Origin of the sequence: Oerskovia jenensis (assembly GCF_016907235.1) — a bacterium.
Taxonomy (GTDB): Bacteria; Actinomycetota; Actinomycetes; order Actinomycetales; family Cellulomonadaceae; genus Oerskovia; species Oerskovia jenensis.
Genome location: NZ_JAFBBO010000001.1, coordinates 3,599,676 through 3,715,018, shown reverse-complemented (window position 1 = coordinate 3,715,018; position 115,343 = coordinate 3,599,676). Strand labels below are relative to the sequence as shown.

Sequence of the window (115,343 nt, the reverse complement as noted above, 5' to 3'; positions counted from 1 at the left end):
GCGGCGTGTGCGGCGTGGGCGGCAGCACGTCGACCGACAGCATCGAGCGCGCCATCGAGCGGTACATGCCGCCCCAGCCGCGCGCCCCGAGGACCAGGCCGCCCGAGACCACGAGACCGACGACCGTCACGAGGATCCCCGCCGTGAAGCTCACGGTGAACATCACGTACGTGAACGCGAACGGTGCGACGAACAGCGACAACCACAGGTAGCCGAACTCACGCCAGGTCTGGCGGGCGAACGGCGCGGCCAGGAAGCCGACGGGCTCGCGCAGGTCCGCGTAGCGGGGGTCGAGGTCGGCGGCGACCCGTCCGAGGTGGGGCGACACGCCACCCGGCAGGGCCTCGGTGGCCTCGACGGGCGGTGTGGACGTGGCGGACCCGGGCGAGGGCTCGCCCGTGGAGGCGGCGTCGCCGAGCGGCGGTGGGGGGGTTGTCACAGCAGACATGGTGGCAGGACTCCTGGGTCTGTTTCGAGCGGTACCACCAGTCTTCCCGACCCGTGCACGAACGCCCAGGGTGCGCTCCGCCGTCGTGCACGGGGGTTGTCCCCCGTGTCGTCCGCGTTCAGCGCGCGGCGGGCGTCCCGGCCTCGGTGTCCTGGGCGGCCTCCTCCTGCCCGACGACGCCGCGCGGCGCCTGCGGTCCGGCCACCTTCGCCGCGCCTCGAGCGGGCGCGGACACCACCTGGATCGCGATGACCAGGACGGCCGCGACCAGGGCGATCACGAGGATCGTCGTCCCGCTCGGGTAGCGCGAGAAGACGAGGACCGTGAGCGCACCGGCGAGGACCAGCGCGATCAGGGCCCAGCGCAGCTTCGCGACCCAGACCTCGAACGGGTGCGGAGCGCGGCCGCTGTCCCCCGCATGGCCACGGCTGACGGCGCGTACCAGCCAGTTGAAGCCGCCTCGCACCGCGACCGCCGACCGGCTGGGACCCGTGAGGTACGCCGCGAGCGCGATCACCAGACCGAACGCGAACACCGCGCGCAGCGACGTGCGCAGCGGGACGAGGACCGCGTCGATCAGGGCGGTCGCCGCCGACGGGGTCAGGACGTCGGGCGGCACCTCGCGCAGGTACAGCGAACGGCCGACCGTGATCGCGAGCGCGAGGACCGCCATCGCGGCGATGTACGCGACACCCGCCAGGACCACGGTGCGGCGGCGGCCGCCGCGCGGAGCGGCCCACACGGCCCCGGCAGCGACGAGGAGCGAGAGCCACGGCAGGACGTTCGCCGCCGTGTTCAGGAAGGCCACCGCACGCTGGGCCTTGACGACGTCCTGCGAGGTGAACAGCACGAACTGCGGGTTGATCGACGGCAGGTTCTCGACGAACGTGAAGCCTCGCGCCGAGAGCCGCTTGCTGACCTCGTCGATCATGGGTCCGAGCGAGAGCGTGACCTGCCCGTCCGCGTTCGCCGTGACCGCCGTCCCGCCCTCGCCCGTGAGGACCGAGACGAGGTTCTTGTGGGCCTGGCGGTTCGCGACGATCCACAGCTCCTCGAACGTGGGCGACGTGATCATGCGGTCGACGGTCGAGCGCACGAAGGACTCCCCCTGGCTCGCGAGGAGCGGTGCCAGGGCCTGCACCTGGGGAGGCACCTGCTCGACGTTCTGCGTGAGCGTCGCGAGGGCCTCGGTCGTGACCTTCTCGAGGTCGATCCGCTCGAGGATCGCGTCGCCCACCTTGGCGCTGATCTCGGCCTGGATCGCGGGGTCCGAGCCCAGCGGGGTCACGGTCGCCACGTACTTGTCGGTGTCGAGGATCTCGGCGCGCACGTACCGCGCGAGGACCGAACCGAGCATGAGGACACCCGCCAGGACGAGGAGGACCGTGACGGCCGTCCACCGCAGCCACGCGCCACGGTGAGGCGTGGCTGCCGCGCCGGCGGTCGAGGCCGGGTCGGTGCGCTCGGCGCGCAGGCGCCGGACCTCGGCACGCAGGGCCTCGAGCTCTGCTCGTTCGGAGTCGCTGATCGTGGGCTCGCTCGGGATCGTCGCCATCGTCTTCTCCTGTCAGCGCGCTGCTGGGACCCATCCTTGCGCAGGACGACGCAGAGCGCCCACGATGGCACCGGCCGCCGAGGGCCCCGCCCCCGCTCGCCACCGGTGACCGCCCCCGACGCCGACGGGGACCGGGCGGGCGCCCACCACGACCGACGGCGGAGGGCCGGGCTCCCTGGGGAACCCGGCCCTCCGCCGTCGGGACCCCTTCTCAGGGGCTCACGCGTCCGCTCAGTAGCGGTAGTGCTCCGGCTTGTACGGCCCCTCGACGGGGATGCCGAGGTAGTCCGCCTGGTTCTTCGAGAGCTCGGTGAGGCGCACGCCCAGCGCGTCGAGGTGCAGACGCGCGACCTTCTCGTCGAGGACCTTGGGCAGGCGGTAGACCTGGCGCTCGTAGGTCCGCTCGCCCTCCGGGCGCTTGCTGTCCTCGAAGAGCTCGATCTGGCCGATGACCTGGTTCGAGAACGAGTTGCTCATGACGAACGACGGGTGGCCCGTCGCGTTGCCCAGGTTGAGCAGGCGTCCCTCCGACAGGACGATGATCGAGCGCGGGTCCTCGCCCGCGCCGGCGGGGAACGTCCACTCGTGGACCTGAGGCTTGATCTCGGTGCGCGTGACGCCCGGGATCTCGGCGAGCCCGGCCATGTCGATCTCGTTGTCGAAGTGACCGATGTTCCCGACGATCGCCTTGTTCTTCATCGCGGCCATGTGCTCGGCCGTGACCACGTCCTTGTTGCCCGTGGTCGTGATGAAGAAGTCGGCCTCACCCAGGACGTCCTCGATGCGCGCGACCTGGAAGCCGTCCATCGCGGCCTGCAGCGCGCAGATCGGGTCGACCTCGGACACGATGACGCGCGCGCCCTGGCCACGGAACGCCTCGGCAGCGCCCTTGCCCACGTCGCCGTAGCCCGCGACGAACGCGACCTTGCCGCCCATGAGGACGTCGGTCGCACGGTTGATGCCGTCGGGCAGCGAGTGGCGGATGCCGTACTTGTTGTCGAACTTCGACTTGGTGACCGAGTCGTTGACGTTGATCGCCGGGAAGAGCAGCTCGCCCGACTCGGCGAGCTGGTACAGGCGGTGCACGCCCGTGGTCGTCTCCTCGGTCACGCCGAGCAGCTGCTCCGCGATGCCCGTCCAGCGCAGCGGGTCGGCCGCGAGCGCACGACGCAGGACCGAGCGCACGACGTTCATCTCGTGCGTGTGGTCGGGCTCGCCCGGCAGGGTGTCCGGGGGGACGGTGCCGAGGCGCTCGTACTGCAGGCCCAGGTGGACGAGCATCGTGGCGTCGCCGCCGTCGTCGAGGATGAGGTTCGCACCCTCGTCACCCGGCCAGAGCAGGATCTGCTCGGTGCAGTCCCAGTACTCCTCGAGGCTCTCGCCCTTCCACGCGAAGACCGGGACGCCCTGGGGGTCCTCGGGCGTGCCGTAGGGGCCGACGACGATCGCCGCGGCGGCCTCGTCCTGCGTCGAGAAGATGTTGCAGCTCGCCCAGCGCACCTGCGCACCGAGGGCCACGAGGGTCTCGATGAGCACGGCGGTCTGGACCGTCATGTGGAGCGAACCCGCGATGCGCGCGCCGGCGAGCGGCTTCGACTCGCCGAACTCGGCGCGCAGCGCCATGAGGCCCGGCATCTCGTGCTCGGCGAGGCGGATCTGGTGACGGCCCGCTTCGGCGAGGGCCAGGTCGCGGACCTTGTAGCTGCCGGGGACCTCGTCGAAGGAGGCCTGGGCGGTGGGCGTGGCAGAAGACATGGTGCTCCGAACGACGGTTCCGACGGTGTCGCTCCAGAGTACCGGGGGTGAGTCACCGGACGCGGCGGGTGACCACGACGACCCCCGACCGCGCCCTGCCGGGCTCCGAGGCGCCCCCGCCCCCCTCGGCGGGACGGTCCACCACCCTCGACAGGCGCACCGTCCTCCCGGCGCACCGTTCAACTGTTCGCGCGCCCGCGGGATAGCAAAACTCCTTGACCATTTCAAGATCACGAAGCGATAACGATCCCACGAACGGTCAAAGCCGCACGCTAGCAACGATTGAACAGTCAAGCGTCACCCTCGAAACCACCATGCACACCGGTCACTCGGTAGCAATTCGGCCTCGGATCGGGCAGGGTGCTAGAGACAGATCGACCCGCCACCCTCGGCACACGCCGCTCGGAGGCCGGTCACGGCCCGCAGCCTCTCGCGGCGGCCACCCACCCGGGTGGCCCCCGGCAGCGGGCCTCGATCCGGTGGACCGTGACGCGCCTTGCGGCGCTGAGCGCACCGGGAGGTCGCAGCCAGGTCACCCTGGCGCCCTCCACGGAGCGTTCCGGACCCGCCACGACACCTGGAAGGTGGCGAGACCCGCCAGCATGACCAGCAGCACCAGCACGAGCACCGAGCCACCCACGAGCACCACCCCCGTCCTCATCCCGGTCGAGACCGAGCCCTTCCCCGGCGCCCACGGCGCCGCGCCCCTGCCCGACGACCGGCCCGTGGCCGTGAGCGTCCAGGGGGTCTACAAGGTCTTCGGCCGCCGCCCGGCCGAGGCCGTGCGGCGCCTCCAGGACGGCGCGAGCCGCGCCGACGTCAAGTCCCTGGGCACGGCCGCCGTCATCGATGCGAGCTTCGACGTCAAGCAGGGCGAGATCTTCGTCGTCATGGGCCTGTCGGGCTCGGGCAAGTCGACGCTCATCCGCATGCTCAACGGTCTGTGGAAGCCCACGGCCGGCCACGTCCTCCTGGGCGACGACGACCTCGCGACCGTCAACGCCAAGCAGCTGCGCGCCCTGCGTCGCAGCCGCGTGAGCATGGTCTTCCAGCACTTCGCGCTCCTCCCCCACCGCACGGTCCTGGACAACGCGGCCTACCCGCTGGAGATCCAGGGCATGGGCAAGGCCGAGCGGCGCGAGAAGGCGCAGCAGGCGCTCGACCTCGTCGGCCTCGGCGGCTGGCAGGACTCGCTGCCGTCCCAGCTCTCGGGCGGCATGCGCCAGCGCGTGGGACTTGCCCGTGCCCTGGCCGCGGACACCGACGTGCTGCTCATGGACGAGGCGTTCTCCGCGCTCGACCCGCTCATCCGGCGCGAGATGCAGGAGCAGCTCCTCGACCTGCAGCAGACGCTCGGCAAGACCATCGTCTTCATCACGCACGACCTCAACGAGGCCATGCACCTGGGCGACCGGATCGCCGTCATGCGCGACGGCCGCACGGTCCAGATCGGCACGGCCGAGGAGATCCTGTCCGACCCGGCGAACGACTACGTCGCGCAGTTCGTCGCCGACGTCGACCGCACCCGCGTCCTGACCGCCTCGTCGGTCATGGTCCGCCCCACCGCGGTCGTCCCGCTCGGCGGCGGCCCGCGCGTCGCGAGCCGCACCATGCGCGAGGCGCAGGTCTCGGCGGCCTACGTCGTCGACCGTCAACGCGTCCTGCGCGGCGTCGTCCGCGACGCGGACGCGGTCGCGCTGCTCAAGTCGAGCGGTGACCACGCCACGAGCATCGAGTCGATCGTGCACGACGGCGTGGCTCCCGTGAGCGTCGACACCCCCCTCGCGGAGCTCTTCGCCCCGGCGGCCGAGTCGCCCCTGCCCGTCGCCGTGACGGACGACAAGAACCGGCTCGTCGGCGTGATCCCGCGCGTGACGCTGCTCGAGGCCATGGTGCCGCCCACGCTCGAGGAACCCGACGCCGTCGGGCCCGACGAGGACCCCGGGTCCGGCCCGGGCGAGCGCCCCTCGACCGAGGGTGAGCCCGCCACAGGACCGGTCCGCACCAGGGAAGGAGCGGACGCGTGAGCACCACCGACACGTTCGTCCCCCGTGTGCCCCTCGGCGACTGGGTCGCCGTCTTCGTCGAATGGCTGACCGCGACGTTCAAGCCGTTCTTCGCGGTCGTCAAGGACGTCCTGCTGGGCTGCTACGACGCTCTCGCCGCAGTGCTCCAGGGTCCGCCCTTCCTCGTCGTCGCCCTCGTGCTCGCAGCCCTGGCGTTCTTCGCCAAGGGCTGGAAGCTGGGCGTCACGGCCCTCGTCGGATTCGTCGTCATCGCGAGCGTCGACCAGTGGGACAACGCCATGGACACGCTGGCGCTCGTGCTCGTCGCGAGCGCGATCGCGCTGCTCATCGGCATCCCGCTGGGCATCTGGGCCGCCCGCAACGACACCGTCTCGCGGGTCCTGCGCCCCGTGCTCGACTTCATGCAGACGATGCCCGCGTTCGTGTACCTCATCCCGACGGTCATCATCTTCCTCACGGGAGCCGTCCCGGGCATCGTCGCGACCGTCGTGTTCGCGCTCGCTCCCGGCGTCCGCTTCACCGAGCTGGGCATCCGTCAGGTCGATCGGGAGGTCGTCGAGGCCGGGCACGCGTTCGGCTCCACGCCGGGGCGCATCCTGCGCCAGATCCAGCTCCCCCTCGCGATGCCGACCATCATGGCGGGCGTCAACCAGGTCATCATGCTCTCGCTCTCGATGGTCGTGATCTCCGGTATGGTCGGCGCGGCCGGCCTGGGACGCGACGTCGTCGCGGCCCTCCAGCGGGTCAACATCTCGCTCGGCTTCGAGGCGGGTCTGTCGGTCGTGATCCTCGCGATCTTCCTCGACCGCGTGACCTCGGCCCTCAGCACGCGCTCGCCCGTCGCCAAGGCCCTCGCGGCCACCGCGGTCTGAGACGCCCCGGTCGGGGCCGGCACCCGTCGTCCGGCCCCGACCCCCGCACCGCACCACCCCACGCTTCCCGTACCACCACCAACCCAGGCGGGCACCGCCGTACCTGCGGCCTGCCCACCGAAGGAAGGACACCATGTCTCCCGCACGTCACCACCAGGCTCGTCGTCGCACCGCGATCGTCGCGTCCACGCTCGCCCTCGGGCTCGGCCTGTCGGCCTGCGCCTCGGGCACCGACGCCGGCTCCGGAGGCGGGGCCGACAAGGACATCACGATCGCGATCCACTCGGGCTGGGACGAGGGCATCGCGGTGTCGCACCTGTTCAAGGCCATCCTCGAGGACGAGGGCTACACCGTCCGCACCGAGACGGCCGACCCCGGCGTCGTCTACACGGGCATGGCCGGAGGCGACTTCGACGTCAACTTCGACATGTGGCTGCCCCTCACGCACGCCGACTACAAGAAGCAGTACGGCGACGACCTCGAGGACCTCGGCTACTGGTACGACGACGCCAAGCTGACCATCGCCGTCAACGAGGACGCGCCGATCGACAGCATCGACGAGCTCGCCGCGAACGCCGACCTGTTCGGCAACCGCATCGTCGGCATCGAGTCCGGTGCGGGCCTGACCCGCATCACGCAGGACGAGGCCATCCCGGCCTACGGCCTGGAGGGTCTGGACTTCGTCATCTCCTCGACCCCGGCCATGCTCGCCGAGCTCAAGGGCGCGACCGACGCGGGCGAGAACGTCGCCGTCACGCTGTGGCGCCCGCACTGGGCCTACGACGCCTTCCCCGTCAAGGACCTCGAGGACCCCGAGGGCGCCATGGGCGAGGCCGAGAAGATCCACTCGGTCGCCCGCACGGGCTTCACCGAGGACCACCCCGACGTCGCGTCGTGGATCTCCGCGCTCACGCTGAGCGACGAGCAGCTCTTCTCGCTCGAGAACATCATGTTCAACGAGAACGAGGGCGCGGACAACGACGCCTCGGTGCGCGAGTGGCTCGACGCCAACCCGACGTTCGTCGACGACCTCAAGGCCGCCGCGGAGGCCTGAGCCTCCTCGGGACGAACACGAGAGGCCGGCACCCCCTGCGGGGTGCCGGCCTCTGGCGCGTCCCGGGCCCGACGGCGGAGGCGGGCTCGCGCGCCGGAGCCCACCTCCGCCGTCGGGCAGCGGACTCGCGCTACGCCGTCGGGATGTCGGGCGCGGGCTCCGCCCGGCGCAGGTCCGGCTCGAGGTAGATGGCGTGCGCGATGGGCACCGCCGCGCGGACGCGGACCTCGGCGGCGTCGATCGCGCGGGCGATCGACGCCCCGTCCGCGGTCGCGGTGACCTCGATCTTGGCCGCGACGAGCAGCTCCTCGGGCCCGAGGTGCAGCGTCTTGAGGTGGATCACGGACGCGACGCCCTCTCCCACGAGGGCCGCGCGGATCGCGGCGACGTCGTCACGGCTCGCCGCTTCTCCGAGCAGGAGCGACTTGGTCTCCACGGCCAGCACGATCGCGATGAGGACCAGCAGGATGCCGATGCACGCGGTTCCCGCGGCGTCGTAGCGTCCGTCGTCCGTGACCAGGGTCAGGCCCACCCCGCCGAGGGCCAGGACGAGGCCGATCAGCGCACCGAAGTCCTCGAGCAGCACCACGGGAAGCTCGGGCGCCTTGGCGTTGCGCACGAACGAGGGCCACGACTGCTGGCCTCGCACGGTGTTCGACTCGCGGATCGCGGTGCGGAACGAGAACCCCTCCATGCCGATCGCCACCAGCAGCACCGCGATGGGCACCCACTGCCACTCGGTGATGGGGTGCGGGTCCTCCCACTTGTGCCAGGCCTCGTAGAGCGCGAACAGGCCACCGACCGTGAACAGCACGATCGAGACGATGAACGCGTAGACGTACCGCTCGCGCCCGTAGCCGAACGGGTGCTCCTCGTCCGCCGCCCGCCGGGACTTCTTGCCGCCCAGCAGGAGCAGCGCCTGGTTGCCCGAGTCGGCGAGCGAGTGGACCCCCTCGGCGAGCATCGACGACGCCCCCGTGAGTCCCCAGGCGATGAACTTGGTGACCGCGATGCCCATGTTCGCGAGCAGGGCCGCGATCACCGCCCGGTTGCCTCCATGAGCTGACATGTCGTGGCTCTCCTTCGACTCGGACGACGCGGGTCCGGCCCGTGGCGCGTGCTCGGTCCAGCATCGCACCGCGGGCCGCACGGCAGGACGAGGAGCGTGGGAACACGCCGCGAGCCCGGCCCCGTCAGGGGGGCCGGGCTCGTGGTCGTCGTCCCTCGACGGCCGCAGGTCCTCAGAGGGACCGCGCGTCCCCCTCGAGCAGGACGGGGATGCCGTCGCGCACCGGGTAGGCGAGCGGCCGCTCCGGGTCCGTCGAGTGCAGCTCGGGGCTGCCGTCCGGGGCCGTGCCGTCCACGAGGGTGGCTCCGGTCACGGGGCACCGCAGCGCCTCGCGGACCCATGCGTCGAGGGTGACGGCCTCAGGGGTGCTCGGCGTCGTGTCGTTGCTCATGTGCTCGGTCTCAGCTCTCGTCGTCGGTGGCGTTGTTCGCGGTCGCGTTGTTCGCGGTGGCGTTGTTCGCGGTGGCACGGACGAGCGACAGGACGTCGTCGCGCACCTTCTCCATGATGTCCTCGTCCGCGGCCTCGACGTTGAGCCGCAGCAGCGGCTCGGTGTTGGACGCGCGCAGGTTGAACCACCACTGCGGGTGGGAACCCCAGTGGGAGACGGTGAGGCCGTCGAGCTCGTCGACCTCGACCGGCCCGGCACCTTCCTCGGTCACGTACGCCTGGACCACCCGGGCCCGGGCGGCGGGGACGTCGGAGACCTGGGAGTTGATCTCGCCGCTCGCCGAGTAGGGCTCGTAGACCTCGGCGAGTGCGGACAACGGGTGCTCCTGCCCGCCCAGGGCCGCGAGCACGTGCAGGGCCGCGAGCATGCCCGTGTCCGCGAAGAAGAAGTCACGGAAGTAGTAGTGGGCGCTGTGCTCCCCGCCGAACACCGCGTCGTTGTCGGCCATCTGCGCCTTGATGAACGAGTGGCCCACGCGCGTGCGGACGACCTTCGCGCCCGCCGCGGTCATGAAGTCCGGGACTGCACGCGACGTGATGAGGTTGTGGATGATCGTCGGGACCCGCCCGGCGGCCTTCTCGCGCTCGACCTCGCGCAGCCCCACCAGGGCCGTGATCGCGGACGGGGACACGGGGTCGCCGTGCTCGTCGATCACGAAGCAGCGGTCGGCGTCGCCGTCGAACGCCAGGCCCAGGTCCGCGTCGTGCTCGACGACGGCGGCCTGGAGGTCCACCAGGTTCTTGGGGTCGAGCGGGTTCGCCTCGTGGTTCGGGAAGGTCCCGTCGAGCTCGAAGTACAGGGGCACGATGTCGAGCGGCAGCGCCTCGAGACCTGCTGCGGTCCCCAGGACCGCAGGGGCCGTGTAGCCGCCCATGCCGTTGCCCGCGTCGATCACGACCTTGAGCGGGCGGATGGCCCGAAGGTCCACGAGCGAGCGCAGGAACGCCGCGTAGTCGGCGAGCATGTCGCGGCCCGTGATCTCGCCTCGGTCCGCGACCGGGGTGGGCAGCTCGCCGTCGAGGTACTCCTGGGCGAGCTCGCGCACCGCGACCAGACCCGAGTCCTGGCCCACGGGGCGGGCGCCCGCACGGCACAGCTTGATGCCGTTGTAGACCGCGGGGTTGTGCGACGCGGTGAACATCGCACCGGGGATGTCCAGCGCGCCCGACGCGTAGTAGAGGCCGTCGGTCGAGCACAGACCGATCCGCAGCACGTCCACGCCCGCGTCCGCGAGTCCCTGGGCGAACGCGTCGACGAGGTCGGGGCCGCTGTCACGCATGTCCCGCCCGACGGCGACGCTCGGGCGCGGAGCAGGCTCGCCCTCGGTGGTGGCCTCGGGCAGGACGACGACGCGGGCGAACGCCGCGCCGATCGCTCGGGCGACCTGCGGGTTGAACTGGTCCGGGACGGTGCCTCGGACGTCGTAGGCCTTGATCAGCTGGGTCAGGTCGATGGGCACCGGTTCAGCCTAGCCGGGAAACGGGGCGTGGGGTTCAGTCGCCCTCGGCGCGCAGCACCCGCAGGTGACCTCGCCGCCCGACCTCGGTGACGTCGTCGGGCTCGGGGCCGGGGCGCGGACGGCCCGCCTCGCGGACCGCCTCGGCGAGCGCCGAGAGGTCGTCGGCACTCGGGCCGGTCTCGACGAAGTGCTGCGCGAGACGAACGACCTCCCACCCGCGGGGGGCCGTGAGACGCTCGGCGTGCTCCGAGCAGAGGTCGTAGCTGTGGGGCTCGGCCAGGTGGGCCAGGGGCCCGAGCACGGCGGTCGAGTCCGCGTAGACGTAGGTGAGGGTCGCCACCGAGGCACGGGTGCATGCGGTGCGCGAGCACTGTCTGACGGATCTCACGCGCTGACACTACGCCCTGCACGGTGGTCGCGGTGCCATACACGCCGGGCGCGCATCCTGCACGTCGTGGTCGGGGCGCGGGGACGGCGGTTCGTCTACGCTCGGAGGCGTGCCCGGTCATTCGCCCTCCCCCGCCCCGCACGGCTCGCGCCGTCGCCCCGAGAAGCCCTCGTCCGACGCCCCCGCACCGCTCGTCGCCTCGTTGCGCATCCCTGCCCGCGGCCCGGACCTCAACGACGTCGGGCCGCACCCGCGCCGCCGGGACCGCCGAGGCCGCGGTATCCGGGGACCGCTCCTCCCGCCGTCGGCCCCGGCGAACCGCACGCGCGGCGAGAAGTTCGACGAGCAGGTGATCGCGACCATCGGCCTGCTCGAGCGGGACTGGTCCCGACAGCTCCACGGCACCGAGTTCGCGGTCGAGGACGTCCCCCCTTCGGACCCCGCTCCCTGGGAGGACGCGGGCGTCCCGCTCGGGCGCTACTTCCCCGCCGACGCCGGGCAGCCGGCCCGCATCGTCGTCTACCGTCGCCCCGTCGAGTCCCGGGCGTTCGACGACGACGACCTGTCCGACCTGGTGCGCGACGTCGTCGTCGAGCAGGTCGCGCACATGCTCGCGCGCACCCCCGAGGAGATCGACCCTCGCTACCAGGGCGGCCGCTGACGGGTCAGTCGGGCAGGCCCGCGGTCCGGGTGGCGCGCACGTCCACGCTCCCCTGGCTCGCGGCCGGGGAGACCGGCAGGAGGACGGACACCAAGGTGCCCGGCGCCCCCTCCGGAGCGCCCGTGAGCGGAGGCCCCGTGGTGAGGAGGACCGACCAGACGGGCTCCGCCCCCGTCGTGGTGGCGCCCTGCTCCTGGTCCGCGTCGAGGGTCAGGACGGCAGGCTCGGTCCCGGCCCCCAGCCCGCCGACGTCGAACGTGACGGTCGACCCGGCGGGGACGTCGAGCACCGTCTCCCCCAGCAGGGCGCCGTCCGGACCGTACGCGCGCAGCGTGCCCCGGAAGGCACCCGTCGGGTCGGAGTCCTCGGAGCGTTCGCGAGGGACCGCGCCCACCCGCACCACGCCCGACGTGCCCGGCACGAGCGTCACGGTCCCGCGGTCGGGGGTTCGCCGGGTCGGGTCGGGCACGTCCTCGGGGTCCATGTCGACGGTGGCGGCGGTCGCGGCCGGGACGACGGCGGTCGACGCGAGCCACGCACGATCGACCTGCGCAGCGCCGGCCGGCGAGTCCTGGGCCGTGTCGCCCGCTCGGGCCTCGACCGCACCCGTCACGACCGGCACCGTCGCGTCCACGACCACCGTGTACGCCCCTGCGGGCAGCCCGCCCAGGGACTGGTCGGTCACGACCCCCGGGGCCAGCTCGACCTGCTCGCCGCCACGCACGCGGACCCGGCCGTCCGCCCCGTAGACCGTCAGCGTCGCGGTCCCTGCCTCCGCCCCGGGAGCAAGAAGCCTGACCTGGGGAGCGAGCGCGTCGTCGACGGCCTCCCCCGTGCTCGTGAACCCGACGGCCGTGCTGCGGGCCGGCGCGGCCCCCGGGACGACGTAGTCGACCCCGAGCGGCACCAGACCCGCCAACGTGCTGTGCTGCAGGTAGGCCGCGACCGTCCCACCCGTCGACTCGACCCGGACCGCGAGCCGGCGCTGCTCGGGCGCGGACGCCTCGACGAGCGTCACGACCTCCCCGCCCGGCGGGACCAGGTACTGCCCGCCGCCGCTCAGGACCACCGGCCCACCAGGACCCCACACGCTGAGCCGCACGGTCGCGGGAGTGCGCCCGGGGTTCTGGAGCACGAGCTGCGCGCTGCTGCCGACCTCGGTGCTGCCCCCGACGAGCCAGTGGTCGATGTCCGGCGCGGCGCAGCTCGCCGCCGCGAGCCCGCGCAGGTCGCCCGCGGTCGTCGTCGAACCCACGGAGGCCGCGACACGAGTGTCCGCCGGCATCCCGGCGCCGACCCGGACCGCCTGGCCGTCGGTCACGTCGGCCAACGAGACGACCGTGGCCCCGGCGCCGTCGTGCTCGAGCGGCGCGGCGTCGAGCGCTTCGAGCCCCGTGAGCGTCACGGGCGTCTCACCCGGATCCCCCGTCGTCGACCCCGTACCGACCACACCGGCACGCAGCACGGCCGTCGTCTCGACGGGGGCGGCACCGAACTGCGCGTCCCCGACCTGCGCCGAGTCCGCCAGACGCACCGGGGCGGGGCACACGAGGGTGCGCTCGGGCGTCGAGGACTCGATCCGCTCGACGTCGGGCACGGCGCCTGCGACGGTTCCGAAGCCTCCTGGCAGCCCGACGGCGGCCACGGCCCCCGTGAGGGCGACGGCCACGAGGCCGGTACCGATCGTCGCCACCCGGCGCAGCACAGGGTGAGGTCTGGAGGATCTGGGGGTCACGGGCACTACCTCGTTCCGGTCCGACGACGTCCCACCGGTACGGCGAGGAGCACGAAGATCAGCAGGGTCAGGCCGGCCGCCGCGAGCCAGGGCAGCCGGTGGGCGGGGACGAAGTCGATCGACAGCGTGCCGCCCTCAGGGCCGAGGAGGAAGGCCTGGCGGCCGTCGACCTCGGCGCGCTCGAGCAGGCGTCCGTCGAGCGTCGCGCTCCAGCCGGGGTCCGCGGTCTCGGCGAGCACGATCGCCCGCGCTGCCCCGCCCCCCTCGACACGGGTCGTGACGGTCTTGTCGTCGGCGGGAAGGAGCCGCTCGACCGCGACGGGCTCGTCGTCCTCCTGGCCCGTGATCGGCAGGCCGGCGACCACGCGGGCCCACGCCGGGGCGTCCGTCTCCTGCGGCCCCGGAGCGACCCGCCACAGCACCGCGGCCTGACCCTCGGTCACCCGTTCGAGCCCGGGCACCATGTCCAGGCGCGCCACGAGCTCGGCACGCTCGCGCGCGGCGACCGCGTCCTCGCTCGTCGGGGCAGGCAGCAGGACCGCACCCACCCCCAGGTCGCCCAGCTCGCGCGCCGCACCGGCAGCGCTGCCGGTCGCCATGCCCGCCACGACCGTCGGCAGGTCGCCCTGCGCGTAGGCGGGATCGGTCATGGCCCGCGCCTGCACCACGCTCGACGCGTCGATCATCTGCGGCCCGTCCCCACGGAGCAGGGCGTACTCGACGACCCCGCCCGGGGCGAGCTCGAGCGACAGGACGCGCACCTCACGATCGGAGTCCTGCATCTGCTGCCCCACCTTCGGGACGACGGGCTCGGCCACGACGACCAGGTCACCGACCGCACCGTCCTGGTCGGTCGCCGCCAGCGTCCACGACGCCACCGACGCGACGGGGACCGCGACCGCGACCAGTGCGAGCAGGGCGACGCCACCTGTCCGCCACCCGGCGAGCGTGCGAGCGCGGCGGGCCGTGCGACGGGAGCCGTCCTCCGCCGGCGGCAGCGCCTCCGCCGCACTCGACGAAGGCTCGGCGGGCGCCTGCTCGACGAGCTGCGCCGCGTCGGCGTGCTCGGCCGGCAGGGCCACCGATCGCTCCGGACGCAGCCCGGGAGCTCCCAGCAGCGCCGCACCCAGCAGCCCCAGCAGGACGACAGAGACCCCCACCCCGGGCCAGCCGTGGACGGCCCCGTCGGCCGAGACCGCGACCTCGATCGCTCCCGTCACCACGGCGGCGGCCAGACCCAGCGCGGCGACGAACCACGCGCAGGCCACGCCTGCCACGCGAGCGCGGAAGAGGGCGAGCAGTGCGAGCACGGCGACCAGGGCGCCCGTCGCCAGGGGTGCGAGACGAGCGACCTCGCCGAGCACACCACCCTCGAGGCCGAACCACGGGGCCCCCTCCACCGGCATGCCGAGGAGCTGCTGCCACGCCGGCGCCGCGTCGGAGCCGACCGGCACGCCCGGTCCGGTCGCGAGCAGGCGCCACCCGCCGTCGGTCCAGGTGGAGCCGACGCGGTACCAGAAGGGGGCGAGGAGCACGAGCGAGGGGAACAGGACCAGGAACAGGTATCGGCGGTGCTGGCGCGCCCCGACCGCGACCACCGCCAGGGCCAGGACGAACAGCGGGAAGAGGATCGGAGCGCCGCACACGGCGACGAGCAGGGCCAGACCTGCGGCCGCGGCGGCCCCGACCGATCCTTGCCGCCGTCGACGCAGGGCACGGCGACCTGCGGGCACGGCCCGGCCGCTGGTCGGTCCGAGCGTGGGGCTCAGCTCGTCGTACGCGTGGACCCCCAGCGCGCGCAGGACCCCCAGCGCGACCCACGGCAGGGCCGCGTGCGCCACGAGGGCACCGAGCCGTCCGCCCCCGAGCGCGAGCACGAAGGACGGCGCCGCCACCCACACGATCGCGGCCCAGGCTCGCAGCCAGACGGACCGGGTCACTCCCCCGGCCCCGAACCAGGCACCCAGCCCGGCCACCACGATCGACAGCACCACCAGGACGCCGACCGTCGGCTGCAGCGAGCCACCGCCGAGCAGCGCCAGCGGGAGGAGGAACGTCGTGAACGGGTCGGCGGGCGCGGGCGACCCGAGCCCGTCCGCGACCCAGCCGCCCGTCGCCGCCTGCCAGACCGCGGCGAAGCTCCCGTCGGCAGGCAGCAGCTCCCCACCGACGAAGCGACCACCGGCGACGAGGGTCCCGGAGACCGCGCCGAAGACGACCGCCGTCAGCGCGAGGAGACCGAGCGTCAGCAGTGCGAGCATGGTGCGCCGACGACGCGCGATCGCGCGGAGGTCGGCCCGCTCGAGATCGGTCGGCGCCGTCGAGACCCGGTGCTCCTCGGCGTTCGCCAACCGGTGGTCCCTGCGCTCCCCGAGGACGTCCCGCCAGGTGCCCTGCAGCGGGGCCAGCGCGCGTCGGGGCAGGACGCTCGTCCGGCGGACGGACCGGCGGGACCGAGCGAGCGCGGGGAACCGGAAGACGGCCCAGAGCGGGGCGAGGAGCTCGTCGCGTGCCTGCGCGGGTCGCTTGATCGCGAGGCGGTACATGGCCTGGAAGGGAGCCCACAGGATCATGGCGATCACGGCGGGCACGAGCATCGGCCAGGCGACGCTCACGAGCCGGTAGTGCAGGTGGCTGCGCCGCCGGGGCCCGTACGACGCCTCGACGTCCGGCACCCGGGGTTCGTCCTCGTCCTCGTGGTGACCTTCGGCGCGCAGGTCGAGGAGCGAGGCCTGCGCATGCCGGACCACCGCGCGCGGGACGACCACGACGCGGTGCCCGGCCAGACGCGCACGACGACAGAAGTCGAGCCCGTCGCCGAACACCCCGAGCTCCGGGTCGGTACCGTCCAACGCCTGCCAGACCGAGGTGCGCACCAGGGCCCCCGCGAGACCCACGGCGAAGACGTCCTCGCGGGCGTCGTGCTGCCCCTGGTCGATCTCGTGCTCGTCGATCCCCGTCATCCTGCGCCCGAGCGGCGACGTCGTGAACCCGACCTCCAGGAGCACCCCGTCGGAGTCCCCGTCCAGGTCCCATCGGCGCTGCTTCGCGCCGGCGATCGCCACGGCGTTCGAGTGCTCGACCGCCCGGAGCTGCTCGGCCAGGGCCCCGGCGTCGGGGGCGGAGTCGTCGTGCAGGAGCCAGATCCAGGTCGGCGGGTCCTGCGCGCCACGAGACGCGAGCGCGATGTCCACGGCCTGCCCGAAGGTGCGCGCGTGCGGGGCTGCGAGGAACCGCGCGCCACCGAGCTGGAGCTCCTGGTACTCGCTCATGGCCTGCGACGCCGCGACGTCCACCACGATCACGGCGTCCGGTGCGACCGACTGGGACCGGACGGCGTCGAGCGTGTGCGGCAGGTAGCGGGTCCGGCCCTGGGTGACGACCACTGCTGTCACCGAGACGACGGCGGGCACGGAGCCGGTCACCGCCGTGACGGCATGGGGCGATGCACCACGTGCGCGCTGCTGCGCCGCACCTGGCTGGTGGTAGGGGTCGGTCACCGTGGTCGTGTCTGAAGAAGTCATCCTGGCGACATCATGACCCGCGTCCGGCGCAGATCGTGGGACCTCGACACGGCAGGTCGTCTACCCGAGCGACAGTTCGCCCGCTCCCCACCCGAGGGGCAGGAACGTGCTCAGACCACCCGGCGCTTGAGCTTGCGGCGCTCGCGCTCGGAGAGCCCGCCCCAGATCCCGAACCGCTCGTCGTGCTCGAGCGCGTACTCGAGGCACTCGGCCCGGACCTCGCAGCCCGTGCAGACCTTCTTGGCCTCGCGGGTCGATCCCCCCTTCTCGGGGAAGAACGCCTCGGGGTCGGTCTGGGCGCACAGCGCGCGCTCCTGCCAACCCATGAGCCCGTCGTCGACCACCTCGCCGAAGAGAGGCAGCACAGGAGCCACCGTCTCTACCGGCTGACCTGCATCCGAGGGAAAGGCCCCCAGATCATCGCCCAGCACGTTCCACATGATGCGCCCCTTCATGCCGTTATATGAAAACTGCATTAGAGAAATTACACGCGTGTCATCCACGTCCGTCAAGCCGAAATGTGCTATCCGGGCGATTCGGTGGGTGAAATCACGACGTCGGACGTCTCGGCGCGCCCTAGGCTGGGCCGCATGGCCGCATCCTCGACCCCTCCTATGCACATCGCTGACCTGCAGCGTCTCATCACCCGAGACCCCGGTCGCCCTCGCCTGACCTGGTACGGGGAGGACGGCGAGCGCGTCGAGCTGTCGGGGGCCGTCCTGCACAACTGGGTCAACAAAACCGTCAACCTGCTGGTCGAGGAATTCGACGCCGGCCCCGGCACCCGCGTCGTGCTCGACCTTCCCCCGCACTGGCGCGCGATCGTCTGGGCCCTCGCCACGTGGCGAACCGGTGCCACGCTCGTGGTGCCCTCGCGGACCGCGGGGAGCGACGCCGTCGGGCCGTCGGCGGCGGACGTCGTCGTGACGTCGGACCCCGGTTCCTGGGCGGGCACCGACGCCCAGCTCGTCGCCGTGCCGCTGCCCGCGCTCGCGCGCCGCTTCGACGGCGACCTGCCACCCGGGACGATCGACGCCGGCTCCGCGGTCATGACCTACGGCGACCAGATCGGCTGGGTCGAGGAGATCGACGTCGCATCGGTCGCGATCGAGCCGGACGTCTCCCACGACGGGCTCGTCGCGTGGGCCCTCGCGGGCACCGCGCTCCCGTCGGCGTCCGCACCGCGGGCGCTCGTCGGCGAGCAGCAGGTGCTCGCGCTGCTGCGCCGGACGCTCGAGGCCCTGGCGCTCGACGGATCGGTGGTCGCCACCTCGCCCGCCACCACCGCCTCGCTCGCGAGCGACCCCGTGCGCCTCGGCCGCCTTCGGGAGACCGAGCGCGTCACCCACCCGGCGCACGAGGGCTGAGGCCGGGCACACACACCGCCGATCCGGCGCGAACCGTAGCGACCCGCCCCAACCACCTGTACCGTGGGCCGCCAGTTGCCGTTCCCGCCAATGGCCCTTGACGATGGAGTCGCCGTGCACGACGAGACAGCCCACGACGACGGTCCCGGAGGACTCCTCGACACGACGTCCCAGGAGTACACCCAGCGCCTCCAGGACCTCGAAGGCGCCTCGTGGAAGCGCATGCTCCACGTCCAGGCACCCTACCGGCGCAACATCTCCCGGGCGCTCTCGGGGGCTCGCACGCTCGACCTCGGGTGCGGCATCGGGCGCAACCTCCAGACCCTGAGCGACGACAGCGTCGGCGTCGACCACAATCGGACGTCGGTCGCCTTCTGCCGCACCCGGGGACTCGTCGCCTATCTGCCGGAGACCTTCCGGACCTGGGCGCTCGAGGGCGCCGAGACCTTCGACGGGCTGCTCGTCGCCCACGTCCTCGAGCACCTGCCCCCGGGCACCCAGGAGGCGTTCCTCAGGGACTACCTCCCGTTCCTCGCGCCCGCTGCGCGCGTCGTCCTCATCTGCCCCCAGGAGCGCGGGTTCGCCAGCGACGCCTCGCACCTCGACTACGTCGACGACGCGCGGCTCGTCGACCTGTGCGACCGCCTGGGCCTGATCGTCGACGACTCGCGCTCCTTCCCGCTCCCCCGCCCTGCGGGCAGGGTCTTCAGCCACAACGAGTTCGTGGTCCGCGCACGGGTCCCCGGCCCCGCAGCCTGACCAGACCGCCGCCTCCGGCGAAGGGATCAGGGCCACGCCGGACGGCGGACCACGCCTCGCGACGCCGGTTCGTGCTGGTCCGTCGGGTCGCTAGGCTGTGCGCATCATGAGCAGCTCCGCCGGCGCAAGCACCGCCCTCCGTGTCATCTGCGTGATCTACAACCCCGGAGCCGAGCTCCGCGACTTCGCCACCTCGTTACGCACCGCGACCACGCAGGAGGTCGAGCTCGTCCTCATGAACAACGGTGGACCGAGCGACCTGGCGACGGAGCTCGCCAAGGCCCCGGGGACCCGGCTGGTCGAGGCGGGCGGGAACCTGGGCTACGGACGCGCGGCGAACCTCGGCGCACGCGGCGCGGTGGGCGACTGGATCGTCGTCGCCAACCCCGACCTCGTCTGGTCCCCGGGCTCTCTCGACGCGCTCCTGGAGGCCGGCTCTCGCCACGAGCGGGCAGGCTCCCTGGGGCCTCGGATCCTGAACACGGACGGCACCGAGTACCCCTCCGCGCGGGCCATCCCTTCTCTGCGCCTCGGCGCAGGCCACGCGGTCCTCGGCAAGATCTGGGCCGACAACCCGTACTCCCGCGCCTACCGGGACGCCCATGGCCCGGGGAGCGCCGTCGAGCGCCCTGCGGGCTGGCTCTCCGGAGCCTGCCTGCTGCTCCGGCGCGAGGCGTTCGACCAGGTCGGCGGATTCGACGAGAACTACTTCATGTTCTTCGAGGACCTGGACCTGGGTGACCGTCTCGGTCAGGCCGGGTGGGCCAACGTCTTCGTGCCGAGCGCCGAGGTGACGCACGTCCAGGGCGTGTCCTGGAAGAAGGACCCGGCCCCCATGATCCGCGCCCATCACGCCAGCGCTCGTCGATACCTCGCCGGACGCTACTCGGCCGCCCACCTCGCACCGCTGCGCTGGGCGATCTCGATCGGCCTCGGCCTCAGGGAACGACTCGAGATCCGGGCCGCGCGACGTCGATGACGCGCATGCGGCACAATGGCCCGCATGCGTGGAATCATCCTGGCCGGCGGATCCGGCACTCGTCTGCACCCGATCACCCTCGGCATCAGCAAGCAGCTCGTCCCCGTCTACGACAAGCCGATGATCTACTACCCGCTCTCGACACTGATCCTCGCGGGTATCAAGGACATCCTGATCATCACGACGCCGCACGACGCGGACCAGTTCCGTCGGCTCCTCGGCGACGGCTCGCAGTTCGGAGTCTCGATCGAGTACACCGTCCAGGCCGAGCCGAACGGCCTCGCCCAGGCCTTCGTCCTGGGTGCCGACTTCATCGGGAACGACTCCGCCGCGCTCGTGCTCGGCGACAACATCTTCTACGGGCCCGGCATGGGCTCGACGCTCTCCCGGTACAGCGACCTCGACGGCGGCGCCGTCTTCGCCTACCGCGTCGCCGACCCGACCTCCTACGGAGTCGTCGAGTTCGACGCCGACGGCAAGGCGCTCTCGCTCGAGGAGAAGCCGGCCGAGCCCAAGTCGAACTACGCGGTCCCCGGCCTGTACTTCTACGACAACGACGTCGTCGCGATCGCCCGTGACCTCGCTCCGTCTGCTCGGGGCGAGTACGAGATCACGGACGTGAACCGGACCTACCTCGAGCAGGGACGCCTGCAGGTCGAGGTCCTCCCCCGCGGCACGGCGTGGCTCGACACCGGCACGTTCGACTCGCTCGTCGAGGCGTCCGACTTCGTCAAGACCATCGAGCACCGCCAGGGACTCAAGGTCGGTGCTCCGGAGGAGGTCGCCTGGCGTCGTGGCTTCCTGACCGACGACGAGCTGCGCGAACGCGCCGAGAAGCTCGTCAAGTCCGGCTACGGCACCTACCTGCTCGGGCTGCTCGAGCGCGACTGACCCACCTCGCGTACGACGAAGGGCCCGACGACGCGAGTCGTCGGGCCCTTCGTCGTACGCGACGGATCAGGCGAGCACGGACGACGCCGCCGCCTGCCACCGCTCGTCCCACGGACCGATCGGCTCGACCCCGATGCGCTCGAGCGCGTCGTGTCCCAGCACCGAGTAGCCGGGCCGCGGAGCCTTGCTGGCGAAGGCGGCGCTCGTGGTGCGCTGAAGATCGACCTCGGCACCCGCCGACGCGACGATCGCCTCGGTGAACCCGAACCAGGACGTCCGACCGCTCGACGTGCCGTGGTAGGTCCCGCTCGGCGCACCGGCCCGGACGAGGCGCACGATCAGGTCGGCCAGGTCCACCGTCCACGTGGGCTGCCCGACCTGGTCGTCGACGACCGAGAGCGAGTCCCGGTCCGCCGCGAGACGTGCCATGGTCTTGGGGAAGCACGCGCCCTGCGCTCCGTAGAGCCACGCGGTGCGCACGATCAGGTGGTTCGGGTTCTCGGCCCGCACGGCCCACTCGCCGGCAGCCTTGGTCCGGCCGTACGCCGAACGGGGCGCGATCGCCGCGTCCTCGGCGTACGGGGCGTCGGCGTGCCCGTCGAACACGTAGTCGGTCGACACCTGGACGAGCGTGGCGCCGGTCCTGGCCGTGGCCCGAGCCAGGTTCGCGGCGCCCACCGCGTTGACCGAGAAGGCCCCCGCCTCCTGCTCCTCGGCGTCGTCGACCGCGGTCCAGGCAGCGCAGTTGACCACGACGTCGAACCCTTCGACCCCCGACGAGACGGACCCGAGGTCCGTGATGTCCATCTCGGACCGGTCTGCCGCCGCAGCGTCGACCCCCTCCTCGGCGAGCCTCGACACGAGGTCCTGCCCGAGCATGCCGCGCGCTCCGACCACGAGCCAACGTGGTGCCCTGCTGTCCTGCGTGACGCCGTCGGTCAACGGTCCTCCGTCTCCGACCGGCCCGATGTCACCGGTACCGGTCCTCCTGGGTAAGATCTGCCCCGCGGGCACACGCCTGCGGGGCAGAAGCAACGACAGGAGTCTACGGTCCCATGACGTCTATCGAGCTAGTCCGCCCCCCAGCACCCGATGACCAGGACTCCGAGCGCACGCCCCGCGCCACGCATGGTGCGCTAGCCCTCTTCGGAGCGGTGATCGCAACAGGCCTGCTACTCGCCGGGCGCCTGGGCGGCATCCTTGGCGGAGAGGTCGCTATCGGTCTCGTCGTGGCTCTTCTCGTCCTCGCGCCGACGGCACGGAGCCTGTCTCAACGCCTCGCCTTCAACCTCTGCCTCGTGGTCGGCTCCGTGCCAGCCCTGTGGATGCTCCCTGCGCTCGAACCGGTCGGTCGTACGACGGTCGCGCTCGCCGTGGTGACCGGCACACTCACCTACTGGGCGCTCAGCCGCCCCGAAAGGGCTCGCTCGCTCGTGCCTCAGGTCGCGACGGTCGACCTCTGGCCTGTGGTCGCCGGGGTCGTCGCGCTCGCCTTCTCGATGCCGTGGTTCCGCACGTCGACCGCCGCCGGAGCACTCACCCAGCTCCAGAACGGCTGGGACAACGCCGCGCACTTCAACATGTTCTCCATGATCCGCGCGTACGGCGTGACGACCGATCGCCTGGGCCTCACACCCGACGGCGAGACCTGGAAGTTCTCCGACTACCCGCAAGGCTTCCACACCCTGGCCGCCGCGTTCGCCGAGCTCGTCACTCCGGGGGAGCCCGGGACCATCTCCGTCGAGCTGGTCACCTTCACCCACGCGATCGGGGTGGTCGCCGCCGTCGCGGTCGTCGTCATGGCCGCCGCACTGTGCGCGATGCCAGCGGTGCGATCCCGTCCGTGGCACGCGCTCGTGGGAGTCTTCGCGCTCCTCGCCCTGATGCTCTTCGGCCCGCTGGGCGCGCTGCCTCTCAACGGGTTCATCAACTTCTACCTCGCCTGCGCGCTCACCGGCACCGTGGTGATGCTTGCAGCGTCCTGCCCACGGGTCCTCGCCCCGATGCCGCTGGCCGCGATCTGCGCGGCCCTGGTCGGGATCGCACAGGGGTGGATCCTCCTGCTCGCCCTCGCCGCACCAGCAGTCCTGCTCGTCCTGCTGCCCTTCCGGCGGGAGCGCTACCGCGCGACACTCCGCGAGAAGCTCGCGAGCGCCCTGATCCTGCTCGCTGCGTTCTACTGCGTCGCGCGCGCCGCGCTCCTGCTCGTCAGCCTCTCCCCGACCGAGGTCCTCACGACCAACGGTGGGACCCCGCAGCCCCCGGTGGGGCTCACCGTCGCGCTGCTCGCCGGCGCGACCGCGGCGTCGCTGTGGGGATGGAGCCGGGCCCGTGCCCTCGGCGACGTCGCCCCTGATGACACCCCCGTCTTGTTCACGTGGATCGTCCCCCTCTGCGCCGGCGTCTCGGCGACGGGGCTCGCCCTCGTGCTCCTGAGCTCCGCGCCGACAGTCACCTACTACTTCTGGAAGTACCTCTTCGCCGTCCTCGTCGTCGGCGCGGTCTCCCTGGTCGTCGCGCTCGTCCATCTCGCGCCGAAGACTCCCGCAGTTCCCCGTACTGCCGCCGTCGCGGCCAGTGTGCTCGCCTCGCTGGCCCTGACCCAGGCCTTCGGCCTTGCCGTGCCCCGCCTCCCCGCATACGGGTTCGTCACCGAGTCGCCCGGATGGGCAGCGCGCACCCTGCTCGCACAGCTGAGCGCCACACCCCACGAAGCCAGCGTCCGGATGGCCGACGCCCTGGCGTCCGAGGCGCCGGAGCCCGAGTCGAAGCCGTTCTTCCTCGTGCCCCCGGGCGAGACCGCGCAGCACCCTCTCTCGGCAGCGCAGTGGTACCTCTCCCTGACCAACCGGTGGACGGCAGAGTCGAACGACGCGCTCGCACCCCTGCTCGCCCTCGACGGCTCGGTCGACACGTACCAGGCCGTCACGGCCGAGATCCTCGCTGCGGCCCCGCAGAACGTCGTCCTGACCGATCCCGGGACGGCCGCTCTGCTACGTTCGGCCCTGCCTGCCGCAGATCAGGACCGGATCATCACCTGGCAGTAGCACCCGGTGGTCACCACCACCGGAGACACGAAGGAGCAACGATGCAGTACCGAGAGCTCAGCGTCCCCGGCGCCTGGGAGATCACCCCGAAGCAGTTCGGCGACCCCCGCGGGGTCTTCCTCGAGTGGTTCAGGGCGCCCGCCTTCGAGGAGGCGCTGGGGCACCCCCTCGACCTCCAGCAGGCCAACTGCTCGGTCTCCTCCGCCGGCGTCCTGAGGGGGATCCACTTCGCCGACGTCCCCCCCGGGCAGGCCAAGTACGTGACCTGCGCCAAGGGGGCCGTGCTCGACGTGGTCGTCGACATCCGGGTCGGCTCACCGACCTTCGGCCAGTGGGACTCGGTGCTCCTGGACGACGTCGACCGTCGAGCGATCTACCTCGGGGAAGGGCTCGGGCACGCCTTCATGGCCCTCGAGGACGACTCGACCGTGATGTACCTGTGCTCGACCGGATACTCCCCCGGGCGCGAGCACGGGATCCATCCGCTCGACCCCGCCATCGGGATCGAGTGGCCCACGACGGCACGCGACGGTTCGCCGCTCGAGCCCCTGCTCTCCGAGAAGGACCTCGCCGCCCCGACCCTGGACGAGGCAGCAGCCCAGGGGCTGCTCCCGACCCTCGCCCAGGTCTCGGAGTACGTCACCTCCCTGAAGCGCTGATCGCCGCCTCGTAGGCGCGCAGGTGCACCTGCGCGGCCGCGGCCCAGGTGAACCCCTCGGCCCGTCTCGTGGCAGCCGCCGCGAGACGGGCTCGTTCGTCCGGTGAGGCGAGCAGCGCCCCGAGCTCGCGTCCGATCGACCGGTCGTCGGTACCGCAGTAGGCGACGGCCTCTCCACCGACCTCGGGGAGCGAGAGCTCGCGCGTCGTGAGGACGGTCGCTCGACACGCCATGGCCTCGAGCACCGGCAGGCCGAAGCCCTCCCCCAGGCTCGGATAGGCGACCACCACCGCGCCCCCGAGGAACGCCGGCAGGTCGTCGAGCGGAAGATAGCCCGCCCGCCGGACCGTGAGACCCGCAGGGACCAGGTCGATCGCGGCATCGATCGACTCGTCCCACCCTCGGGCGCCCGCGAGCACCAGCGCCGGTGGGTTCGCCAACCCCGCGCAGGCCTGGACCCACCCCCGGATCAGTGCCGGGACGTTCTTTCGTGGCTCGAGCGTGCCGAGGAACGCGACGTAGGTGTCCTCCTCGATCCCCAGGGTCTGCCTGACCCTCAGCTGCTCGTCGGGCGTCGTCGGGTGGAACCGGGCGTGGTCCACACCGTGGTACGCGACGAAGAACTTCTCGGGCGCACCGCCGACGAGGCGGAGCACCTCGTCCCTCGTCGCCTCCGACGGGACGAGGAGCGCATCCGCACGCTGGCGCGCCACGCGGATCGCGTTCCGGAAGAACACGGCCTTGGAGCGGAGGTGCAGCTCCGGGGTCGTGAAGAACGTCGCGTCGTGGAGCGTGACGGCGGTCGGGACCCCCGCGGCCAGCGGCAAGGTGTAGTGCGGGCTGTGCAGCACGTCGGGTCGGACCTTCCGGACGAGCGACGGCAGGCCGACCTGCTCCCAGGACATGCGCACCGCACGTCGAGCGGCAGCCGACGGGGCCGGGCAGAGCTCGGCCGCAGGGACGAGCGCCCCGTACGCGTCGAGGTCGCGTTCCTGGACCGCCATCACGAGGTCGACCCCTGCCGCCACGAGCTCGGGAACCAGCTCGTCGACATAGCGACCCACGCCTCCCCGGTCAGCGGGAACCGCGGTGGCGTCGAGGAGTACTCGCATGTGTTCGTCATGCCCTTCGTCGGTGGTTGGTGACCGGTGCCCGGCCGTTCGTCGATGCCGGGACCGGGAGGTCGATCCAGGTCTCGAGCGCCGCTAGGATGATCCGTCGTGACCCCAGACCACGATGCCGAGCGGCTACTCATCATTCTGCCCGCTTGGAACGAGCAAGAAGCCCTGCCCGGCGTGCTCGACGAGCTGCACCTCTTCCTGCCCCACGCCGACCTGCTCGTCGTGAGCGACGGATCGACCGATCGGACCGCCGAGGTCGCGCGCCGCGGCTCGACGATGGTCCTCGATCTGCCGCTCAACCTCGGGGTCGGCGGGGCCATGCGCGCAGGCTACAAGTTCGCGTCGCGGCGCGGCTACGACATCGCGGTCCAGCTCGACGCGGACGGCCAGCACAACCCCGCGGACGTCCCCCGGCTCGTCGAGACCATGCGTGAGCAGCAGGCCGACGTCGTGATCGGGGCCCGGTTCGCGGGTGAAGGCACCTACACGGTCCGCGGCCCCCGACGGTGGGCCATGAAGCTCCTGTCGGTCTCGCTGTCGAAGGTGGCGGGGACGCGCCTCACGGACACGACCTCCGGGTTCAAGGCGTCCAACCGTCGCGCGATCGAGCTCTTCGCCCGCGACTACCCCGCCGAGTACCTCGGCGACACGATCGAGTCGCTCGTGATCGCCGCCCGCTCCGGCCTGACCATCCGACAGGTCGGCGTGACGATGCGTCCACGGTCGGGAGGCACGCCGTCCCACAACCCCGCCAAGGCGGCCATCTTTCTCGGGCGCGCCATGCTCGCGCTCGTCATCGCGCTGTCCCGTCCCGTCACCCCTCGTGAAGAACTGGAAGAACGATGAGCGGATACTTCTTCGCCGTGGCGGCGTGCATCGCACTCGTCGTCCTGCTGCTGGTGCTCCTGCGGACCCGTCGTCTTCGCGAGAAGTACGCGGCGATCTGGCTGCTGGTGGCTCTCGGTGTCTGCGTCCTGGGAGCGTTCCCGTCCGCGGTCGCCGAGCTGGCGCAGCTCGTGGGCGTCGAGACACCGAGCAACCTGCTCTTCGCCCTCGCCATGATCGTGCTGCTCGTCGTGTGCGTCCAGCTGAGCGTCGAGGTCACGGCGCTCGAGGAGGAGACCCGGACGCTCGTCGAGGAGGTCGCGATCCTGCGCTTCGACGTCGACCGCATCACGGCCGCGACGACGCAGCCGTCCCACGAGGGGCGTCCGCAGGCCGGAGCGAACGGCCATGACACGGACCAGATCGATGGGTCGTGACCCCGCTGCCCTGACTCGACCGAATCGGTCGATGCTGTGGGTCGCCGTCGGCCTCGGGGTCTTCGGGCTCTCGAACTTCGTGTTCCTCGCGCTGGCAGGACGTGATCTGGGCCCGGAGACCTCGGCGGCGGTGTCCGTCGCCTGGACCCTGCTCAACGCCCTCGGAATCGGCCTCTTCCAGCCGCTCGAGCAGGAGACCGGCCGTCGCCTGTCCGCCGCGCGCGCCCTGGGCGAGACCGGGGCCGACCTTCGACGCATGGTCCGCTACGCCCTGGTCACCGGCCTCCTCATCGTCGTGGTGGGGCTCGCCGGTACACCGTGGATCGCCGACGCGCTCTTCGGGTCGGCCAAGGACATCGTGCTGGTCGTGGTGCTGGGGCTCCTCGGCCAGGCGCTCGCCTACTACGCGCGCGGTGTCCTTGCGGGGACGGGCCGCTTCAACCGCTACGGCGAGCAGCTCGCGGTCGACGGCGCCATCAGGATCGTCGCTGCCTCCGCGCTCTACCTCTCGGGCGCGGGCAACCAGTTCCTGTACGGGATCGTGCTCGTCGTCGCGCCCGTCGCCGCGACGCTGCTCACCGCCAGGGTCTCGACCCTCGTGAAGGTCGCACGCCACGCGGTGGCGCAGCGCAACGGGGACGGGATGCTGAGCCTGGTCGCCGCCTCGTCCTCGGGTCAGATCCTGGCCAACCTCGGCCCGATCGCCATGGCCGTCATGGCCACGGCGAGCCAGCAGTCCCTCAGCGGGCGTTTCGTGGCCGCGGTGACGGTCGCACGCATCCCCCTGTTCCTCTTCGCGGCGATCCAGGCGGTCTTCCTGCCCGCGCTCGCGGCCCTCGCCGCGACCCACGACGTCGCCGGCTTCCGCGCCTCGGTCCGCAAGGCGCTGCTCGCCAGTGCAGCGCTGGGCCTGCTCGGCATCCTCGCGATCGCGGTGCTCGGGCACTGGGTGCTGTGGCTCATCTACGGTCCCGAGTTCACGATCGACACGCCGACGCTCGTGCTCATCAGCATCTCGGGGGCGCTGTTCATGCTCGCCCAGGTCTTCGCCCAGTCGCTGCTGGCGCACCACGCCGAGCGGACCGTCGCGATGGGATGGACGCTCGGGATCCTCGGCTCCATCGCGACCCTGTTCGTCCCCCTGTCACTCTCGGTGACCGTCGCCCTGGCGCTGTGCGTCGGGTCCGCGGTCGCACTCACCAGCCTTGCGCTGGCCAGCCGCCGGACGAACCGCGTCTGGCAGGCCTCCCTCAAGGTCACGGAGCCCGCCCAGTGAGCACCCCCGTCCTGACAGTCGTGATGCTCGCGTACGGCGCCGAGGAGTACCTCCACGACGCCGTCGCCGCCGTCCTGGCCTCCGAGGGGGTGCCCCTCGAGATCGTGCTGGTCGACAACGGCTGCACGACCGACGCGGTGCGCGACCTCGCGCCCGACGATCGCCTGTCGATCCTGACCCCGGGCGCCAACCTCGGCTTCACGGGCGGGGTCAACCTCGGCGCCCGCGGCGCCCGCGGGCAGTTCCTGGCCCTCGTGAACAGCGACGCGATCGTCGAGCCGTCGACCCTGCGGTTGCTCGTCGCCCACGCCCGCGACGAGGCCGTGGGCATCGCCGGCGCGACGATCCTCCTCGCGGACGCACCCGACCGGATCAACTCGGCGGGCAACCCGTTGCACCTCCTCGGGCTGAGCTGGGCCGGCGGGATGGACCGCCCGGCGTCGGACTTCACCACGGTGCGGGACGTGGCCTCCGCCAGCGGGGCCTGCCTCGTCCTGCGCACCGAGCTCTGGACCGAGCTGGGCGGCTTCCCGGAGGAGTTCTTCGCGTACGTCGAGGACATGGAGCTCAGCTGGCGGTGCTGGCAGCGCGGACTCCGTGTCCAGGTCCTGCCCGACGCGCGAGCGCTGCACCACTACGAGTTCTCCCGCAGCCCGCTCAAGATGTACCTCGTGGAGCGCAACCGCTGGCTCTTCCTGCTCACGTGCCACGAGCGACGCACGCTGTGGCTCCTGGCACTCCCGCTCGCCGCTTTCGAGCTGGCTATCGCGTTCGTCGCGCTGGTCCAGGGCTGGGGGAAGCAGAAGCTGCAGGGTTGGCGGTGGATCGTCGCGCATCGACGCTGGATCGCCCGACGCCGACGCCTGGTACAGGACACCCGTACCGTCCCCGACGCAGCACTCCTTTCCCTCCTCAGCGACACGTTCGACCCCGCACAGACCCCCTTGCCACCGGCGGCTCGCCCGCTCGAGAGCGTGCTGCGAGGATACTGGCGAGTCGCCCGACGCTCCATCCGACAAGAAGGCTGACGATGTCGTCTCTCTCTGCCACCCTGCGCCGACGCCGGGGTCTCGTCGGCGACGGCCGCATGTCGCCCCGCAAGGCCTTCTGGTCGTCGTTCCTCGCCTTCTTCGTGATCAGCGGGCTCTGGGCCGTGAACAACCCTCTGATGGCTTCGGTCGACGAGCCCGCCCACATGATCAAGGCGGCGTCGGTCGTGCTGGGTTCGGAGGACGTCAGCACCGACGGCGGAGTCACCGGGATCGGGCTCGTCGAGATCCCCCTGCTGTACAACACCATCGCGACCTTCGCGAACTGTCTCGCGTTCCAGCCCGAGGCGACGGCCTCCTGCCAGCCAGAGATCACGGGAGACATCGAGCAGATCGCGACGATCCCGACCTCGGCCGTCAACTACAACCCGTTGTACTACGCGGTGGTCGGTCTGCCCGCGCTCATCCCGGACGACGGAGGTGAGTACACCGCGTACCTGATGCGCCTCATCAACGCCCTGGTGAGCTCCGCCGTGCTCGCTCTCGCCGTGCGGACCATCGCCGAGATGCCTCGTCGTCGCTGGATGGCGCTCGGCTTGCTCCTCCCCCTCACCCCGACCTTCATCAACCTCACCGGTTCGATCAACCCGCAGTCCTTCGAGGTCACGGGTTCGGTGCTCTTGTGGGTGACCCTGCTCGCACTGCTCCGAGCCCCCGACCCCGGCGTGCTGGCGCGACGAGCGACTCGTCTGGTGATCGCCACGACCCTCGTGGCGCACGCTCGCGGGCTGGGTCCGTTCTTCGTGGTGCTGATCGTGCTGCTGTGCGTCGGGACCTCGCCCTGGAAGAACCTCGTCGCCCTCGTGCGCCAACGCTCGGCACAGATCGCGATCGTCCTGTGCGTCCTCTCGTGCGCCCTCGCCACCGCGTGGATCCTCTTCGGCAACGCCCTGCCGGACCGCGCCGTGGGCTCCGGCATCTCGGACCGCGACACGTTCCTCCACAGCGCTGGGAACACCTCCTACTACCTCAACCAGCTCGTCGCTGCCCTCGGCTGGCTCGACGTGGCCTTCCCCACCTGGTTCTACATGGTGTACGCGGCGCTCGTCGGCCTCATGATGTTCCTCGGCTGGGCAGCAGGATCGTGGCGCGACCGCCTCGGCATCGTCGTCGTCTCAGCGCTCGTCCTGACCCTGCCGATCGTGATCCAGGTCGCCCAGGCGCCCACGATCGGATGGTTCTGGCAGGGGCGCTACATCTTCCCGGTCGCGATCGGTCTGACCTTCCTGTGCGCACTGGCCATCGAGAGGCGACCGCGCGCGCTGGACGAACGGATGACGAGAAACCTCGTGACGACCACCGCGGTGGTGCTCGTCGGGCTCCAGGTCGCTGCGCTCGTCTTCAACCTCCACCGGTACATCAACGGTGGCAACGGCGGCTGGTTCAAGCTCGACGCAGAGAGCTGGCTCCCGCCGGTCAATCTCGTGGTCTTGCTGATCACGTACGCCGCCGCCTGGGTCGCCTTCGCGGTCATCGCGCTCCGGGCGGCGACTCCCCGAGAGGCGAGACCTGCTGACGAGGTCGTCTCCTCGCCGACGACGAGCGACCTCCCGCCCGAGGGCGCTCCGCTCGTCCAGAGCGCCGACCCTCGCACGGCGCCCGGCGGTTCCTGATCGCCTGGGTCGCCCGGACCGGATGGTCCGGGCGACCCAGGCCTTGTCAGACTGACCGGGTGCACACGGGTCTGCCGGGGCCGAGTGCGTCGCGGGCAACATCCGGTCCGTCCGGGATGTACGTCATGAGGTGATCTTCCACGACACGCCGACCGGTGTGCCGCGACTCCGCAGTACACCCGACACATCCTTAGAGCGTGAAACCCCCATCGCCTCAAGCACGGAGCGCCCTGCCACGCAGGACTCTCCTCATCGTCGTCGCCGTCGGCTGCGCGATCCTCGCTGCCGCCGGCGTCGTGATCTGGCTCGTCGGCTCGGCACGCACCGCCGCGGAACCAACTCAGCAGATCACGCCGTCCGAGGAGCCCAGCGCCTCTCCGTCGACGACGCCCGACACCGGCGCCACGCCTGCTCCCCCGACCGCACCGGTCCTGCCGGAGACGCCGGGCCCCGGCGCGGGAGGGGAGGACCCTCTCGCACCCCCCGCTCCTGAGCCGGTGGCGCCGCTCCCGGCCGGGACGGTCTCGGTGACGCTCACCTTCGTCGCCACGGACACCGCCGCTGGAGTGATCCAGGCCGGTGGCTACGCCGACGTGATCGACGACGCGGGAGTCTGCTCCCTCGTCCTGACCCACGACGGGGAGACCGTTCGCACCGAGCTCCCCGCTCAGCCGGACGCGACCACCACGAGCTGCGGTGGTTTCTCGATCCCCCTCACGGGCATGGCCCCGGGCTCCTGGTCCGCCGTGCTCGAATTCGCGTCGCCCACAGGCGACGGCCGCTCCGACGTAACGCAGGTGAACATCCCATGATCGCTCGTGTCCGACAAGCACTCCTCGCTGCGCTCACCGCGCTCGGGTTGATAGCAGCCGGGCTGGTGGCCGTCGCGCCGGCAGCCCAGGCCGCCCCCGTCGTCGGGTTCAACCCCGGAATGATCATCAGCGACGCCATCTTCTACGACTCGAACGCCATGTCCGCGGGATCGGTGCAGAGCTTCCTCAACTCGACGGGATCCGGGTGCGTGGCGTCCGCGGGCAACGTCTGCATCAAGGACTACCGCGAGACGACCCCCACGCGTCCTGCGACGAGCCTCTGCAAGGGCGGCTACTCGGGTGGGGGGTCGGAGTCCGCGGCCGAGATCATCGCGAAGGTCTCCCGTGCCTGCGGGATCAATCCCCAGGTCCTCCTGGTCACGCTCCAGAAGGAGCAGGGTCTGATCACGGCCTCGGCCGGCAAGTCGGCGGCGACCTACGCCCGGGCACTCGGTTTCGGCTGCCCCGACAACGTCGGAGGCTGGTGCGACCCGCAGTACGCCGGCTTCACCAACCAGGTGTACTCGGCCGCCCAGCAGTTCCAGCGCTACGCGGCGAACCCCACCGGCTACGCGCACCGCGCCGGCACCGTGAACCAGGTCCGCTACCACCCGAACGCCTCGTGCGGCAGCTCGGCGGTCTTCATCGAGAACCAAGCGACGGCGGGCCTCTACAACTACACGCCCTACCAGCCGAATGCGGCCGCCCTCGCGGCCGGGACCGGCTCGGGCAACTCCTGCTCGTCCTACGGCAACAGGAACTTCTACATCTTCTTCACCTCCTGGTTCGGGTCGACCCAGCAGCGGACCCCTGTCGGCAACGTCGAGTCCCTGCAGGCCAGCGGGACCGACAGCATCCAGGTCGGCGGGTGGGCGTTCGACCCGGACAGCGCTGGCTCGGTCGAGGTCCACGTCTACGTCAACGGCCGCGGCTACGCCTACCCGGCGAACCTCGACCGCCCCGACGTCGGCAACGCCTACGGCCGCTCCGGCAAGGTCGGCTTCAACCAGACCATCGTGACCGGGCCCGGCGCCCAGAACGTGTGCGTCTACGCCATCGACTCCAGCGGCGGGGCGAACAGCCTCCTGACGTGCCGCACCGTGACCGTGACGAACAACGCGCCCACAGGGAACGTCGAGTCCCTCAGGTCCACCGGGACCGGCGTCGAGATCAGCGGATGGGCGTTCGACCCGGACAACGCAGGCTCCACCGAGGTCCACGTCTACGTCAACGGCCGCGGCTACGCCTACCCGGCCAACCTCGACCGCCCCGACGTCGGCAACGCCTACCGGCGCTCCGGCAAGGTCGGCTTCAACCAGACCATCGCGACCGGCCCCGGCGCCCAGAACGTGTGCGTCTACGCCATCGACACCAGCGGCGGGGCGAACACGACCCTCGGCTGCTCCACCGTGACCGTGACGAACAACGCGCCCACAGGGAACGTCGAGTCCCTCAAGTCCACCGGGACCGGCGTCGAGATCAGCGGATGGGCGTTCGACCCGGACAACGCAGGCTCCACCGAGGTCCACGTCTACGTCAACGGCCGCGGCTACGCCTACCCTGCCAACCTCGACCGCCCCGACGTCGGCAACGCCTACCGGCGCTCCGGCAAGGTCGGCTTCAACCAGACCATCGCGACCGGCCCCGGCGCCCAGAACGTGTGCGTCTACGCCATCGACACCAGCGGCGGGGCGAACACGACCCTCGGCTGCTCCACCGTGACCGTGACGAACAACGCGCCCACAGGAAACGTCGAGTCCCTCAAGTCCACCGGGACCGGCGTCGAGATCAGCGGATGGGCGTTCGACCCGGACAACGCAGGCTCCACCGACGTCCACGTCTACGTCAACGGCCGCGGCTACGCCTACCCTGCCAACCTCGACCGCCCCGACGTCGGCAACGCCTACCGGCGCTCCGGCAAGGTCGGCTTCAACCAGACCATCGCGACCGGCCCCGGCGCCCAGAACGTGTGCGTCTACGCCATCGACACCAACGGCGGAGCCCCCACGACCCTCGGCTGCTCCACCGTGACCGTGACTGCACGCCTGTCGGCGCCCCAGGCCGCTCCCGCCCCTGCGACGCCGCCTACCCCTGAGCCGACTGACGAGGACCTGGTCGCACCGTCCCCCTCACCGTCTGTCGACCCGGACATCGCACCGAGCGTTCCCGCTCCTTCGCTCGACGGCACCGGCTCCGGCTCCGGCTCCGTCGGTGGCGCCGGCTCCGACTCCGTCGGGCCGGGCTCGGGCGAGACCGAGGCGCAGGCGGGTCGTTTCTCCGCTGACCTCGACATCGTCGAAGAGCGCCCCGGTCAGCTGCGGATCGCAGGGTGGGCCCGCGGCGACGGCATCGACCCGGTCTCGATCGTGGCCCTCGTGGACGGCGTCCCCGTGGCGCTGCCTGCCCCTGCCGAGGACGTGACCGACGTCGTCGGCTCCCCTGTCGACGACGATCCGTTCTCGCTGCTCGCAGACCTGGTCCGGCCGGAAGCAGGTGACAACGCGTCGTACGGCTTCGACCTGCTCCTCGATGTCGCCCCGGGATCCCACGAGGTGTGCATCCAGGTGCTCGAGGACCCGGACGAGCAGCCGCTCGTCTGCAGAACCGTCACCATCGCCTGAGTACCTCGCTCGGCATCGCGGGGTCACCTCGCGATGCCGAGGGAGGTGCTCGTCGCCCGTGGTCGTCATCGACGGCCACGGGCGACGTCATTGGATCGCGTAGATCCGCTGTTCCTTCCCACCCCACGTGATGCTCCCGTCCGGGACGAGGCACGCACCGGTGATCTCGCCCGACGCGACGACGTGCGTCAGGCGCGGCTCAAGCTCGGCGACCGCGCAGGGCGACCCGGTGACCCGGATGACGTCCAGGCTCGGACTTGCCATCGTCACCTCGTCGTCGGCGGTCCAGGTGAACCAGACGTAGGCTCCCCCCCGGTTCCAGACGTCCTCGTACTTCCCCTCAGGATCGAGGGCGCGCCAGGCCTCCTCGTCGGGGCCGGCGAGCTGTCTCCCCGAGAGCGACGGGACTCCGGTAGCCATCATGAGGGTGTCGACGTACGGGGAGTCAGAAGCCCAGACCTCGCCCTGGTCGCGCGCCTGCTTCCCCTCGGCGAGCATCCGCTGCGCAGCACCGCTGTCCCGGAGGTCTCCCAGGCCGAACATGAGCGGGTTCACGTCCCAGACCAGGACAGCGGCCAGCGCCACCGAGATCACGTAGCCGTAGGCTCGCCGTGGCCGCCACGTCACGACGAACACGGCGATCGCCAGCAGCGCGGCCGAGACCCAGACGAGCGAGAGCGGGAGCTCCGGGAGATTCTCCACGCGCAGCAAAGAGCCCGCATAGGCGGCCAGCCCTGCGACGACGGTCGCGCTGATCGCTGCGACGCGGACTCCTGGGCGGCGAGGCAGGGCGGGAATCACGAGGCACAGCAGGACGACACCGAGGAATCCGAGCGCTTCTGCGGCACGGCCGGAGGGGACGATGTTGACGAGAGGAATCCGCCCACCGACCGATCCGAAGTCGATCATCGACCAGGCGAACCAGCAGGTCGTGACCACCGCGGTCGTACAGGTCGTCACCCGGTGCATCGTCGACGTGAAGCGGAGCCGGCCCGCCAGGAGGATCAGCGCCCAGACGAACGCCACGGCGAATGCCGAGGAGATCTCGCTGCCGTTCGTCTCGACGAACGTCACGTATGTCTCAAGATCTGCGAGGTTCGTCCCGCCGAAGATCTCCTGGAAGTTGTTGGCTGTCCCGGTCGACACACGCCGACCCGGATAGGCTGTACCGAGCGACGCCTCGATCCCCTCGCGGTTCTCCCAGAGGATCGCTCCGAGCAGCGCGGCCGTCGCTCCGGTCACGCCGAGCAGCAGGAGCAGACTCGCGCGTCGTCCGGCCCGAGGGGCGAGCATCCCGGCCGCAGTGGCGACCGCGATCGTGCCGACCAGGACGATCGCCCACGGCTGGTAGTACAGCGGAGTCCGGGCGAGAAGCACTGCGGCGAGGAGACCCCAGCCGACGGCTCTCCAACGCCGGTCGACCAGCCACGACTCGCGCGAGAGCAAGAGGGCGGCGCACCCCGCCAGGACGAAGCCGAGGATCCGGACCTGAGCGAACGACCACCAGGCTGCTGCCGGGCCCAGAACCAGCAGCGCAGCGGCGAAGTAGCCGATGCGGGCGTTGCCCGTGACCGACGCGAACCATCGTGGCGCGGCGAGGAACAGCAGCAGGAACGGCAGCCACCACCGGGCAGCGAGGAGGATCTCGTCGGGGATCCCAGGAACGGTGAGCAGGGCGCCGTCGAAGAGGACCACTGCTGAGACCGGGCCTGCAGGAAGCTGGCTGAGGAAGGTCTGCGGTGCGGCGAGCGGGTTGAGCGTCTCCGTCGTCTCCACCGCAGTGACTCCGATATCGATCGGAGTCGACGTCATGTACTCGTCGCTACGGATGCCCAACGGGCCGCCGAGCGTCAAGCCGAGTGGCTGATCGGGGTCCTCTCGCAGCAACGAGATACCGACCGACGACTGGGTCGCTCCCGACAGGACGAGCGCGAGATAGAGCACGACCGGCACGATGACACCCCATCGGCGACGCCTGCGCAGCCAGGTCAAGAACCTGACGGAGCCGCCCGGCCGCCGATGCGCCGGCGCCGGGGGCTCCGCCGCTACCTGATCTGTCAACACCGCTGCACTCCCGATCGAGGGTGGGTCACGCCGAGGAATCGGCTGATACTACCGGGTGACCGTGTGCGACACGTGTGCGTTCGAGCCGAGCGGTGCGGCGACTAGGCTTGGCCCCGTGACTGCCTCCCCCGCCCCGGTCTCGGTGTCCATGACCGTCGAACAGCTGTGGCAGCCGGTACCAGGAGGGTCGGGCACGTACATCCGTCGTCTGGCCGAGCACCTCGCCGCGCGCGACGACGTCCGGCTGACGGGCGTCCGAGCGCGAGGGACGCTCGAGGACCGGCGAGGGCTGCCGTCGTCGATGCCGTTGGTGGCCTCGTCGCTGCCGCGACGAGCCTTGTACGCGTCGTGGAACAGCCTGCGGGCACCACGGGTTCCGGGTCCGCCGACCGACGTGATCCATGCGACGACCTGGGCCGTTCCCCCCCGGAGCGCCCCCCTGGTCGTCACCGTCCACGACGTCGCGTTCCGGAGGAACTCCTCGCACTTCACGCCTCACGGGGTCCGCTACTTCGAGAAGGCCCTCCAGGTCGTTCGTCGGGAGGCGGATCTCGTCATCGTCCCCTCGGTCGCGACCCGGGACGACTGCGTCGAGGCCGGCCTGTCGCCGGAGCGACTGCGGGTCGTCCCGCACGGCACGAGCGCAGCGCCCGTCACCGAGGACGAGGTCACGGCCTGGCGCGCCGCCCACGGGGTGCACCGGGACTTCGTCCTCTGGTGCGGGACCTTCGAACCCCGGAAGAACGTGGGCGCGCTCCTCGCGGCCTTCAGCACGATGCTCGGCGAGGGCACCGACCTCGACCTCGTGCTGATCGGCCCGACCGGCTGGGGCGGGACCTCGGCAGAGGTCCGTGCGGTCGTCGACCGGCTTCCTGCGGATCGTGTCCACCTGCTCGGCAAGGTTCCCGAGCAGGCCCTGCAGGTCGCCTACCGGACCGCCGCAGCGTTCTGCTTCCCCTCGCTCTGGGAGGGCTTCGGGATGCCCGTCCTGGAGGCGATGGCGCACGGCACCCCGGTCGTGACGTCCGAGGGCACGTCGATGGCCGAGGTGAGCGGGGCGGGCGCCCTCCTGGTCGACCCGACCTCCCCCGATGCCCTGGCCGACGCGATCCGACGGGCCGCCGGACCCGAGCACGACCTGCTCGCCGCTGCGGCGCTGGAGAACGCATCGACGTACACCTGGGCCCGCGCAGCCGACCTCACGGTCGCTGCCTACCGGGACGCCGCGAGCGGAGCCGGCCGATGACCGCTCAGGTCCGCGCCGTCGTCGTCAACTGGAACGGTGCGCACCTCCTCGACGACTGTCTCAGTTCCCTGCTCGCCCAGGACCTCCCCCCAAGGGCCCTCGAGATCGTCGTGGTGGACAACGCGTCCTCCGACGACTCGGTGGCGGTCCTGCGCGACCGCTTCCCCACCGTGGAGGTCGTCGAGAACACCGTCAACCGCGGCTTCGCCGGCGGCGTCGACGCCGGCCTGGCGAACCTCGACGCACCCTACGTCGTCCTGCTCAACAACGACGCCACGTTCGCCCCCGACGCGATCTCTCGGCTCGTCGAGGCGCTCGAAGCGTCGGACAGCGCCCACGCAGGGGCCGCGACCGCGCACATCCTGCTGACGGAGCCGGACGAGCAGGGCCGGACGCTGGTGAACTCGACCGGCAACGTGCTGACCTCGGCCGGCTCGGCCACCGACAGGGACTGGCTCGCCGTCGACGGGAGCATCTCGCCCGAGCGACGAGTCTTCGGCTTCTGCGGGGGCGCGGCACTGCTGCGGACCAGCGCGCTGGCGGAGGTCGGGACCTTCGACGAGCGGCTCTTCCTCTACTACGAGGACACCGACCTGTCCTGGCGCATGCGCGCGGCGGGCTGGGAGACCGTCTACGTCTCCGGCGCGGTCGCCCGTCACCGGCACGCCGCGAGCTCCGACGCGAGCAGTCCGCTCTTCCGGTACTACAACACCCGGAACTCGCTGCTCGTCTTCACCCGGCACGCCCCGGCGGGCGTGGTCGTGCGCTCGCTCGCCCGGCAGGTCCTGGGCGCCGTCCGCCATGCCGTGCTCAGGAGCGAGCCCAGGCCCGTCGTCGCGGCCCGTCTGCGGGCGCTGCGAGACTACGCGCGCATGCTCCCGACGGCCCTCGCAGACCGCCGGCGGTACTGGCGCCGAGCCGTCGTCGACCGCCGCGACGTCTACCGGGACGCGGTCGTCGGGAGCTGAGCACGGGTCGACCGGCCCGCGTCAGGCCAGGGGCACGGCGGGCGGGTGCGGCGGACTCGCCGCACCCGCGACCGCACGTCAGTCCTGCGGCGACTCCGGCCCGCGCACGACCCGGCGCACACGACCGTTGACCCGTCGCACGAGTTCCTTGGGACCACCCGCGGACAGGTATCCCTTGACCAGCTCGAGGTCGGACCGGACGCTCCACGGCGCCTTCTCGAACTTTCGCGCCTTGCGGTCCACGCCACCGACCCGCGCCGCGAGGTCGGCAGCACGCCGCGGGAACCGGCAGAACTCGACCAGGGGCTCGAGCACCTTCGCCCAGCGGTACCCTTCCGCGAACTCGCGGACGTTCGCCCGGACCACGGTGGTCGCCGCGTCGTCGAACAGCATCTCCTCGAGCGCGGCCTCCAGCGCGTCGACGTCCTCGGGGGGGACGACGCGACCGAGGTCGTGACGCTCGATGAGGTCGCCGAACGTGTCCCCACCGGTCGCCACGATGGGCAGGCCGGCCCAGAGGTAGTCCAGGATGCGCGTGCGGAAGCTGAACGCCGTCTCGATGTGGTGGAAGTGCGTCGACACCCCCAGGTCCGCGTCGAGCAGGTAGTCGGCCCGCTCGTTGTACGGAACCCAGCCGGTGTTGAAGAACACGTGCTTGCCGGTCAGCCCCAGCTCCTCGGAGAGCTGCTGGGTCTCCCACGCGATCCGCATGTCGGGCACACCGGGGTTCGGGTGCTTGAGACCCATGAAGTAGAGGCGGACCTCCGGGTGGCGACCCCGGAGGCGGTCGACCGCGCGGATCAGGGTCAAGGGGTCGAACCAGTTGTAGACGCCGCCGCCCCAGATGATGACCTTGTCGTCCGGACCGATGCCCGGCACGGTTCCCTTGATCGCGTGCTTGTGCTGCACAGGGTCCGCGTCCGCGATCCCGAACGGGACGACGCTGATCAGGGAGTCGAGGCTCTCGTCCTCGTCGTACACGAGGGCGTTCACGCGCCCCTGCCCCGCCATCTGACCGAGCCAGAAGTCCCTCTGCTTCTCGGACGCGCACAGGACGAAGTCCGCACGGGCGAGCTGCTCGTTGAGCACCCTGCTCGTCTCACGGATGGATCGCGCACGCCCCTCCTCGCCGAGGTCCCGAGCCTGCTCGAGCTGCTCGAGGTGCATCGGGTCGTAGACGTCCGCGACGAGGATCTTCGAGCTGTCGACCAACCACGGTGCGCCCTCGAGGAGGAACCCCTGGAAGATGATCACGTCGGCCCAGTCGGTCACCTTCTTGAGCTTGGGACCGACCTCGTACAACACCTCGAAGTCGTCGCTGCTCACGCGCGCGCCCGCGGTCGAGACCAGCTTCACGTCGTGCTCGCCCGCGAGGGCGGAGGCGATCTCCCACGCGCGGATCGCGGGGCCGGCCATGCGCTCGAGCAGCGGCTCCCCGGTCACCACGAGGATGCGGGACCTCGACGTGAAGTGCTCGGCGATCCCGAAGGCCTTGACGAGCACGTCGTGGGCACTGTTGTATCCCTCGATCGCGTACGCCGCCTCGATCGCGTGCCGGAACAGCGGGAAGATCTCACGGTCGGGACGACGCCTGAGCCTCTGGAGCTCCTCCCGCGACGTCAGCAGGGTCGGGAGGTTCTCGGTGAAGTAGTCGATCGCGTAGGTCCCGGTCAGGGCCATCTTCGAGATCTCCAGGGTGCCGACGTCGTCGCCGCCGGGAGAGCGCTGGAGGTCGAGCGCCGTCGCGTCGGTCCCGGTGCGGGCGAGCGAGCGGCGGACCGAGAGTGCCATGGCGGCCGGCAGCGCCTTCGCGAGCGACTCGTCGTCGAGGTTCTTGTACAACGACAGGAGGGCGTTGCGCTCGAGCAGGTACGCCTCACGGAAGTTGCCGAACTTCTTCATCGTGACGTGGTGACGGTGGTAGGCGAGCGACGTCGGCACGTAGCGGACGCGATGGCCCAGGATGTTCAGGCGCCACCCGAGGTCGACGTCCTCGTAGAACATGAAGAAGCGCTCGTCGAAACCGCCGACCGAGCGGTAGAGGCTCGCGCGGACGAACATCGCGGCGCCCGTGCCGAAGAGCACGTCCTTGGGGACGTCGAAGGCCGCGGAGTCGGGCTTCTCGGCCTCCCGCTTGTAGCCCATCCCGTACCAGGTGAGCGAACCGTCCGCGTAGTCGATGAGCTCGCCGGACCAGTCGAGCACCTTGCTCGCGACCGCGCCGATGGTCTGGTCGGAGTCGAACGCCTCGACGGCCGCCCGGATCCATCCGGGGTGGGGGCGGGCGTCGTTGTTGATGAAAGCCACGTACTCGCCCCGGGCGTGCGAGACCCCCAGGTTGCAGCCACCGGCGAACCCCGTGTTGCTCCCTGCGTCGATCACGACGGCGGAGGGCACCGCGGCGCGGATCTTCGCGACGCTGCCGTCCCTCGAGTCGTTGTCCACGACGATGAGCTCGAACCGGTCACGCGGCCAGTCGATCTCGTCGAAGTGCCGCAGGCACGTGATCGTGTCGTCCGCGCCCTTGTAGTTCACGAGGATGACCGAGACGAGCCCCGTCTGGGGCCCTCCCTCGGGCACGGCGATGGCATTCGAGGTCGAGCTCACATGTTCTCCTGCAGTCCGTGGGGCCCGGGGTGTCCGGCAAGACCCGGACGGGGCAGCAACCATCCTAGCGGGGCGCGATCGACCACCCCTGAGCGTTCGGTAAAGTGACGTCGGCTACCGCCGCGGCGGACGCACTAGAACCAAAGGACACCATGACCACTGCACCTGAGGATCGTGCCGCCGCCCTGGCGCTCGAACCGCTCCGCACCGCCGGGCCGCGCCCGGGCTTCGCCACCGGGACGCTTGCGTCGCTGCGAGACATCCACGCGCACCGGGAGCTGCTGGGGATGCTCGTGCGACGTGAGCTGAAAGCCCGCTACAAGGACAGCTCGCTGGGCTTCGTCTGGAGCCTCGCACGGCCCCTCGCGATGCTGCTCATCTACTACGTGGCGCTCGGGCAGTTCCTCGGCGCCGCCCGGAGCATCCCGTCCTTCGCCGTGTTCATCTACACGGGCCTGACCGCCTGGGGCCTGTTCTCCGAGGCGCTGACTGCGGGCACGGGCTCGGTCGTCGCGAACTCGGGACTCGTGAAGAAGGTGTACCTGCCACGTGAAGTGTTCCCGCTCGCGTCGATCGGTTCAGCCCTCTTCAACTTCGTCGTCCAGCTGGCGATCCTCCTCGCGGTCACCTTGGCGATCGGGCAGTTCCCGACGGGCAGCAGATGGGGCTACTTCGTCCTCGGGTTCCTGATCCTCGTCGTGTACGCCACGGCGCTGTCCTTGTTCCTGAGCGCGGTGAACGTCTACCTGCGCGACATCCAGTACCTCGTCGAGATCTTCGTCATGATCTTCTTCTGGGCGTCCCCCATCGTCTACTCGTGGACCCTGGTCGAGAAGGCGGTCCACAGCGACATGCTGCTCAACATCTACCTCTCCAACCCGGTCACGCTGGCCGTCCTCGGGTTCCAGAAGACCTTCTGGCTCGCCGGTGACGGCCAGTCGTACCCACCTGACCTGTACGCGCGGATGGGGATCGCGCTCGCCGTGGGCGTCGTGCTCCTCTGGCTGTGCCAGCGCACGTTCGCCCGCCTCCAGGCCAACTTCGCGCAGGAGCTGTGATGACCTCGACGACCGTCGTCCAGATCGAGAACCTCTCGAAGCACTTCGTCATCCGCAAGGAGAAGTCCCTCAAGGAACGGGTCGTCAACTTCGGCCGGTCCCGTCGCCACAAGGAGGACTTCTGGGCGCTCAAGGACGTCGACCTGTCGATCCAGTCGGGGTCGACGGTGGGGCTGATCGGGCCGAACGGCTCGGGCAAGAGCACCCTGCTCAAGATGATCGGCGGCATCCTCCAGCCCGACACGGGAAGCGTCAAGATCCGGGGCCGGCTCGCTGCCCTCCTCGAGCTCGGTGCGGGATTCCACCCCGACCTCACGGGTCGTGAGAACGTCTATCTGAATGCTTCGATCCTCGGGCTCTCCCGCCAGCAGACGGACAAGCACTTCGACGCCATCGTGGACTTCTCGGGGATCGAGAAGTTCATCGACACCCAGGTGAAGTTCTACTCGTCCGGCATGTACGTGCGGCTGGCCTTCGCCGTCGCCGTCCACGTCGACCCCGACATCCTCCTCGTCGACGAGGTCCTCGCGGTCGGCGACGAGCCCTTCCAGCGCAAGTGCCTCGAGCGCATCCGGCAGTTCCAGAGCGAAGGGCGCACGATCGTCCTGGTGACCCACGGTCTCGACCAGGTCGCCGAGTTCTGCGACCGGGCCGTGGTCCTGGAGCAAGGGCGGATCGTCACGGACGGCACGCCGGACGAGGCCTTGCGCACCCTGCGACAGGACTTCGAGGACACGCGCGCCGACGAGCGGGACAAGGCGCGCATGGCGTCGGGCGACCCGGAGAAGGTCGCGTCGGCCAAGATCACCGGAGTGTCGATCCGCCCGGCGAGCGCGACGTCGGACGTCGCATCCGTGGAGCTTCCGCCCGGCGAAGGGCTACGGGTCGCGGTCGAGGTCGTCTCCGACGACCCGGTCGAGTGCGTCCTGACGATCGGGCTGACCAGCCCGATCGGCACCCCCATCTATCAGACGAGCTCGGAGATGCTCGACCAGCCTCTTCCGCCTCTCAAGCCCGTCAACCGCTATGCCCTGACGTTGCCGTCCCTGCACCTGAGTCCGAACGACTACAACGTGAGCGTCGCGCTCTCGCTGGCCGACGGCACGGAGATCCACAACGTGCCGTTCGCCGCCTCGTTCAAGGTGACAGGCAAGAGCGACTCCCTCGGGTTCCTCGACAGCTCCGCGGAGTTCATCGCGTACGACGCCTGACCCGCCGGGTCGCACCCGGTGCCGCCCTGGGACCACGGGGAGCCTCACGCCATGGGCTCCCACGGGTCTCGCGGCGCGGGTCACAGACGTGTCGTGGCGAGCAGTACAGCAAGGCGCCCGACCGGGGGTTCCCGGTCGGGCGCCTTGCGTGTGCGTGCACACTCCCGATGGAGCGGGGGACACGCGCCTTGGTCGGCCGGGCGCTCTCCGCGCTCCCTGGGGCCGTCCGGTGACAGAGGGCCGACCTATCCTGCCGAGGGGAGGTATCGGTCGACGTCGGGTGAGTCCCAGCGCGCCTTGAGGATGTCGTGCTCCCAGACGTGCACCACAGCGATGCGCGTCTTCGACTCGAAGTGGAACGCACGGACGCCCGCGAGCCAGACGAGACGCAACCCACGAGCGGCGACCTTCAACGAGAAGTCGACGTCGTTGAAGTTCAGCGGGAGTGCCTCGTTCATCCCGCCGACCATCGTCCAGACGGTCCGTCGAACGGCGATGCACGCACCGGTCAGCGCAGAGCACTCGCGGTTGATCAGGAGTGCGCTGGCCTCGCCGTAGGTCTCGTCGGGCTCGCCGTAGTAGGCGTGAGCCGGGTTGCCCCGGCGGTAGATCACCCCAGCGTGCTGCAGCGATCGGTCGGTGAACAGCAGCCGGGCCCCGACGATCCCGACGTCCGGCTCGGCCAGGGGAGCAACCAGCTCCTGGACGAAGTTCTCGGACGTCACCTCGATGTCGTCGTTCAGGAACACGATGACGTCACCGTGGGAGGCGAGCACGCCGAGGTTGCACTTCTCGCTGTAGTTGAAGGTCGGGTTCTCGTACCGCACGAGGAGAAGCAGGTCACCTGCGACCTTTCGCAGCTCCTCGAGCACATGAGGCGGTGTGGGCACGTCGTAGACGACGACGATCTGCAGCGCGACATCCCCCGCGTGAGCGATGAGGGATCTGACTGCCTCGACCACGAAGACTCGCGACTCGCCCCACACGAGACCACTGCCCCCCCGGGTGGGGATCACGACGCTGACGAGTCCTTCGTGCCGGTACGACCGCTCGACGCGATACGTGCCCGGGACGGGCCCCAGGTGTGCCGTCCCGTCGATTCCCACCCGCTCGAGGTGGGCCTGCACTGCTGCGCGCCCGGCCTCCCAGGCGTACGGCTTGGCGAGCGCGTCACCGGCAGCCGAACCCGGGACCACTCGCCAGTGGTAGAGCACCTCCGGAACGTGCACGACACGGCGGGCCCGCTCCGTGACGCGCAGGGCCAGGTCATGGTCCTGGGAGCCATCGAACCCGTCGTGAAACCCACCGACCTCCCGCACGACATCGGCGCGGAGCACGGACAGGTGCGAGGTGTACATCTGCCCACGCAGCCGCTCCGGCGACCAGTCCGGCTTGCGGAACGTGTCGTAGAACTGCCCGTCCCCGTCGACCTTGTCCTCGTCCGAGTACAGGTAGTCGACGTCGGGGTGCTCGTCGATCGCCTCGGCCATCCGCTCAAGGGCCTCCGGCACGAGGAGGTCGTCGTGGTCGACGAGGACGATGAACTCTCCGCGCGCCTGCGCGATACCGTCGTTCGACGCCTTGACGATATGGCCGTTCGTCTCGCGCTCGACGACACGGATCCGGGTGTCCTCCTCGGCCGCTGCCCGAAGCACCGTCAACACCTGCGGGTTCGGCGACCGGTCGTCGACGACGATCAGCTCCCAGTCGGACCAGGTCTGCCCTCGCACGGAGTCGAGCATCTCCTGGAGCACGTCGGTCGGCGGGTCGTACACGGGTGTGACGATCGAGAAGCGCGGGGCGGAGCTCATCGGACTGCCCGCTTCACGAGACGGATGGGTGCGGTCAGCGCGCGGCCGGCACGCCACGTCGACGAGCTGCGGATCTGCTGCCGGTCCTCGATCACGTCGACCAGCTCGCGGTACAGGCCCTCGTTCTTCTCCTGAAGCTTCTTGATCTCGGCCTCCGCGCGTCCGACCTGTGCCTCGAGACCGATCACGTGGTCACGGATCCGGAGCGCATGGTGCTCGACCTCGGCAGCCTCCGCGGCGCGCTGGGTGTGCACGTCCGCGATGCGTACCAGCTCGTCCGGCACCACGTGCTCGACGGGCGGCGTGCTGCCGGGCGACTCCGGGTCCTGCACCACTGCGGAGAGGACGTACTGGTAGTCGAGCGCTCGAGGCTGATGACGAACCCACTCGACGACCTCGCCCGGGATCCGGTCGGCGTCGATCTCCACCTCCACGGCGAGCGGGTCGGCCGTCGTCGCGCGGACGGTCTTCGCCGCCAGCCCGGCCTCGACGAGCATCTCGTGCAGCGACTCGAGCGTGAAGAAGCGGATGTGCGTCCTGTCCAGCAGCCCGGTGTCGCGGTAGCGCCAGCGGCCCTGGAGCAGGGCGAGGCGGAGCGAGCCGTGCGCGACGTTCGGGATGGAGATCACGATCTGGCCCTCGGGGGCGAGGATCTCGACGGCCGACCGCAGGACGGCGACGGGGTCGATCAGGTGCTCGAGGACGTCGCCGAAGACGATGCGGTCGAACGTCCTGCCCGCGAACGCCTCGGCGAGCGGCAGCTCGTTGAGGTCACCGACGACGAGCTGGTCGAGCTTGGGCCGCGCCCGCTCGGCCGCCTCGGCGTCGTACTCGAACCCGCTGACGGTGCAGCCGCGCTCGTTCAGCGCGTCGGCGAGGTACCCCACCGAGCATCCGACGTCGAGGACGGACGCGCCCTCCCCGACGAGATCGACGATCTGGGTGTGGCTCGAGTTCACGACGTTGGTGTCGATGACGGTCTCGTACAAGGTCACGTGCGGGGCTCCCGATGACGTTTGGAGCCGAGCCAACGACGGCTGTCTGCTCGGCCATGAAAGGCTACCGGGAAGTGCTCGGTCTCACTCCGGTGTATCGCGCGCGTCACATCGACGAGGCGAGAACGCCTTGTTCGGTAGGCTACCCGAAGCCCACAGCACGCCAGGAGGAATCACCCATGCGTCTTCTCGTCACCGGTGGGGCCGGCTTCATCGGCTCCAACTTCGTCCACCAGACCGTCCGCGAGCGTCCCGACGTCGAGGTGACGGTGCTCGACGCGCTCACCTACGCCGGCGACCTCTCGTCGCTCGCTCCGGTCGCCGACCGGATCACCTTCGTCGAGGGCGACGTCTCGGACGCCGAGCTCGTCGACCGTCTCGTCGGTGAGAGCGACCTCGTCGTCCACTTCGCGGCCGAGTCGCACAACGACAACTCGCTGAACGACCCGTCGCCGTTCGTGCAGACGAACGTGATCGGGACCTTCACGCTGCTGGAGGCCGTCCGCAAGCACGGGACGCGCTACCACCACATCTCGACCGACGAGGTGTACGGCGACCTGGAGCTGGACGACCCGGAGCGGTTCACGGCCTCGACCCCCTACAACCCGTCGAGCCCGTACTCGTCGACCAAGGCGTCGAGCGACCTCCTGGTGCGCGCCTGGGCACGGTCCTTCGGGATCCAGGCGACCATCTCGAACTGCTCGAACAACTACGGCCCGTACCAGCACATCGAGAAGTTCATCCCGCGCCAGGTCACGAACCTCATCGACGGCATCCGCCCTCGCCTGTACGGCGCCGGGCAGAACGTGCGTGACTGGATCCACGTCGAGGACCACAACTCCGCGGTCTGGGCCATCATCGACGCCGGCCGCGCGGGCGAGACCTACCTGATCGGCGCCGACGGCGAGAAGAACAACCTGGAGGTCGTCCAGACCCTCCTGGAGATCTTCGGTCGGACGCCCGACGACTTCGACCACGTCACGGACCGCCCGGGGCACGACCTGCGCTACGCGATCGACTCGTCCAAGCTGCGTGACGAGCTGGGCTGGACCCCTCGCTTCACGGACTTCCGCCAGGGGCTCGAGGCCACGGTGGACTGGTACCGGGCGAACGAGTCCTGGTGGCGTGCGGCCAAGGCCGAGACCGAGGCGAAGTACGCGAAGGCAGGCCAGTAGCGCCGGCTCGGTGACGGGCGGCGCCGCGGCGGCGCGCCGCCCGTCCCGGTGGGGACGGCCGTGGGGAGGGCTGAGCGACCGGTGTCTCTACGAGACCTCCACGCTGCGACCTCTCGGGCGCCCCGGTGCGGACCGAGGCACGTCCTATGCTCTTGAACCGTGACCTCTCGTAGCTGCCTCTCGCCCGGCACGACGGCAAGGGCCTCCGTGTGCGAGGCCCCGCTCGTCGCGTCGCCGCGGCGAGCGACCACGAACCGTCGAGGGCGGGAGCTCACCCGGTCCGGGCGTGTCCGCCGCACCTGCCGCACGACCGACCGCACGGATGGCATCATCGTCACCATGTCCGTCTCGCGTCCGGACGCGTACCGGGTACCCGGGTCCGTCCTGCACGACGTCGTCGTCCGCGTGGGTGGTTGAGGTCACCATGTCTCACGACGAGTCTCCCTCGGGCCGGACCAGGCCCCCCAGCTTCACGCCCCAGACGGGGCGCGCGGGCCGACCGCCCAGCGCGAACGACGCGATCGCGGTCGGGTCGGACGGCACGGGCCGGTCGACCGGTCGACCGGTCGAGCCGCTGGCTCCCGACGTCCCGCTCTCGGCGGAACCGCGGATCAAGCGCCAGTCGTCCCGCTCCGCTCCCACTCCTCCGTCGCGGCCCGGGACCCCTCCCCCCGCCCCTCCGGCACGCCCTGTGGGCGCCTCGGACACCGGACGCGCACGCGGTGCCGACTCCCGGACGCAGACGTCGACCCCGAGCGGCGCGCCTCCGTCGGTCCCTCCCGCCCACGGCAGGTCGGCGCGCCCGCAGTCCCCGGCGCAGGCGGTGGGAGGTGCCCGGCAACGGACCGGGCCGGCCCAGCCGACGTCGGGGACCTCCGCACGCCGCCCGCCGGCACGCCAGGCGGGCGCCGTCCCGGCCTCGCGCGGAGCGAGGCCCACGACGCGTCCCGGCGCCGGGTCACCGGCGGGCACGCGCCCGCCGTCGAACCGCCCGCTCGGCACGACCGGTCCGCGTGGCCGTGGTCGCCGACGACGCGTCGCCGCGATCGTGGGGGTCTTCGCCCTCGTGCTGCTCGTGGCCTGGCCCGTAGGGCTGCTCGTCTGGGCCAACGGCAAGATCCAGCACGTCGACGCGCTCTCGGGTGCTGCCGGTACCGCAGGCACGACCTACCTCCTCGCGGGGTCGGACGCACGGGGTGGCGACGGGATCGCGGAGGACGGCACCGAGGGCGCCCGGACCGACACGATCATGATCCTGCACAAGCCGGCGAACGGTCCCACCGCCCTCATCAGCCTCCCGCGCGACACGTTCGTCGAGGTTCCCGGCAAGGGACCCGCCAAGCTCAACGCGGCGTACTCGTGGGGCGGGGCACCGCTCCTCGTGGCGACGGTCGAGGGCCTGACCGGGTTGACCGTGGACCACTTCGTCGAGATCGGTCTGGGAGGGGTCTCGAACGTCGTCAACGCGGTGGGCGGGGTGAACCTCTGCCTCGACTACGACGTCAACGACCCCAACAGCGGGCTCGTGTGGACCGCGGGCTGCCACGACGTGGACGGGACGACGGCCCTGGCCTTCGCCCGTATGCGCTACGCGGACCCGAAGGGCGACATCGGCCGTGGCGAGCGACAGCGCCAGGTCATCGGCGCCGTGAGCCAGAAGGCGGGCGACGCGGGACTCCTCGTCAAGCCCTGGGACCAGGTCTCGCTGCTCGGCGCCGGTATCGGCGCGCTCGAGGTCGACGAGAAGACCGGCGTCATCGACCTCGGCAAGCTCGCCCTGGCCTTCCGCGCGGCCAACGGTCCTGGGGGCGTCACGGGCACGCCGCCCATCTCCGACCTGGACTATCGTCCCGGCGGGATCGGGTCGACCGTGCGGCTCGATCCGGACCGGAGCCCGGCCTTCTGGACCGACCTCCGCGACGGCGAGCTGCCCGCGGGCGTGGTGGGCGGCCTGCCCCAGCCGTAGTCCTCGGACGACCGCACGCGAGGGGCCCGCACCGTGACGGTGCGGGCCCCTCGCGTGGTGCTGGGGCGCCTACGCCCCGAAGCCCGTGCGGCGCTCGCCCGCGACCAGCGCGCGCAGCGCGGCCCCCTTGGCGTGGGCCTGCTCGCTCAGCCCCTCCTGGAACGCGACCATCTGCCGGCGCAGGCGAGCGGCGTCGTCGTCCGTGCCCGAGGCGAGGATGCGCGCGGCCAGCAGGCCCGCGTTGCGCGCGCCCCCGATCGAGACGGTCGCCACGGGCACGCCTGCGGGCATCTGCACGATCGACAGGAGCGAGTCCATGCCGTCGAGGTAGCGCAGCGGCACGGGCACGCCGATGACGGGCAGCGGCGTCACGGCCGCGAGCATGCCGGGCAGGTGGGCCGCTCCCCCGGCACCCGCGATGATGACGCGGATCCCGCGGCCGGCGGCCTCGCGGCCGTAGTCGATCATCTCGGTGGGCATGCGGTGGGCCGAGACGACGTCGACCTCGATGGCCACGTCGAACTCGCGCAGCGCGTTCGCGGCCTCCTGCATCACGGGCCAGTCGGAGTCGGATCCCATCACGATCCCGACCACGGGCGTGCTGGTCACTGGGGTGCTCTCCGTCATGTCTCAGGCCTTCGTCTCGGTGGTGGTGGGGTTCTCGGGAAGGGCCTCGCCGCGCAGCAGCGCTGCCGCGCCCAGCGCCCGACGGCGGACCTCGTCCAGGTCCTGGCCGCTCACGTTCACGTGGGCGAGCTTGCGGCCCGGGCGCACGTCCTTGCCGTAGAGGTTGACGCGCGCGTCGGGGAACGTGCCCAGGACGTCGGGCAGTGCGTCGGTGAGCGCCGGGAGGCTCGAGCCGAGCACGTTGGCCATGACGGTCCACGGCGCCGTGGGCGAGGTGTCGCCGAGCGGGAGGTCGAGGACGGCGCGCAGGTGCTGCTCGAACTGGCTCGTGACCGAGCCGTCGATGGTCCAGTGCCCGGAGTTGTGGGGGCGCATCGCGAGCTCGTTGACCAGGACGCGGCGGGCGGGGCGGCCGTCAGCCCCGGCAGCGCCGGCAGCGCCATCGACGACCTCGAACATCTCGACCGCGAGCACGCCGGTCACGTCGAGGCCCTCGGCGATCGCGACGGCTGCCGTGCGGGCCGCGTCGGCCTCCTCGTCGGTCAGGTCGGGAGCAGGGGCGATGACCTCCGAGCAGACGCCGTCCCGCTGGATCGACTCGACGACGGGCCACGTGCGGACCTCACCGCTCGGGCGGCGGGCGACCAGGACCGCGAGCTCGCGGGTGAACGGGACCTTCTCCTCGACGAGGAGCTGGGGGCCGCCCGCCGCCGCGGCGGCCAACCAGTCGGCGGCCTCGTCGGCCGAGGAGACGATCCGCACGCCCTTGCCGTCGTACCCGCCGCGGGACGTCTTGACCACGGCCTGACCGCCGACCTCGGCGAGGAACGCGGCGAGCGTCGCGTGCCCCTGCTCGGGGTCGACCGGCAGCGGGGCCCAGCGCGGGCACGGGGCGCCGAGCTCGGTCAGGCGTCGACGCATCACGATCTTGTCCTGCGCCTGGACCAGGGCGTGCGGCGCGGGCCGCACGGGGGTGCCGTGCGCGATGAGGTCGGTCAGCAGGTCGTTGGGCACGTGCTCGTGCTCGAACGTGAGGACGTCGGCACGGGCTCGGCCGTCGGCGGGCGCGATGAGGTCGCGGATCGCGGCCTCGTCGGTGGCCGCACCCACCGGGGCGTCGGTCACCACCTGGGCCGCCGACGACCCGGGAGCCTCGACGAGCACCCGCAGGTGCACCCCGAGCTCACCGGCCGCAGGGGCCATCATGCGGGCGAGCTGCCCGCCTCCGACAACGGCGATCACTGGTGCTGACACGTGTACCGAGGGTAGTCGCTCGAACGCCTCTCGGCCGACCTGTCCCACCCGGTGGTTGCCCCTGGCAAGTTCTCCCAGGTCCACGGCGTACCCTGCCGGTCATGTCCAGCCAGGTCGACGAGTTCTCGCTCGCCCCCGTCCGGGCGCCCGTCCCCTCCGGGGCCGCCGTGCGCCAGACGTCGGGCGCCCTCCAGCGCCGGACGCGCGTCGTCGCGCGTCTGGCCGAGCTGGGCCGGTTCAGCTTCGTGGGGACCGTCGCGTTCTTCGTGGACCTCGGGCTGTTCAACCTCTTGCGGTTCGGCCCCTGGGAGGCGCTGAGCGCGAGCCCGCTCGAGGCCAAGGCGATCGCCGTGAGCGTCGCCACGATCGTCTCGTGGCTCGGCAGCCGCTACTGGACCTTCTCCGACCGTCGCACGACCCGGCACGGCCGCGAGCTGCTGACCTTCCTGCTCGTCAACGCGGCCGGCATGGCCATCTCGCTCGGCGTGCTCGCGTTCACGACGGACGTCCTGGGGCTGACCTCACCGCTCGCGGAGAACCTCGCGGCGAACGGGGTCGGCCTCGCGCTGGCCAACGGGTTCCGCTACGTCGCCTACCGGCGCGTGGTGTTCACCGGTACCGGTCCCGTCGTCCGCGCCCGGCCGCAGGAGAGCGCCCCGCACGCCGACGCGCCCTCCGCGGCTGCTGCCGACAACCTCTCCGACACGATCTAGCTCTCGGCGTCCCGACCGCGCCTGCGGCGCCGCCGTCGCGCGCCGGACGCCGAGATCGTGGTCCCGGTCGGGAGCACGATCCGCGGGTCGAGGGTGCGGGGCACGCCCGCGAGGAAGAGCGCGAAGATCGGTGGGCGACGCTGGGCCAGCTCGAGCCGGCCGCCGTCCGCCGCGGCCAGGTCACGGGCGAGCGCGAGACCGAGACCCGTCCCGGCGCCCGAGGTCGCACCACGCTCGAAGACGCGCGAGGCCATCTCGTCGGAGACCCCCTCGCCCTCGTCCCCGACCTCGATCGCGACGGCACCGCTCGTCCCGCTCGGGCGGGCACGGACCGTCGTGGTGCCCGCACCGTGCTTGAGCGAGTTCTCGATGAGCGTGGCGAGCACCTGCGCGAGCGCCCCGGGGGTCGCGAGGACCTGGTAGCCCTCGGGTACGTCGACCACGAGCCGGCGACCGGCCTTGGCGAAGGTGGGGACCCACTCCTCCTCCTGCTGGTGCACGACGTCGATGAGGCGGACGGCCTCGGTCGTGCCACCCTGCGCGCGGCGCGACTGCGTGAGCAGGTCGTCGACGACCGTGACGAGGCGCTCGACCTGCTCGAGCGAGATGCGCGCCTCCTCCTGGATCGCCGGGTCGTCGGAGGCCATCGAGATCTCCTCGAGCCGCATGCTCAGCGCGGTCAAGGGCGTCCGGAGCTGGTGCGAGGCGTCGGAGGCGAACTGGCGCTCGGCGGCGAGACGTCCGGCCAGGCGGTCCGAGCTGCGCGCGAGCTCGGCCGCGACGAGGTCGATCTCCTCGACGCCGGAGAGCTCGAGACGTGGGCGCACCTGGCCCGACCCGAGCTGCTCGGCCGAGGCCGCGAGGTACACGAGCGGCGCCGACAAGCGGTTGGCCTGCCACACGGCCATGGCGATACCTGCGGCGAAGGCGACCACGGAGGCCGCCACGACCAGCAGGACGATCTTCGCGGCGTTCCAGTAGCTGTCGGCGAACGACGTGGTCAGGGCCACGGTCGCGTTCTGGTCCGTCCGGTCCGCGGCCTCGTTGACCCGCCCGGAGATGGCCTCGCCCGCGGTCATGTGCTCGCCGTCGGGCAGATTGACGAAGACGTACGCCGGCAGCTCTCCCGGGCGCCCCTCGGACGCGTTGTCCAGGACCGACTGCGGGATCGGCTCGTTCTGCGCGAGCCGGGCGTCGATGTTCCGGGCGAGCGTGTCCACCCGACCCTGGAGCTGGGCCTTCTCGTTCGCGAGCACGAACTGGGCGCTGAGGAAGGCCAGGGGGAAGCCCAGGAGCAGGACGGCGACGGCGACGGCCGCGACCGTCGCCTGCAGCACGCGTCGACGCACGCCCTACTCCTTCGTCCAGCCCTCGGGGCTGATCAGCCCTCGCCGGTCTCGAAACGGAAGCCGAGTCCTCGGACCGTCGAGACGTAGCGGGGCGAGTTGGCGTCGTCGCCGAGCTTGCGGCGCAGCCAGGACACGTGCATGTCCAGCGTCTTGGTGGAGCCCACGGGCTCCGACCCCCACACGTCCCGCATGAGCGTGTCGCGCACGACCACGGAGCCCGCGCTCGCGATGAGCACGCGCAGCAGCTCGAACTCCTTGGTGGTCAGGTGCAGCTCACGGTCGCCCTGGAAGGCACGGTGGGCAGCGACGTCGATGCGGACGTCCTGCGCGACCAGCTCCTCCTCGTCGGCGGTGTCACCGTGGGTGCGCCGCAGGAGCGCCCGCACGCGGGCGAGGAGCTCGGCCAGACGGAAGGGCTTGGTCACGTAGTCGTCCGCGCCGGCGTCGAGACCGACGACGAGGTCGACCTCGTCGGCACGTGCCGTCAGGACCAGGACCGGCGTCGTCAGGCCCTTGTTGCGGATCTCACGTGCGACGTCCAGGCCGTCCATGTCCGGGAGGCCCAGGTCGAGCACGACGATGTCGACACCGTTCGCGGCGTCGATCGCTCCTTGACCAGTTCCTTGCACGACCACGTTGTAACCCTCACGCGTCAGCGCACGCGCCAAAGGTTCGGCAATCGCCGGGTCGTCCTCCGCTAGCAGTACGTGGGTCATTCGATCATGCTAGGGCATTCGTAGAACTTTGGCGTTATCCGGCAGGCGCTGTGGGACACCCATGACACGCCTGATGGACATCGATGGCCCGGGCGGGCTGCTCTGCCCGGGTCTGCCCGGTTGCCCCCTGTGACGCGGGCCATGCGGACACCGCCAGGACGTCATGGAGGCTGCCCGCACGACGGGTCTCCCGACCGGTCGGGCCCACCGGCGCGCGCGACCGCCGAGCCGGGATCGTCCCCAGGTCGTGCCCCCGGTCCGCCCACGGGGGGACGCCTCCCGGCGGGGCCCCACCTAGGCTTGCGGGCATGGGTTGGTACGAGAACATGGGCAAGTGGTGGGAGCGGCACCGGTTCGGCGTCGACCTGGCCACGACGATCGTCGTCGCGCTCGCCTTCGTGCCTGCGGCCTGGGCCCTCGGGACGTCCGCCACGGGTGGTTCGACCCTCTCCATGCTCTTCACGATCGGCATGCTCGCGCCGCTGCCGTGGCGACGGGTCCGCCCCGTGGCGTCGGCGATCACGGTCTACGCGGTCGCCCTGCTCCACCTGGTCGTCGGGATCTCCTTCCTCCCGGCCGACTTCCTCCTGCTCGTCTCGCTGTTCTCGGTCACGGTCTACGGTCCCCGCTGGGCGCACCGCACCGCGATGATCTCCTCGGCGGCCGGGTCGCTCGTGCTCGGGCTGTCGCTCGCGATGCAGGCGAGCGGCCCGGGCGAGGCGGCCGGGGTGCTGCTGTTCACCACCATGTTCTCGACCATGATGTTCCTCGCGGTCTGGGCGTTCGGCCTGGTCCGCCGCTCACGGCGCGAGACCATCAACGCGCTCGTCGACCGGGCCGAGCGCCTCGAGGTCGAGCGCGACCAACAGGCGCAGATCGCGACGGCCGCGGAACGCTCGCGCATCGCCCGCGAGATGCACGACATCGTCGCCCACTCGCTGTCGGTCATCATCGCGCAGGCCGACGGGGGCCGGTACGCCGGCGCGACCGACCCCGCTGCCGCCACGCGCGCCCTCACGACCGTCTCGGAGACGGGGCGCGCGGCCCTGGCCGACATGCGCCGTCTCCTCGGGGTCCTGCGCACCGACGACCGAGAGGCCGTCGGCGGCGCCGGACCGGCCCAGCTCACGCACGCCCCCGGTCTCAACAACCGCCCCCGACCGCTCGCCACCGGCCTTCCTGCGAGCCCCGCCTCGCCCGCCGGTCCTCCCCGCACGGGTCAGACGCCCGTCACGGGCTCGACCCGTCGGGTCGAGCTCAACCCGCAGCCCGACTCGGCCGACCTCGAGACGCTCGTGGCGCAGGTGCGCGACAGCGGCATGCGTATCTCGCTCGTGCGCATGGGCACGCCGCGCGCCCTGCCTCCGGGCGCGGGCCTGACCGTGTACCGGGTCTGCCAGGAGGCCCTCACCAACATCCTCAAGCACGCGGGCCCCGACCCCACCGTCACGGTCGTCGTGACCTGGGGTCTCGACACGCTCCAGCTCGCGGTCGACGACGACGGCAGGGGTGCCTCCGCGGACGGCCCGCACACCCCCGGCTACGGGCTGCTCGGCATGCGCGAGCGCGCCGTGATCTTCGGTGGCTCGGTCACGACGGGCCCTCGGCCCGGGGGCGGCTTCCGCGTCCGGTTCACCATGCCCATCCCCCGGCTCGACGGCGCCGCGCCCGTGGCCCCGTCGACCGCCGTCACGCAGTCCTCGCCGCCCGGCCCGACGGCGGGTCCGGCGGCGGGTCCGGCGGCGGGTCCTGGCCCCGTGCCGCCCCCACCGGCCCACCTGTCGGGCAGGATGGATCCCCGCAGGGTCCGCCCCGCACCCGCACCCGCACCCGCACCCGCACCCGCACCCGCACCCGCACCCGCACCCGCACCCGCACCCGCACCCGCACCCGCACCCGCACCCGCACCCGCACCCGACGATCGTCAGGACCCATGACCTCCACCTTCTTCACGCCCGACCTGCCCGAGCGCGCCCCGATCCGGGTCGCGCTCGTCGACGACCAGCAGCTCGTGCGGGCCGGCTTCCGGATGGTGATCGACTCGCAGCCCGACCTCCAGGTCACGGTCGAGGCCGGCGACGGGCTCCAGGCGCTGCGTCTGCTCGCGGACCACCCCGTCGACGTCGTACTCATGGACGTGCGCATGCCGCACCTCGACGGGCTCGCCGCGACGGCACAGCTCACGGCGGCTGCCGCCGACGGGCAGCACGTGCCCCGCGTCATCGTGCTCACGACGTTCGACCTCGACGAGTACGTCCTCGAAGCCATCCGGTCCGGGGCCAGCGGCTTCCTCCTCAAGGACGCACCCCCCGAGGAGATGCTCGCGGCGATCCGCACCGTGCACTCGGGCGACGCCGTGATCGCCCCGTCCTCGACCCGCCGGCTCCTCGAGCACCTCGTCGTGGCGCTGCCCGCCGAGCAGCTCGTCGACACGGGTGCCCAGCAGCAGGTCTCCTCGCTCACCGAGCGCGAGCGCGAGGTTCTCGTGCTCATGGCCAAGGGACGGTCGAACACCGAGATCGCGAGCGACCTGTTCGTCGCCGAGGCCACGGTCAAGACCCACGTCGGGCGCATCCTCGCCAAGCTCGAGGCGCGCGACCGCGTGCAGGCCGTGGTGACGGCCTACGAGACCGGGCTGGTGCGCCCGGGCGCGTGACGCCGTCGGGCAGGAGCATTCCCGGCCGCCCGAGCCGCCACGCCTGCGTGCCCGCTCGACGTACGGCGTACCCACCCGCCCGGGCGCGTACGACCACGGGATGACTCCCCCTGCGGCCAGGACCAGCCCGTCGCCGGACGCGGCCGCCACGTCCCGGCTCCTAGTGTCGTCATCAGGTGGGAACGAGGGCCTCGGCTCTCCCCCGCACCCCCTCGGCCCCGGCGCCGGGCGCACCACGCGCCCCGCCCCGGGACCGGACCTACCGACGACGAACTCCCTGGAGCAGACGTGGACACCACCGTGTACCAGCCCATCCCCGGCACCGCCGCCTCACCGGGCACCCCCGCGGTGCGCGCCCGGTCCCTGACCAAGCTGTACGGCAAGGGCGAGGCGACCGTGCGCGCGCTCGACGGCGTCGACGTGGACTTCGAGAAGGGCGCGTTCACCGCGATCATGGGCCCCTCGGGCTCGGGCAAGTCCACGCTCATGCACCTGCTCGCCGGGCTCGACACCGCCTCGAGCGGCCAGGGCTTCATCGGCGACACCGAGATCACCGCGCTGGGCGACAACGAGCTGACCCGCCTGCGCCGCGACCGCGTGGGCTTCGTCTTCCAGTCGTTCAACCTGCTGCCCATGTTCACGGCCGAGCAGAACATCACGCTCCCGATCGAGCTCGCCTCCGGGACGGTCGACACGGAGTGGCTCGCGACGCTCGTCCAGACCCTCGGCCTGGGGGCTCGCCTCACCCACCGCCCCAGCGAGCTCTCGGGCGGTCAGCAGCAACGCGTCGCGATCGCGCGCGCCCTCATCGCCAAGCCCGAGGTCGTGTTCGCCGACGAGCCCACCGGAAACCTGGACTCGCGCTCAGGCGCCGAGGTGCTGAGCTTCCTGCGCCGCTCGGTCCGCGAGCTCGGGCGCACCATCATCATGGTCACGCACGACCCGACGGCCGCCGCGTACGCCGACCGCGTCATCCTCATCGCGGACGGCCGCATCGCGGGCGACATCGACGACCCGACGCCCGAGTCCGTCCTCGCCGGTCTCGACGCGCTGCGCACGCTCGAGGCCGACCCCGCCGACGCGCTCGCGGGCGGCTCGACCGGTTCGACGGCGGTGCGCGCCTGATGGTCCGGCTCACCCTGGCGCAGATGCGCCGAAGCATCGGGCGGCTCAGCGCCGCCGGCATCGCGATCCTCATCGGGACCGCCTTCCTGACCGCGACGCTCCTCGCCGGGAACGTCATGACCCAGGTCACCAACGGCTCGATCGCCGCGCGCTACGCCGACTCCGACCTGGTCGTCGCGAACGACCAGGGCCTCGACGCCGCCGAGATCGCCGCGGTCGGCACGACCCCCGGGGTCGAGGCCGCCGACGCGCGCAAGCTGCGGGCCTTCCAGCTCGTCTCGGGCGGCAAGCGCACCTTCCAGATCGTCAGCCCGGTCATGTCCGACCCGCGGTTCGAGCCGCAGGAGGTCACCACGGGCGCCCAGCCGTCGGCCGCGGGCGAGATCGCGCTCCCCGAGGACACCGCCGACCGCCTCGGCCTCGCGCTCGGCGACACCGTGACGCTCGTGCGCTCCGAGTGGCAGCCTGCTGCCGAGGGCGCGACCGCGCCGGGAGCCTCGGACGAGCCCGACGCGGCCACGGACGCCTCGGCGGACGCCGCCGAGGCCCCGGCCGACGCCGGCACGACGTCGCCCGACGAGGCCCCGCTCGGCGCGTACAACGACATCGACGAGAAGCTGACCCTCGTCGGCCTGCTCGACGACCCGATGGGCGCCCACTCGCAGTACGGCGGTGCGGGCCTGGTGGACGCCGCGGAGCTGACGACCTGGGACGAGGCGGCCGCAGAGCCCGGCGTCACGACCGACGTCACGACCGACGTCCTCGTGGCTCTCGCTCCCGGTACCGACGTCGAGGCCGTCCGCACCCAGCTCGCCGACTCCCAGGGGAACGGCACCACGGTCATGACGACCGACGAGTACGCGAAGAAGGTCGCCGCCGCGATGACCGGCGGCGAGGACGTCTTCACCTACATGATCCTCACGTTCGCCGCGATCGCGCTGCTCGTCGCAGCCCTGGTCATCGCGAACACGTTCCAGGTGCTCGTCGCCCAGCGCACCCGGACCCTCGCGCTCCTGCGCTGCGTGGGCGCCGACCGCAAGCAGCTCGCGCGATCGGTGCTGCTGGAGGCCACGATGCTCGGGCTCATCGCCTCGGTCGCCGGGATCCTGGTGGGCACAGGGCTCGTCCAGCTCGCGCTCACCGTGGCCGGCGGCATGGACCTCGGCGTCCCGCTCCCCGAGCTCGTCCGGATCACCGTCCCCGTCGTCCTGGTCCCCCTGCTCGTGGGAACCGTCGTGACGCTCGTCGCGTCCTTCTCCCCGGCCCGCGCCGCGACCCGGGTCGCCCCGCTCGCCGCGCTGCGCCCGTCGGACGCCCCGACGGTCTCCACGGGGGCCGGCCTGGTCCGCCTGGTCGCCTCGATCCTCCTGGTCGTGGGCGGCGCGAGCCTCCTCGCCCTGGGTATCGTCCTGGGGCAGCAGGGCAGCGCCGAGGGCGGCCTGCTCGCGGCGACGGCCGGCGGCGCCGCCTCGTTCGTCGGGGTGCTGATCGGTGCGATCTTCTGGCTGCCCCGGGTGGTCAGCATCGTCGGCAAGGCCCTCACGGGCTCCGGCAGCACGGCCAAGCTCGCGGCCGCCAACACGCTGCGCAACCCGCGCCGCACCGCGGCCACCAGCACGGCGCTCCTCATCGGCGTGACGCTCGTGGCCATGATGTCGACCGGGGCCGTCAGCGCCCGGATGAGCATGAACAACGAGCTCGACAGCCGCTACCCCGTGGACGTCTCGCTCGCGACGGACGGCTACGACGACAACGGGGGCAACGAGCCCATCGAGCTGCCGCAGACGACGATGAGCACGGCCGAGAGCGCCGAGGGCATCGAGAGCGTCGTCCCGCTCACCGCGGCGACCGTGACGGTCGACCTGGACGGGCAGCCGATCACGTTCCTCGCTCGCGGCGTCGACCCCGCCGACGCGGTGGGCCTCGTGCGCAACGCGAAGGCCGTCGACGGCCTGGTGCCCGGCACGGTCGTCGTCCCGGAGATGGTCGCCAAGGACTGGAAGATCACCACGGGCGACGAGCTCTCGCTGGTCGCGAAGACCCCGGAGGGATCCGGCCCGGCCGGCACCCCGGCGACCCTCGAGGCGCTGGTCACCCCGATGGGTGGACGTGCCCTCCTGGTCACCCCCGACACGCTCGACGGCATCGCTCCCGGCGCGCCGGTCACGACCGCCTGGGTGGGGCTGACCGACGTGACCGACGCCGGGTCGGTGGTCCCGGCGCTCCAGGACGCGCTCGCCGAGAGCAGCATCCCGATCGACGTCACCGGTGCCGCGGTCGAGCGCGCCCTGTACCAGAAGGTCGTCGACACGGTCCTCGGTATCGTCGTCGGGCTCCTCGCGGTCGCGGTCGTCATCGCCCTGATCGGCGTCGCGAACACCCTGTCGCTCTCGGTCATCGAACGCCGCCGCGAGTCCGCGACCCTGCGTGCCATCGGCCTGAGCCGGTCCCAGCTGCGCTGGATGCTGGCGATCGAGGGCATGCTCATCGCCGGCGTCGGGGCGGTGCTCGGCATCGTGCTGGGCGTCCTGTACGGCTGGGCCGGGGCGTCGGCGGCCCTCGCCGTGATGGGGGACGTGACCCTGGCCGTCCCGTGGCGCGACGTCGCCCTGGTCCTGGTCGTGGCCCTCGTCGCCGGTCTGCTCGCCTCCGTGATCCCGGGGCGCTCGGCGGCCCGCACCTCGCCCGTGGAGGCGCTCGCGGTCGAGTGACCCGCATCCAGCGGCACCGTGCCCGACGGCGCGCCTGTGGACGATCTCCTCGTCCACAGGCGCGCCGTCGCCGCGTCCGGGGGCCCGCGGACGACGCCAGGATCGTCGCGTGCTCATGACCCTCCATCCCGGCGTCGACCTCGACGTGACCCCGGGCTCCCGCCTGGGCGACCTCCGCCCGGACCTCGCGCGCGTCTCGTGCCGCCCCGAGCTCATGAGCGCCTCGCTCGAGATCGACGGCGTCCCGCTGGGCGACGACCACCGCGTCGGGGTACGGCCCCTTCTCCCCGGGGCGACGCTCCGGGTGACGACCTCCGCGACACGCCCCCCGGCCGGGCGGGCCGACGGATCCCGGGCCGCGAGCGCGGAGCCGGACCAGGACGGCGCCGCGCTGCGAGCCCCCTGGCACGTCGCGGTCCTCACCGGGCCGGGATGCGGGGGCCTGTTGCCGTTGCGCCCGGGGTCCGCGCTCCACCTGGAGCACGGCGACGGTCCGTCGGTCGTCGTCGCGCTGCGGGCGGCGCGCCGCCGGGGGCGGTCGGCCCCGGGGACGCGGGGCGGCTCGGCAGACCGCTCGGCAGGAGCCGCCGCGACGGGCGCCGGGCTCGAGGTGCGGGTGCGGGTGCGGGTGCGGGTGCGGGTGCGGGTCGCCCGGCACGGTGCCCGCTCGACGGACCGGGGACCCACGCGCCCGGCCGGACGAGGGCGTGCGGAGCCGGTCGCGCGGGTCCGTCGTGAGCTCCCCGGGGGCAGGTCGCGGCGCGTGCGGCGCGGATCCTGGCGGCGGTGGCGCCCGGGGCACGTCCTGGGGATCGGCGGCACGACGTACGACCTGCGCCCGCGACCGCGCCTCGAGGAGTGGGACGTCGCGAGCGGGCTCGCCCGCCCAGCGGCGACGGCGCCGCGCGAGGCTCTCGGCCCCGCCTCGCTCGTGATGGCCGTGACCCCGGCCGTCGGGTCGCTCGCGCTCGCGGCGAGCACGCGCCAACCCCTGTTCGCGCTCCTCGCGCTCGTCGGTCCGCTCACGCTCCTGGTCTCCCTGCTGGCCCGACGCCGTCGCTCGTCCTCTCGTGCAGGGTCCGCCACGGGCGAGGAGCACGCCGGGCAGCCCGGCTCGTCTCCCTGGGCGGTCGGCGGCCCCGCCGTGGGCCACCCGAGGCCCGGCGGGCAGGGTTCCTCGGTCGCGCGAGCGTCGCGGCCCGACGACCGGTTCCCGGCCCCGGGCGGTGCGCTCGACCGGGCCGGGTTCCCGGCACCGCACCCGGCGGACCTCATGACCGCAGCGTTCGCCGCCCACCATGCGGCCGAGCGTCCGCCGACCGCCGTGCTCGCCGCCCCCGGCGCACGCGCACCGGGAGGGGCCGGGCCGCGACCCGACGCACCGAGCGCTCAGGGTGCCCGTCTGCCCGACGGGTGCGTCGCGGTGGTCGGACCACGCGAGGCCCGTCTGGCGGCCGGTCGTGCGCTGCTCCTCGCCCAGGTCGCCTCGGGTGCCGAGGTCGACGCGGTGCACCCCGACGACCTCGCGCCGGACTGGTCCTGGCTGCGCTGGTTGCCCGGCTCGCGCCGGATCGACCTGGTGCCGGGAGCTCCGGTGCCGGACACCCGGGGCGACGCCACCACGAGCCGGCCACCCACCCGGGTCGTGGTGGTGGACGTCCACCAGGTCCACGGTCCTGGGAGCACCACCGGCCGCTCCACCACGGGGGTCGTACCGGCCGAGGCGCTCGAGACGTGGTGGGCGCGGCGTTCCGGGACGGAGCGGCTGATCCTGCTCGCCGCAGACCGCGGGTCCGTCCCCGCCTGGTGCCGCACCGTCCTCGACACGACCCGGGGCACGTGGCACCTCGCCGACGGCACGGTCGAGCCCGCCCCGGAGCTCGGGGTCGGGACGGGCTGGGCAGAGCGGTACGCGCGGCACGTCGCCGCCGCAGCGCGCCTGGGACGCTGGCCCGCCGGGGTCCAGCCCGAGGGGCCCGTCGACCGCGCGGACCCGAGCCACCCCGATCTCGCCGGGACGGTCTCGCTCGCCGGGCTCCTGGGGGTTCCCCTCCCCCACGAGCCCAGCCCCTTGTCCGCATGGGTCACCGCCCGGTGGGCACCCTCCCCACGGGCGACTCGGCCGGGCCTCGCCGTGCCGCTCGGCACCGACGCGCGGGGCGCCGTCGTCCACGTCGACCTGGTCCGGGACGGACCGCACGCCCTGGTCGCCGGTACCACGGGGGCGGGCAAGTCCGAGCTGCTCCAGTCCCTCGTGCTGGGGCTCGCTCTCACCCACAGCCCGCGCGACCTCGCGATCGCGCTCGTGGACTTCAAGGGCGGGGCGGGCTTCGGCGACTGCGTGGACCTGCCGCACGTCGTCGGACGCGTCACGGACCTCGACCCGGGGCTCGCCGGCCGTGCCCTCGCCGGGCTGCGCGCCGAGCTGCGCCGACGCGAACGGGCCGTGGGGGACGCGGGGGTGACGGACATCGACGGTCTGCCTGCCGGGACGCTCCCCCGGCTCGTCGTGGTGATCGACGAGTTCCGGGCGCTCGCCGACGACCTCCCCGACTTCCTCCCCGGCCTCCTGCGCCTCGCGTCGCAGGGTCGGTCGCTCGGGGTGCACCTCGTCCTGGCGACCCAGCGCCCCGCGGGTGCCGTGAGCGCGGACATGCGGGCGAACATCTCGCTGCGGCTGGCCCTGCGGCAGATCGACCCGGGCGACTCTCGCGACGTGATCGACTCGCCCCAGGCCGCACTCATCCCGGCCGGGCGGCCCGGTCGAGCCGTGCTGCGACGAGGCACCGAACCGCCGCTCGTGGTCCAGTGCGCGCACGCGGGCACTCCGGCGCCCCCTCCCGGGGCGCACGTGCGGGCGGTCGGGCGATGGGGTTCGGCTCGTGACGCTGCTCGGGGCACCGTCGCGCCCGTGACGGACCTGGTGCCCGTGCTGGTCGCGGCCACGACCGCCGCGGCGGCGGCCGCTCGCCTCCCGGCCCTTGGGCCGCCGTGGCTCCCGGCCCTCCCGGCTCGCGTGACGCCGTCGGACCTGCGGGCGGTGGATCCCGCCGACGCCGCCACCGACGGTCTGCCCCTCGCCCTGTCCGACCTGCCGGACCAGCAACGGCGCGGTCTGGTCGCATGGTGCCCCGACCGCGGGCACCTCGCGGTCCTCGGGCGCCCACGGTCCGGACGGTCGACGACCCTGCGCGCCCTCGCGGTCGCGGCTCTCGACCGCGGCTGGGACGTCCACCTCGTCGGCGACGCTCCCCCGCTGACCGACGGGCTGCCCGCGCACGCTCGGTGCGGGACGGTGGTGCCTCGGCACGACGCACGACGGGTCGCACGCCTCGTCGACCTCCTGCTCCGTCGCCCCCAGGGCCGTCCGGCCCTCGTGCTGCTCGACGACGTCGAGGACCTGCGCGCCTCGCTCGCCCGTCTCGCGGCGGGCGCCGGGGCCGATCAGCTCGGGCGGCTGCTCGCCGAGGGCCCCGCCCGCGGTGTGCACGTCGCGCTGGCGGGCGGCTCGCCGGGCCTGGCGGGCCTGTCCCAGCGTGTCGGCCCTCGCCTCGTGCTGGCCGCGGACACGGTGCCCGACGACGTCGCGTTCGGCGTGCCGTCACGGCTCGCCGGACGCGGTGGTCGGCCCGGACGAGCCGTGTGGCTCGGGGCGGGCGACGCCGTCGAGTGCCAGGTGGTCGTCGATGCGGAGCCCCGAGGCTCGGCGGGCGCTCCCCGCGACCTCGACGGTCCCGAGGACGCGGACCCTCGCGATCGAGCGGTGCGGTTGCTCCCGCTGCCCCGGCACGTGACCGAGACCGAGATCGCGGACGTCGCGGACGCGGACGCGGACGACAAGGTGGCCCGTGACGACGGTGCCAGGTCGGGACACCTCGTCGTCGGACGAGGCGGCGACCACGCGGACCGTGTCCTTCTCGACGTCGCGCGGGGCGCGCTCGTCGCGGGACCGCCGGGCAGCGGGCGCAGCAGCGCCCTGCTGGTCCTGGCCCGTCAGGTCCGCGCCACGGGAAGGCTGCGAGCGGTCCTGTCGCCCGACGAGCGCTTCGAGGGTCTCGGAGCAGACCCCCTGCCCGCGGGGGGCTCGGGCTTCCGCGCGCCGTACGCGGCCACCGGTCCCGGCTCGTCGGCCGAGACACGGGCCGTGCTCGGCGCCCTGACCCGCGCCGGGCTCGTCGCGGGCGACGTGGTGGTCGTCGACGACCTCGACCTGCTCGTCCAGGCGTTCCCGCTCGAGGTGGACGTCCTCACGGACCTGGTCCGCGCCGGCGTCGTGGTCCTCGCGTCGTGCACGACAGCGGCCGCCGCGACGGCGCACCGAGGGCCGGTCGCCGCGCTGCGCGGCGCGCGCAGCGGACTCGTCCTGGCCCCCGAGGAACGTGGCTCGGGCGACGTCTTCGGCAGGTCGCTGGGCTGGTCGGTCGACCCCGGGGGCGGGCCCGTCGGTCGCGCCGTCGTCCTGTGCGGGAACCACCTCGTCCCCGTCCAGGTCGCCTCACCCGGGACGGTGCGGAGGACACCGGCGGTCGCCCCGACAGCGGTGCGCGGCGCCCTCCGCTCGTGACCGGCTCAGTCGTCGGCGCGGGCGGCGTCCCGGGTGGTCGCGACCACGACGGGGCGCAGCATGAGTCCGACCAGGACGACCAGAGCCACCGCCATGACGAGGATCCCTCCGGAGGTGACCTCGTACTGGAGCCAGCTGAAGGCGACCACGCCCTGGAGGAGCTGCCAGGTGGCCACGGGCGACCGGGCCCATCGCTGCCCGCGCAGCAGACCGCGTGCGCCGGCACCGAGGACGACCGCGACCCCGGCGCAGAAGAGGGCGAGGAAGACCGAGACCCCGACCGAGAACGAGCCGCCCGTGAGGAGCTCGAACAGGACGAGCACCGCGGCGGCCAGGAGGGCCAGGGCCTCGAGGGCGATCCCGGCGATCACGACCCACAGCGCGAGAGGTCTGGCTCCGGCCGAGGGGGTGGTCGACCGAGCCGCGCCCTCGTCGGAGGGGTCGGGGGTGGATTGATTCGGGGTGCTCACTGGTGCCACGACAACCCAGAGTACGCGTGACCTGCACCTTCACCGAAGTGTGACCAAGACCTCACGGTTCACCCGGGAGAAACTTTCCGGTAACCCCTTGTGCTGGGCTTCACGAGATGTGAACCTAGTTCAAGCATCAATTACCCCCCACCTGAGCCTGAAGCCCATTGTGGACGTGCGTCCGACACATTCACGAAGCGGCCTTGCTCGCCATGCCAAGGAGACCTCACATGGACTGGCGCCACCGCGCAGCCTGCCTGGAAGAAGACCCTGAGCTGTTCTTCCCGATCGGGAACACCGGCCCCGCCCTCCTGCAGATCGAAGAGGCGAAGGCCGTGTGCCGCCGCTGCGACGTCGTCGACACGTGCCTCAAGTGGGCGCTCGAGTCCGGCCAGGACGCGGGCGTCTGGGGCGGTCTGTCCGAGGACGAGCGTCGCGCGCTCAAGCGCCGCACCGCTCGCGCCCGTCGCGCAGGCTGAGCTTCACATACTTTTCTCATAAAGGGCCGTCACCTGCTGGTGACGGCCCTTTATGTTGCCCACGGAAGAGAATTGTCGACCCCTCTGATCCTGTCCGTGAGCCCCCAGGTCACCCTTGTCGCGAGCCTCCGCCGTCACGCAGGACGAGCTCCAGCACGACCTGCGTCCCACCCCCCGGACGCGCGGACCACTCGATCGTCCCGCCCAGCTCGTTCGTGACGAGCGTCGCGACGATCTGCGACCCGAGACCGCTCTTCTTGGGCTTGACCGCGGGTTCGGTGCCCGGCACGGGCATGCCCACCCCGTCGTCCGCGACCACGATCCGCAGGGCGGACCCGCTGCGTCGGGCGTCGATCTCGACCGTCCCGTCCGTGCGCCCCGAGAAGCCGTGCTCGACCGCGTTCGTCACGAGCTCGGTCAGGACGAGCGCGAGCGGGGTCGCGTCCTCGGCCGGAACCAGCCCGAAGCTCCCCGTCTGCACCGTGCGGACCTTGGTGTCGGCCGAGGCGACGTCGGCCGCCAGGCGCAGGGCCCGGCCACCCATGTCGTCGAACTCGACCTCCTCGTCGAGGGTCTGGGACAGGCTCTCGTGCACCAGGGCGATGGTCGCGACGCGACGCATGGCCTCCTCGAGCGCCGCTCGCGCCTCCGGGGAGTCCATGCGTCGCGCCTGGAGGCGCAGCAGCGCGGCGACCGTCTGCAGGTTGTTCTTGACGCGGTGGTGGATCTCGCGGATCGTCGCGTCCTTGGTGATGAGCTCGCGCTCGCGGCGGCGCAGCTCGGAGACGTCTCGGCAGAGCAGCACCGCGCCGATGCGTTGCCCCGACTCGGTGAGCGGCAGGGCGCGCAGCGACAGGGCGACCCCCCGGGCCTCGATGTCGGTGCGCCACGGCGCACGCCCCATGACCACGAGGGGCAGGGACTCGTCGACCGGGGTCTGGTGCTCGATCAGGTCGGTCGTGACCTCGATGAGCGAGCGCCCCACGAGCGGCCCGATCACCCCGAGACGGTGGAAGCAGCTCAGGGCGTTGGGGCTCGCGTAGAGCACCTCGCCCTCGGAGTTGAGCCGGATCAGCCCGTCGCCCACACGAGGGGCGCCCCGACGGGGGCCGGTCGCCGCGTTGGGCGCGGGGAACTCGCCGCGGGAGATCATCGCGATGAGGTCGTCGGCGGCCTCGACGTAGTTCAGCTCGAGCCGGCTGGGCGTGCGCCCGCTGCCGAGGTTGGTCTGCCGGGCCACGACGGCGATCGCGTGGCCGTTGTGCACGACCGGGATGGCCTCCTCGCGCACGGCGTACGCCCCGAACCAACGGGGCTCGCGAGACCGCTGGGAGCGCGCCTCCGAGAGGGCGCGCTCGAGCTGGGGTCGCTGACCGTCGGGGGCCGTCGAGCCGACGATGTCGTCGTAGTGCACGGTGGCCCCGGTGCTGGGCCGGCACTGGGACACCGCGACGAAGTTCCCGTCGCCCGTGGGCAACCACAGGACGAGGTCGGCGAACGCCAGGTCGGAGATGACCTGCCAGTCCCCGACGAGAAGGTGCAGCCACTCGTTGTCGGCAGGCGACAGCTCGGCATGGCGGGAGATCAAGTCACTCATGGCAGACACGGGCTCCAGCGTACGCATGCGCCGCCGTCTTCACGGGATCGGGGCGCTTCCTTGGGTAGAGTCGGTCTCCCCGGCGCACCTTGCGCGCCGGTCGGCACGTCCCGAGGAGATCCTGTGCACCTGAGCGTCGATCTGCACTACCCCGCCGGTCTGGACGACGTCACCACGATGCTCGCGAGCGAGGCCTTCGTCCGGTGGCGCGCGCAGCGCACGGGGGGCCCGCAGAGCCTCGTCGACCTCGCGGACGTGACCGGGTCGCTCGCGGAGGGGTTCTCGGTGGTCGTGCGGCGGACGCTGCCCACGGACCAGATCCCCGGCCACCTGCGGGCCTTCGTCGGGAATGCGCTGGAGATCCGTCAGGCGGAGGTCTGGGAGCCCGCGGTCGACGGGGTGCGCCGGGGCACGGTCTCGCTCGAGATCACGGGTGCTCCCGTCCGGATGACCGGCACGGTCTCGCTCGTCGCCCTGCCCGACGGCGGCACGCGCCAGTCGTACGAAGGCGAGCTCAAGGCGACGGTCCCCTTGTTCGCCGCGGCGGTCGAGGAGGCCGCGGCCGGCGCCGTCCGGGCCACGCTCGCGTCCGAGGAGCAGGCCGGCGTGGAGTGGCTCACGGCCCCTTGAGGGGGCTGCTGAGGAGTCACCGACGAACGCTCCCGGCCGCCCGCGCGACGGGTGCGTGCAGCGACGCACGACCCGTCGCGAATCCCACACGAGCGGTCGGTAATCGATAACGATTCAGGCACGGGATCCGGTCGTACAACGCTCTGACCTGCATCGACGCGTTCGTGGGAGCGTTTCCACCACGTTCCGTCACCTCCCGAGGTTGACATCCACAGAAGCGACCGGCCACCATCGGGGCACTTCGTGGAAGCGCTACCACTCCTGGCGGATGGGAGCGCTACCACGCCGATCATCGACAAGGGAGTCACCGTGCTGAGCAGCACCCGTTCGACCCGCACCCGCACCGCAGCAGCCGCAGTGGCCGGGATCGCGGCACTCACCCTGACCCTGACCGCCTGCTCCTCGGGCTCCGGCTCGTCGGACGAGGGCAGCGGCTCGTCCGACGGCGAGAAGATCACCCTCACCGTCGCGACGTTCAACGACTTCGGCTACACCGACGAGATGCTGAAGTCCTACACCGACGCGCACCCGAACGTCACGGTCAAGCAGACCAAGGCCGCCAAGTCGGAGGACGCACGCACCAACCTGACCACCAAGCTCGCCGCGGGCGGCGACGGCCTGGCCGACATCGAGGCCATCGAGGTCGACTGGCTCCCCGAGCTCATGCAGTACCCGGACCTCTTCACGGACCTCACCGACCCCGAGCTCGCGGACCGCTGGGTCGAGTGGAAGTCGCAGCAGGCCACGACGCCCGACGGCAAGCTCATCGGGTACGGCACCGACATCGGCCCCGAGGCCATCTGCTACCGCTCCGACCTCTTCGCCGCAGCCGGTCTGCCGACCGACCGCGCAGCGGTCGCCGAGCTCCTCGGTGGCGCCGACGCCACCTGGGACGACTACTTCGCCGCGGGCAAGCAGTACAGCACCGCGACGGGCAAGGCCTGGTTCGACAGCGGCATGGCCACCTACCAGGGCATGGTCAACCAGCTCGACAACGCCTACGAGAACTCGGACGGCACGCCCAAGGACCTCGCGACCAACGCGGACATCCAGGGCCTGTACGAGGACGTGCTGACCGCCTCGGTCACCGACAACCTCTCGGCCCACCTCGAGCAGTGGTCGGGCGACTGGGACGCCGCGTTCCAGAACGACGGCTTCGCGACCATGCTGTGCCCCGCCTGGATGACCGGCCCGATCGAGGAGCGCTCGGGCGGCGTCACCGGCTGGGACGTCGCCGACGTCTTCCCCGGTGGCGGTGGCAACTGGGGCGGCTCGTTCCTCACGGTGCCCGCCTCCGGCAAGAACGCCGACGCCGCCAAGGAGCTCGCGGCCTGGCTGACCGACCCCGCGCAGCAGACCGCCGCGTTCGAGTCGGCCGGCACGTTCCCCTCGCAGGTCGAGGCGCAGGACTCCGAGGCCGTCCAGGCCTTCACGAACGAGTTCTTCAACGCCGCGCCGGTCGGCGCGATCTTCGTCGCCCGCGCCAACGCGATCGAGGGCGCGCCGTTCAAGGGTGCGAACTACTTCGCGATCCACCAGACCGTCCAGGACGCCATCAAGCGCACCGACGTCGAGAAGACCGACGACGCCAAGGCGTCGTGGGACAAGGCCGTCCAGTCCTTCAAGGACCTGGGCCTGAGCTGATCCGGCGCGCGGGGTGACCCCCTCGGGAGGTCACCCCGCGCTCCCCCGTCCCAGCCCGCCGTCGGGCATCGCGTCCCCGCTCGACCCAGCACAGGAAAGTCGGATGAGCGTCCTCACTCCCACCCAGCCCAACCAGGGCCTCGACGGACCGGCACCCCGCCCCCAGCGGCGCGTCGGCTTCTCCCAGCGCCTCGGCCGCTGGGACGTCAAGCTCTCCCCCTACCTCTACATCTCCCCGTTCTTCATCCTCTTCGCGATCACCGGGCTCTTCCCGCTCGTCTACACGGCCTTCGTGTCGGTCCACGAGTGGAACCTGCTGGGCGGACAGGGGGACTTCGTCGGTCTCCAGAACTTCTCCGACGTGCTCGCGCAGCCCACCTTCTGGAAGTCGCTGCGCAACACCTTCTCGATCTTCCTGCTCTCCTCCGTGCCCCAGGTCATGTGCGCGATCATCATCGCGGCGCTGCTCGACCAGAACCTGCGCGCGGCGACCTTCTGGCGCATGGGCGTCCTGCTCCCCTACGTCGTGGCCCCTGTCGCGGTCGGCCTCATCTTCGGCCGCCTGTTCGCCGACCAGTACGGCCTCATCAACGGGCTGCTCGGCGTGATCGGGATCGAACCGATCCGCTGGCACGCCGACGCCCTCGCGAGCCATGTCGCGATCGCCTCGATGGTCAACTTCCGCTGGACCGGCTACAACGCGCTCATCTTCCTCGCCGCGATGCAGGCCGTCCCGCGCGAGCTCTACGAGGCCGCGATCATCGACGGCGCGGGCCGCGTGCGGCAGTTCTTCTCCGTGACCGTGCCCCAGATCCGCGCCACGATCATCTTCGTCATCATCACCTCGACCATCGGCGGGCTGCAGATCTTCGACGAGCCGCGCACCTACGACGCGCAGGGCCTCGGTGGCGCCGACCGCCAGTGGATGACGACGGTCCTGTACCTGTACGACGTCGCGTGGGGCAACCAGAAGAACTTCGGTCGTGCCGCGGCGATCGCCTGGATCCTGTTCATCATCATCCTGCTCATCGGGCTCGTGAACTTCGCGATCACCCGCAGCATCTCGACGTCGGGACCCAGCACCAAGGCACCCCGTGCCGTCCAGCGCGCCCGGCGCAAGGCCGCTGCCGCCGCCCTGCGCGCCCAGAACGCGTCCAGCCCGCGCGGAGGCTCCTCCGCCCGCCGACCCAGCGCGCCCACGAGCGCACCCAACGATCGGAAGAAGCGATGAGCTCGATCCCCGTCGTCGCGCAGACCGCCGGAGCGGGTGCCGCCCGCGCCGCCGCCCGACGCCCGAACCGCCGCCCCGTCCGCAAGGGCACGGGCGGTCACACCCGCCGACCGGGCTGGGTCACCTACACGTTCCTCGGCCTCGTGCTGCTGATCTCGATCTTCCCGCTGTACTTCACGCTCATCCTGGGCTCGTCGACCCCGGCCGAGATCTCCAAGGCCGCGCTGCCGCAGCTCCTGCCCGACGCGAGCCTGTTCACGCAGTTCGCCGAGGTCATCGGGTCGAGCGCGATCAACTTCTGGAAAGCGTTCGCGAACTCGGTGATCATCGCGGTCGTCACGTCGCTGTCCGTGGTCCTGTTCTCGACGCTCGCGGGCTACTCGTTCGCCAAGCTCCGGTTCCGTTGCCGCGGCCCCCTGCTGGTCTTCGTCATCGCGACCATGGCCGTGCCGACCCAGCTCGGCGTGATCCCCATGTTCATCCTCATGTCCGACCTCGGGTGGATCGGCAAGCTGCAGGCCGTGATCGTGCCCGCGCTCGTCACCGCGTTCGGCGTGTTCTGGATGACGCAGTACCTGTCGGAGTCGCTGCCGTACGAGCTCATCGAGGCCGCACGCGTCGACGGCGCGTCGATGTTCCGGACCTTCTGGTCGATCGCCCTGCCTGCGGCGCGACCGGCAGCCGCGATGCTCGGGCTGTTCACGTTCGTCCAGCAGTGGACGAACTTCTTCTGGCCGTCCATCGTGTTGAACCAGGAGAACCCGACGCTGCCGCTCGTGGTGCGGTCGCTGCAGGCGAACTACTTCGTGGACTACTCGCTCGTCATGGCGGGCGTGTTCCTCGTGACGCTGCCGCTCATCGTGCTGTTCATCTTCACCGGTCGCCAGCTGGTCGCCGGCATCATGCAAGGAGCTGTCAAGGGATGACCGAGATCATCACCCCCCGCCACCTGGGCGCCACCGACCGTGTCGAGTTCCCCCAGGGCTTTCTCTGGGGCGCCGCGACCGCCGCGTTCCAGATCGAGGGGGCCGCGCACACCGACGGCCGCGAGGACTCCGTCTGGGACACGTTCTGCCGCGTGCCGGGGGCCGTCCTGGGCGGCGACGACGGCGAGGTCGCGTGCGACCACTACCACCGCTACCGCGAGGACGTCGCGCTCCTGTCCGGCCTGAACCTGGACACGTACCGGTTCTCGTCGTCCTGGGCCCGCGTCCAGCCGGGCGGCGGAGCCGTCAACCAGAAGGGGCTGGACTTCTACTCCCGCCTGGTCGACGAGCTGCTCGCCAAGGACCTGCTGCCCTGGATCACGCTCTACCACTGGGACCTGCCGCAGGCGATCGAGGACCAGGGCGGGTGGACGAACCGCGACACGGCCTACCGCTTCGCGGACTACGCCGTGACGATGCACGAGGCGCTCGGCGACCGCGTGGGGGTCTGGACGACCCTCAACGAGCCCTGGTGCTCGGCGTTCCTCGGGTACACGGGCGGTGTCCACGCCCCGGGCCGTCAGAGCCGCCCCGACGGCCTCGCCGCGGCGCACCACCTCCTGCTCGGCCACGGTCTCGCGGTGCAGGCGCTGCGCGAGCGGGCCCCCGAGGCGAACCTGGGGATCACGCTCAACTTCACGGTCGCCGACCCCCTCGACCCGACCGACCCGGGCGACGTCGACGCGGCCCGTCGCATCGACGGCCAGTTCAACCGGATCTTCCTCGACCCTGTCATCACGGGCGAGTACCCGGCCGACGTCCTGGCCGACGTCGAGGAGTACGGCTTCGCGGCGCACGTCCAGGAGGGCGACCTCGCGATCATCTCGTCGCCCATCGACGCGCTCGGCGTGAACTACTACCACGGCGAGCTGGTCTCCTCGCGGCCCGCGTCGACCACGCTGGACGGCTCCGCGCCGGTCGAGCGCCCGTCGTCGAGCCCGTACCCCGCGGCCGACGGCGTGTTCAACCACCCGCGCGGCCTGCCCGTCACGGACCAGAACTGGGAGGTCCAGCCGGAGGGCCTCACGCGCCTGCTCAACCGTCTCCAGGCGGACTACACGGGTCCCGCGGGCGTGCCGCTCTACATCACCGAGAACGGCTGCGCCTACGACGACGTCGTGGAGGCCGACGGGTCGGTCGACGACCAGAACCGGCTCGAGTTCTTCGACGCCCACCTGCGGGCCGTCAAGGACGCGATCGACGACGGCGCCGACGTCCGCGGCTACTTCGCGTGGTCGCTCCTGGACAACTTCGAGTGGTCCTGGGGGTACTCCAAGCGCTTCGGGATCGTCCGGGTCGACTACGAGACCCAGGAGCGCACCGTCAAGGCGAGCGGGCACTGGTTCGCCCAGGTCGCGTCCCAGAACGCGGTTCCCGCCCGCCCCTGAGGGCGCGAGCGGAAACGTGGCAGTTCTCTCATCCGGGCCTGGCAGGATACTGAGACCATGAGCACCCTGAGTACCGCGCCGACCCTGGACGAGGTCGCACAGACGGCCGGCGTGTCCCGCTCGACGGCGTCCCGCGCCATCAACGGCGGCCTGCGCGTCTCCCCCGAGGCGCAGGCCGCCGTGGACGCGGCCGTCGCCCAGCTCGGGTACACCCCGAACCGCGCGGCCCGGTCCCTCGTGACCCGGCGCACCGACTCGATCGCGCTCGTCGTCCCCGAACCCGACGAGCGCATCCTCACGGACCCGTTCCTGTCGGGGACGCTGCGCGGGGTCAGCGCGGCGCTCGCACCCACGGACCTGCAGCTCGTGCTGCTCATCGCCCGGCCCGACGAGCACGCGGGCCGCATCGTGCGGTACCTGCGCAGCGGTCACGTGGACGGCGCGATCATCACGTCGCACCACCGCGAGGACGACCTCGAGGGCGCGGTGCTCGCGTCCCCCCTCCCCGCGGTCTTCGTCGGCCGCCCCTTCACCGCGATGGACGACCTGGTCTACGTCGACGTCGACAACGTCGAGGGCGGGCGCATCGCGACCCAGCGCCTGATCGACGGCGGCTACCGCCGCATCGCGACGATCAGCGGCCCCCAGGACATGACGGCGGGCGTGGACCGCCTCATGGGGTGGCGCAAGGCGCTGCGCGCGGCGGGCCTGCCCGACGACGTGATCGCCTCGGGGGACTTCGCCGCGGCCGGCGGGGCGGCGGCCATGGAGGAGCTCCTGGACCGCCACCCGGACCTCGACGCGGTCTTCGCCGCCTCGGACCTCATGGCCGAGGGCGCGCTGCGCGTCCTGCGCGCACGGGGCAAGTCCGTGCCGGGCGACGTGGCCGTCGTCGGCTTCGACAACCTCGGTGTCGCCGGGGCGACCAGCCCGGCGCTGACGACCGTGCAGAACCCCGTCGTGGAGATGGTCAAGGCCGCGACCGGGATGCTGCTCGACCTCATCGCCGGCCACCCCGTCTCGCGGTCGCCCCGCGTCTTCTCCCCCGAGCTCATCCGCGGGGCGTCGGACTGACCACGGGTACCCGGACGACGCCGGCGAGGGCGAGGGCCCTGCCCGGCGCCCAGCACCCCTGATCGTTGCCGAGTCTCGTCGACGGCAGCAGGCTGCGCCCCGGGCCACCTGCGTGAGCGCTAGGGCGTGTCTCCCTAGTGCCTTGATCATGGTGGTGCAGAGTGCGGGCGTGCGTCCTAACTCGGAGTTACCAGAGGGACTAATCGGTGCCGGCGAGCGACCTCTAGCCGGGTTGTCAGAGCGGCAATTCCTTGCCCTGTTCGCGAGGCGACCAGGCATGTATGTCGGCCGGGCCACATGGGTTCGCGTCGTCGCATGGCTCGAGGGATACGACATGCACGGGGATCGCTATACAGGTGGGGTGCTCGATGGCTTTAAGGAGTGGCTCCTGACCCGACCTGGCGCACGGGGACCCAACCTGGTCTGGTCCGCGATCGTCTGGGGACTGGCCTTTCCGGGCCGCGAGTCGCCGGGGCCCGCCGAGCTGACCGACGACGACGACCATCACGCCCTCGCGGTCCTGTTCGAGCTCGTTGATGCGTTCCTGGCCGAGAAGGAATCCCGCTTGCGGTGCCGCCGAGAGGCATCCGACGTCCCCTGACATGCTGTCGCGCATGTCCTTGAGTCCGACGCCATCTGGGAATCAGGGCGCGGGCACCCAAATCAGGATCGCTGCGACGATGACGGCGCCGCGGAAGATCACGGCGTGCTTGTCGTAGCGGGTCGCGAGTGCTCGCCATTGCTTGATGCGGTTGAAGAACCGCTCGACCGTGTTGCGGCCCCGGTAGGTGACGGGGTCGTAGGTCACAGGGCGTCCGCCGAGTGACCCGCGCCGGCGCCGGTGGGACTGCTGGTCGCGGGGTTCGGGGATGACCGCGATGATGCCGCGCCGGCGCAGCTCGGTCCGGATCGCGCGCGAGGAGTACGCCCTGTCGCCCAACACGGCGTCGGGGGTGGTGCGCAGGCGCCCGGCTCCTGCTCGTGGAACGCGGATCGAGTTGAGCAGGGGCAGGCACATCGGCGCGTCGCCGCCCTGGCCTGGTCCCACGAGCACTGCGAGCGGTCGCCCGTTGCCGTCGACCGCGGCGTGGATCTTCGTCGACAACCCGCCCCGAGAGCGACCCAACGCGTGGTCAGCCGGTTCGCGCCGTTCCGGATTCTTGTGATTCGCCAGTGCCCCCTGTGGTCCTGGGCAAGGTCGCGGCGTGCTGGTGCGCCCGGTTGATTGTGGAGTCCACGCTCACCTGCCAGTCGATACCACCGTTCGCGTCCGCGCGAGCCTGCAAGGCCGTCAGGATCTTGTCCCAGGTCCCGTCGCGGGAGAACCGGGCGTGGCGCTTCCACGCGGTCTGCCACGGGCCGAATCGCTCGGGAAGATCACACCATGCGACCCCGGTCCGATACCGGTGAACGATCCCCTCGACGACCTGACGATGGTCACGCCATGGGCGTGAGCGGCCCGACACCTTCGGCATCAACGGGCCGATCACTGCCCACTGCTCGTCCGACAACTCGCGACCACGATCCACGAGCGCACTCTGCAACATCTCAGCCTTGCGACTAAGGAGACACGCCCTAGTCCACGTCCCACTGCTCTGCGCGCTCGTCCCCGTGCCCGAGGTCGGCACCACGCGCCGCGACCTCGGCGACGGCCGCCGCCGCGATCCCCTCGGTGAGCAGCGCCCCGGCGACGACGAAGAACACGACGTCCGTGGCGCCGTCGGGCCCCAGGACGCTCGCGACGACCGCGAGCGCGGTCACGAGCGCCGCCCCCGGGAGCACCACCTTGAGCGCGGCGCGGTGCCCCGCGATCCACGCCGCGTCGCTGCGCTGGGTCGCGGGAGTCCTGATCCCGATCAGGCCGTTGCGGGTCATCCGGTCGGTCGCCCCGAGGTAGGTGAGCCACGCGACGACGAGGGCCACGGCGACGATGATCCAGACGGCGAGCACGGGTCCTCCTCGGCGAGGTCGGGAGTGCTGCGCACGGCGGGCGAGGCCGGTGCGGCACAGGACGAGCCTAGGGCGTGCGCGGTCGGCCGCGGGCAGCCCCTCCGCGACACGCTGACGACTCCTTGTGAAAGTTCTCACAAACAGCCACGGTGAGTCGCGCGTCACATCGTCGTACCGTCGAGCCACGTCGCGCCGACGCTGACCCGAACCCGCGCGGGGACCCTTCCACGGCCCCGACGACCGGCCGGAAGGACACGACATTGACCGCCACCGCGAGCGCTCCCCCGGGCTCGGCACCCCCGTACGCACCGTCACCGCTTCCTGCCGCGCACCGGACGATCGACGTGGCACGCTCGGCCGACGAGCACCTCGAACGCTCGCCCACGGGGGCCGATCCCGTGTCCCCGGCGCGGCCCGGCAGCGGGTCGTGCGATGCGCGCGTGCTCACGCCCCTGGTGATCGCGGGCCTGACCACGTTCTCGACCGTCGACTGGCCGGGCCGGCTCGTCGCGACGGTCTTCCTCCAGGGCTGCCCGTGGCGCTGCACGTACTGCCACACCCCGGATCTGGTCACCTCCGCGCCCCGCGGGGCGGAGGGGACGATCCCCTGGCCCGACGTCGTCACCTTCCTCGCGAAGCGAGAGGGACTCCTGGACGGGGTCGTCTTCTCGGGCGGCGAACCGACCCTCCACGCCGCTCTCCCGGCGGCGATCGCCGACGTACGCGAGCTGGGCTTCGGCGTCGGGCTGCACACCGGGGGCGCGTTGCCCGCGCGGCTCGAGCACGTCCTGCCCCTCGTCGACTGGGTGGGCCTCGACATCAAGGACCTGCCCGACGAGTACGCGCGCGTGACGGGGGCAGGGCCGTCGGGCGAGGCGGCCTACCGCTCGCTCGCTGCCTTGCAGAGCTCGGGGGTCGCGTACGAGGTGCGCACCACGGTCGACCCCACCGTCCATTCGCGCGAGGACGTCCTCGAGCTCTGCGGGCAGCTCTCCGCGCTGGGGGTGCGCGGCCACGTGCTCCAGGAGGCACGCCCGGTGGGGACCAGCCCGGAGTACGCTGCGGCCCTCGCCGGACGGCGGCTGTCCGACGTGCTGCACGACGACGACCTCCCCCTGACCCGGCGGCGCACCTGACCGCACCTCCGGGCCACCTCGTGTCAGAACCAGCGTGACCCCTGGGTCACGCTGGTTCTGACACGTCCGGGGGCTAGCGCGTCACGTGGCCGAAGCGGTGCATCGTCCGGCTGATCGCCTGCTCGCGCAGGACCGTGAGCAGCTCGCGCCGACCGCTCGCGAGCACCGGGTGGTCCAGCACCGTCACGTCGCCCACGTGGCCCGCCGCAGCCTCGCGGAGCCCCGGCGCCGCGCCCACGACGCGCACCCGCCCCGTGACCTCGCCGCGTGCGACGGCCTCGGCGAACGCCTCGTGGCTCGCAGCCGACGCCCCGTCGGCGCGGCTCACCACGACCGGCACCCCGGCCGTCCGCGCCGCGGACAGCACGCGCTCGACCTCGACCGCCGCGGCATCCGCACCGACGCGGACCGTCAGGACGTCGATCGGGCGGTACCGGAACACGTTCGACTCGACGTGCAGCCCCGAGGGGTCGTGCTCGACCGCGAACTCGTGCGCCCACCAGTGGGCGTCGTCGGCCTTCGCCCACGCGAGCCACGCCTCGGGCGAGGTCTCGCGCGCGGGGACGGGTCCGCCGTCGGGCACCCCGCCCGCCGCGCCCGCGGCGACGCCGTCGCTCCACGTGCCCAGCTCGGCCACGTAGTTGGGCCCGCCCGCCTTGGCGCCCGGGCCCACGGCCGAGCGCTTCCAGCCGCCGAACGACTGGCGCTGGACGATCGCGCCCGTGATGACGCGGTTGACGTAGGCGTTGCCGACCTGGACGCGGTCGAGCCAGGTGTCGACCTCGGTCTCGTCGAGGCTGTGGATGCCGCCCGTGAGACCGAACGAGACCGCGTTCTGCAGCTCGATCGCCTCGTCGAGCGTCGCGGCCGTCATGATCCCGAGCACCGGGCCGAACGCCTCGGTGAGGTGGAAGAACGAGCCCGGCGCGACACCCGAGCGCAGGCCCGGGGTCCAGAGGCGACCTGCCGCGTCCAGGCGGCGCGGCGCGACGAGCCACTGCTCACCGGGCTCGAGCGTCGTCAGTGCGCGCCGTAGCTTGTCGCCGGGCGCCTCGGTGAGCGGGCCCATGGTCGTCGAGACGTCCGTGACCGGGCCGACCGCGAGGGAACGCACCGCGTCGACGAGCTGCACCTGGAACCGGCGTCCGGTCTCGGTGCGCTGGTCACCCACCGAGCCCACGAGGATCACGAGCGAGGCCGCCGAGCACTTCTGGCCCGCGTGGCCGAACGCCGAGCGCACGACGTCGGCCGCCGCGAGGTCGAGGTCTGCCGACGGCGTCACGACGATCGCGTTCTTGCCCGACGTCTCGGCGAGCACGTCGAGCCCCGGCCGCCAGGACGCGAACATCTGCGCGGTCTCGATGGCCCCGGTGAGGATCACGCGGGCCACGCCCTCGTGCGTCACGAGGTGGCGGCCGAGGTCGCCGTCGGGCACGCGCGAGAGCTGCACGACGTCGCGCACGGCGTCCGCCGTCAGGGTGCTCCCGGCGGGAGCGTCCGCCACGGCGTCCGCGAGCCCCGCGTGGATCGCGTCGACCGCGACCTCGAGGCAGCGGGGCGTTGCCGGGGCCGGCTTCGCGATCACGGCCGAGCCGGCCGCGAGCGCCGCGACGATCCCGCCCACGGGGATCGCGACGGGGAAGTTCCACGGCGGGGTCACGAGGGTCACGCCGTGGGGCGTGAACCTCGCGCCGGGGACCTGGTCGAGCGCCTCGGCGGACTGCGCGTAGTAGCTCGCGAAGTCGACGGCCTCGCTGACCTCGGGGTCGGCCTCGGCGACGGTCTTGCCGGGCTCGTGGACCATGGCGGTCACGAGGTCGGTGCGGGCCTCCTCGAGCCGGGCGGCCACGGCGCGCAGCGCGCGGGCGCGGTCCGCGGGGGCGACCTGCGCCCAGGCCGCGGTGGCCCGCCCTGCGCGCGCGACGACGTCGTCCACCTGGTCCGTGCCGGTCACCTCGGGCGACTGCGCGGGGACGAACCCGGAGTCGGGTCCGACGATCCGCGCGGCCCAGGCGCGGTTCGCGGCGACGGCCGGGTCCGTGTCGGCGGCGTTGGTGAACCGCTCCCCGGCGGCCACGTGCCCGACGGCGTCGCGCGCCTGGCGACGCGGCGTCACGTCCGCGTCGGTGTAGCGGGTGCCGAGCTCGACCGAGGCGCGGTAGGCGGCCTCCTGGCGGTCCATCGCGGACTCCGCGGAGTTGTCAGAACGAGCGTGAGTCATGGGCCCCGCTGGTTCTGACAACTCGGGGGTGGAGGGCGCGAACATGGCGTGCAGGAAGTTCTGCTCGGCCGCGTTCTCCTCGAGGCGGCGCACGAGGTAGGAGATCGCGACGTCGAAGTCCTCGCGGGCCACGACCGGCGTGTAGAGGACGACGCGGCCCGCGTCCCGAGCGACCTCGTCCCGCACCGCCCGGGCCTCGCCCGGCGCCATGCCCTGGAGCATCTCGATGTCGAGCGCGTGGCTGACCCCGCGCGCCCGCGCGACGAGGATCGCGAGCGCGACGTGGAACAGGTTGTGGCTCGCGACGCCGATCCGCACCGCGTCGGTGCGGGGGGCGCGCAGCGCGTGGTCGACGAGGCGCACGTAGTTCGCGTCGACGTCGGGCTTGGTCGGGTAGGGGGCCTGGGCCCAGCCGTGGAGCTCGGCCTCGACCTTCTCCATCGCGAGGTTCGCACCCTTGACGAGGCGCACCTTGACGGGGGCGCCGCCCGCCGCGACGCGCTCGGTCGCGAACGCGGTGATGCCGTCGAGCGCGCCGAGCGCGTCGGGCAGGTACGCCTGGAGCACGATCCCGGCCTCGAGGCCGCGGAACTCCTCGCGCCCCAGGATCGCCTGGAAGACCTCGGTCGTCAGGGCCAGGTCGCGGTACTCCTCCATGTCGAGGTTGAGGAACACCCCGTGGTCGCGCGCGGCACGGTACAGCGGCAGGAGGCGCTCGACGACGCGGTCGCGCGAGCCCTCGAGGTCCCACGTGACGAGCTGGGACGCGACCGAGGACACCTTGACCGAGACGTAGTCGACGTCGGGACGCTCGACGAGCGCGATCGTCCGGGCGAGGCGGGCCTGCGCCTCGTCCTCGCCGAGCACGGCCTCGCCGAGAAGGTTGACGTTGAGCGCGTACCCCTCGGTGCGCGTGCGCGCGAGGTGCTTGCCGAGCCCCGGGCCGGCGTCGGCCACGAGGTGACCCACGAGCTGGCGCAGGCGGATCCGTGCGGCGGGCACGACGACCTTTGGCAGCACGGGGGCCATGCGGGCGCCGAGGCGCAGCAGCGCGGTGTCGACCGGGCCGAGGAAGCCCTTCGCCCCGCCCGCGAGCTCGCCCAGGAGGCCGAGCTCGTGCGCGGCGACCTGGACGTCCTGGGGGCGGGCGACGTTGTCGACGAACCGCACCGCGAGCTCGAGGCCCGCCGGGTCGGACACGAGGGCGCCGAGGCGCTCGGCCGTCCTGCGCTCGCGCGCCCCCTCGGAGGCCGCGGCCGCGGCCGCGATCCAGCTCCGCGCGAGGCGCGCGGCGTCGTCGGTCAGGGCCCGGATCGGGGTGTCGGTCTGGACGTCGACGCTGGTCAGGGGCGAGGAGGCACCGGCTCGTGGCCGGTCGTCCGCGCGTGGAGCGCCCGCGGGGGCGCTCGAGTCGTGGCTGCTCATCCTCCTAGCGTGCCTCCGTTGCTGACGCTTCGTCTTGTACGATCCGGGCTGTCATGGCATCGCTTCCGGACAAGTCCACCCCACCACGCACCTGGCCAGGCGGCGAGGCGCTGCTGGCTGCCCTCAGCCCCGCGATGGTCGACCTCATGGACGAGCTCTCCTCCACCATGTTCTGCGCCAAGGACGTCACGGGCAGGTACGTGCTGGTCAACCGGGTCTTCGTGGCCCGCACCAACGAGCGCTCGCGCCGTGCGGTCCTCGGCAGGCGCGCCACCGACCTGTTCGTGCCCCAGCTCGCCGAACGCTACGACCAGCAGGACGCCGAGGTCCTGCGCACCGGTCGCCCGCTGCGCAACGAGCTCGAGCTCATCCGCCGCCTGGGGGGCACGCCCGGCTGGTACCTCACGTCCAAGCTCCCCGTGCACGACGGCGCCGGTCACCTCGTCGGGCTCGTCTCGGTCTCGCAGGACCTGCGCGAGGACGACGCCGACGACGCCTCGATGGACTCCATGGCGCGGCTCGTGGCCGGGATCGAGGAGCGTCTGGGGCAGGCGCTCACGGTCGCCGACCTCGCGGCCCTCGCAGGGTGCACGCCTGCGGTGCTCGACCGCCGCGTGCGGCGCGTCTTCTCGCTCAGCCCACGCCAGCTCGTGCTCCGGGCCCGGGTCGACCGGGCCGCCGAGCTGCTCGCGGGCACCGACTCCCCCATCGCCGAGATCGCCGTCGTCACGGGCTTCTACGACCAGCCCGCGTTCACCCGGACGTTCGCACGCCTCACGGGCGAGACGCCGTCGTCCTTCCGGCGGCGAGCGCGGCGCTAGGCGCCCTCGGACCCTGCTCTCGCCGCTCGTCCACCGGGCCGGGCGCTCGACCGTCCCTCCGGACGTCCTTCGCATCCGGCACCGCCGATGCCTACTGCCCGACGGCCACCAGCACCAGCACCCCCGCCGCGGCGTCGAGGTAGGCGTCGGCCGTGAAGCCGTCCTGGGTGAACGCCTCGTCGAGCGCGTCCCCACCGAGCAGGTCCCCCGCAGGGAGCGACGCGTCCAGGTCGGCGACGACCTGGGGACGGTCCTCGGTGGGGGCCGGTGCGTACTGCTCGACCAGCGCCGCCGCCTGCGCGGGCTCGAGCTCGACGACCGCGTCGACCCAGTACGTCGACGGTCCGGGCGCGCGCTCGTCCCCGAGGGTCCCGGACGCCCACGTCGCGGCGACCGGCTCGCCCAGCGCGTCGAACCGGTCGGTCAGCGGGGAGAGGTCGCTGCGCAGCCCACCGACACCGTCCTTGGCCGGCGTCGCCTGCTCGGTCGGAGCGGAGCACCCGGCTGCCAGCAGCGGCACCGCGCCCAGGAGAGCGACGAGCGCGAGGCGAGCGACGTCGTCGGGCAGGTGGCGGCGTGCCGCGCGGACGACAGGACGCGAGAACATGCCCCGCAGGATACTCACCCGCCGCTCCTCCCCGCTCGCGCGCCCGGCCCTCCCGTGCCAAGACTGGGACCCATGACCTCGATCCCCACCGCCGCGCTGCCCGGCGGAGACATCCCCCTGCTCGGCCTGGGCACGTGGCAGTCCGAGGGCGACGACTGCTACCGCGCGGTGCGCCACGCGCTCGACGTCGGGTACCGGCACATCGACACCGCGACCATGTACGGCAACGAGGAGCAGGTGGGCCGCGCGCTCGCCGCCTCCGGGGTGCCGCGCAGCGACGTCTTCCTCACGACCAAGCTGCGCCCGGCGGACGTGGGCCACGAGCACGAGACCCTCGCGCAGTCGCTGCGCCTGCTCGGCACCGACTACCTGGACCTGTGGCTGATCCACTGGCCACCGTCGGGTGAGGCGTCCCCGTGGGTGTGGGCCGAGATGCTCGCGGCACGCAACGTGGGCCTCGTGCGCTCGGTCGGGGTGTCGAACTACTCGGTGGACCAGCTCGACGTCCTGTCCGAGCAGACGGGTGAGACGCCCGCGGTCAACCAGATCCCGTGGGGTCCTGACGACTACGACGCACGGGTCGTGGAGCAGCACTCGCAGCGCGGGGTGGTCCTCGAGGGGTACAGCCCGTTCAAGCGCACGAACCTCGACTCTCCCGCCCTCCAGGCCGTCGCCCGGGCGCACGGCGTGAGCACCGCGCAGGTCGTGGTGCGCTGGCACCTGGACCACGGTTTCGTCGTGATCCCCAAGTCGGTGACCCCGGCCAGGATCGAGGCGAACTTCGACGTCACGGGCTTCTCGCTGAGCCCCGACGAGCTCGCGAGCATCGACACGTTCGGGTGACGTTCGCGCGGGCGACGTGAGACGGGCCCCGACCTGGCGGTACGTTGGACGGGCACGGTCCCTCACCTCGGGACCGGGAGACCCTCATCACCCGGAGGAAGAGTGACGACGACGTCAACGCCGCCCACCAGCGGTGCCACCCCGCCCGCCCCCACGCACGAGAAGGCCTCGGCCCTCGCGACGGCCCACAGCCAGCTCGCGAGCGCGGTCGAGATCCTCGGGTACGACCCGGGCCTGCACGAGATGCTCGCGACCCCGCGCCGCGAGGTCAACGTCTCCGTCCCGCTGCGGCGCGACAACGGCGAGATCGTGCTGTTCCGCGGCTACCGCGTGCAGCACAACGTCTCGCGCGGCCCGGGCAAGGGCGGGCTGCGGTACCACCCGAGCGTCGACATCGAGGAGGTGCGCGCGCTCGCGATGTGGATGACCTGGAAGTGCGCCGTCGTGGACCTGCCGTACGGCGGGGCCAAGGGCGGCGTCTCGATCGACCCGCGCCAGTACTCGCAGGCCGAGCTCGAGCGCGTGACCCGCCGGTACACGAGCGAGATCATGCCCGTCATCGGCCCCGAGCGGGACATCATGGCGCCCGACATGGGCACCAACGAGCAGACCATGGCGTGGGTCATGGACACCTACTCGGTCAACCAGGGGTACACGATCCCGGGCGTCGTGACGGGCAAGCCCATCCCCGTGGGCGGATCTCTCGGACGCACGACGGCGACCTCGCAGGGCGTGGTGCACACGACCAGGGCCGCGCTCGCCGAGGCGGGCCTCGAGCTCTCGGACGCCTCGATCGCGGTCCAGGGCTTCGGCAAGGTCGGCTCGCACGCGGCGGCGATCCTCGCGGGCCAGGGCGCCCGGGTCGTCGCGGTGAGCGACCAGTACGGCGGCATCCACGACGAGGACGGGCTCGACGTCGCGGCGCTGTTCCGGCACGTCGCCGAGACGGGGACCGTGGTCGGGTTCGAGGACGCCGAGCCGATCGACAACCACGCGCTGCTCGCGCTGCCCGTGGACGTGCTCATCCCGGCGGCCGTGGAGGGCGTGCTCGACGACGAGACCGCGCACACCGTCAAGGCCCGCTGGGTCGTCGAAGGAGCCAACGGCCCGACGACCGCGGCGGGCGACCGCATCCTCGCCAAGAACGGCGTGACGGTCGTGCCGGACATCCTCGCCAACGCGGGCGGCGTCGTCGTGTCCTACTTCGAGTGGGTCCAGGCGAACCAGGCGTACTGGTGGACCGAGCAGGAGATCGGCGAGAAGCTCGAGCACCGCATGCACGTGGCCTACCAGGGGGTCTCGTCGTTGGCCCGCCGCGAGGAGCTGAGCCTGCGCGACGCCGCGCTGGTCATCGGCATCCAGCGCACGGCCGAGGCGCACCAGATCCGCGGGCTCTACCCGTAGGGTCCGGCGCTCCGGCCGCACCCGGCGCTGCAGGGCGGTCCTCGCAGGAGGGCCGCCCTGCGGTGCGTCAGGGCGCGGCCCACGCGTGCGCTGCGACGCGCAGGCCCCTCCGTGCTGCCGGCCCGACGGCGCAGCGTCAGCCGCGACGGGCGCGCACCGTGGTCACGACGGGGGCGAGGATCGCGACGGCGGCGGCGATGGCCGCCGCGACCGCGACCGTGCTGTCGAGGAGCGGGCCGTTCGCCCGACCGTACGCGATCCACCCCAGGCCCCAGGCCATCGCGAGCCCGATGCCGATCGCAGCAACGGGTCGGCGCGCGGCGAAGACCGCGTAGGCGACGGAGAGCGCTGCGCCGGCAGCGACCACCACGACGCCCCACGAGCTCGCACCGAGCCCCAGCTCACCCACGCCCGCGTCCGCGAGGGTCGCGGCGACGTTCGCGAGCGTCGCGACGCTCGCCCAGCCGAGGTAGAGGCCGATCGTGCCGTCGAGGACCACGGCCTGCACACGGCTCGTGGGCGGGGTGCGCACGAGCCGCACGAGGATGACGGCGAGCACGGCGACGAGGACGGCGATCACCAGCACGCTCAGCGGCAGGACGCCGGTCTGGACCACGCCGATCCACGCGGCGTTCAGCAGCATCGAAGCCAGGACCCACCAGGACACGGCCCGCAGGCGCGGGTCGGTCGCGGTCCGCGGAAGCACCTGGTAGACGGCGAAGACCGCGAGCCCCAGGTAGATGAGGGACCAGATGGAGAACGCCGGACCGTCGGGGGCGACGACCGTCGCGTCGGCGGACAGGGCGCCGTCGGCGGCGTCCTGGATCGCCTGCCCGCCGAACGCGCCGGAGCCGTACGCGGCGCCGACGATCGCGACCACTGCCCCGACGAGGACGGTGACCTGGCGAAGTCGGTCGGTGGCCGTGGGTCCCGTGGCGGGCTGGGCTGAGGTGGCTTCTCGGGTGCTGCTCATGGTCCCAGCATGCCAACACTCAGCATGCTGAGCATCTGGGACGCCTTCCGCTGGTGTCAAGGGCCTCCGAGCGGTTACGCTCCGGCGCCAGCAGATCGCCGCGACGCGGCCCGCCGTCGGAGAACCACATGAACAGCATGCTGCGAGCGGCGCTCGGCGCGCTCGTCCACGTCCTGGCCCCCGGGGCAGAGACGTCCGGCGACCGTGCGGGGTCGGCGGCAGGGACGGCAGGTCTCACGGCGATCGCGGACCGGACCTTCGCCGAGCAGCAGCACGTCGCCCCGGCGTGGGAGCACGGCCACGTGCCGATGTCGGTCGACCTGTTCGGGGCGCTGGGCCGCATCCTCGACGCCCGCGACACCCCGGAGACGCCGAGTGCGGAGCAGCTGTCGCGGATCGGGCGGATCGGCGACGACTACTCCGCACTCAGCGGCAGGGCACCGGGTCAGGACAAGGGCTGACGGCCCGCCCACTCGATGAGCGTGGTCCGCGGACCCGTGAAGAACGGCGTCTCCTCGCGCACGTGGCGGCGTGCCTCGGTCGCACGCAGCTCGCGCATGAGGTCGACGATGCGGTGCAGCTCCTGGGCCTCGAAGGCCAGCAGCCACTCGTAGTCGCCGAGCGCGAACGACGCGACCGTGTTCGCGCGCACGTCCGGGTAGTCGCGCGCCGCGAGGCCGTGGTCGCGCAGCATGGTGCGGCGCTCGGCGTCGGGCAGGAGGTACCAGTCGTACGACCGCACGAACGGGTACACGCACAGGTACGCCGAGGGCTCCTCGTGCATGAGGAACGCCGGGACGTGCCCGCGGTTGAACTCGGCCGGGCGGTGCAGGGCCGCGTTCGACCAGACGGGCTCGAGGTGGCGACCGAGCTCGCTGGCCCGCAGGCGCTGGTAGGCACCCTGGACGGACTCGATCGTCGGCCCGTGCCACCAGACCATGAGGTCCGCGTCGGAGCGCAGGCCGCCCAGGTCGTACCAGCCGCGGACCACGAGGTCACCGTCGACGGCCGCGGGGTCCTCGCCGCCGCCCACCGCGGCGAGCGCGGCCTCGACCATCTCGGTGCGCTCGGCGGCGTCGGCCGGCAGGGACTCGGCCAGCGCGAAGACCGACCACATGGTGTAGCGGATCGCGTCGTTGATCTGCTCGTGGTCCACGGGGACGCGGTGCGCGTCGTTCATCGTCGTGCCTCTCTGAAGTGCGTGCTCCCGGCACGTCGACGTCCCGGGAGTCGTGCGGGGCGTGGGGGTCAGCGGTTCACGTCGGTGCTGCACAGCGCCGGGATGCCGCTGGGCTCCCCGTCGCGGCGCAGGCAGCAGTCCGGGGCGCACACCGAGCGGAACGCGCCCAGCTCGCCGACCACGGCCTCGGTGAACTTCTCGTCGCGGGCGATCGCGGCCCGCTCGAGGACCAGGTCCACCAGGCCCTTGACGAAGGGCGCCCGGGTGCCGACGGTCCCGGCACGCACCGCGGTGATCCCGAGGCGCGTCGCGGTCTCCATGGCCTCGGTGTCGAGGTCGTACGCGACCTCCATGTGGTCCGACACGAAACCGATGGGCGAGAGCACGACGTTCGTGACGTCGTCGGCGGCCAGCGACTCGAGGTGGTCGTTGACGTCGGGCTCGAGCCACGGCTGTGCGGGCGGGCCCGAGCGCGAGCAGAACGTCAGGTTCCACTCGACGTCGTGGCCGAGGCGGGTCGAGACCTCCTCCGCGACGACGCGGGCCAGGTCGAGGTGCTGGCGCGAGTAGGTCGCGTGCGAGATGCGCGACGCGGCCTCCATGGTCAGCGGGATCGAGTGCGTGACGAACACTAGCCGGGCCTCGCGGACGTCGCCGCCCTTGGCCGCGAGCGCCTCGTACGCCTCGAGCACCGCGTCGACGTTCGCCTGCGCGAAACCGGGGTGGTTGAAGTACGAGCGCACCTTGTCGAACTGGATGCCGGTCGAGCCGTCGGGGCCGAGCTCGCCGCGCGCGTCGAGCGTGAGCGCGAGGTCCTCGCGGTACTGACGGCAGCCCGAGTAGGACGAGAAGGCCGAGGTCACGAGGGCTACGGCGCGCTTCGCGCCGACCTCGGCGAGCTGCTCGACGGCGTCGCGCGTGTAGGGCTCCCAGTTGCGGTTGCCCCACACGACGGGCAGATCGATCCCGCGGTCCGCGAGCTCTTCCTCGAGCGCAGCCTTGAGGGCGAGGTTCTGCTCGTTGATGGGGCTCTTGCCGCCGAACCCGTAGTAGTGCTCACCGACCTCCTCGAGTCGTTCGTCGGGGATCCCCTTGCCGACCGTGACGTTGCGCAGGAACGGCACGACGTCCTCGGGCTTGTTGGGCCCTCCGAACGAGTAGAGGAGGAGGGCGTCGTAGGGGCGGACTTCTGCGGCAGCGGCAGGAGCGGTGCTGGTCCGTGCACCGGGTCCGGCGGCCGTCGTCTGGGGCGAGTACGAGGGCATGTCCGCATCATCTCAGCCGCACCTGGGGGTTCTCCGCCCGAGGAGTGCGACGCGGACGTGACATTGACGGGACAGTTCGTCAGAACATCTCTCGACCTCGCCCGGGGCGTGGGACCGCTGCCCCGCGACTATCCCTTGACCGCTCCGCCGAGCCCCGCACCCTGCAGGAACGTGCGCTGGAACACGAGGAACAGCAGCACCGGGATGATGGTCGAGATCGCGAGCGCCGCGAGGAACACGCCCTTGTCGGTCGTGGCCGCGATCGCGGGCAGGCGCACCGACAGCGGCTGGATCAGGGGGTCCTTGAGGACCAGGAGCGGCCAGAGGAAGTCCTTCCAGCTCGCGATGATCGCGAACACCGACACCACGCCCAGGATGGGCTTGGACATGGGCAGCACGATCGACCAGAACAGCCGGTAGGGACCCGCGCCGTCGACCCGCGCGGCCTCGAAGACCTCGCGCGGCAGGTTGTCGAAGAACCGCTGCACGAGCAGCACGTTGAACGCGCTCGCGCCCGCGGGCAACCACACCGCCCAGAAGCTGTTGATGAGCGAGGTGCCCAGCAGCGGCGGGTCCAGGATCGTCAGGTACAGGGGCACGAGGAGTACCACGGCCGGGATGAACATGGTCGACAGCACCGCGGCCTGGATCGCCTTGCCGTAGCGCGGGCGCAGCACCGAGAGCCCGTAGCCCGCGGTCGTCGCGACGACCATCTGCACGGCCCACGAGCCCAGCGCGAGCCAGATCGTGTTGAAGAAGTACTTGCTGACCTGCACCTCGTTCCACGCCTTGTCGAGGTTGTCCCACGCGATGCCGTTCGGGAAGATCGCCATGGGCGTGCGCAGGATGTCCTGCGTGGGCGTGACCGCGAACTTCGCGAGCAGCAGCATGGGCCCGAGCCCCGCGACCACGAGCAGCACGAGCAGCAGGACGTGCGTCCCGCCCATCCCGAACCGCACCGACGGGCGTCGCCAGTCCGCGACGGACACCGCGCCCCGGTCGGCCACGCCGTCCATGGCCCGACGGCGCCGCCTGCGTTCGCGCGCCGCGTCGCCCTCGCGTCTGGTCAGGTAGGCCCTCTCGGCGAGCCCCGCCATGGAGCCGCCGCCCTGGGCCGAGATCTCCAGGGGCGAGGGGTACTCGCCGGGGCGGGCTGCGCCGTCGGGCCCGGTGACGTCGGGCGTGCTGCCGGGCGTCCCGGGCGGGACGGCGGCGGGACGGTCGGTGCGCGGGGTCGTCATGAGGTGCTCCAGGACCGGGTCAGGCGGAAGTACAGGGCGGAGAAGGCCGCGAGGGCGAGCGCGAGCATGAGCGACAGCGCGGTCGCCGCGCCGTAGTTGCCGCCCAGGCTGTTCGCGAACGCGTAGTTGTAGATGAGCAGCAGGATCGTGATGGTCGAGTTCGCGGGGCCGCCGCCCGTGAACAGGTACGGCTCGAGGAACACCTGCGCGGTCCCGATGATCTGCAGGATCAGCGTGATGAACAGGACCCCGCGGAGCTGGGGCATGGTCACGTGCCACACCTTGCGCCACACGCCCGCGCCGTCGACCTCGGCGGCGTCGTACAGCTCGGGCGGGACGCTCGTGAGCGCCGCGAGGTAGATGATGATCGTGCCGCCCGCGCCGGCCCACGTGGCCGCGAGGACGAGCGAGGGCATGGCCGTGGTCGCGTCCTGGAGCCACGGGTACGGCCCCAGGCCCACCCAGCCGAGGATCGTGTTGAACACGCCGTGGGGGCCGGCGTCGTAGAAGAACTTCCACAGCAGCACGGCCACGACGGGCGGCACGACGACCGGCAGGTACGCGAGCGCCGAGTAGAGCCCCTTGTACCGGCGCACCTCGCTCATCAGCACCGCGGCCACGAGGGGGACGGGGTACCCGAACAGCAGCGCGAGGAACGCGAAGTAGGCCGTGTTCCTGACCGCGGTCCACAGCAGCGGGTCGGCGAGCACGTACCGGAAGTTGTCGAGCCCCACGAACTGGGTGTCGACGAGGTTCGTCTCCTGCACGCTCATGAGGAGCGCGCGCACGATCGGGAACCACGAGAAGACCCCGAAGATCACGATCACGGGCAGCAGGAAGATCAGGTTGCTGAGCCCGCCGCCACGCACCCAGGTCACGGGCGACCGTCGTCGGGCGGGCTTGTCGGCCGGCGCTTCGTGGCGTCTGCGCGCCGGTGCACTGGTGGCGGTCACGGAAGGCCCTTCGGGGTCGAGGAGAGGTCAGGAGAAGAGGAGGGTTCCCGGTCGGTCGCCAGCGGGGGCTCGCGACCGACCGGGAGGATGGGAGCCGGGCCGCCCGATCTCACGAGCTCCGGGAGAGGACCCGCCGAGACTGGGTGAGTACCCGGGGCGGGGCGGGGGGCCGGGGCCGAGCCCCCCCTCACGGGCACCCGGTGAGCACCCGGCGAGACAGGGTGAGGGCCCGGGGTGAGGCAGGGGACGGGGCCGGGCCGTGGTGGGCCTGGCGGGAGGCCGAGGAACGAGGCCGGATGGAAGGCCCGGCCCCGTCCCCCGCCTCACCCCGCGGAGAGGATCACCCCTGGTCGAGCAGCGCCTGGGCCTGCTTGTTCGCGTCCGCCAGCAGCTTGTCGATGTCGGCGTTCTGGTCGGTCAGCACGGCCTGGACGACGGGGTCCATGAGCGCGTAGATCTCCTGCGTCTTCTGCGACGGCTCACCGACGAGGGGCAGGTCGAACATGGTGTCGGTGTACCCGGTCATCTGGTTCAGCGGGACGTTGATGTAGTCCTTGATCCATTCCTGGTTCTCGAGGTACTGCTCCTTGCTGAACATGGGGAGCACGGGGGTGCCGACGGGCTGGTCGCTCGCGACGAGCGTCTGGGCGTCCTTGACGGCGGCGTCCTGGTCGACGAGCTTGTTCAGGTAGAAGAAGTCGATCCACTTGACGGCGGCGGCCTTCTTCTCGTCGGTGGCCTGGGCGGGCATCGCGGCGAGCGTGCCGCCCGTGAGGACGCCGGCGTCGTCGCCGTCGAGGGGCAGCGCGGTGAGGCCGTAGGTCGCGGGGTCGAGCCCGTTGGACTGGACCATCGAGGTGTAGACGTCGGAGCCCGACGTGTACATGCCGACCTGGCCTGCGGCGAAGGCCTCGTTCATGGTGCCCCAGTCGAGCAGGAAGTTGCTGCCCATGGAGTTGTCCTCCCAGCGCAGGGCCTGCAGGAACTCGAGGGCTTCCTTGGTGCCGTCGTTGTCGAGCGACTCGGTGGCCTTGCCGTCGTCGTCGACGTCCTGGACGCGGCCGCCGCGCGAGTAGGTGTTGACGGTGAGCTGCCAGCCGCCGGTGTTGTTCTGCGTCATCTGGGCGTAGCCGGCGACGCCGGGGTTGGCGTCGGCGATCTTCTTGGCGTACTCGCGGACCTGGTCCCAGGTGGTGGGCGGGGAGTCGGGGTCGAGGCCCGCGGACTCGAACAGGGCCCGGTTGTAGTGGAGGCCGACGCCGTAGACGTTCTTGGCGGGGATGGCGTAGACGTGTCCGTCGGGTCCGGTGCCGGCGTCGATGATCGCGGGGTTGAACTTGTCGGCGTAGGGCAGGGTGCGGAACTGGGTGTCGAGGTCGGCGATCTGCTTGTTCTCGACGAGGGTCTTGGCGTCGGTGAACGGGATCTCGAACACGTCGGGCAGGGTGCCGCCGGCGAGCTGGGCGGCGAACGTGGTCGCCTTCCACTCGTACTCCTCGGGCACGACGTCGATGTCGGGGTTGGCGTCCTCGAACTGCTTGACCTGCTCGTTGAAGGCGTCGATGGCTTCGGGCTCGGAGCCGGGCAGGAGGGAGACGACCTTGAGGGTGGTCTTCCCGTCGGCGGACTCGTCGTCGCCAGAGCCGGAGCTCGAGCAGGCGGCGAGGGCGGTGGCGGTGAGGGCCCCCACGAGGGTGAGGGCGATCGCGCGGCGTGTGGACTTCATTGTCTCTGCTCCTTGTCGGGCGGGTGTGCGGGTGGTGCGTGTCGGGTGGTGCGTGTCGGGTGCCGTCAGGCGGGGGTGGTGCCGGTCGCGTGGCCGGGCGGGGTGCGCCGCAGCCACGCGGCCGTGTCGGTGGGGACCTCGGCACCCGTGGGGCCGTTCTCGAGGTCGGCGCTCGTCAGGAGCACGTCGTACCCGGCGGGCAGCGGGACGGCGGGGCCGAGGTTGACGACGCACAGCACGTCGCCGCGCGTGAACGCGAGCACCTGGTCGCTCGTCGCCTCGCCGGACAGGGCGTCGTCGGCCCAGGCGAAGTCGCCGCGGAACGCGGGCTCGGTGCGGCGCAGCGCGAGCACACGGCGGTAGAGGCTGAGCATCGACGCGTCGTCGCCCGCCTGCGCCTCGACCGACAGGTCGCCCCACCCGGCCGGCTGGGGCAGCCAGGGGTGAGCGCCGTCGTCGGGCCCGAACCCGTGGCTGGTGCCGCCGCGCGTCCACGGCAGGGGGACGCGGCAGCCGTCGCGGCCGGGGTCCACTCCCCCGGACCGGAAGTGCATGGGGTCGTTGATGACGTCGAGCGGGAGGTCCTCGACCTCGGGCAGGCCGAGCTCGTCGCCCTGGTAGACGTACAGCGAGCCGGGCAGCGCGGCGGACAGCAGCGCGGCGGCGCGGGCCCGACGGCGGCCCGCGGCCAGGTCGGTCGGCGTCCCGAAGCGCTTGGCCCCGAACGCGAACGCGCTGTCCTCGCGGCCGTAGCGCGTCACGGGGCGGGTCACGTCGTGGTTGGACAGGACCCACGTGGCGGGGGCGCCGACGGGGGCGTGCGCGTCGAGCGTCGTCTGGACGGACTCGCGCAGGGCCTTGGCGTCCCAGGGGCGGGCCATGAAGTCGAAGTTGAACGCGGTGTGCATCTCGTCGGGGCGCAGGTACTGCGCGAACCGGGCGCGGTCGGCGAGCCAGACCTCGCCCACCAGGACGCGCGGCTCGTCGTAGGACTCGGCGACGGTACGCCAGCCGCGGTAGACGTCGTGGATCTCGTCACGGTCGACGTGGGGGTGCTCGCCCGGGCCGGGGTGAGCCGGGACCTCGGGCAGCGTGGCGTCCTTGACGAGCAGCGCGGCGGAGTCGATGCGGATGCCCGCGGCGCCGCGGTCGAACCAGAACCGCAGGATGTCCTCGTGCTCGCGCCGCACGTCGGGGTGGTTCCAGTTGAGGTCCGGCTGCTCGGGCGTGAACAGGTGCAGGTACCACTCGCCGGGTGTGCCGTCGGGGTTCGTGGTGCGGGTCCAGGTGGTGCCCTGGAAGTCGGAGACCCAGTGCGTGGGCATCTCGTCGCCGCCCGGACCCTTGCCGGGGTGGAACCAGAAGCGCTCGCGCTCGGGCGAGCCGGGGCCGGCGGCGAGCGCGGCCTGGAACCAGCGGTGCGCGGCCGAGACGTGGTTGGGCACGACGTCGACGATGGTGCGGATGCCCAGCTCGCGCGCCGCGGCGATGAGCTGCTCGGCCTCGGTGAGCGTGCCGAACTGGGGGTCGATCTCGCGGTAGTCCGCGACGTCGTAGCCGCCGTCGGCGAGCGGGGACAGGTACCAGGGGGTGAACCAGATGGCGTCGACACCCAGGTCCCGCAGGTACGGCAGGTGCTGCCGCACGCCGGCCAGGTCGCCCGTGCCGTCGCCGTCGCCGTCCGCGAAGCTGCGCACGTACACCTGGTAGATGACCGCGTCCCGCCACCAGGTGGGGTCGGCCCCTCGGGTCGAGTCGTCCTCGCGCACCGTGTCCTCGTCTTCCGTCCGTCCCGTTCAGCCGTGAACGGGTGCTCCTCGTCGAGCGCGGCGACCCGGGTGGGTGTGCCGCTGGACTCCCGATCCGCGGGATCCGGCGTCTGGGGATCAACGTAATCACTCGACAGCAATCACGCAAGAACTCGACAGGAGCGTTATGAAAACGCGACCTTCGCCGGGGAACCCCTCGCTGTGTGCGGAGTAGTTGCTCCCGTGAAGGCGCGGGCGGTGCAACTACTCCGCACTCGACGGCTGGCAGGGGCCGGGGCGGACGGGGGCAGACGCGGGCAGCACGGAGGGCGCCGCCCCGGGATCCCCCGGGACGGCGCCCTCGTCGGCGGCGCGTGGCTAGTCGGTCGTGGCGCTCCGCAACGGCGCGGTCGAGCCGCGCACCACGAGCTCGGGCTCGAACAGCAGCTCGTCGCGCGACACGTCGGCCCCCGCGATCATGCTCGCGAGCAGGTCGACGGCCGCACGCCCCATGGGCTCGATGGGCTGGCGGACGGTCGTGAGCGCGGGATCGGTCGAGTTCATGAGCGCCGAGTCGTCGTAGCCCACGACCGAGACGTCGGTCGGCACCTGCTTGCCGGCCCGGCGCACGGCCCGGATCGCGCCGAGCGCAAGGGGGTCGCTCGCGCACACGATCGCCGTGGCCCCGGCGTCGAGGAGCCGCACCGAGGCGGCCTGGCCGCTCTCGAGCGAGTACTGGCTGTGCTGGACGAGCGCGGGGTCGATGGTCACGCCGTGGCGGGCCGCGAGCGCGTGGGCCGCGGCGAGCTTGCGCTCGGACGGGATGTGGTCCGTGGGACCGAGCAGCAGCCCGATCCGGCGGTGCCCCAGCGACAGCAGGTGCCCGAGCGCCTGGTTCATGGCGACGACGTCGTCGCACGAGACCCGCGGGAAGTCGAGCGACTCGATCGAGGCGTTCATGAGGACGACGGGCAGGTTGCGCTCGGCGAGGCGCCGGTACGGCTCGTGGTCCGCCTCGCGCTGGGCGTAGAACCCGCCCGCGAAGAGCACGCCCGAGACCTGCTGGCCGAGGAGCAGGTCGATGTACTCGGACTCGGTGATGCCGCCTGCGGTGCGTGTGCAGAGCACGGGCGTGAACCCCTGCTGCGCGAGCGCCCCGCCGATGACCTCGGCGAACGCCGGGAAGATGGGGTTGGCGAGCTCGGGGAGCACGAGGCCGACGAGCCGTCCGCGCTCACCGCGCAGCTTGGTGGGGCGCTCGTACCCGAGCACGTCGAGGGCCGTGAGGACGGAGTCGCGCGTCGCCTGGGAGACCCCGGGCTTGCCGTTGAGCACGCGGCTGACCGTGGCCTCGCTGACACCGACCTTCTTGGCCACCTCGGCAAGTCGTCTGGACATGCTGCTGACTATACGCAGAGCGCAAGCGGCTTGCGTTCGCTTGCGCAACCTTGAGCGGCCCGTCGGCGCTCGTCAGGCTCCCGCCCGCCCCGTCGGCGGCCCGTCAGCACCGGCGGCCCGTCAGCGTCCCCGCGTGACGGTGTGCCCCGCGTCGGTGAGCACGTCCGCGGCGGACTCGACCGAGTCCTCGGGGACCAGCACCAGGTCCGCGTGGAACGTCGACGCGACGAAGACCGCGATCCCCGCCTCGGCGAGCGGGCCCACGATCGCCGCGAGCATGCCGGGCTTGCCGAGTCCGTGGGGGTCGCCGTAGAACCCCGCCCACCGGTCGCCGCCGCCGCCGAAGGGCGAGGCCTCGCGCAGGACGGTCAGCCCCTCGGGTGCGCGGACGAGCGCGACCCACTCGTCGTCGTCGGGGAAGGACGAGTGGGGCTCGTGCGCGAGCGTGAAGAACGAGTCGAGGAGGCGGAGCTTCTGCGCGGACATGCCCGCGAGCCTAGGCCGCGCCACCGACACCTGGATCGCCCCCGAGAAGTGTCGTGCAGTGCACAACAACCCCTGTGCGCGGCACACCTCGAGCGCCGAGCCGTGGTTAGGCTCGACGCGTGAGCGCCCCCACCCCCACACCCGGGCTCCTGCCCGCACCCGTGAGCCTGCAGCCTGCCGCCGGCTCGTTCCCGCTGACCGACGGCACGCCGGTCCGCACGGACCCCGCCCTGGCCGCCGCCGCGCGCTGGTGGCGCCGGGTCACCGAGGACGCGTTCGGTCTCGACCTGCCGTTCACGGTGAGCGCCGCGCCCCGCTCCTCAGCAGAGCCCGACGGCGCCGCTCCCGCCGGCGTGACCCTCGCCCTCGACGCGTCGCGCCCCGCGGGCGGCTACCGCCTCGAGATCACCCCGGGGGCCGTGCTGCTCACGTCCGCCGACGCGGCCGGTGCCCACGCGGGCGTCCAGACGCTGCGACAGCTCGCGGGCCCGCAGGCCTACCGTACGGCGCCGGTCGCCGCGGCCCCGGCCAGCACCGTCCACCTGCCCGCCCTCACGATCGAGGACCACCCGCGCTTCGGCTGGCGCGGCGTGCTGCTCGACGTCGCCCGGCACTTCCTGCCCAAGCGCGAGGTGCTGCGGTTCGTCGACCTCGCGGCGGCGCACAAGCTCAACGTCGTCCAGCTCCACCTCACGGACGACCAGGGCTGGCGCATGCAGGTCCACCGCTACCCGCTGCTCACGGAGGTCGGGGGCTGGCGCACCGAGTCGAACGTCGGGACCTGGCGCACGGGGGTCTTCGACGGTCGGCCGCACGGCGGCTTCTACTCCCAGGACGACCTGCGCGAGATCGTCGCCTACGCGCGCGAGCGGGGCGTCGTCGTCGTGCCGGAGATCGACGCGCCCGGGCACGTCGAGGCGGCCGTCGCGGCCTACCCGTTCCTCGGGACCCGCAAGGCGCCGCACGCCGTGCGCACCACGTGGGGCGTGAGCACCGAGGTCCTCGACCCGTCGGACGAGGCGCTCGAGTTCTTCACGAACGTGCTGGACGAGGTCCTCGACGTCTTCGACTCCCCCTGGGTCGCGATCGGCGGCGACGAGGTCCCCACGACGCTGTGGCGCGAGAACCCGGCGATCGTGGCCCTCGCCGAGCAGCGCGGCCTCGCGGACGTCGCGGACCTCGCGGGCTGGTTCCTGGCGCGCCTGAGCGAGCACGTCACGGCCCGGGGCCGTCGCGCGGTCGTGTGGGACGAGGGCTTCGGCGCGCAGCTCCCGCGCGACGTCGTCGTGACCGCGTGGCGCGGCTTCACGGTCGGCGCGGACGCGCTCGAGGCGGGCAACGACGTCGTCATGGCCCCCGAGCAGGTCGTCTACCTGGACCACCGCGCGGGCGACGGCGAGGACGAGCCCGTGCCCGTCGGCTTCCTGCGCACGGTCGAGGACGTCTACGCGTTCGACCCGTTCCCGCCCGAGGTCCTCGCGCAGTACCCGGGCCTCGACGCCGCGCCCGGCCGCCTGCTGGGCGCCCAGGCCGAGGTCTGGTCCGAGCACCTCGACTCCCCGCGCCGCGTCGACTACGCGGCGTTCCCGCGCCTCGCGGCGTTCGCGGAGGTCGTCTGGAGCCCGACGGCGGAGCGCACCCCGGGCGGGTCGGCCTCGGCCGAGTTCCTCGCGCGGCTCGAGCACGACCACCTGCCGCGCCTCGACGCGGCAGGGGTCGAGTACCGCCCGCTCGACGGGCCGAAGCCCTGGCAGCAGCGCCCGGGCGTGCACGGCTTCCTGCGCCACCTCGACCAGGAGATGGCCGCGGGCGGCTGGGCGGGCGTGGGCGGCTGGGTCGAGGGACGCGACGAGCACTCGGAGGGACAGGCATGAGCACCACGGAGCAGGGGGTGACGCTCGTCGTCCGCGGCGCACGGCTCACCACCCCGGAGGGGCTGTCGGAGCCCGTCGACCTGCTGGTCGCGGGCGACCTGATCGACGACGTCGTCCCGACCGGTACTGCGTCCGTGCCGACGGGGGCGCTCGTGATCGAGGCCGCAGGACGTATCGCGTTCCCCGGCTTCGTCGACTCCCACGTGCACGGCGAGGCCGCGGTCCTCGACCCCGACGTGCAGCTCGCGATGCTGCGCCAGGGCGTCACGAGCATCGTCGTCGGGCAGGACGGCGTCTCCTACGCCCCCTCGGCGCCCCTGCCCGTCGCGGACGGCACCCCCGACGCGCACACCTGGGCCACGGGCTACTTCAGCGCGATCAACGGCGAGCACCCGACGTTCCGGGGCGGCTCGGTCGCGGACCTGCTCGCGACCTACGAGGGCACCACGCCGCTCAACGTCGCCTACCTCGTGCCGCACGGCACGCTGCGCTACGGCGTCCTGGGGGGCGCGGCCCGGCCCGCGACCCCCGAGGAGACCGAGCGCATGGTCGCCCTGCTGCGCGAAGCCCTCGACGACGGCGCGTGCGGCATGTCGACGGGCCTCGAGTACGCCCCGGCCTCGAACGCGACCGACGACGAGCTCGTCGCCCTGGCCCGCGTCCTCGCCGAGCGGCGCCTGCCGCACGTGAGCCACATGCGCGGCTACGAGGACAAGGCCGGGACCGCGATGGCCGAGCTCGTCCGGGTCGCCCGGGCGTCGGGCGTCGCGACCCACGTCTCGCACTACCACGGCCCCGCGGCCGAGCTCGTGGGCTACGTCGAGGACGCGCACGCGGCCGGGCTCGACGTCACGTTCGACTCCTACCCGTACCTGCGCGGCGCCTCGATCCTGTCGATGGTCTCGCTGCCCACGTGGCTGCCCATCGCGGACCCGGACGCCACGGTCGCGATGCTCCAGGACCCCGACGTCGTCGCGCGGCTCAAGGCCGAGCACTTCCCCGGGCTCACCGACCTCTGGGAGCGCGTGACCATGGCCGCCGTCCCCGGCGAGCTGCGGTGGAGCGAGGGCATGGCCCTGCTCGACGTCGCCGACCGCCTGGGCCTCGACCCCGTCGACACGACGCTGCGCATCCTCGTATCGACGCACCTGCGTGCGGGCTGCGTCTTCGCCCAGCCGCCGACCAACTCCCCCGAGTCCGTCCGCACGCTCCTGCGCCACCCCGCGCAGATGGGCGGCTCGGACGCGATCTACCAGGGAGGACGACCCCACCCGCGCGGCTGGGGCGCGTTCGCGCGCTTCCTCGCCGAGCACGTGCGCACGCTCGGGGACTGGACCTGGCACGACGCCGAGCAGCACCTGTCCACGGCCGCGGCCGAGCGCTTCGGGTTCGTCGACCGGGGTCGCCTGGCTCCCGGCGCGCGCGCCGACGTCGTGCTGCTCGACCCGGAGACGGTGCAGGACGTCGCGACGTACGAGGACCCGCGCCGTCCCGCGACCGGGATCGACGACGTGCTCGTCGCCGGCGTCCCCGTGCTCGTGGGCGGGCAGCCCACCGGAGCCACCCCCGGCCGGGCGCTGCGACCGACCGTCCCGGCGGGCCGCGCATGACGCTCGACCCGCGCAGCACCGCGACCGCCGACGCCGGGAGCAGGAACTCGTCCCAGTCGCTGCGTCGTGCCCTCGGGATCCTCGACGCGCTGCGCCACGACGCCGTGCGGGGCCTGAGCCTCGTCGAGCTCGCGGACGTGCTGGGCACGCACAAGAGCACGGTCTCGCGCCTGCTCGCGCCGCTCGTCGAGGTCCACCTGGTCCGGCGCACGCCTGCGGGTCGCTTCGTGCTCGGCGCCGGGACGCTCCGGCTCGGCCAGGCGTACCTCGAAGGGCTCGACCTGCGCACGGTCGCCGAACCGCACCTCGCGGCCCTCATGCGGGCCTCGGGTGCCACGTGCCACCTCGTCGTGCACGACGGCCTCGACGTCGTCTACATCGACAAGAAGGAGAACACCGCAGTCGTGCGCATGGCCTCGCGCATCGGGCGGCGCATGCCGCTGTACTGCACCGGCGTCGGCAAGGCGATCCTCGCGGCGAGCGACGTCGAGCTCCTCGACGCCGTGCTCGAGCACCCCATGCCCGCCGTCACCGCGCGCACCGTCACGAGCCCCGAGCACCTGCGGGCCGAGATCCGCACGGTCGCCCAGCGCGGCTACGCGATCGACGACCGTGAGAACGAGGCCGAGGTGCGCTGCGTCGCGGCCGCCGTGGTCGACCACACGGAGACCGCGATCGGCGCGCTCTCCGTCTCCGCCCTCGCCTCGCACATGCCGCCCGCACGGGTACGCGAGCTGGGCCCGCTCGTCGTGCAGGCCGCCCGCGCGGTCTCCGCCGGGATGGGCTCCGTGCGCTGCGGCTACGAACCCACCGGGAGGAACGCATGACCCACCCCACCCAGCCCGACCACCCCACCTCGCCGTCCGGCCGCGCGGCCGTGCCGGGGGATCTGGGCCTCGTCGTCGGGCCCGCGACCAAGGGCCTGCGCCTCGACGCCGACCGGACCGTCGCCGACGTGCTCGCGGACTCGCCCCGCCTCACCGACGACGCCTTCTCCTGGCCGCTGCTCACGCTCGACGACGCGGCGCTCGACCACAACGTGGCACTCATGGCGCGGCTGTGCGCCGAGCGCGGCGTCGAGCACGCACCGCACGTCAAGACCGCGATGTCCCGCTCGCTCTACGCGCGCCAGGCGCGCGCCGGGGCGTGGGGCGCGACCGTCGCGAACCCGTCCCAGCTCCGCGTGGTGCGCACGTGGGGGGTCGAGCGGGTGTTCCTCGCGAACGAGCTCATGGACCCGCGCGACATCGCGTGGCTGCGCCGCGAGCTCGAGGCCTCGGTCGTGCCCGGCGGCACGCCGTTCGAGGCGTGGGTGTACGTCGACTCGATCGAGGGCGTCGGGCTCCTCACGCGCGGCTTCGCGGGGGCGACCCCCGAGGTCGTCGCGGGGCTCGGCGTGCTCGTCGAGGTCGGCGTCCCGGGCGGCCGGACGGGCGTGCGCAGCACGGCCGACGCGCTGGGCCTGGCCCGCGCGGTGCGCGCCGCAGGGCTGCGCGTGCCGGGCGTCGCCGGGTACGAGGGGTCGGCCGCGGGCGGCACCACGCCCGAGGACCTCGCCCAGGTCACGGCCTACTGCCGGGGCCTGCGTGACGTCGCGGCCGCGTTCGTCCGCGAGGGTCTCGTGCCCGACGACGAGCCCGTGGTCGTGACCGCGGGCGGCAGCTCGTTCCTCGACGTCGTGCTCGCGGAGCTCCCCGGCCCGCTCACGGTCGCGGGCACCGCGGGGACCGACGGCCCCGACGGGGCGGCGCTCACGCGCGACGTGCGCGTCGTCGTGCGCTCGGGCGCGTACGTCACGCACGACCACGGCTTCTGCGCCCGCATGGACCCCTGGGACCGCATCCCGGGCGGCGAGCCCATGCACGCGGCCGCGGTCGTGTGGGGCCAGGTGCTCTCGGTCCCCGAGCCCGGGCTCGTGCTGTGCGGCGTGGGCCGACGCGACGTGTCCTACGACATCGACCTGCCCACGGCCCTGTGGCTGCGCACGCTCGACGAGAACGGCACGCTGCGTCCCGCGCACGACCTCGCGGGGGCCCGGGTCACGGGCCTCAACGACCAGCACCTGTACCTCACGATCGACCCCACGCCCGCGGGCAGCGCCCCGGTCACGACGCGGATCCGGCCCGGCGACGTCGTCGGGTTCGGGATCTCGCACCCGTGCACGCTGTTCGACAAATGGCGTGTGGCCGCGGTCGTGAGCGACGACGACCAGGTCGTCGACATCGTCGGCACCGAGTTCTGACCCCGGTCCCCCGGACCACCCCCGAGAGAAAGAGACACGATGAGCACCCCCAAGACCCCGATCAGCACCCCGCACGCACCGGCGCCGGCCCACACCTTCCACCAGGGTGTGCGCAAGGGCCCGTTCGTCCAGGTCTCGGGTCAGGGCCCGGTCGACCCTGCGACGAGCGAGTACCTGTACCCCGGGGACGTCGCGGCGCAGACCACGCGCACCCTGGAGAACGTCAAGGCCATCGTCGAGGGCGCGGGCGCCACGTTCGACGACGTCGTGATGCTGCGCGTCTACCTCACCAAGCGCGAGGACTTCCCGATCATGAACGACGCGTACGGCGCGTTCGTCGAGGCGAACTGCCCGGGTGGCGTGCTGCCGGCCCGCACCACGGTCTTCACGGGCCTGCCCCGCGAGGAGATGCTGGTCGAGATCGACGGGCTCGCGATCACGGACTGACGGTCCGCCGCCGCTGAGTGCGGAGTAGTTGTCGTCCGGGACGTCCTGGAACGACAACTACTCCGCACTCGGCCGGCGCACGCCGTGGGTGGCCGCGCCTAGCCTGGCGGGATGATCGAGACGCTCGCCATCGAGGGCTACCGCTCGCTGCGGCACCTCGTCCTGCCGCTCGGCCGTCTCACGGTCGTGACGGGCGCCAACGGCGTGGGCAAGTCGAGCCTGTACCGCTCGCTGCGCCTGCTCGCCGAGTGCGCGCTGGGCGGCGCGGTCGGGGCCCTGGCCCGCGAGGGCGGCCTGCCCTCGACGCTGTGGGCCGGTCCGGAGGTCATCGGGCGCTCGGTGCGCGAGGGCGTGCACCCCGTCCAGGGCACGGTGCGCGGTGGCCCGGTCGCGCTGCGGCTGGGCTTCGCGAGCGGCCCGGACCCCCTGCCCGACGGCGCCGCGTCCGCGGGTGCGTCTCTCACCGGCGCGTACGGGTACGCGATCGACCTGGGGCTGCCGCAGGACGGCGGCGCGTCGTTCGGCCTGGACCCGGAGATCAAGACCGAGGTCGTCTGGTCGGGACCTGTGCTGCGTCCCGCGACGCTCGTCGCCGACCGGCACGGCCCCTCGGTCCGGCTGCGCGACGAGGACGGGGTGTGGCAGGCATCGGGGCGCCGGCTGCGGTCCTTCGACAGCATGCTCTCGGAGGTCGTGGACCCCGTGGGCGCCCCCGAGCTCGTGCTGGTGCGCGAGCGCCTGCGGTCCTGGCGCTTCTACGACCAGTTCCGCACCGACGCCCTGGCTCCGGCCCGCGGCGCGCACGTCGGCACCCGGACCCCCGTCCTCGCGCACGACGGCGCCGACCTCGCCGCAGCGCTCGAGACGATCCGCGAGCTGGGCCTGGCCGACGACCTGGACGCCGCGGTCGAGGACGCGTTCCCCGGGTCGAGCGTGCGCGTGCGTGTGACGGACGACGGCCGGTTCTCGCTCGAGCTGCGCCAGCACGGTCTGCTGCGTCCGCTCGGCAGCGCGGAGCTGTCCGACGGCACGCTGCGCTACCTGCTGTGGGTCGCGGCGCTGCTCACGCCCCGCCCGCCCGAGCTGCTCGTGCTCAACGAGCCCGAGACGAGCCTGCACCCCGAGCTGCTGCCCGCGCTCGGGGCCCTGGTCGCCGGAGCCGCGCGACGCACTCAGGTCGTGGTCGTGACGCACTCGCACGCGCTGGTCCGGGCCATGGAGGATGCGGCGGGCCGTTCGCGTGCCGTCTCCCCGGCGCTCGAGCACGTCGAGCTCGTCAAGGAGCTCGGCCAGACGACCGTCGCGGGCCGTGAGGGACCGCTCGACCAGCCGCAGTGGCACTGGCCCAAGCGCTGAGTGCATGATCCGGCCGCGACCCGCCGGGCGTGTCGCGGCCGGATCATGCACTCAGCGGGCCGGGGTCAGCGGCGCACGGACCCCAGGTACAGGCTCGTGACCGACGCCGCGACCTCGGTCAGCCGGCTCGCGGTGCGCCCCACGAGCTCCTCGAGGTCGATCGGTCCCGGCGCGATCGAGAACGCGGCCGCGATCCCTGCGGCGCGCGCCTGCCGCGCGGGCAGGAGCACCTGCCCGGCGATCACCACGACGGGCGGCCGGCCCGCCGCAGCCGCCGCGATCGCCCCGATCCCGTCGGCGACCTTGCCGTGGACGGACTGCGAGTCGAACGAGCCCTCGCCCGTGAGCACCAGGTCGGCGTCCACGACGGCCGCGGGCAGCCCGATCGCCTGCGCGACCAGGGTCGCGCCGTGCTCGAGCTCGGCACCGAGCACCGCGACGAGGGCCGCCGGCACCCCACCGGCGGCGCCCGCCCCCGAGAGGTCGTGCGTACGGACCCCGGTCTCGCGCTCGAGCAGGTCTGCCCAGCGCACGAGCGCCGCGTCGAGGAACGCGACGTCCGCCTCGCTCGCCCCCTTCTGCGGCCCGAACACGGCCGCCGCCCCGCGCTCGCCCACGAGCGGGTTCGTCACGTCGACGGCCAGCCGCCACCGCACCGCGCGGGCCCGCGGGTGCAGTCCCCCGAGGTCGAGGCCGACGACGCGCGCGAGCCCCTCGCCGCCGTCGGGCACGAGGGTCCCGGCGAGCTCCCCGTCCGTCGAGGAGGGGACCGTCGCGGGCGAGCGGGCGAGGAGCCGGGCTCCGAGGCCCGTCAGGACGCCCGCGCCGCCGTCGGTCGACGCAGACCCCCCGAGGCACAGGACGACCTCCTCGACCCCGGCGTCGAGGACCGCGGCGCACGCCGCTCCCGTGCCGCGCGTGTGCGCATGGAGAGGCTGGAGGACGACGTCGCTCACGGCGGGCAGGCCGCTCGCCGCAGCGAGCTCGACCACACCGATGCGACCGTCGGCCGACACCCCGTAGCGTGCCCGGCGAGGACGTCCGATGGCGTCGACCGTCGCGACCTCGCGCGCCTTCACCCCCCACACGGACAGGAGCGCATCGAGCGTGCCCTCGCCACCGTCGGCCATGGGCAGGAGCCTGACCTCGGCGTCGGGCGCCGCCGCCAGGACGCCGTCGGCGAGGTGCCGGGCCACCTCCGCGGCCGTCGCGGAACCCTTGAACGAGTCGGGCGCGATCACGACGCGCAGCGGTCGCGGGCCGGTGCGCGCGGGGTCGACGGTCGGGGTGGCGTTCGTCGTCGGAGGCACGCCCCGATCGTAGCCAGCGGGTCCGGGCCGCGCCGGGTGGAGTGCCTGGTCAGGAGGACGCCGTCGCGTGCGTGGGGTCCGCGGCACCCGCGGCAGCCGTCCGCGCCGCGACCGCCGCGTCGATCCGCGCCTGCGTGCGCGCCTCGCGGCGCCGCCGCGCGCGCAGGACCGCGAGCACCGCACCGACCAGGACGAGCACCGTCCCGAGCTGGACCCACGGCAGCGTCCACGCCGCGTAGCTGCCGGTCGCGGGGGCGAGCGCGACCTCGACCACGTCGTCGCCCACGACGAGCGGGGTCGTGGTCAGGTCGCCCGAGACCTTGCCCAGCGGCCAGACGCCGTCGAGCACGACGGTCCCGCTCGCCTCCTGTCCCGGCAGCACCTCGCGCTGGGCGGGGGCCACGACGTCGCGGGCGTTCCAGCCGAAGAGACCGGCGCTCGTGACCTGGGTGTCCGCGCCGAGGCGCACGTTGCCCTCGTTCGCGACCGTGTAGTCGACGCGCACCGCGCCGGGCGCGAACGGGTTCCAGCTCGGCTCGTAGGTCGCGCGGACGTCCGTGAGCGCGAGCACCGGGACCAGCTCTCCCGCCACGCGCAGGTGCACGCGCGCCCCCACGCGCGTGTCGAACGTGACGGCCGACCCGTCGCCCTCGGGGCGCGCCAGGGCTGCGACGACCCCGGCGGGGTGGTCCCCCGGTGTCGCGTCGGCGGGGACCGCGACCGTGAACGGCACGGTCACCGACGACGCGGCGCCGACCTCGACGCGCTGGGTCTGCCCGGCGGCATCGCCCTCGCCGACCGTGATCCACGCGCCACCGTCGACCGGGGCCGTGCCCGCGGGGAGCAGGTCGAACTGCCCGTCAGCGGTCACGACGCCGTCGCTCGCGTACACGTCGAACGTCGCGGGGTGGTCGCTGAAGTTGGTCACGGTCACGTGGTCGGTGACCCGTCCGCCGGGGTCGACGGTCAGGCGGGACGACACGCGCCCGTCGGGCCCCTCGGCCGTCGCGGGCTCGACGGCCCACGTGGTCTTCGCGGGGGCCGGGTCGGACGCCGGGTCGGCGGCCGTGGCCGCCGGCCCCGTACCCGACGACGTCGCACCGGTCGAGGAGACGGGTCCGGCCACTGCGGTGCTCCCGGTGGCGGGCAGCGCCGTGGCGGGCGCGACGACCACACCGGTCAGGAGGGTGGCCGCGAGCAGGACGGCACCGGCCGCCCTGGTCGGGCGGGCGGTCGCGCGAGGGGCGTGGGCCGCTGATCGAGGAGAGGCGTTCATCGGTGAGCTCCGAGCAGGGAAGGTCACGAGCCGCTCCGGTCGGCGACCTGCGCGCACGGGGCGCGCGACGCCGTCGGGCGGACGGACGGGTGGACGGACGGACGGGGGCGCCGCCGGGAGAAGGACCGCCGGGCCCCGGCGCGCCACGAGAGCGCACCGGGGCCCGACGGCTCGTCAGGCGACGGTCAGTCGACCGGGAAGAGCGAGACCGTCAGGGCGCCCGCGTAGTCGCCCGCGCGGGTGTCCACGGGGACCTCGAGCGCCAGGTCGGCCGAGACCGTCGTGGTGCCCAGACGTCCGTCGGCCGTCGCGGTCGCGAGCGTGGCCGGGGCCGCGAGGCCCGTGCCGCCGCCCAGGAGCGACGCGACCGGCGAGCCCGCGCTCACTCCGTCCTTGGCCGAGACCAGTCCCGGGGTCCAGCCGAGGTTCTGGGCGCGCAGCGTGCGCGGGCCCGACGTCAGGTCGCTCGACTGGCCGGACACCGTCCAGCCGCCCGCACCGACCGTGGCCGCCGCGCGCGAGTCGGTCACCGAGACCTCGGGGAGACGTCCCGCGAAGCGCAGGCGGTCGCCCACGTTCTCGCCACCCGTGAGCGCGACGCCCGCACCGGCGTCCGCGACCGACAGCGTGAGCTTGCCGCCCACCTCGCCGGCCTCGGGCACGGTCGCGAGCAGGGGGATGCCGTCCGCGTCGTTCGCGGCCCACAGCTCGTTCGAGACGCGGCCCACGTCGGCGTTGTCGAGGTACGCGCCGCGCACCGGGTCGGTGCCCGTCGCGGCGGCCGCGAGCAGCTCCGAGCCCGGGCCCTTGGCGTACACGGGCACGAGGTGGTTGGTGTGGCCGCCGCTGTTCCAGCTCACCTGCGGGGCGCCGCCCTGCTCGCCCTGGACCGGGGTCCAGGCCGGGTTCGCCGCGGGGCCCGAGAGGTAGCCGCACTCGTGGTCGGCCGTGATGACGACGAGGGTCTCGTCCCAGCTCGAGTTCTCCTCGACCCAGTCCACGACGGTCTCGATGGTCCGGTTGAAGTCGACCTGCTCCTCGACCGCTCCCGCGGTGTTGTTGTCGTGCGAGGCCCAGTCGATCGCGCCGCCCTCGATCATGACGAAGAAGCCCTCGTCCGAGGCGTTGGACAGCACGTTGAGCGCGGCGTCCGTCATCTGCGGGAGCGAGGGCACGTTGTCGTTCTGCGGGGCCGTGAAGGGCACGTCGCCCGACTTCAGGGCCGTGCGGTCGGCCTGGAGCGTGCCGGCGACCTGCGCGGTGCCCAGGACGTGCGAGGGCGTGTCCCCCTCGGCGAGGGCCAGGAAGTCGTCCTTGGACTCGACGAGGTCGAACGCGGTCTGGCCGTCGGCCAGCTTGTTCCACTCGGTCTCGCCGATGTAGCTGTAGCTGGGCGTGGCCCGCTTGTCACCGTTGTCGTCGTACCAGGGGTTGCCCGCGCCGAAGATCACGTTGGCGCCCGAGTCCATCATGTCGGCCGCGATGTCGTGGTAGTTGTTGCGGTGCTCGTTGTGCGCCAGGTAGGACGCGGGCGTCGCGTGGGTCCAGGGCACCGACGTGACGACGCCCGTGGCCTTGCCCAGCTCGAGCGCGCGCTCGGCGACCGTCCTGAGGTCCTCGTGGTTCTCGTCCTGACCGATCACGTTGTTGAGCGTCTTGACGCCCGTCGCGAGGGTCGTGGCCGCGGCCGCCGAGTCCGTCGAGCTCTTGAGCGGCGCCGCGAAGCTGCTCCAGTTCTGGGCCGGGTCGTACGTGTTGCCGAACTGGTACGTGGACATCGCGAGGGCGACCGGGAACTCCTGGTACACCTGCGTGCCGCCCTGCCCGGGGACCGGGGTCGAGACGCCGCCGGGCTTCACCGTGGTCTGGTAGGCCGTGCGGCCGTGCTCGAACTGGCTGCCGAGGTCGACCTGGTTGAACCCCATCCCGTCACCGATGAGGTGGATGATGTTCTTCGGTCCCGGCGCCCCGGGGTCGGCGGACGGCGCGGCGAGCGCCGGCGTGGTCGAGGAGATCGCGATACCCGCCGCGAGGACGCCCGTGCCGGCGACCCGCAGCCACTTCATCGGTACACGTGAAGTCATGGTCTCTTCCCTGTCGAGGTCTGGTCCGGTCCGGAGTCGAGTTCCGGCCGGCACGTCAGAGCCAAGCGGTCAGAGGTGGCGACGGGGTGAACGGCGGAGGGCCGCGCGGGGACGAATGAGCCAAATGTCCGACCCGCCCGGCGCGCCGGGGGCAGGCGCGCCGAGACGGAGCGCGCCGGGGGCAGGCGCGCCGAGGCAGAACGCAGCGGGGGCAGCGGGGGCAGGCGCGCCGGGCCTCAGCCCGGCGCTGGCAGGTCCGCGAACCGCACGAGCTGGGCCACGGCCCGCTCGGCGCGCTCGTCGAGCCACGGCATGGGGAACAGCTCGATCGTCCAGTCCTCCTTGGACGCGAACACGCCCGTGGGCACGATCAGGTCGCCCATGAAGGCGAACAGCGGGCGCAGCGCCTGGTCGATCACGAGCGTGTGCCGGGCCGTGCCGCCCGTGGCCGCGAGCAGCACAGGCTTGTCGGTCATGGCGAGCGAGTCCACGAGGTCGAAGAACGACTTGAAGATGCCCGAGTAGGAGCCGCGGAACACGGGGGTCGCGACGATCAGGAGGTCGGCCTGCTCGACGGTCTTGAGCGCGAGCTCGAGCTCCTCGCTGCGCATCCCGATCACGGTCGCGGTCGCTACGTCCTGCGCGTGGTCGCGGATCTCGATCGTGCGGGCGTCGACCTGGACCCCTGCGGCGCTCAGCCGGGCGACGGTCTTGTCGAGCAGGAGGTCGGTCAGGGCGCGCGTGGTCGAGGGGAAGCTGACCCCGCCGGTCACGGCGACGACGCTGAGCGTGCGACGCGCTGACCCCTGCTGGGGCTCGCCGCTCACGCCGTGCGCCCGTCGCGTGCGGGGATGTCGCCCTGCGCGCCGCGGAGCTTGTCGAGCAGGCCCTTGAGGGTCGCGAGCTCGTCGGCGTCGAGGGCCCCGCCCACGTAGGCGTCGATGGTGCGGACGTGCTTGCGCCCGATCTCCTTCTGGAGCCGCGCCCCCTCGACGGTGAGCCGGACGATCGTGCCGCGTGCGTCGTCGGGCGCGGGGACTCGTTCGACGAGGCCGCGCTGCTCGAGGCGTTCGGCCATGCGGCTGAGCGAGGGCTGGCTGATGAGGACGTACTCGTTGAGGTCGCGCAGTCGTGTGCCGCCCTGGGGACAGCCGGCGAGCGTGAAGAGCACGTCGTACTCACGCATGGTGAGCTCTTCCCAGATGTCGTCGGCCTGGAAGCGGCGCATGAGCGCTACCTGGGTGCGGAAGAGCGATTCCCACGTCTCCGCGGCTTCGCGCGTGGTGGCTCGCTCGTGGACGGCGGGGGCGACGGTGGTCGGGCTGGTCATGTGTCTCTCGATCCTGCGGGGTGCACCGGCCCGACGGCGGTGCGCGCCTCGTCGGCGCACGGCACCCGGGTAGATGCGTTCGTATGAACTCGAGCGGTACAACCGGCGAGACGAGGGGGGTATTCCGGACCGCCGGGACCGAGGCGACCTCCCGCGCCCGGGAGCACCTACCGGCCGAGGCGCCGCTCACGCTGCGAGTAGGACCGCAGCGCGCGCAGGTAGTCGACCCGGCGGAAGCTCGGCCAGTACGCCTCGCAGAAGTAGAACTCGGCGTGCGCGCTCTGCCACAGGAGGAACCCGCCGAGGCGCTGCTCGCCCGAGGTGCGGATCACGAGCTCGGGGTCGGGCTGGCCCTTGGTGTAGAGGTGCTCCTCGATGTGCTCGACGTCGAGGTTCTCGGCGAGGTCCTGGAGCGAGGCGCCGGTCGCGGCCTGCTCGCTCAGGTAGGAGCGCACGGCGTCGGCGATCTCGTGGCGGCCGCCGTACCCGATCGCGACGTTGACCTGGAGCCCGTCGACCCCGGCGGTCCGGTCCTCCGCGTCGCGCAGCGCCTTGGCGAGACGCTCGGGCAGGAGGTCGAGGCGACCCATGACGCGCAGGCGCCAGCGACCGGTCTCCGCCAGGTCGCACACGGCGTCCTCGATGATGTCGAGCAGCGCGCTGAGCTCCTCGCGCGAGCGCGAGAGGTTGTCCGTGGAGAGCATCCAGAGCGTGACCACCTCGATCCCGAGGTCCTCGCTCCAGGTGAGGAACTCGGCGATCTTGTCGGCGCCACGGCGGTGGCCGGTCGCGGCGGTCTCGCCGAAGGACTTGGCCCAGCGGCGGTTCCCGTCGAGGATGACGCCGACGTGCCGCGGCATGGCCTCGCGCGGCAGCGAGGCCGCGAGACGTCGTTCGTACAGCCCGTAGAGCAGGTGGGGCATGCGCACGTGGGGTCCTTCGCGGTATGTGATGGAGGAGCGGCGACGGGGCCGGGCAGGTTCCGGGAGCGTCGCGCGAGCCACGCGGGCGTCGCAGGACGATCGTCGGTCCCGATCGTCGTCGCTCGCCAAACGGTACCGGAGGCAACAGTCGAGAGAGCCCGAGGCCCGGTCCTGAAGATGGCTTTACGCAGGATCTTCACAGTCCCGCGCAACAACCTACGGTGACGTAACTTACGATGGCGTAAGTCGTTCCTGAGCCACGCACGTCGACTCACGCGCACTCCCCCGGGTCAGGGACATCCCGTCCGCACGCCCGAACGCCGAACCGAGTAGGAGTCTCCCCGTGGCACGACCCTCCGACCGCACGACCTCCGGCGACTCCGTCGAGAACGCCCTGGACTCGGCCGCCGACGCCGTCTCGGACGCCGCCGAGAAGGTGGCTGACGCGGTCAAGCCCCGGTTGCGGGGCTGGATCCACGCGGGCACCTTCCCCCTCGCCCTGGTCGCGAGCATCGTCCTGGTGATCCTCGCCCCGCCGGTCGCGGGCAAGGTCGCGTGCGCCATCTTCGGCCTGAGCGCGTGCCTGCTGTTCGGCACGAGCGCGGTCTACCACCGCGGCACCTGGTCACCGAAGGTCGCGGGGATCCTGCGCCGGGCCGACCACTCGAACATCTTCCTCATCATCGCGGGCACCTACACCCCGCTCGCGGTGCTGCTCCTGCCGCAGCGGACCGCGACGATCCTGCTGATCATCGTCTGGGCCGGCGCCCTGCTGGGGCTCGCCGCGCGGATCATCTGGCTCAACGCCCCGCGCTGGGTCTACGTGCCGATCTACGTCGCGCTCGGCTGGGTCGCGGTCGGGTACATGCCGCAGTTCTGGACCACGCCGTCGGGCCCCGCGGTCGTGTGGCTCGTCGCGATCGGCGGCCTCGCGTACACGCTGGGAGCCGTGGTCTACGGGCTCAAGCGCCCCAACCCGAGCCCGCGCTGGTTCGGTTTCCACGAGATCTTCCACGTCCTGACGGTCGTGGGCTTCGGGTGCCACTACGCCGCGATCACGATCGCGGCGCTCAACGCCTGAGCCTTCCTGCATCCGCTGAGCGCGGGGTACGTGTCGCGGATCGCCTCGATCTGCGACACGTGCTCCGCACTCAGCGTTGCTGCTGGTCCTTGGGCACGACGGCGTAGCGCCGGTTCGCGAGCGACGGGTTCGCCGCGCGCACCCCGGCCAGGGCCTCGGGGTCGATGTCGGCCGTACGCAGGCCCGCTCGCTCGTCGAGCTCGAGCCCGACCTGCCCGTCGGGCCCCACGAGCAGCGACCGTCCGGTCACGCCCTTGCCTGCCTGCCCGACCGCGAGCACCACCGAGGTGTTCTCGATCGCCCGGGCGCGGGCCAGCGTGCGCCAGTGGTCGGCCTTGAGGTCGCCCGCGGCCCAGGCCGCCGGCACGACCAGGACGTCCGCGCCGGCATCGACCAGGCGACGGGCCGACTCCGGGAACCGCAGGTCGTAGCAGGTCATGACGCCGAACGTCAGGCCGCCGACCGACATCGTCGTGGGAGGCGCGTCGACGGGTCCGGGCTCGAGCCGGTCCGACTCGCGGTGCCCGAACGCGTCGTAGAGATGCACCTTGCGGTACACCCCGACCAGGTGCCCACCCCCGTCGATCGCGACGACGGCGTTGACCGCCCGGGAGGTGGGCGACGCCGCGGGGGACGGCGCGCTCGTCGAGGGCGCCGCACCGGACGCCTCCGCGTCCCGGCCCGTGCCCACGTGCGCGCCCGGGAGCGTCGTGCCCGCGATCACCGCGACCCCGGTCTCGCTCGCCCAGCGCTGGAGCGTCGTGACGAACGGACCGTCGAGCGGCTCGGCGTGCTCGACGCCCACGCCGCGCGGGTCGAAGCCCGACGCGTACTCCGGGAGCACCAGCAGGTCGGCCTGGAGCCGCTGGGCCTCGGTGAAGGCCGAGCGCACCACGAGCAGGTTCGCCGCGTGGTCGTTCGAGACCTCGATCTGGCCGATCGTGACGCGCACCGGGCCACGCGGTGTGCGCGTCATGTCAGTCGCCGCCGCCACCGGAGTCGCCGCCCGAGCTGCCCGAGTCGCTCGGACCGTCGTTCGAGCGCGAACCGCCGTCGGACGAACCGCCGCCGTCCGAGGAGCCCCCCGCCCCGCCACCGTTGCCGGGCCGGCCCGAGCGCTCGTCGTGCCGGACCTTGCGGAGCTGCTTGTTCATCGACACGAACAGCGCGACGCACGCGAGTGCGACCGCGAAGATCGTGAGGAAGCCCGGCAGGCCGGGAGACACGTCCGTCGGCTCGAGGCCCGGGCGGAGGTCACCGCCCGTCGGCGCAGGGGACGGTGTCGTCTCGGCCGTCACGCCGGTGGCCCAGCCGGGCCCTCCCGCGAGGTGGGACGACAGATCGACCGCGAGCTGCGGCGTCGGGCTCATGCGTGGCCTTCCTCGGTGCGGATACCGGCGAACAGGTCGCTCTCCGGAAGCGTGGTGGGGACGCGCGACTCGGCGAGCTCGAACTCCTCGAAGGGCCACACGTCGGCCTCGAGGTCGCGGGGGATCGCGAAGAAGAAGCCCTCGGGGTCGATCTGCGTCGCGTGCGCGATGAGCGCCGCGTCGCGCTGCGGGAAGTACGGCGCGACCTCGACGCGCGTCGTGACCTCGCGCTCGGGGATCTCGCGCGCGGCCCGCGACTCGACCCAGTCGCTGAAGGGCGACTCGAGACCGGCGTCCACCACGGCCTCGTGGATCGTGCGGATGCGGTTCATCGAGAAGTCGTGGTTGTAGTACAGCTTGAGGGGTTCCCACGCGGGTGCGCCGCCCTCGACCCGGTAGCGCTCGGGGTCCCCCGCGGCATGGAACGCCTCGAACGCGACCTTGTGGCACATGATGTGGTCCGGGTGCGGGTAGCCGCCGCTCGGGTCGTACGTCGTGATGACGTGCGGACGGAACTCGCGGACCAGCTCGACGAGCGGCGCCGCGGCCTCCTCGAGCGGGACGAGCGCGAAGCAGCCCTCGGGCAGCGGGGGCAGCGGGTCGCCCTCGGGCAGCCCCGAGTCGACGAAGCCCAACCAGCGGTGGCTCACACCGAGCGCCTTGGCCGCTGCGGCCATCTCCGCGCGCCGCAGCTCGGCCATGCCCTCGGGGGTCGCGGGGAGCTCGCCGAAGCTCGGGTTGAGCACGTCGCCGCGCTCACCACCGGTGCAGCTCACGACGAGCACCTCGACGCCCTCCGCGGCATAGCGGGCCGACGTCGCAGCCCCCTTGCTCGACTCGTCGTCAGGGTGCGCGTGGACGGCCAGGAGGCGCAGCGGTGCGCCGTCGACCGTCCCGGGCGCCGATACCGTGCTCGGGCGCGCCGTCGATTCGGTCACAGGTCCTCCAGGGGGTACTCCGGGGCGAAGAAGTTCAGAGACAATGATGTCTCATGAGCAGGTAGTCCACCCAACCCCTGGACCTCGATTCACCATGACGAACAGCACTCCCCCGTCGGGAACATCCCCGCAGGTCGGCCCCGACGCGCTCGACGAGCACGAGAACCCGATCGGGCTCGCGCCGCAGACCCCTGGCCTGCAGCCGCCGGTGGGCCGCTACGGGCCCGCGCCGACGGCCGCGCGCCGACGCCTCACGATCGCGGGCATCGTCGCCGCGGCGGTCGTCGGGGTCGGGATCACGATCTGGATCGGGCTCGGGCAGGCGTCGACCCCCGTGCGCTACGACGACTTCGGGTTCAAGGTCGTCGACTCCGAGCAGATCGACGTGACCTTCCAGGTCTCGATGGAGCCGGGCACCCAGGCCGAGTGCACGATCGACGCGCTCGCCGAGAGCTACGCGCAGGTCGGGACGGTCGACGTCGTCGTCGGGCCGAGCGACCAGCTCGAGGGGCGCTACACCGTGAGCGTCGCGACGTCCGAGCTCGCGACGACGGGGATCGTCGAGAGCTGCCGCGCCCTGCCCTGACGCCGCTCGCCCGACGGCCGAGCCGCGGGCAGCGTCCGGGACCAGGATCACGCGCCGACCACCGTCGCCCTTCCCCGGGACCCCGAGGCCGCACGGGGCAGGGGCGGTGTGATGCAGCGGACATTTGGTATCCTGAGGGATTCACGCTGCCCCAGAAGCAATCAGGTCCAGCGAAACCCGCCACGCGGCGTCGGCGACCGGCCGACGTCACCACCCCGGGCAGGCAGCGGAGTCGCTCTCACCCGCACCCACTGCCTCACCCTGTGCGGTCACGTCCACCGACGTCGACCGCCGGAACGCAAGGAAAGGAAGGAGCGAACCGTGACCGAGACCAGCGTCACCTGGCTGACCCAGGAGGCACACGACAGGCTTCAGGCCGAGTTGGCTCACCTGTCCGGTGCCGGCCGCACCGACATCGCCGAGCGCATCGCCGCTGCCCGCGACGAGGGTGACCTCAAGGAGAACGGCGGCTACCACGCCGCCCGCGAGGAGCAGGCCAAGAACGAGGCGCGCATCCGCGAGCTGACCGCGAAGCTCCGCAACGTGCAGATCGGCACTCCGCCGGACGACGGCAAGGTCGAGCCCGGCATGGTCGTCACCGCGCTCGTGGCCGGCGAGGAGATGTCCTTCCTGCTCGGTTCACGCGAGATCGCCGGCGGCACGGACATCCGCGTCTACTCCCCGACGTCCCCGCTCGGCGAGGCCATCAACGGCACCTCGATCGGCGACAAGGTCGCGTACGCGGCCCCCAACGGGAACCAGATCGCGGTC

96 protein-coding genes (2 of these 96 cut by a window edge) are annotated in these 115,343 nt (G+C 72.3%); 51 read left to right on the top strand and 45 right to left on the bottom strand.

Annotated features, from left to right (window positions below; all coding sequences use genetic code 11):
• The 3 genes from JOD49_RS16730 to ahcY form a co-directional block, all read right to left on the bottom strand.
• Positions 1-448, bottom strand: the 5' portion of a protein-coding gene (locus JOD49_RS16730; protein ID WP_205308180.1) for a sensor histidine kinase. Its footprint begins 1,028 nt before the window's first position; 448 of the gene's 1,476 nt are visible here — the first part of the coding sequence; its start codon is at positions 446-448; its stop codon lies beyond the left edge, outside the window.
• Between the two features lie 118 nt (positions 449-566).
• Complete coding sequence (locus JOD49_RS16725; RefSeq protein ID WP_205308179.1) at positions 567-2,003, bottom strand: hypothetical protein; 1,437 nt, start codon at positions 2,001-2,003, stop codon at positions 567-569.
• Positions 2,004-2,234: 231 nt separating this feature from the next.
• Complete coding sequence (ahcY, locus tag JOD49_RS16720) at positions 2,235-3,758, bottom strand: adenosylhomocysteinase (protein ID WP_205308178.1); 1,524 nt, start codon at positions 3,756-3,758, stop codon at positions 2,235-2,237.
• 602 nt (positions 3,759-4,360) lie between these two features.
• Here ahcY and JOD49_RS16715 point away from each other — a divergent pair.
• The 3 genes from JOD49_RS16715 to JOD49_RS16705 all read left to right on the top strand — a co-directional run bounded on the left by JOD49_RS16715 (position 4,361) and on the right by JOD49_RS16705 (position 7,711).
• Entirely contained in the window at positions 4,361-5,785 is a 1,425-nt protein-coding gene (locus tag JOD49_RS16715; RefSeq protein ID WP_205308177.1) for a quaternary amine ABC transporter ATP-binding protein, read from the top strand.
• Positions 5,782-6,657: an ABC transporter permease gene (locus tag JOD49_RS16710; RefSeq protein ID WP_205308176.1), complete on the top strand. Its 876-nt coding sequence runs from the start codon at positions 5,782-5,784 to the stop codon at positions 6,655-6,657. The genes JOD49_RS16715 and JOD49_RS16710 overlap by 4 nt, the downstream gene beginning before the upstream one ends.
• 133 nt (positions 6,658-6,790) lie before the next feature.
• The gene (locus JOD49_RS16705; RefSeq protein WP_205308175.1) at positions 6,791-7,711 is read left to right on the top strand and encodes a glycine betaine ABC transporter substrate-binding protein; all 921 of its coding nucleotides are present in this window, start codon (positions 6,791-6,793) and stop codon (positions 7,709-7,711) included.
• 130 nt (positions 7,712-7,841) lie between these two features.
• On the opposite strand, the gene JOD49_RS16700 is transcribed toward JOD49_RS16705, so the two are convergent.
• From JOD49_RS16700 to JOD49_RS16685, 4 genes are all read right to left on the bottom strand, one after another.
• The gene (locus JOD49_RS16700) at positions 7,842-8,780 is read right to left on the bottom strand and encodes a cation diffusion facilitator family transporter (protein WP_205308174.1); all 939 of its coding nucleotides are present in this window, start codon (positions 8,778-8,780) and stop codon (positions 7,842-7,844) included.
• A gap of 172 nt (positions 8,781-8,952) precedes the next feature.
• On the bottom strand, positions 8,953-9,171 hold the full coding sequence (locus JOD49_RS16695) for a Trm112 family protein (RefSeq protein ID WP_205308173.1): 219 nt from the start codon (positions 9,169-9,171) through the stop codon (positions 8,953-8,955).
• A 10-nt stretch (positions 9,172-9,181) separates the two neighbouring features.
• On the bottom strand, positions 9,182-10,690 hold the full coding sequence (locus JOD49_RS16690; protein ID WP_205308172.1) for a phosphomannomutase/phosphoglucomutase: 1,509 nt from the start codon (positions 10,688-10,690) through the stop codon (positions 9,182-9,184).
• A 34-nt stretch (positions 10,691-10,724) separates the two neighbouring features.
• Positions 10,725-11,078, bottom strand: a complete 354-nt coding sequence (locus JOD49_RS16685) for a DUF3499 domain-containing protein (RefSeq protein WP_205308171.1) — start codon at positions 11,076-11,078, stop codon at positions 10,725-10,727.
• Between the two features lie 109 nt (positions 11,079-11,187).
• On the opposite strand from JOD49_RS16685, the gene JOD49_RS16680 reads away from it, so the two are divergent.
• On the top strand, positions 11,188-11,739 hold the full coding sequence (locus tag JOD49_RS16680; protein ID WP_307822598.1) for a metallopeptidase family protein: 552 nt from the start codon (positions 11,188-11,190) through the stop codon (positions 11,737-11,739).
• Positions 11,740-11,743: 4 nt separating this feature from the next.
• Here the strand turns inward: JOD49_RS16680 and JOD49_RS16675 are convergent, their stop codons facing one another.
• From JOD49_RS16675 to JOD49_RS16665, 3 genes are all read right to left on the bottom strand, one after another.
• Entirely contained in the window at positions 11,744-13,474 is a 1,731-nt protein-coding gene (locus tag JOD49_RS16675) for a DUF5719 family protein (protein ID WP_205308170.1), read from the bottom strand.
• A 5-nt stretch (positions 13,475-13,479) separates the two neighbouring features.
• Positions 13,480-16,998 carry a glycosyltransferase gene (locus JOD49_RS16670; RefSeq protein WP_205308169.1) on the bottom strand — a complete coding sequence of 1,173 codons (3,519 nt, stop codon included), beginning with the start codon at positions 16,996-16,998 and terminating at the stop codon, positions 13,480-13,482.
• Positions 16,999-17,108: 110 nt separating this feature from the next.
• Complete coding sequence (locus JOD49_RS16665; RefSeq protein WP_036570549.1) at positions 17,109-17,438, bottom strand: WhiB family transcriptional regulator; 330 nt, start codon at positions 17,436-17,438, stop codon at positions 17,109-17,111.
• A 150-nt stretch (positions 17,439-17,588) separates the two neighbouring features.
• On the opposite strand from JOD49_RS16665, the gene JOD49_RS16660 reads away from it, so the two are divergent.
• The 4 genes from JOD49_RS16660 to rfbA all read left to right on the top strand — a co-directional run bounded on the left by JOD49_RS16660 (position 17,589) and on the right by rfbA (position 20,994).
• Positions 17,589-18,365, top strand: a complete 777-nt coding sequence (locus JOD49_RS16660; protein WP_239525244.1) for a TIGR03089 family protein — start codon at positions 17,589-17,591, stop codon at positions 18,363-18,365.
• A 114-nt stretch (positions 18,366-18,479) separates the two neighbouring features.
• A complete protein-coding gene (locus JOD49_RS16655) occupies positions 18,480-19,124 on the top strand; it encodes a class I SAM-dependent methyltransferase (protein WP_205308168.1) in 645 nt (214 codons plus the stop codon).
• A 106-nt stretch (positions 19,125-19,230) separates the two neighbouring features.
• Positions 19,231-20,103: a glycosyltransferase family 2 protein gene (locus tag JOD49_RS16650; protein WP_205308167.1), complete on the top strand. Its 873-nt coding sequence runs from the start codon at positions 19,231-19,233 to the stop codon at positions 20,101-20,103.
• A gap of 24 nt (positions 20,104-20,127) precedes the next feature.
• Complete coding sequence (gene rfbA, locus JOD49_RS16645; protein WP_205308166.1) at positions 20,128-20,994, top strand: glucose-1-phosphate thymidylyltransferase RfbA; 867 nt, start codon at positions 20,128-20,130, stop codon at positions 20,992-20,994.
• A 66-nt stretch (positions 20,995-21,060) separates the two neighbouring features.
• Here rfbA and rfbD read toward each other — a convergent pair whose 3' ends face one another.
• Positions 21,061-21,936, bottom strand: coding sequence for a dTDP-4-dehydrorhamnose reductase (gene rfbD, locus JOD49_RS16640; RefSeq protein ID WP_275588981.1), 876 nt, complete (start codon positions 21,934-21,936; stop codon positions 21,061-21,063).
• Positions 21,937-22,223: 287 nt separating this feature from the next.
• On the opposite strand from rfbD, the gene JOD49_RS16635 reads away from it, so the two are divergent.
• Both JOD49_RS16635 and JOD49_RS16630 read left to right on the top strand, forming a co-directional pair.
• Positions 22,224-24,041, top strand: coding sequence for a DUF6541 family protein (locus JOD49_RS16635; protein WP_205308165.1), 1,818 nt, complete (start codon positions 22,224-22,226; stop codon positions 24,039-24,041).
• 41 nt (positions 24,042-24,082) lie between these two features.
• The gene (locus JOD49_RS16630; protein ID WP_205308164.1) at positions 24,083-24,700 is read left to right on the top strand and encodes a dTDP-4-dehydrorhamnose 3,5-epimerase family protein; all 618 of its coding nucleotides are present in this window, start codon (positions 24,083-24,085) and stop codon (positions 24,698-24,700) included.
• Here the strand turns inward: JOD49_RS16630 and JOD49_RS16625 are convergent.
• Positions 24,681-25,763, bottom strand: a complete 1,083-nt coding sequence (locus tag JOD49_RS16625) for a glycosyltransferase family 4 protein (protein WP_307822597.1) — start codon at positions 25,761-25,763, stop codon at positions 24,681-24,683. The two genes, JOD49_RS16630 and JOD49_RS16625, sit on opposite strands and share 20 nt — an antisense overlap.
• 156 nt (positions 25,764-25,919) lie before the next feature.
• Here JOD49_RS16625 and JOD49_RS16620 point away from each other — a divergent pair, with 156 nt between their 5' ends.
• The 7 genes from JOD49_RS16620 to JOD49_RS16590 all read left to right on the top strand — a co-directional run bounded on the left by JOD49_RS16620 (position 25,920) and on the right by JOD49_RS16590 (position 34,453).
• Positions 25,920-26,666, top strand: coding sequence for a glycosyltransferase family 2 protein (locus JOD49_RS16620; protein WP_205308162.1), 747 nt, complete (start codon positions 25,920-25,922; stop codon positions 26,664-26,666).
• Positions 26,663-27,082: a DUF2304 domain-containing protein gene (locus JOD49_RS16615; protein ID WP_205308161.1), complete on the top strand. Its 420-nt coding sequence runs from the start codon at positions 26,663-26,665 to the stop codon at positions 27,080-27,082. The genes JOD49_RS16620 and JOD49_RS16615 overlap by 4 nt, the downstream gene beginning before the upstream one ends.
• Positions 27,083-27,113: 31 nt before the next feature.
• Positions 27,114-28,358 carry a lipopolysaccharide biosynthesis protein gene (locus JOD49_RS16610; protein WP_205308160.1) on the top strand — a complete coding sequence of 415 codons (1,245 nt, stop codon included), beginning with the start codon at positions 27,114-27,116 and terminating at the stop codon, positions 28,356-28,358.
• Entirely contained in the window at positions 28,355-29,386 is a 1,032-nt protein-coding gene (locus JOD49_RS16605) for a glycosyltransferase family 2 protein (RefSeq protein WP_307822596.1), read from the top strand. The genes JOD49_RS16610 and JOD49_RS16605 overlap by 4 nt, the downstream gene beginning before the upstream one ends.
• Before the next feature lie 2 nt (positions 29,387-29,388).
• The gene (locus JOD49_RS16600) at positions 29,389-31,020 is read left to right on the top strand and encodes a DUF2142 domain-containing protein (protein ID WP_205308159.1); all 1,632 of its coding nucleotides are present in this window, start codon (positions 29,389-29,391) and stop codon (positions 31,018-31,020) included.
• Positions 31,021-31,217: 197 nt separating this feature from the next.
• Positions 31,218-31,832 (top strand): hypothetical protein, encoded by a 615-nt coding sequence (locus JOD49_RS16595; RefSeq protein ID WP_205308158.1) that lies wholly within the window; start codon positions 31,218-31,220, stop codon positions 31,830-31,832.
• Positions 31,829-34,453: a hypothetical protein gene (locus tag JOD49_RS16590; RefSeq protein WP_205308157.1), complete on the top strand. Its 2,625-nt coding sequence runs from the start codon at positions 31,829-31,831 to the stop codon at positions 34,451-34,453. Before JOD49_RS16595 ends, JOD49_RS16590 begins: the two co-directional genes overlap by 4 nt.
• Positions 34,454-34,540: 87 nt before the next feature.
• Here JOD49_RS16590 and JOD49_RS16585 read toward each other — a convergent pair whose 3' ends face one another.
• Positions 34,541-36,406 carry a DUF7657 domain-containing protein gene (locus JOD49_RS16585; protein ID WP_425566320.1) on the bottom strand — a complete coding sequence of 622 codons (1,866 nt, stop codon included), beginning with the start codon at positions 36,404-36,406 and terminating at the stop codon, positions 34,541-34,543.
• Between the two features lie 226 nt (positions 36,407-36,632).
• Here JOD49_RS16585 and JOD49_RS16580 point away from each other — a divergent pair, with 226 nt between their 5' ends.
• Positions 36,633-37,763: a glycosyltransferase family 4 protein gene (locus JOD49_RS16580; RefSeq protein WP_307822595.1), complete on the top strand. Its 1,131-nt coding sequence runs from the start codon at positions 36,633-36,635 to the stop codon at positions 37,761-37,763.
• Positions 37,760-38,731 carry a glycosyltransferase family 2 protein gene (locus JOD49_RS16575; protein WP_205308155.1) on the top strand — a complete coding sequence of 324 codons (972 nt, stop codon included), beginning with the start codon at positions 37,760-37,762 and terminating at the stop codon, positions 38,729-38,731. Before JOD49_RS16580 ends, JOD49_RS16575 begins: the two co-directional genes overlap by 4 nt.
• A gap of 78 nt (positions 38,732-38,809) precedes the next feature.
• Here JOD49_RS16575 and JOD49_RS16570 read toward each other — a convergent pair whose 3' ends face one another.
• Positions 38,810-41,338 (bottom strand): glycosyltransferase, encoded by a 2,529-nt coding sequence (locus JOD49_RS16570; protein ID WP_307822594.1) that lies wholly within the window; start codon positions 41,336-41,338, stop codon positions 38,810-38,812.
• A gap of 152 nt (positions 41,339-41,490) precedes the next feature.
• Between JOD49_RS16570 and JOD49_RS16565 the strand changes: the two genes are divergently transcribed.
• On the top strand, positions 41,491-42,396 hold the full coding sequence (locus JOD49_RS16565; protein WP_205308153.1) for an ABC transporter permease: 906 nt from the start codon (positions 41,491-41,493) through the stop codon (positions 42,394-42,396).
• Positions 42,396-43,607, top strand: coding sequence for an ABC transporter ATP-binding protein (locus JOD49_RS16560; RefSeq protein ID WP_205308152.1), 1,212 nt, complete (start codon positions 42,396-42,398; stop codon positions 43,605-43,607). The genes JOD49_RS16565 and JOD49_RS16560 overlap by 1 nt, the downstream gene beginning before the upstream one ends.
• A gap of 245 nt (positions 43,608-43,852) precedes the next feature.
• Here JOD49_RS16560 and JOD49_RS16555 read toward each other — a convergent pair whose 3' ends face one another.
• The gene (locus JOD49_RS16555) at positions 43,853-45,418 is read right to left on the bottom strand and encodes a glycosyltransferase family 2 protein (protein ID WP_205308151.1); all 1,566 of its coding nucleotides are present in this window, start codon (positions 45,416-45,418) and stop codon (positions 43,853-43,855) included.
• Complete coding sequence (locus tag JOD49_RS16550; protein ID WP_205308150.1) at positions 45,415-46,413, bottom strand: class I SAM-dependent methyltransferase; 999 nt, start codon at positions 46,411-46,413, stop codon at positions 45,415-45,417. The genes JOD49_RS16555 and JOD49_RS16550 overlap by 4 nt, the downstream gene beginning before the upstream one ends.
• A gap of 179 nt (positions 46,414-46,592) precedes the next feature.
• Between JOD49_RS16550 and rfbB the strand changes: the two genes are divergently transcribed.
• Entirely contained in the window at positions 46,593-47,588 is a 996-nt protein-coding gene (rfbB, locus tag JOD49_RS16545; protein WP_205308149.1) for a dTDP-glucose 4,6-dehydratase, read from the top strand.
• A 429-nt stretch (positions 47,589-48,017) separates the two neighbouring features.
• Here rfbB and JOD49_RS20355 read toward each other — a convergent pair whose 3' ends face one another.
• The gene (locus JOD49_RS20355; protein ID WP_239525243.1) at positions 48,018-48,203 is read right to left on the bottom strand and encodes a hypothetical protein; all 186 of its coding nucleotides are present in this window, start codon (positions 48,201-48,203) and stop codon (positions 48,018-48,020) included.
• 433 nt (positions 48,204-48,636) lie between these two features.
• Here JOD49_RS20355 and JOD49_RS20350 point away from each other — a divergent pair, with 433 nt between their 5' ends.
• Positions 48,637-49,554 (top strand): LCP family protein, encoded by a 918-nt coding sequence (locus JOD49_RS20350; RefSeq protein ID WP_307822593.1) that lies wholly within the window; start codon positions 48,637-48,639, stop codon positions 49,552-49,554.
• A 69-nt stretch (positions 49,555-49,623) separates the two neighbouring features.
• Here the strand turns inward: JOD49_RS20350 and purE are convergent, their stop codons facing one another.
• The gene (purE, locus tag JOD49_RS16535) at positions 49,624-50,181 is read right to left on the bottom strand and encodes a 5-(carboxyamino)imidazole ribonucleotide mutase (RefSeq protein WP_205308147.1); all 558 of its coding nucleotides are present in this window, start codon (positions 50,179-50,181) and stop codon (positions 49,624-49,626) included.
• A gap of 3 nt (positions 50,182-50,184) precedes the next feature.
• Complete coding sequence (locus JOD49_RS16530; RefSeq protein ID WP_205308146.1) at positions 50,185-51,435, bottom strand: 5-(carboxyamino)imidazole ribonucleotide synthase; 1,251 nt, start codon at positions 51,433-51,435, stop codon at positions 50,185-50,187.
• A gap of 101 nt (positions 51,436-51,536) precedes the next feature.
• Here JOD49_RS16530 and JOD49_RS16525 point away from each other — a divergent pair, with 101 nt between their 5' ends.
• On the top strand, positions 51,537-52,148 hold the full coding sequence (locus JOD49_RS16525; RefSeq protein WP_205308145.1) for a GtrA family protein: 612 nt from the start codon (positions 51,537-51,539) through the stop codon (positions 52,146-52,148).
• Here JOD49_RS16525 and JOD49_RS16520 read toward each other — a convergent pair.
• The gene (locus JOD49_RS16520) at positions 52,145-53,497 is read right to left on the bottom strand and encodes a sensor histidine kinase (protein WP_205308144.1); all 1,353 of its coding nucleotides are present in this window, start codon (positions 53,495-53,497) and stop codon (positions 52,145-52,147) included. The genes JOD49_RS16525 and JOD49_RS16520 overlap by 4 nt on opposite strands.
• A 32-nt stretch (positions 53,498-53,529) precedes the next feature.
• The gene (locus JOD49_RS16515) at positions 53,530-54,213 is read right to left on the bottom strand and encodes a response regulator transcription factor (protein ID WP_193718870.1); all 684 of its coding nucleotides are present in this window, start codon (positions 54,211-54,213) and stop codon (positions 53,530-53,532) included.
• Positions 54,214-54,521: 308 nt separating this feature from the next.
• On the opposite strand from JOD49_RS16515, the gene JOD49_RS16510 reads away from it, so the two are divergent.
• The 5 genes from JOD49_RS16510 to JOD49_RS16490 all read left to right on the top strand — a co-directional run bounded on the left by JOD49_RS16510 (position 54,522) and on the right by JOD49_RS16490 (position 65,269).
• Positions 54,522-56,150, top strand: coding sequence for a sensor histidine kinase (locus tag JOD49_RS16510; RefSeq protein WP_239525242.1), 1,629 nt, complete (start codon positions 54,522-54,524; stop codon positions 56,148-56,150).
• Positions 56,147-56,869 carry a response regulator gene (locus JOD49_RS16505; RefSeq protein WP_205308143.1) on the top strand — a complete coding sequence of 241 codons (723 nt, stop codon included), beginning with the start codon at positions 56,147-56,149 and terminating at the stop codon, positions 56,867-56,869. The genes JOD49_RS16510 and JOD49_RS16505 overlap by 4 nt, the downstream gene beginning before the upstream one ends.
• Positions 56,870-57,157: 288 nt before the next feature.
• Positions 57,158-57,994, top strand: a complete 837-nt coding sequence (locus JOD49_RS16500) for an ABC transporter ATP-binding protein (RefSeq protein WP_205308142.1) — start codon at positions 57,158-57,160, stop codon at positions 57,992-57,994.
• A 23-nt stretch (positions 57,995-58,017) separates the two neighbouring features.
• Positions 58,018-60,705 (top strand): FtsX-like permease family protein, encoded by a 2,688-nt coding sequence (locus JOD49_RS16495; protein WP_239525241.1) that lies wholly within the window; start codon positions 58,018-58,020, stop codon positions 60,703-60,705.
• Positions 60,706-60,820: 115 nt separating this feature from the next.
• On the top strand, positions 60,821-65,269 hold the full coding sequence (locus JOD49_RS16490) for an FtsK/SpoIIIE domain-containing protein (protein WP_239526562.1): 4,449 nt from the start codon (positions 60,821-60,823) through the stop codon (positions 65,267-65,269).
• 5 nt (positions 65,270-65,274) lie between these two features.
• Here the strand turns inward: JOD49_RS16490 and JOD49_RS16485 are convergent, their stop codons facing one another.
• Positions 65,275-65,748: a hypothetical protein gene (locus tag JOD49_RS16485; RefSeq protein WP_205308139.1), complete on the bottom strand. Its 474-nt coding sequence runs from the start codon at positions 65,746-65,748 to the stop codon at positions 65,275-65,277.
• Positions 65,749-65,969: 221 nt separating this feature from the next.
• On the opposite strand from JOD49_RS16485, the gene JOD49_RS16480 reads away from it, so the two are divergent.
• The gene (locus JOD49_RS16480) at positions 65,970-66,218 is read left to right on the top strand and encodes a WhiB family transcriptional regulator (RefSeq protein WP_030150075.1); all 249 of its coding nucleotides are present in this window, start codon (positions 65,970-65,972) and stop codon (positions 66,216-66,218) included.
• Positions 66,219-66,327: 109 nt separating this feature from the next.
• Here the strand turns inward: JOD49_RS16480 and JOD49_RS16475 are convergent, their stop codons facing one another.
• A complete protein-coding gene (locus JOD49_RS16475; RefSeq protein WP_205308137.1) occupies positions 66,328-67,815 on the bottom strand; it encodes a sensor histidine kinase in 1,488 nt (495 codons plus the stop codon).
• A 123-nt stretch (positions 67,816-67,938) separates the two neighbouring features.
• On the opposite strand from JOD49_RS16475, the gene JOD49_RS16470 reads away from it, so the two are divergent.
• From JOD49_RS16470 to JOD49_RS16440, 7 genes are all read left to right on the top strand, one after another.
• Positions 67,939-68,445 carry a DUF2505 domain-containing protein gene (locus JOD49_RS16470; protein WP_205308136.1) on the top strand — a complete coding sequence of 169 codons (507 nt, stop codon included), beginning with the start codon at positions 67,939-67,941 and terminating at the stop codon, positions 68,443-68,445.
• 309 nt (positions 68,446-68,754) lie between these two features.
• Positions 68,755-70,089, top strand: a complete 1,335-nt coding sequence (locus JOD49_RS16465) for an ABC transporter substrate-binding protein (RefSeq protein ID WP_205308134.1) — start codon at positions 68,755-68,757, stop codon at positions 70,087-70,089.
• 103 nt (positions 70,090-70,192) lie between these two features.
• A complete protein-coding gene (locus tag JOD49_RS16460) occupies positions 70,193-71,320 on the top strand; it encodes a carbohydrate ABC transporter permease (protein ID WP_205308133.1) in 1,128 nt (375 codons plus the stop codon).
• The gene (locus tag JOD49_RS16455) at positions 71,317-72,246 is read left to right on the top strand and encodes a carbohydrate ABC transporter permease (RefSeq protein ID WP_205308131.1); all 930 of its coding nucleotides are present in this window, start codon (positions 71,317-71,319) and stop codon (positions 72,244-72,246) included. Before JOD49_RS16460 ends, JOD49_RS16455 begins: the two co-directional genes overlap by 4 nt.
• The gene (locus tag JOD49_RS16450) at positions 72,243-73,694 is read left to right on the top strand and encodes a GH1 family beta-glucosidase (protein WP_205308129.1); all 1,452 of its coding nucleotides are present in this window, start codon (positions 72,243-72,245) and stop codon (positions 73,692-73,694) included. The genes JOD49_RS16455 and JOD49_RS16450 overlap by 4 nt, the downstream gene beginning before the upstream one ends.
• Positions 73,695-73,751: 57 nt before the next feature.
• Complete coding sequence (locus tag JOD49_RS16445) at positions 73,752-74,768, top strand: LacI family DNA-binding transcriptional regulator (RefSeq protein WP_205308127.1); 1,017 nt, start codon at positions 73,752-73,754, stop codon at positions 74,766-74,768.
• A gap of 277 nt (positions 74,769-75,045) precedes the next feature.
• Positions 75,046-75,369: a hypothetical protein gene (locus JOD49_RS16440; RefSeq protein WP_205308126.1), complete on the top strand. Its 324-nt coding sequence runs from the start codon at positions 75,046-75,048 to the stop codon at positions 75,367-75,369.
• Between the two features lie 42 nt (positions 75,370-75,411).
• Here the strand turns inward: JOD49_RS16440 and JOD49_RS16435 are convergent.
• Both JOD49_RS16435 and JOD49_RS16430 read right to left on the bottom strand, forming a co-directional pair.
• Positions 75,412-76,315 (bottom strand): IS5 family transposase gene (locus JOD49_RS16435; protein WP_372441331.1). Its coding sequence is split into 2 segments (ribosomal slippage): positions 75,412-75,948 and positions 75,950-76,315, totalling 903 coding nucleotides; the frame shifts between segments, so codons are not numbered across the junction.
• 28 nt (positions 76,316-76,343) lie between these two features.
• Complete coding sequence (locus JOD49_RS16430) at positions 76,344-76,718, bottom strand: SdpI family protein (RefSeq protein WP_205308123.1); 375 nt, start codon at positions 76,716-76,718, stop codon at positions 76,344-76,346.
• 260 nt (positions 76,719-76,978) lie between these two features.
• Here JOD49_RS16430 and JOD49_RS16425 point away from each other — a divergent pair, with 260 nt between their 5' ends.
• Positions 76,979-77,854 (top strand): anaerobic ribonucleoside-triphosphate reductase activating protein, encoded by an 876-nt coding sequence (locus JOD49_RS16425; protein ID WP_307822592.1) that lies wholly within the window; start codon positions 76,979-76,981, stop codon positions 77,852-77,854.
• 73 nt (positions 77,855-77,927) lie between these two features.
• On the opposite strand, the gene JOD49_RS16420 is transcribed toward JOD49_RS16425, so the two are convergent.
• Positions 77,928-81,500, bottom strand: coding sequence for a proline dehydrogenase family protein (locus tag JOD49_RS16420; protein ID WP_205308122.1), 3,573 nt, complete (start codon positions 81,498-81,500; stop codon positions 77,928-77,930).
• 53 nt (positions 81,501-81,553) lie between these two features.
• Here JOD49_RS16420 and JOD49_RS16415 point away from each other — a divergent pair, with 53 nt between their 5' ends.
• A complete protein-coding gene (locus JOD49_RS16415) occupies positions 81,554-82,321 on the top strand; it encodes an AraC family transcriptional regulator (RefSeq protein ID WP_205308121.1) in 768 nt (255 codons plus the stop codon).
• Positions 82,322-82,412: 91 nt separating this feature from the next.
• Here the strand turns inward: JOD49_RS16415 and JOD49_RS16410 are convergent, their stop codons facing one another.
• Positions 82,413-82,946: a hypothetical protein gene (locus JOD49_RS16410; RefSeq protein ID WP_307822591.1), complete on the bottom strand. Its 534-nt coding sequence runs from the start codon at positions 82,944-82,946 to the stop codon at positions 82,413-82,415.
• A gap of 54 nt (positions 82,947-83,000) precedes the next feature.
• Between JOD49_RS16410 and JOD49_RS16405 the strand changes: the two genes are divergently transcribed.
• Both JOD49_RS16405 and JOD49_RS16400 read left to right on the top strand, forming a co-directional pair.
• Positions 83,001-83,771, top strand: a complete 771-nt coding sequence (locus JOD49_RS16405) for an aldo/keto reductase (RefSeq protein WP_205308119.1) — start codon at positions 83,001-83,003, stop codon at positions 83,769-83,771.
• 102 nt (positions 83,772-83,873) lie between these two features.
• Entirely contained in the window at positions 83,874-85,175 is a 1,302-nt protein-coding gene (locus JOD49_RS16400) for a Glu/Leu/Phe/Val family dehydrogenase (RefSeq protein ID WP_307822590.1), read from the top strand.
• Positions 85,176-85,311: 136 nt separating this feature from the next.
• Here JOD49_RS16400 and JOD49_RS16395 read toward each other — a convergent pair whose 3' ends face one another.
• Positions 85,312-86,148 carry a TspO-related membrane protein gene (locus JOD49_RS16395; RefSeq protein WP_205308118.1) on the bottom strand — a complete coding sequence of 279 codons (837 nt, stop codon included), beginning with the start codon at positions 86,146-86,148 and terminating at the stop codon, positions 85,312-85,314.
• 128 nt (positions 86,149-86,276) lie between these two features.
• Between JOD49_RS16395 and JOD49_RS16390 the strand changes: the two genes are divergently transcribed.
• Positions 86,277-86,609, top strand: coding sequence for a hypothetical protein (locus JOD49_RS16390; RefSeq protein WP_205308116.1), 333 nt, complete (start codon positions 86,277-86,279; stop codon positions 86,607-86,609).
• Here JOD49_RS16390 and hemQ read toward each other — a convergent pair.
• The 8 genes from hemQ to JOD49_RS16350 all read right to left on the bottom strand — a co-directional run bounded on the left by hemQ (position 86,594) and on the right by JOD49_RS16350 (position 96,145).
• Positions 86,594-87,328, bottom strand: a complete 735-nt coding sequence (hemQ, locus tag JOD49_RS16385; RefSeq protein WP_205308114.1) for a hydrogen peroxide-dependent heme synthase — start codon at positions 87,326-87,328, stop codon at positions 86,594-86,596. The genes JOD49_RS16390 and hemQ overlap by 16 nt on opposite strands.
• Positions 87,329-87,396: 68 nt before the next feature.
• Positions 87,397-88,593, bottom strand: a complete 1,197-nt coding sequence (locus tag JOD49_RS16380) for a ferrochelatase (protein WP_205308113.1) — start codon at positions 88,591-88,593, stop codon at positions 87,397-87,399.
• A 128-nt stretch (positions 88,594-88,721) separates the two neighbouring features.
• Positions 88,722-89,609, bottom strand: coding sequence for a carbohydrate ABC transporter permease (locus JOD49_RS16375; protein ID WP_239526549.1), 888 nt, complete (start codon positions 89,607-89,609; stop codon positions 88,722-88,724).
• Positions 89,610-89,830: 221 nt separating this feature from the next.
• Complete coding sequence (locus JOD49_RS16370; RefSeq protein ID WP_307822589.1) at positions 89,831-90,787, bottom strand: carbohydrate ABC transporter permease; 957 nt, start codon at positions 90,785-90,787, stop codon at positions 89,831-89,833.
• A 340-nt stretch (positions 90,788-91,127) separates the two neighbouring features.
• Positions 91,128-92,513 (bottom strand): ABC transporter substrate-binding protein, encoded by a 1,386-nt coding sequence (locus JOD49_RS16365; RefSeq protein ID WP_205308111.1) that lies wholly within the window; start codon positions 92,511-92,513, stop codon positions 91,128-91,130.
• Between the two features lie 65 nt (positions 92,514-92,578).
• The gene (locus tag JOD49_RS16360) at positions 92,579-94,282 is read right to left on the bottom strand and encodes a glycoside hydrolase family 13 protein (RefSeq protein ID WP_205308109.1); all 1,704 of its coding nucleotides are present in this window, start codon (positions 94,280-94,282) and stop codon (positions 92,579-92,581) included.
• Positions 94,283-94,639: 357 nt separating this feature from the next.
• Positions 94,640-95,659, bottom strand: coding sequence for a LacI family DNA-binding transcriptional regulator (locus JOD49_RS16355; RefSeq protein WP_191790923.1), 1,020 nt, complete (start codon positions 95,657-95,659; stop codon positions 94,640-94,642).
• 120 nt (positions 95,660-95,779) lie between these two features.
• Positions 95,780-96,145, bottom strand: a complete 366-nt coding sequence (locus tag JOD49_RS16350; RefSeq protein WP_204809704.1) for an ACT domain-containing protein — start codon at positions 96,143-96,145, stop codon at positions 95,780-95,782.
• A gap of 119 nt (positions 96,146-96,264) precedes the next feature.
• On the opposite strand from JOD49_RS16350, the gene JOD49_RS16345 reads away from it, so the two are divergent.
• From JOD49_RS16345 to JOD49_RS16320, 6 genes are all read left to right on the top strand, one after another.
• Positions 96,265-98,019, top strand: a complete 1,755-nt coding sequence (locus JOD49_RS16345; RefSeq protein ID WP_205308108.1) for a beta-N-acetylhexosaminidase — start codon at positions 96,265-96,267, stop codon at positions 98,017-98,019.
• Positions 98,016-99,629, top strand: a complete 1,614-nt coding sequence (locus JOD49_RS16340) for an N-acyl-D-amino-acid deacylase family protein (protein WP_205308107.1) — start codon at positions 98,016-98,018, stop codon at positions 99,627-99,629. The genes JOD49_RS16345 and JOD49_RS16340 overlap by 4 nt, the downstream gene beginning before the upstream one ends.
• Complete coding sequence (locus tag JOD49_RS16335) at positions 99,626-100,456, top strand: IclR family transcriptional regulator (protein WP_205308106.1); 831 nt, start codon at positions 99,626-99,628, stop codon at positions 100,454-100,456. Before JOD49_RS16340 ends, JOD49_RS16335 begins: the two co-directional genes overlap by 4 nt.
• Complete coding sequence (locus tag JOD49_RS16330; RefSeq protein ID WP_205308105.1) at positions 100,453-101,871, top strand: type III PLP-dependent enzyme domain-containing protein; 1,419 nt, start codon at positions 100,453-100,455, stop codon at positions 101,869-101,871. Before JOD49_RS16335 ends, JOD49_RS16330 begins: the two co-directional genes overlap by 4 nt.
• Before the next feature lie 39 nt (positions 101,872-101,910).
• Positions 101,911-102,318 carry a RidA family protein gene (locus JOD49_RS16325; RefSeq protein ID WP_138823291.1) on the top strand — a complete coding sequence of 136 codons (408 nt, stop codon included), beginning with the start codon at positions 101,911-101,913 and terminating at the stop codon, positions 102,316-102,318.
• A gap of 111 nt (positions 102,319-102,429) precedes the next feature.
• Positions 102,430-103,674, top strand: coding sequence for an AAA family ATPase (locus JOD49_RS16320; RefSeq protein WP_205308104.1), 1,245 nt, complete (start codon positions 102,430-102,432; stop codon positions 103,672-103,674).
• Between the two features lie 65 nt (positions 103,675-103,739).
• Here the strand turns inward: JOD49_RS16320 and JOD49_RS16315 are convergent, their stop codons facing one another.
• From JOD49_RS16315 to JOD49_RS16290, 6 genes are all read right to left on the bottom strand, one after another.
• Entirely contained in the window at positions 103,740-104,984 is a 1,245-nt protein-coding gene (locus tag JOD49_RS16315) for a glycerate kinase (protein ID WP_205308103.1), read from the bottom strand.
• A 49-nt stretch (positions 104,985-105,033) separates the two neighbouring features.
• Positions 105,034-106,260, bottom strand: a complete 1,227-nt coding sequence (locus JOD49_RS16310; protein ID WP_205308102.1) for a hypothetical protein — start codon at positions 106,258-106,260, stop codon at positions 105,034-105,036.
• A 185-nt stretch (positions 106,261-106,445) separates the two neighbouring features.
• Positions 106,446-108,344: an alkaline phosphatase gene (locus JOD49_RS16305; RefSeq protein WP_205308101.1), complete on the bottom strand. Its 1,899-nt coding sequence runs from the start codon at positions 108,342-108,344 to the stop codon at positions 106,446-106,448.
• Between the two features lie 236 nt (positions 108,345-108,580).
• Positions 108,581-109,171, bottom strand: coding sequence for a CE1759 family FMN reductase (locus tag JOD49_RS16300; RefSeq protein ID WP_205308100.1), 591 nt, complete (start codon positions 109,169-109,171; stop codon positions 108,581-108,583).
• Positions 109,168-109,674 (bottom strand): MarR family winged helix-turn-helix transcriptional regulator, encoded by a 507-nt coding sequence (locus JOD49_RS16295; RefSeq protein WP_205308099.1) that lies wholly within the window; start codon positions 109,672-109,674, stop codon positions 109,168-109,170. The genes JOD49_RS16300 and JOD49_RS16295 overlap by 4 nt, the downstream gene beginning before the upstream one ends.
• A gap of 167 nt (positions 109,675-109,841) precedes the next feature.
• Positions 109,842-110,603 carry an isoprenyl transferase gene (locus tag JOD49_RS16290; protein ID WP_205308098.1) on the bottom strand — a complete coding sequence of 254 codons (762 nt, stop codon included), beginning with the start codon at positions 110,601-110,603 and terminating at the stop codon, positions 109,842-109,844.
• A gap of 388 nt (positions 110,604-110,991) precedes the next feature.
• Here JOD49_RS16290 and trhA point away from each other — a divergent pair, with 388 nt between their 5' ends.
• Positions 110,992-111,678: a PAQR family membrane homeostasis protein TrhA gene (gene trhA / locus JOD49_RS16285; RefSeq protein ID WP_239526540.1), complete on the top strand. Its 687-nt coding sequence runs from the start codon at positions 110,992-110,994 to the stop codon at positions 111,676-111,678.
• Positions 111,679-111,748: 70 nt separating this feature from the next.
• On the opposite strand, the gene JOD49_RS16280 is transcribed toward trhA, so the two are convergent.
• Genes JOD49_RS16280 through mca form a run of 3 tightly spaced genes read right to left on the bottom strand, consistent with a single transcriptional unit; the run spans position 111,749 to position 113,986 of the window.
• Positions 111,749-112,654: a carbon-nitrogen hydrolase family protein gene (locus tag JOD49_RS16280; protein WP_205308096.1), complete on the bottom strand. Its 906-nt coding sequence runs from the start codon at positions 112,652-112,654 to the stop codon at positions 111,749-111,751.
• Between the two features lies 1 nt (position 112,655).
• Positions 112,656-113,048: a hypothetical protein gene (locus tag JOD49_RS16275; protein WP_205308095.1), complete on the bottom strand. Its 393-nt coding sequence runs from the start codon at positions 113,046-113,048 to the stop codon at positions 112,656-112,658.
• Positions 113,045-113,986 carry a mycothiol conjugate amidase Mca gene (gene mca, locus JOD49_RS16270; RefSeq protein ID WP_372441330.1) on the bottom strand — a complete coding sequence of 314 codons (942 nt, stop codon included), beginning with the start codon at positions 113,984-113,986 and terminating at the stop codon, positions 113,045-113,047. The genes JOD49_RS16275 and mca overlap by 4 nt, the downstream gene beginning before the upstream one ends.
• A 94-nt stretch (positions 113,987-114,080) precedes the next feature.
• Here mca and JOD49_RS16265 point away from each other — a divergent pair, with 94 nt between their 5' ends.
• A complete protein-coding gene (locus tag JOD49_RS16265) occupies positions 114,081-114,572 on the top strand; it encodes a DUF4307 domain-containing protein (RefSeq protein ID WP_205308094.1) in 492 nt (163 codons plus the stop codon).
• A 321-nt stretch (positions 114,573-114,893) separates the two neighbouring features.
• On the top strand, positions 114,894-115,343 hold the 5' portion of the coding sequence (gene greA, locus JOD49_RS16260) for a transcription elongation factor GreA (RefSeq protein ID WP_205308093.1). It continues 33 nt past the right edge of the window; the window shows 450 of its 483 coding nt (coding positions 1-450); its start codon is at positions 114,894-114,896; its stop codon lies beyond the right edge, outside the window.

What these genes read in the sequence shown, in the direction of transcription:
- JOD49_RS16725 (WP_205308179.1), bottom strand. Translation starts at nt 2,003, where the DNA reads ATGGCGACGATCCCGAGCGAGCCCACGATCAGCGACTCCGAACGAGCA.
- ahcY (WP_205308178.1), bottom strand. Translation starts at nt 3,758, where the DNA reads ATGTCTTCTGCCACGCCCACCGCCCAGGCCTCCTTCGACGAGGTCCCC.
- JOD49_RS16715 (WP_205308177.1), top strand. Translation starts at nt 4,361, where the DNA reads ATGACCAGCAGCACCAGCACGAGCACCGAGCCACCCACGAGCACCACC.
- JOD49_RS16705 (WP_205308175.1), top strand. Translation starts at nt 6,791, where the DNA reads ATGTCTCCCGCACGTCACCACCAGGCTCGTCGTCGCACCGCGATCGTC.
- JOD49_RS16700 (WP_205308174.1), bottom strand. Translation starts at nt 8,780, where the DNA reads ATGTCAGCTCATGGAGGCAACCGGGCGGTGATCGCGGCCCTGCTCGCG.
- JOD49_RS16695 (WP_205308173.1), bottom strand. Translation starts at nt 9,171, where the DNA reads ATGAGCAACGACACGACGCCGAGCACCCCTGAGGCCGTCACCCTCGAC.
- JOD49_RS16670 (WP_205308169.1), bottom strand. Translation starts at nt 16,998, where the DNA reads ATGACTTCTTCAGACACGACCACGGTGACCGACCCCTACCACCAGCCA.
- JOD49_RS16665 (WP_036570549.1), bottom strand. Translation starts at nt 17,438, where the DNA reads ATGTGGAACGTGCTGGGCGATGATCTGGGGGCCTTTCCCTCGGATGCA.
- JOD49_RS16660 (WP_239525244.1), top strand. Translation starts at nt 17,589, where the DNA reads ATGGCCGCATCCTCGACCCCTCCTATGCACATCGCTGACCTGCAGCGT.
- JOD49_RS16650 (WP_205308167.1), top strand. Translation starts at nt 19,231, where the DNA reads ATGAGCAGCTCCGCCGGCGCAAGCACCGCCCTCCGTGTCATCTGCGTG.
- rfbA (WP_205308166.1), top strand. Translation starts at nt 20,128, where the DNA reads ATGCGTGGAATCATCCTGGCCGGCGGATCCGGCACTCGTCTGCACCCG.
- JOD49_RS16630 (WP_205308164.1), top strand. Translation starts at nt 24,083, where the DNA reads ATGCAGTACCGAGAGCTCAGCGTCCCCGGCGCCTGGGAGATCACCCCG.
- JOD49_RS16615 (WP_205308161.1), top strand. Translation starts at nt 26,663, where the DNA reads ATGAGCGGATACTTCTTCGCCGTGGCGGCGTGCATCGCACTCGTCGTC.
- JOD49_RS16610 (WP_205308160.1), top strand. Translation starts at nt 27,114, where the DNA reads ATGCTGTGGGTCGCCGTCGGCCTCGGGGTCTTCGGGCTCTCGAACTTC.
- JOD49_RS16600 (WP_205308159.1), top strand. Translation starts at nt 29,389, where the DNA reads ATGTCGTCTCTCTCTGCCACCCTGCGCCGACGCCGGGGTCTCGTCGGC.
- JOD49_RS16590 (WP_205308157.1), top strand. Translation starts at nt 31,829, where the DNA reads ATGATCGCTCGTGTCCGACAAGCACTCCTCGCTGCGCTCACCGCGCTC.
- JOD49_RS16575 (WP_205308155.1), top strand. Translation starts at nt 37,760, where the DNA reads ATGACCGCTCAGGTCCGCGCCGTCGTCGTCAACTGGAACGGTGCGCAC.
- JOD49_RS16565 (WP_205308153.1), top strand. Translation starts at nt 41,491, where the DNA reads ATGACCACTGCACCTGAGGATCGTGCCGCCGCCCTGGCGCTCGAACCG.
- JOD49_RS16560 (WP_205308152.1), top strand. Translation starts at nt 42,396, where the DNA reads ATGACCTCGACGACCGTCGTCCAGATCGAGAACCTCTCGAAGCACTTC.
- JOD49_RS16555 (WP_205308151.1), bottom strand. Translation starts at nt 45,418, where the DNA reads ATGAGCTCCGCCCCGCGCTTCTCGATCGTCACACCCGTGTACGACCCG.
- rfbB (WP_205308149.1), top strand. Translation starts at nt 46,593, where the DNA reads ATGCGTCTTCTCGTCACCGGTGGGGCCGGCTTCATCGGCTCCAACTTC.
- purE (WP_205308147.1), bottom strand. Translation starts at nt 50,181, where the DNA reads ATGACGGAGAGCACCCCAGTGACCAGCACGCCCGTGGTCGGGATCGTG.
- JOD49_RS16525 (WP_205308145.1), top strand. Translation starts at nt 51,537, where the DNA reads ATGTCCAGCCAGGTCGACGAGTTCTCGCTCGCCCCCGTCCGGGCGCCC.
- JOD49_RS16515 (WP_193718870.1), bottom strand. Translation starts at nt 54,213, where the DNA reads ATGACCCACGTACTGCTAGCGGAGGACGACCCGGCGATTGCCGAACCT.
- JOD49_RS16510 (WP_239525242.1), top strand. Translation starts at nt 54,522, where the DNA reads ATGGGTTGGTACGAGAACATGGGCAAGTGGTGGGAGCGGCACCGGTTC.
- JOD49_RS16505 (WP_205308143.1), top strand. Translation starts at nt 56,147, where the DNA reads ATGACCTCCACCTTCTTCACGCCCGACCTGCCCGAGCGCGCCCCGATC.
- JOD49_RS16495 (WP_239525241.1), top strand. Translation starts at nt 58,018, where the DNA reads ATGCGCCGAAGCATCGGGCGGCTCAGCGCCGCCGGCATCGCGATCCTC.
- JOD49_RS16490 (WP_239526562.1), top strand. Translation starts at nt 60,821, where the DNA reads ATGACCCTCCATCCCGGCGTCGACCTCGACGTGACCCCGGGCTCCCGC.
- JOD49_RS16480 (WP_030150075.1), top strand. Translation starts at nt 65,970, where the DNA reads ATGGACTGGCGCCACCGCGCAGCCTGCCTGGAAGAAGACCCTGAGCTG.
- JOD49_RS16475 (WP_205308137.1), bottom strand. Translation starts at nt 67,815, where the DNA reads ATGAGTGACTTGATCTCCCGCCATGCCGAGCTGTCGCCTGCCGACAAC.
- JOD49_RS16460 (WP_205308133.1), top strand. Translation starts at nt 70,193, where the DNA reads ATGAGCGTCCTCACTCCCACCCAGCCCAACCAGGGCCTCGACGGACCG.
- JOD49_RS16455 (WP_205308131.1), top strand. Translation starts at nt 71,317, where the DNA reads ATGAGCTCGATCCCCGTCGTCGCGCAGACCGCCGGAGCGGGTGCCGCC.
- JOD49_RS16450 (WP_205308129.1), top strand. Translation starts at nt 72,243, where the DNA reads ATGACCGAGATCATCACCCCCCGCCACCTGGGCGCCACCGACCGTGTC.
- JOD49_RS16445 (WP_205308127.1), top strand. Translation starts at nt 73,752, where the DNA reads ATGAGCACCCTGAGTACCGCGCCGACCCTGGACGAGGTCGCACAGACG.
- JOD49_RS16440 (WP_205308126.1), top strand. Translation starts at nt 75,046, where the DNA reads ATGTATGTCGGCCGGGCCACATGGGTTCGCGTCGTCGCATGGCTCGAG.
- JOD49_RS16420 (WP_205308122.1), bottom strand. Translation starts at nt 81,500, where the DNA reads ATGAGCAGCCACGACTCGAGCGCCCCCGCGGGCGCTCCACGCGCGGAC.
- JOD49_RS16415 (WP_205308121.1), top strand. Translation starts at nt 81,554, where the DNA reads ATGGCATCGCTTCCGGACAAGTCCACCCCACCACGCACCTGGCCAGGC.
- JOD49_RS16405 (WP_205308119.1), top strand. Translation starts at nt 83,001, where the DNA reads ATGACCTCGATCCCCACCGCCGCGCTGCCCGGCGGAGACATCCCCCTG.
- JOD49_RS16395 (WP_205308118.1), bottom strand. Translation starts at nt 86,148, where the DNA reads ATGAGCAGCACCCGAGAAGCCACCTCAGCCCAGCCCGCCACGGGACCC.
- JOD49_RS16390 (WP_205308116.1), top strand. Translation starts at nt 86,277, where the DNA reads ATGAACAGCATGCTGCGAGCGGCGCTCGGCGCGCTCGTCCACGTCCTG.
- hemQ (WP_205308114.1), bottom strand. Translation starts at nt 87,328, where the DNA reads ATGAACGACGCGCACCGCGTCCCCGTGGACCACGAGCAGATCAACGAC.
- JOD49_RS16380 (WP_205308113.1), bottom strand. Translation starts at nt 88,593, where the DNA reads ATGCCCTCGTACTCGCCCCAGACGACGGCCGCCGGACCCGGTGCACGG.
- JOD49_RS16375 (WP_239526549.1), bottom strand. Translation starts at nt 89,609, where the DNA reads ATGGACGGCGTGGCCGACCGGGGCGCGGTGTCCGTCGCGGACTGGCGA.
- JOD49_RS16365 (WP_205308111.1), bottom strand. Translation starts at nt 92,513, where the DNA reads ATGAAGTCCACACGCCGCGCGATCGCCCTCACCCTCGTGGGGGCCCTC.
- JOD49_RS16355 (WP_191790923.1), bottom strand. Translation starts at nt 95,659, where the DNA reads ATGTCCAGACGACTTGCCGAGGTGGCCAAGAAGGTCGGTGTCAGCGAG.
- JOD49_RS16350 (WP_204809704.1), bottom strand. Translation starts at nt 96,145, where the DNA reads ATGTCCGCGCAGAAGCTCCGCCTCCTCGACTCGTTCTTCACGCTCGCG.
- JOD49_RS16340 (WP_205308107.1), top strand. Translation starts at nt 98,016, where the DNA reads ATGAGCACCACGGAGCAGGGGGTGACGCTCGTCGTCCGCGGCGCACGG.
- JOD49_RS16335 (WP_205308106.1), top strand. Translation starts at nt 99,626, where the DNA reads ATGACGCTCGACCCGCGCAGCACCGCGACCGCCGACGCCGGGAGCAGG.
- JOD49_RS16330 (WP_205308105.1), top strand. Translation starts at nt 100,453, where the DNA reads ATGACCCACCCCACCCAGCCCGACCACCCCACCTCGCCGTCCGGCCGC.
- JOD49_RS16325 (WP_138823291.1), top strand. Translation starts at nt 101,911, where the DNA reads ATGAGCACCCCCAAGACCCCGATCAGCACCCCGCACGCACCGGCGCCG.
- JOD49_RS16320 (WP_205308104.1), top strand. Translation starts at nt 102,430, where the DNA reads ATGATCGAGACGCTCGCCATCGAGGGCTACCGCTCGCTGCGGCACCTC.
- JOD49_RS16310 (WP_205308102.1), bottom strand. Translation starts at nt 106,260, where the DNA reads ATGAACGCCTCTCCTCGATCAGCGGCCCACGCCCCTCGCGCGACCGCC.
- JOD49_RS16305 (WP_205308101.1), bottom strand. Translation starts at nt 108,344, where the DNA reads ATGACTTCACGTGTACCGATGAAGTGGCTGCGGGTCGCCGGCACGGGC.
- JOD49_RS16295 (WP_205308099.1), bottom strand. Translation starts at nt 109,674, where the DNA reads ATGACCAGCCCGACCACCGTCGCCCCCGCCGTCCACGAGCGAGCCACC.
- JOD49_RS16280 (WP_205308096.1), bottom strand. Translation starts at nt 112,654, where the DNA reads ATGACGCGCACACCGCGTGGCCCGGTGCGCGTCACGATCGGCCAGATC.
- JOD49_RS16275 (WP_205308095.1), bottom strand. Translation starts at nt 113,048, where the DNA reads ATGAGCCCGACGCCGCAGCTCGCGGTCGATCTGTCGTCCCACCTCGCG.
- JOD49_RS16265 (WP_205308094.1), top strand. Translation starts at nt 114,081, where the DNA reads ATGACGAACAGCACTCCCCCGTCGGGAACATCCCCGCAGGTCGGCCCC.